Origin of the sequence: Rhodococcus sp. 852002-51564_SCH6189132-a (genome assembly GCF_001665495.1) — a bacterium.
Lineage (GTDB): Bacteria > Actinomycetota > Actinomycetes > Mycobacteriales > Mycobacteriaceae > Rhodococcus > Rhodococcus pyridinivorans.
Genome location: NZ_LZMJ01000038.1, coordinates 1 through 114,316, shown reverse-complemented (window position 1 = coordinate 114,316; position 114,316 = coordinate 1). Strand labels below are relative to the sequence as shown.

The window sequence follows — 114,316 nt, the reverse complement described above, 5'->3', positions numbered from 1 at the left end:
CCGCGAGTTCTTCCACAACGGCCGCGGCACCGCCAACCTCCTCGGTGAGGGCGCTGCCGACGCCGAGGGCACGACCTTCCAGTTCGGTTACCAGTTCGCATGGGCCGGCAGCATCGACGGGGCCATCGGCGTGACCTACTCCACCCCGGGCCTCGAGCTGGCTCTCCCGATCGGTGCCTCCGGCGGCGAAGCTACCGTCACCGACATCCTTCCGCAGGCCTACGCCGAGCTCGAGCTGACCCCGGCTCCGGGCATCGAGGAGCTCGTCGTCGCCGAGGGCGAGTTCGACGGTGATTTCAAGACCGTTCAGTTCTCCAACGTCCACGGCACGGCCTCCGGCGTCCTCGGCGCCGTCCAGGTCCGTCCGTTCGTCCGCGCCATCACGGCCAACGGCGACAACGTCACCACCTACGGCGCTCCCTGGACCGTCTAAGTAGACGTCCGGCTCAGGCCGAACACAGCACGACAAGACCGGGCTCGCTCGAATCTCGAGCGGGCCCGGTCTTTTCGTCGTCGACCACCTACTCGATGCCCGGGTTGGGTTTGGCGTGAGCGCCCTGAGTAGCCTGGCCGGCCTGTGCCTCGAGGATGTCGCGGATCTGGATGAGCAGGTCCTCGGCGCTGGCCTGCTTGTCCTCCGGTTCGGTGACGAACTTCTTCTTCGCCGCGTTGGCGGGGACGATGAGCACGAAGTACACGACCGCGGCGATGATGATGAAGTTGATGATCGCGGAGATCACCGCGCCGATGTTCACGAAGGTCTCCGGGTTGCCGCTCACGATCTCGAAGCCCCAGCCCATCTCGTTGTCGCCGCCCACCGCGCTGATGAGCGGCTCGATGATGTTCGCGGTGAAGGCGGTGACGATAGCGGTGAATGCCGCACCGACCACGACCGCGACGGCGAGATCGAGGACGTTGCCCCTGAGTATGAAGTCCTTGAAGCCCTTCAGCATGGTGTGCTCCTTTTCGCGGCCTGTCCGCCGGAGCCGCGCACATGAGGTAGGTCACACGGACGTTCACACGATAAACCGCGAGGTCGGTTACGGGTGGCGATTGCGCTGGGGAAACGAGCGGATGCTCAGTGCAGTGTGACGGTCAGAGCGCTGACGAGTGACGCCGCCGCGACCGCCGTGGCAGGTTCGGGCTCCAGCGCGACCAGCACGACCCGCTCGTTCCGATCCCGCGTCGAGCCGCCGGATTCGGCCAGCACCACCACTGCACCCCGAGCGAGGACGTGGGCGCCGGGCAGGGGTCCCTCTTCGGTCGCCGTCACCGTCAGGACATCGACGCGGTCGCCCTCACGGAGCAGTTCGCTCACCCCGGCATCGGCGAGCCGGATGGGCACTACGCGGGCCTCGGTGGAGCCGGTGGCGACTGCGGCGAGACGAGGACCGAGAAGGCGGGTGTCCACGAGGGGTTCACCGGCCGGCACAGGGCCGGCGAGAGTGTGGCCCACGGCGTCGTCGACGTCGTGCAGGGTCCCGGCGACCACAGTGGACCGATCGCGCTCCACGTGCGCGACATCGTCGGCCGTGAGGGTGTGCCCGGGCGCGAGATCGTGAGCCGCGACGACGACACCCACACGACCGGTGTCGGGGTCGCCGCGCAGCGCGAGGATCACCGCGAGGACGGCGAGGAGTCCGGCCGCGATCCGGCGCGCCCGGACGATGCGCGACCAGCCGGGGCGGAGGAGTTCGACGAACCGGTCGGGGAGGGTGGGCTGCAGCGAGGCACCCGCAGAGGAGCGCGAGTGGTGCGGATGCGCGCGCTGGAGGAACGAGAAAGGGCCGACGGGCATGCCCCGAACCTAGAAGGTGGGGATGCCCTGTCGGCCCCGATGAGTCCTCGGAAGCGGCGGTCTGTGGATGACTCGACCACCTGTGGACAAAGAAGTCCCGGAAAGTCAGCTCGCGGCGGCAGCGGGTGCAGAAGAGGCGCTGCTCGACGACGAACTGCTCGACGACGAGCTGGTGTCGCTCGACGAGGAGCTGCTCGAGTTCGTCGCCGCGGATTCGCTGGCGGTGCTTCCGCTGCGGGAGTCGGTGCGGTAGAAGCCGCTGCCCTTGAACACGATGCCGACCGAGTTGAAGAGCTTGCGCAGCTTGCCCTCGCACTGCGGGCATTCGGTCAGGGAGTCGTCACTGAAGGACTGCACGATGTCGAACTTGTTGTCGCAGGCCGTGCAGGCATATGAGTAGGTGGGCACCGGTTGATCCTCCGCCAGTTCGTCGAACCGCAGTATTGGTCGTACTGCAGTTTTGGCACTCTACCGCCGACAGTGCCAACAGCGCTAGGGAGTGTGTTGTTCCGCACGGTCGCCGCTACCGAGCCGGACCAGCCCTTTCCCGGGTGTCAGCGCCCATCCCATACGGATGTCGTGGGGGTCCTCGGGGAGTTCGTCGACGAGCTCTTCATCGCGGACCACCGCGATGATCACGGCCTCGGGTGAGGCGAGGTGCAAGGTGCGGTCGTAGAAGCCGGCGCCGCGGCCGAGCCGCACGCCCCGCGCGTCCACCGCCAGGGCCGGGACGAGCACCGTGTGAGCCTTCGCCACCGCCTCGGGCGGGAAGATCTCACCACCCGGCTCGCGCAGCCCGAAATCCGCCGCCATCAGCGTCTTCTCGCCCATGTAGCGGGCCCACGACAACGGTTCGCCGGTGCGCGTCACCGGGACGAGCACCGTCGTTCCGGCCTCGGTCAGAGCGTCGAGGAGCGCGATCGATCCGGGCTCCGAACCCACGGGCACATATGCGCACACCACCGACCCCGCCGGGGCCAGCGTCGAGGCCACCGTGGCGAGCGCGGTGTCCTCGATTCTGCGCCTCGCAGCACTCAGCTCGCGCCGAGCTGTAAGAATGCGGTCACGCCAGACTGCTTTCGGGGGTGGGGACATGTCTGCGCCTTACGATCGCCGAACCACCGTCCTCGGTGGCCGAAGTTTAGGGTGGGAGTCTATGACGAACAGTACGACCGGAGGCACGCGGCATTTCAAGACCGCGGTTGTCCCCGCAGCAGGTATGGGGACGCGGTTCCTTCCCGCAACCAAGACGGTTCCGAAGGAACTCCTGCCGGTGGTCGACACGCCCGGCATCGAGCTCGTGGCGGGTGAAGCCGCGGAGTCGGGCGCCGAACGCCTTCTCATCGTGACGGCGCCGGGCAAGGACGGCGTGGTCGCGCACTTCGTCGAGGACCTCGTCCTCGAGTCCAAGCTCGAGGAGAAGGGCAAGTACGAGCTCCTCGCCAAGGTCCGCAAGGCCCAGGGGCTGCTCGAGGTCGAGTCCGTGGTCCAGGAGAAGCCGCTCGGCCTCGGTCACGCCGTGGCGTGCGCCGAAGAGGCGCTCGATCCCGACGAGGACGCGATCGCCGTGCTGCTGCCCGACGACCTCGTGCTGCCGGTCGGCGTGCTCGAGACGATGCAGCGCGTCCGCGCCAAGCGTGGCGGTTCTGTGCTGTGCGCGATCGACGTGCCCAAGGAACAGGTCAGCGCGTACGGCGTCTTCGACGTCGAGGTCGTGCCGGACGCCGTCAACCCCGACGTGCTCAAGGTGCTCGGCATGGTCGAGAAGCCGGCCGTGGAGGACGCACCGTCGACCTTCGCCGCCGCCGGCCGCTATCTGCTCGACCGGGCGATCTTCGACGCACTGCGTCGCATCGAGCCCGGAGCCGGGGGAGAGTTGCAGCTCACCGACGCGATCGCCCTGCTCATCTCCGAGGGCCACCCCGTTCACGTGGTGGTGCACCGCGGCACCCGACACGACCTCGGAAATCCCGGGGGCTATCTGCGCGCTGCGGTTGACTCGGCGTTGAACACGGAAGAGTACGGGCCTTCGCTGCGCGAGTGGCTCATCGAGCGCTTGAAGCGCTGACTGCAGGACGGGCTGGAGGACGAGAAGCGGTATGCGGTCGGTTGAGGATCAGCAGGCCAGGGTCACGGCGGCGGCAGTCGCACCCCGGCCGGTCCGGGTGGCCATTTCCGAGGCGCAGGGTCTGCTGTGCGCGGAGGAAGTGGTCACCGAGCGACCCCTACCCGGATTCGACCAGGCGGCGATCGATGGCTACGCCGTGCGCAGCGTCGACCTCCAGGCCCCGGCCGACACCGACGGTGGGTCCGCGCCCGCCGAGGTGACGCTGCCGGTCGTGGGCGAGGTGCGTGCCGGTTCGCGTCAGCCGATCCGTCTCCAGCCCCGTCAGGCGGTGCGCGTCGACACCGGTGCGCCGCTGCCGACGCTCGCCGACGCGGTGCTGCCGCTCGACAACACCGACGGCGGTGCCGCGCGCATCAAGGTGCTCGAACCGGTGCGGTCCGGCGACTACGTGCGCCGCACCGGCGACGATGTCCAGCCCGGCGACATCGCAGTGCGGGCCGGGACGATCATCGGGGCCGCCCAGGTAGGTCTGCTCGCCGCGGTCGGCCGCGACAAGGTGCTCGTCCATCCGCGCCCGCGACTGTCGGTCATCTCCGTCGGCGGCGAACTGGTCGACGTCGACCGCACCCCGGGGCCGGGACAGGTCTACGACGTCAACTCCTACGCGCTGGCCGCGGCCGCGCGTGACGCCGGAGCCGACGTCAACCGGGTCGGGATCGCCAGTACCGACCCGAAGCGGCTGCGCGAGGTCGTCGAGGGTCAGCTGATCCGCGCCGAGATCGTCGTGATCGCCGGGGCCGTGGGCGGCGGCGCGCTCGAGGAGGTCCGCGAGGCGCTGTCCGATCTCGGCGAGATGGGCGTCGAGCGGATCGCGATGCATCCGGGCTCGGTCCAGGGCTTCGGACGTCTCGGCCGCGACGAGGTGCCGACCTTCCTGCTGCCCGCCAATCCGGTGAGCGCGCTCGTCGTCTTCGAGGTGATGGTCCGCCCGCTGATCCGCATCGCGCTCGGCCGTCGCCAGCCGATGCGCCGCGTGGTCTCGGCACGCACGGTCGCCCCCATCACCTCGATCCCCGATCGCAAGGGTTTCCTCCGCGGCCAGCTCATGCGCGACGAAACGACGGGCGACTATCTCGTGCAGGCGCTCGGCGGCGCCGCGGGTTCGTCGTCGCATCTGCTCGCCACCCTCGCCGAGGCGAACTGTCTCGTCATCGTCGATCCCGAGGTCTCCGAAATCCGCACGGGAGACCCGGTGGACGTGGCGTTCCTCGGGCAGCGTGGTTGATGTCCCGTCATCCCGGCTGGCCGGCGGAGCTCGGGCCGCTGCGGGTGGCAGGGGGCGTGGTGACCGTCCGATCGATCCGACTGCGCGACGCCGCGGCGTGGAGCCGTCTGCGTCTGCGAGATCGCGCGCATCTCGAGCCGTGGGAGCCGACCGGTGAGGCGCCGTGGGACATGCGGCACCACATCTCGGTGTGGCCGGGGCTCTACCGGAGTCTGCGCTCGGAGGCCCACAAGGGCCTGATGCTGCCGATGGCCATCGAGCTGGACGGCAGATTCTGCGGGCAGCTGACGGTGGGCAACATCGTGCGCGGAGCATTGCGCTCGGCCTGGATCGGCTATTGGGTGGAGAAGGAGGTCAACGGCCTCGGTGTCGCGACCGCCGCCGTCGCCCTGGGCCTCGACCACTGCTTCGGCCCGGTCGGGCTGCACCGCGTCGAGGCCACCGTGCGCCCGGAGAACGAGGCCAGCCGCGCGGTGCTGCGCAAGGTCGGCTTCCGCGAGGAAGGTCTGCTGAAGCGCTACCTCGACGTCCAGGGCCGGTTCCGCGACCATCTGCTGGTCGCGATGACGGTCGAGGAGGTGCCGGGCTCGGTCTCGGATCGCCTCGTCCGTGCCGGTCGCGCGACCTGGTCCTGATCGCTTTCCGTCTCGAGTCGGGTTCGTCCGCTATGTAACGCAGGTTACTCGCAACTCGAGTAACAATCCCCAGCGCGTGTGGGATCTCTGTGATTAGAGTGAAGAAAGTGTCAATTGGTTTCGCGTGACTCGAGTGACGTCTGTTGTCGATCGAGTCGGCGTTTCTGTACAGGTAAACGCGGTGATGCCGTTAGCCTCATGTAGGTCGGTGGCGTCGACGGGCTGGTAGGGCGACGACTGGAGGGAGGACCACCGGATGCCGAACTCGCTTCTGTGGATCGGGCTCGTTGCCGTGTGGTTGTTCGTTCTGGTTCCCATGCTGGTCACGAAGCGTCCTCGAATCCGGCAGACGACCGACGCCGCGCTCGCAACTCGAGTTCTGCACCGCGGAGACGACGAGCCGATCACCCCTCGAGGGCCGGCCGCCGGGCACCGCAGCGATCCTCATTGGCGTCCGAGTCGTGACCGCACGCACCGCACCCCCGCGGAGGACCGCATGAACACTGAACTCGACGACAGGCCGGAGATCGATTCCGACGAGGCCGACGTCCACCACGAAGCAGCACCCGATCGTGAGCCCGTGCGCGCACACGCACCGCAACGCCGGGGCCGCGGCGGATTCGACCCGCACGCCGATGCGGTCGCCAGCGCCGCACGATACGAATTCCGGCAGCGGGCCGTCCTCGGCCTGCTGATCGCCGCGATCATGACCTCGGCGCTCGCCCTGATCGTCTCGTCGGTCATGTGGTGGCTCGCCGGTCTCGCGGCCGTGGCCCTCGTCGCCTATTTGTTCTACCTGCGGCGCCAGGTGCATCTCGAGCAGGAGATCCGGCGGCGTCGCCTCGCGCGACTGCAACGGTCCCGCGCGGGGGCCCGCGGCGGCCACGACGACGTTCCGCAGCGCCTGCGTCGCCCGGGGGCCGTGGTCCTCGAGGTCGACGACGAGGATCCGGAGTTCGAGCACCTCGATCGCTACGAGGACGACTACGGCATCGACCACGGCTACGACGTCCGAGCGAGCGACGGCGACGACGAGTCCGGCGACTACGTCGTTCCCCGCGCAGTGGGGGAATGATCGTCCTGCGACGCTTACGGCGGGGCCCGCACCGAATCTGTGCGGGCCCCGACCCGGCTTCGGAGCAGGCCGTGAAATCGCCCGTCACCTGCGCCGACACTCCGATTTCGTGATGGACGGGGTGGTTTGCTAGAGTTTGCGAGTCGGTTCCCTCGGAACCTACGGGGCTGTGGCGCAGTTGGTAGCGCGCTTCGTTCGCATCGAAGAGGTCAGGGGTTCGATTCCCCTCAGCTCCACCCCTGAAAGCCCCGCCCTCGGCGGGGCTTTCGTCGTATGCAGGGCCATTCGCTGGCGGGTCCACGCCGAACCCGGCAGACTGTGTGGCATGGACCACAGGATGAGTGACGACGAGTTGCGTCGGGCGATCCGGGTACTGCGCGAGCGCGCCGACCTCGCGCGCAGCGAGAATCGCCACGACGATGTCGAGATGATCGAGCGCACGATTCGGCAATACCAGGAGGAGATGGCCCAGCGGCTCTGAGTTTCCATCCGCCGGAGCCCAACACTCCGGCTCCCAGGTCGCTTCGCTCGGACACACAAGTCGCTTCGCTCGGACACACAAGTCGCTTCGCTCCGGCGCATCCGGTTCGTCCGTGGCGCGCCGGAGCGTCGAGTCGTCACGGCGAGGCTAGGGTGTCGCCATGGCGATCACCGACCTGCGCGGAACCAAATTCCTTGTGACCGGCGCGGCCAGCGGAATCGGCCGCGCCCTGGCCCATGCGGCCTCCGATCGCGGGGCCCGGCTGGTGCTCACCGACCTGCAGGAGGAGGCCCTCGACGAGGTCGTCCGCAGCGTTCGTGAACGCGGCGGCACCGTGCTGCACTCGGCCGCCCTCGACATCTCCGACTACGAGGCCGTCACCGCCTTCGCCCGCGACGTGCACGAGGCGTGCGGGTCGCTCGACATCGTCGCCAACGTCGCCGGAGTGTCGGTGTGGGGCACCGTCGACCGGCTGCAGCACGAGCACTGGAAGCTCATGGTGGACGTCAACCTCATGGGGCCCATCCACGTCATCGAGAACTTCGTGCCGGCCATGATCGAGGCCGGTCGCGGCGGGCACATCGTCAACGTCTCCTCGGCCGCCGGGCTGCTCGCCCTGCCGTGGCACGCCGCCTACAGCGCAAGCAAGTTCGGTCTGCGGGGAGTGTCGGAGGTGCTGCGGTTCGACCTCAAGCGCGACGGCATCGGTGTCTCGCTGGTCGTCCCGGGGGCCGTGCGTACACCGCTCGTCGACACCGTGCAGATCGTCGGCGTCGACCGTGATCGTCCCGAGGTCCGCAAACTCACCCAACGGTTCGTCCGCCACGCCGCGACTCCCGAGAAGGTGGCCGAGCGCATCGTCACCGGCATCCTGAAGAACCGCTTCATGGTCTACACGTCCTTCGACACCCGGTTCGGTTACTGGTGGGCGCGTAAGTTCGCGCCGCCCTACAACCTCGTCATGCAGGCCGCCAACGACTACTTCCGTCGCGTCGTCGGCACCAAATGAAATTCGGCGCGACATGATTCAGTGGATCCGACACCGCTCGGCGGGGCCGGAACCACCTGAATCAATCCGGCGCGCGGTGCAGCTCGGCGTGCAGATGATGCGTCAGAGGGGTGTCGGCGTGGGCCATCCAGAAGTCGTAGACCAGCACGTCGCCGTCGACCTCGAAACGCCGCCGGACCTCGTGCACGGGCTTGGCGTCGGGTGAGCGCTCCAGGGTGAGGGTGGTGAAGTCCAGCACGCCGCCCTCCGGCCGGGCCCGCTGGATCTCGACGAACCCGGTGGGCTGCGAGACGAGCAGTTCGACGTCGTCGCCGCTGCGACGCAGGTAGCCGTTCTCGGTGTGCAACGGGCGTCCCTCCGTGCGGTGCCGCGTACGGCTGACGTACATCAGGAAGGGCTTTCCGGGAATGGTGGCGAACTCGATCGTCTCGTCGTACGCGAAGTCGTCGATGGTGCGGTAGTGGCCGTCGCCACCTCCGGTCCAGCGCCCGGCGAACGGTGCCAGGCACCCGAGCGGGTCGTCGGCCATGAAATCTCCCTCGTGTTCTCGGTGTGTTCTTCGCAATCGTTGCCGCCGTACTCGACGCGCCTGACCCGGATGCCGCCGTCCTGCGCGATACCGTGAGCATATGAGTCATCGCTGGGGTGTCGAGTCCGAAGTCGGTGAACTCCGCGCCGTGATGCTGCACCGGCCCGGTGCCGAACTCGAACGCCTCACGCCCCGCAACAACGACCAGCTGCTCTTCGACGCCCTGCCGTGGGTGGCGCGCGCCCAGGAGGAACACGACGCCTTCGTCGAGCTGCTGCGCAGCCGCGGGGTGGAGGTGTTCCTGCTGGCCGACCTGCTCACCGAGACACTCGAGGCCAGTGGCGCCGCGCGGGTGCAAAGCGTGTCGTCGGCCGTCGACGCACAGCGTCTCGGTTATGCGCTCGCGGAGGAGCTGACGGGCCATCTGCGTGCCCTGCCCGCTGCCGAGCTCGCCCGGATCCTCATCGCGGGCATGACCTTCGACGAACTGCCCGCGGTGGGCAACGGCGCTGCCCCGTCCCTCGTGCGGCTGATGCACCACGGTTCCGATTTCGCGATCGCACCGCTGCCGAACCTGCTCTTCACGCGCGATTCGTCCTTCTGGATCGGCTCGCGCGTGGCGATCCCCAATCTTGCGCTGCCCGCGCGCCGGCGCGAGACCAGCCTCACCGACCTCATCTACGCCTTTCACCCGCAATTCCTCCACGTGCGACGCGCGTACGAATCGCACACCGCGCCCGTCGAGGGTGGCGACGTGTTGCTCCTCGCGCCCGGCGTCGTCGCCGTGGGGGTGGGGGAGAGGACGAGTCCGGCCGGTGCGGAAGCGTTGGCGCGCAGTGTCTTCGACGACGAGCTCGCGCACACCGTGTTGGCGGTCCCGATCGAGCAGCGCCGGGCGTCGATGCACCTCGACACCGTGTGCACGATGGTCGACGTCGACGCGGTGGTGATGTACCCGGCGATCCGGGACAGCCTCCAGGCGTTCGCCATCCACCGCGAGAACGGCGCGGTGCAGATCTCGGGGCCGCGCCCCTTCCTCGAGGCCGCCGCCGACGCGATGGGGATCGAGAAACTGCGTGTCATCGACACCGGTCTGGATTCCGTTGTCGCCGAGCGTGAGCAGTGGGACGACGGGAACAACACGCTGGCCGTGGCGCCCGGCGTCGTCGTCGCCTACGAACGCAATGTCGAGACGAACACCCGCCTCGAGGATTCGGGGATCGAGGTACTGCGGATCGCCGGGTCGGAACTCGGTTCCGGCCGCGGCGGTCCACGATGCATGTCGTGCCCGCTCTCGCGGGCGGTCCTGTAACTCCTCGTCAGAGGATCTCGCGCACCTTGTCGACCGGACGCGCGAGCACGGTGCCCTTGTCGGTGACGACCAGCGGACGCTCGATGAGGATCGGATTCGCGACCATCGCATCGAGCAGTTCGTCCTCGGACGCCTCGGCCAGGTTCAGCTCCTTGTAGAGCGATTCCTTCTTCCGGATCGCTCGACTCGGTGTGAGACGTGCCGCATCGAGCAGCGCCTGCAGTTCGTCTCGGGAGGGCGGAGTCTCGAGATATTTGATGACCGTGGGTTCGAGTCCGTTCTCCTTCAGCAACGCCAGAGTGTTGCGTGACGTGCTGCAGCGCGGGTTGTGATAGATCGTCGCCGTGGTTGCCATGGCCCGATTCTGCCCCGGCGCAATCCGTAACCCGCTGCCACCCGCCGCCGTGTTGCCCGATTCGTCCCTGTTGAAGCCGGTGGGCAGCGTTACTACGATCTCCGCGCACTGAAGTTTTTCGAATTCTCACCAGAAAAGGCACGGAGCACGATGCTCAAAGGTTTCAAGGATTTCCTGCTGCGCGGAAATGTCGTCGAACTCGCCGTCGCAGTGGTCGTCGGCGCGGCGTTCACGTCCATCGTCACGGCGTTCACCGATCACATCGTGAACCCGCTGGTCGCTGCCGTGGGTGGCGACAATGAGATGGGCTTCGGCTTCCGCCTGCTCTCGTCGAACGACGCGACCTTCGTCAACCTGGGCGCCGTCATCTCCGCGGCGATCAACTTCTTGATCATCGCGGCCGTCGTCTACTTCGTGCTCATCGTGCCGGTCAACGCGGCCAAGGCCCGCTTCGCCCCGGAGAAGGAGCCCGAGGACGAGCCGCTGAGCGAGACCGATCTGCTCATCCAGATCCGCGACCTGCTCGAGACCGGGAGTTACAATCACGCCCCTGCCGAGGTGCCCTCGGCCGAAGCGCCCGTCAAGGTCAACGAGCGCTGATAACCTGCGAGAATGCTCGACCTCGCCATCGATCCAGACTCGCCTGTCCCGCCGTTCGAGCAACTGCGGCGACGCATCGTCGACCTGGTCCACGATGGTGAGCTGATCGCTGGTACCAAGCTGCCCACCGTCCGGGGCCTCGCCGACACCCTCGGTATCGCTCCGAACACGGTCGCCAAGACCTACCGGGAACTCGAGAAGGTGGGTGTGCTCGAGGCCCGGGGGCGGGCGGGGACGTTCGTCGCCGACACGGGCGATCCCACCCGCACGCGGGCCCAGCGATCCACCAACGAGTACGTCACCGAGGTGAGGGCACTCGGGATGTCCGACGAGGAGATCCTCGAGTTCGTCTCGGCCGCCCTGCGCGCGGGTTGACCTGCCGATCTTCGGGTTCGTGCAGAGAATGCACGGCGCGTCCGGAATGTGATGATTTTCTCGGGTTCGACGATTCCGCTCCGCAGGCGCCCGAAACTTGCAAGGTTTGTTCGCATGAATGTCCCTGGTGATCGGCCCGGGTCCGAGGAGATCGACGAGGTCTCGGGCGCCCGTGCTTCTGAAGTAGCCGCGTCCGCGGCGCATCCGCCGCAGACCGACAAAGTGGTCTTCGGAGTCGCTGCCGCGCTGGTGGCGGCGATCGTGGTGTGGGGCCTGGCCGCCACCGACAATTTCGGGACCGTTACCGGGAACATCCTCGACTGGATCGTCGTCGAGTTCGGTTGGTTGTTCGTGCTCACGGCGAGCGGATTCGTGTTCTTCGCGCTCTGGCTGGCGGTGAGCCGATACGGCCGCATTCCGCTCGGCAAGGACGACGAGAAGCCGGAGTTCCGCACCGTCAGCTGGATCTCGATGATGTTCGCCGCCGGCATGGGCATCGGCTTGATGTTCTTCGGTGTCGCCGAACCGCTCTCGCACTTCGTCGAGCCGCCACCGGGCAGCACCGGCGGCACCGGCGTCGCGATGGCGACCTCGATGTTCCACTGGAGCCTGCATCCCTGGGCGATCTACGCCGTGGTGGGTCTGGCCATCGCCTACGGCACCTTCCGCAGGGGTCGCAAGCAGCTCATCAGCTCGGCGTTCATCCCGCTGCTGGGACGCCGGGCCGAAGGTCCGCTCGGCAAGGTCATCGACATCCTCGCCCTGTTCGCGACCCTGTTCGGCACCGCGGCGTCGCTCGGCCTGGGCGCGCTGCAGATCGGCTCGGGCTTCGAGGTCACCGGCTGGCTCGAGACGGCCGGAGTGATGCTGCTCGTCGCGATCGTCGCACTGCTCACGCTCGCGTTCATCGCCTCCGCGGTCACGGGTGTCGCCAAGGGCATCCAATATCTGTCGAACATCAACATGGTGCTCGCCGCGATCCTGGCGATCTTCGTGTTCGTGCTCGGACCCACCGTCTTCATCCTCAACCTCGTGCCCACCACCCTCGGTGCCTACGCCGCGGAGTTCGCCCGCATGTCGGCGCGCACGGCCGCCTCCAACGAGGCCGCAGGTGAGTGGCTGTCGAGCTGGACGATCTTCTACTGGGCGTGGTGGGTCTCGTGGGCGCCCTTCGTCGGCATGTTCCTCGCCCGCATCAGCCGCGGCCGCACCATCCGCGAGTTCATCGTCGGTGTCATCCTCGTCCCGAGCCTCGTCAGCCTCATCTGGTTCTCGGTGTTCGGCGGCGCCGGTATCGGACAGCAGCTGGACGGCCTGGACATCGCGGGTGCCGACAGCGTCGAAGGACAGCTGTTCGGGGTGCTCGGCAACCTCCCGCTCACCGGCATCGCCACGGTCGTCGCGATGCTCCTCATCGCCATCTTCTTCATCTCCGGAGCGGACTCCGCGTCGATGGTGATGGGCAGCCTCAGTCAACGCGGCACCCTCGCGCCGAATCGCGGCGTCGTGGTCTTCTGGGGCGGACTCACCGGCGGTGTCGCGGCCCTGCTGCTGTGGAGCGGCGGCGAGGAAGCCCTCAACGCCCTGCAGACGATGACGATCATCGCGGCAGCTCCCTTCCTCCTCGTGATGATCGGTCTGTGCGTGTCGCTGTACCGGGATCTGCAGCGCGACCCCCTGATCACGGGCGGGCGCAGGAAACGGACACTGCGCAAGGTCGAATGACCGAGCGGTCCCACATCGAGGACGTCGAGTTCCTGCTCGACGTCCTCGATGCGCGTCCGGGCACGTCCGTCCTCGCGATCGACGCCGGGCCCGCCTCCGCCGTGGTCGCCGAGAACGTCGGTCCCCACGGCCGCGTGCGCGTGGCACCCTCGGTGACCCGCGCCCACGAGTTCGCGCAGCGGGAGAAGTTCGACCGCATCTATGCACTCGACATCCCCGACCTCCGCGAGGACACCGCCGCCGCGGCCGCCCTCGCGCCGCTGCTGACCGACGACGGACAACTGTGGGTGATCGACGGGGCAGGACCGGGGGAGGACACCGGAACCGTCTCGATGACCGTGAGCACCGTTCTCGCACGGGCAGGATTCGCGATCGTCGACATCCTCGAACGCGGATCGCGAGTCGCGGTGTGGGCGGCGGCCGGACGACGGCATCACGGGGTGACACACGACGCCGCGTGCCTGCGGTGAGTTGTCGCCCACCCCGAGTACGGTGTCGCCTGCCCGGCAGTTGCTCTTCGAGAGGAGTGCGCGTGACCGACACCGACCGATTCGACGAGGCCCTCGACCGCGATTGGTCCCGTTACGCCTCGCAACTGGCCCGGCGCATCTCCGAACTCGCCGGACCCGACGCCTTCGAACTGCACGCCGAGACCGCCTCGGGGCCCGCGGCCTGCGTGCGGGTGCTCGCGAGCGCCGGGGGACACGCCACGATCGAGGTCACCGGATCCGAGCCGGTCACCAGGCCCGTGTCCGAGGCCCACACGCTCGCCCGGCACATCGTGTCGGTGCTGCGCGGTCGCGGGAAGGTGCCGCATCCGGCCTTCTTGCAGGCACACCCGCCCTCAGCCCTCGGCGACCTCCGCGAACGCGTGAGCGATGCGCTCGCGCACGCCCTCGGCCGCCCTGTGCCGGTCGACGCCGACGGCGACTTCGTCGTCGTCCTCGACTCCCATGTGGTCTTCGTCGTGATCGACGATGACGGCAGCATCCGGCTGTGGGCACCGCTGCTGCACGCCATCCCCGAGGACGAGACCCCGGGAGCCGCGCCCACCGGCGGTCGCACCCACGCGCTCGCCGAGCTCACCGAACTGAACCGGACGTGGCCGCACATCAAGGTGGTGCTCGTCGAGGACCGGCTTGTCGCCACCGTCGACCTGCTCGGCGATCCGTTCGTGCCCCGCCACCTGTCCGAGCTGCTCCAACGACTCAAGGTCTTCCTCACGGTCGTCGACGAGCGATTCGCGCGCCGCTTCGACGGCATCCGCTACGGCTCCGACAGGGACCGCGACGTCGAGCTGGCCGAGGGCAGCGTGCTCGACGAACCCAACTGAGCTCTCCTCGGGACGAGCGACTGCGCTCCGCTCAGCGCCAGCTGGGGAGCCACAGCTGGTCGTTCCAGTGCTCCGGGGTGATCGGCAGCGCCGTGAGAATCGGCCACAACCACACGAAGTTCGCGATGACGAGCCCGACGTACAGGCACACCACGAGCAGCCCGGTCGTCCGTCGTTCCGTCGAGGCATGCGGCGACCCGAGGATGTCGCCGAGCACCAGCGCGACCCCCATCACCAGGAACGGCGCCATCGGCACCGCGTAGAAGTAGTACATCTGCCGGTCGAGGCTCGCGAACCACGGGAGGATCCCCGCGCCGTATCCGGTGAGCACCGCGGCCCACCGCCAGTCGCGGCGGACGAGCAGCTGCCACAGCCCCCATCCGAGCATCGGCAACGACACCCACCACAGCGCCGGCGTTCCGACCAGCATCACGGCCTTGACGCACTGCTCCGCGTCGCACCCGCTGATCCGTTCGCCGTCGGCGAAGTAGTACAGCATCGGGCGCAGACCCATCGGCCACGTCCACGGCTTCGATTCCCAGGGGTGCTGGTTGCCGGCCGAGTTCGTCAGGCCGGAGTGGAACTCGAGGACGCTCGCGCTGTAATACCAGAGCGATCGCAGCGCGTCGGGCACGAAGGAGAACATCCCGTCGTGGCCGATCCGCGAGCCGACCGCGTGACGGTAGACGCCGGTCTCGCTCGCGAACCATGACCAGTAGGTCGACAGATACACCCCGAGCGGGACGAGCACGAGGGCGTACAGCGCCGGGCCGATATCGCGCAGGGCCGTCCCGACCCACGGTCGCTGCACCCGGTACGCGCGTCGCGTCGCGAGGTCGAAGGCCACGGACATCAGCCCGAAGAACGCGATGAAGTACAGGCCCGACCACTTGGTGCCCACCGCCAGACCCAGCAGGATGCCTGCGCCGAAGCGCCACCAGCGCACACCGAAACGCGGACCCCACACACTGTCGAGGACACGGCCCTCGGCGTGCACCTTCGCCATGCGGGCACGTACGTCGTCGCGGTCGACGATCAGGCACCCGAAGGCGGCGACGACGAAGACCGCCTGGAAGATGTCGAGCATGCCGAGGCGGGACGACACGAAGGTCACCCCGTCGACGACGAGCAGCAGACCGGCGACCGCGCCGAGCATCGTCGACCGGGTCAGCCGCCGCACGATCCGCACGACCAGCAGGACGAGCACGACACCGGCCGCGGCGGCCGAGAAACGCCAGCCCCACGCGGTGTATCCGAACAGTGCCTCGCCGATCGCGATCATCTGTTTGCCGACGGGCGGATGCACGACGAGCCCGTAGCCGGGATTGTCCTCGATCCAGCCGCCGGTGAGCACCTGCCAGCCCTGCGGTGCGTAGTGCTTCTCGTCGAACACCGGCGTCTTCGCATCGGTGGGGTAGTTGAGCATCGTGAACCGCGTGATCGCGGCGAGCGCCGTGACGAAGGCGGTGACGATCCAGCCGCGCGCCCGATCTCCCGGAAGGGGCTCGGGTCCGGGCACCAACGGGCCGGGACCGATGAGGCGACGATCCTGCGCTGCCGACGGACCACGGCCGGGGGCCTGTGAAGGGCTGCGGTCCGTCACGGTCACGTTCCGATCGTAGGCTGAGCCGTATGCAGGCAGCCAAACCGGTCCACGGCGCGAATCCGGGAGAGGGCCGGCTCGTGCTGGCCGCCACTCCGATGGGAGATATCGGTGACGCCTCGGCGCGTCTCCGCGACGCTCTCGGCACCGCCGACGTCATCGCCGCCGAGGACACCCGGCGCACCAAGGCACTCGCCGCGGCGCTCGGCGTCACCATCACCGGGCGGGTCGTGAGCTTCTACGATCAGGTCGAGGTGTCGCGACTGCCGGGCCTGGTCACCGACATCGAGGAGGGCCGCACCGTCCTGCTCGTCACCGACGCGGGCATGCCGTCGGTGAGCGATCCCGGCTATCGGCTCGTCGCGGCGTGCGTCGAGGCCGGTCTGCCGGTGACCTGCCTGCCCGGTCCGTCCGCCGTGACCACCGCCCTCGCCCTGTCGGGCCTGCCGGTCGAGCGGTTCTGCTTCGACGGGTTCCCACCCCGCAAGCCGGGCCAGCGACGCGCGTATTTCGGCACGCTCGTCCAGGAGCCTCGCGCCGTGGTGTTCTTCGAGGCACCGCACCGGCTCGCGGCCTGTCTGGCCGACGCCGTCGACGTGCTCGGCGGTGACCGTCGCGCCGCCGTCTGCCGCGAACTCACCAAGACCTACGAGGAAGTGCGCCGCGGCACGCTCGCCGAACTCGCCGAGTGGGCCGTCGAGGGCGCGCGCGGTGAGATCACCGTGGTGCTCGAAGGGGCGGTTGCCGTGGCCACCGACCCCGTCGACCTCGTCGACGAGGTGGAACGGAAGGTCGAGGACGGGATGCGGCTGAAGGACGCCTGCGCCGTCGTCGCCGAAGCGGCGTCGACGTCGTCCGGTGCGACGGTCTCGAAGCGCGAACTGTACGACGCGGTGCTGGAAGCGCGTCGCGACTGACGCGGCCTGCCGCCCACCGATCGAGAAGAACGCATATCGGACGCGCCGCGGGGTCCGGGGACATTGCGTGCCACGGAAGCCTAGACTCTGCCGGGTCCCGAGCGCAGACGTCACCGGCACCGGCCGGTCGGACGCTGTCGGGGGCTTCGGACGATCAGGAGGACGCGGATGGATTCGGTGAACGATTTCCTCGTCGAGGTGGGCGGGGTGGTGTGGGGGCCGTACCTGCTCATCCCGCTGCTGTTGGGCACGGGCCTCGTGCTCACGATTCGGCTGAAGGGCATCCAGTTCCGCAAGCTGTGGCCCGCACTGCGGCTGGGTCTGATCACCCGCCACGATCCCGGAGCCACCGAAGGTGACATCTCCCAGTACCAGGCACTGACCACCGCGCTCGCCGCGACGGTGGGCGTGGGCAACATCGCCGGTGTCGGCACCGCGATCTACTTCGGTGGGCCCGGCGCACTGTTCTGGATGTGGGTCACCGGCCTGGTCGGCATGGCCAGCAAGTACTCCGAGGCCTTCCTCGGCGTGAAGTACCGCACGACCGACGCCAAGGGTGAGCAGAGCGGTGGTCCGCAGTACTACCTCGCCCGCGCCATCCCCAACAAGGCCGGTCTCGTCCTGAGCCTGCTGTTCGCGGTGTTCGCGGTGCTCGCCAGCTTCGGTATCGGCAACATGACCCAGGCCAACACCGTCGCCACCCAGCTCGACGACACCTTCGGTGTGCCGACCTGGATCAGCGGTGTGCTCATGACGGTGCTCGCTGCCGCAGTCCTGCTCGGCGGCATCAAGTCCATCGGCAGGGTCACCGCCGCCTTCGTGCCCGCGATGATCCTCCTGTACGTCGGCGCCGGCATCATCGTCCTCGCGGTCAACTTCACCCAGATCCCCGACGCCTTCGCGCTCATCTTCACCGACGCCTTCACCGGCACCGCGGCCACCGGCGGCTTCATCGGATCGGTCTTCATGATCGCGCTGCGCTACGGCGTCGCCCGCGGCATCTTCTCGAACGAGTCGGGCATGGGCAGCGCGGCGATCGCCGCCGCGGCCGCCCAGACCACCCACCCGGTCCGTCAGGGCCTGGTGTCGATGACCCAGACGTTCATCGACACGATCATCGTCGTCACCTTCACCGGCCTGGTCATCGTCACCACCGGAGCCTGGGAGTCCGGCGAGCAGGGCGCTGCCATGACGTCGGCCGGCTTCGCCGACGGCCTCGGCGGGGACTGGGGTCACTGGATCGTCGCCATCTCGGTCGTCTTCTTCGCCTTCTCGACGATCCTCGGCTGGTCGTACTACGGCGAGCGGTGCGTCGAGCGTCTCGTCGGTCGCCGCGGCGTGGTGCCCTACCGCGCGGTCTTCGTGATCGTGGTGTTCATCGGTGCCACCACCCAGCTCGAGGTGGTCTGGAACTTCTCCGACGTGATGAACGGCCTCATGGCCCTGCCGAACCTGATCGGTCTGCTGGTGCTGTCGGGTCTGATCGCGCGGGAGACGAAGGCCTATCTCGATCGCGATCCGTACCTGTTGGGCAACCCCGTCGCGACGGACGATCCCGACATCGTCAAGTAACCGGAAAAACGGGAAAGGGCCCCGCGATGCGGGGCCCTGAACGTATGTGGAGCATGCCTCCACGCCGACCCGGAACTACCCCTCGTCAGTCCCTATCGGCGTGGAGGCCCCCGCCCCACGCTGCAAGGTCGAACCTTGCGTGGTCACCACTCTTCCGTGTCATTGACGGGGACTGAAAATACCGACCGGCGCGGAACCGGTATCATCCCTGCTCAGACGTGGTGAGGAATTTTTCCGCAGCGGATGTTTGCACGCGGGGAACGGGAGTACGAAGGGCGCGGAACGGATGTCAGACACCGGCGGAAAGCCTGGTTCGGCGCAACGTCAGTTCTTCGCCGACCAGCTGCGGATGCTGTTCGCCGCAGCCGGTCGTCCCGCCCTCAAGAAGGTCGTCTCGGAGGCCGCGACCGTCGCCCGGGCGGTGGGCAGCGACCGGACCGTCTCCGTCCAGCGGGTCAGCGACTGGCGCAGCGGCAACCGGATGCCGGCCAACTTCGAGTCGGTGCATCCGGTACTCGTGGTCCTCATCCGCGCGGCGCGGGAACTCAACGCCGAACCTCCGGCCCCCGGTCTGTACTCCCTGAAGCAGTGGGAGAGCTGGTGGAAGGCCGCGCGCGGGCAGGCGAACGCTCCGCGCACCAAGGAATCGGCATCGGCATCGGTGCCGCCCGGGGTCCGCCCGTACAAGGGACTCGCGTCCTACCGACAGAACGACGCCCGGCTGTTCTTCGGGCGCACCCAGAGCGTGCGCAGCCTCGCCGACGTGGTGACGGCGTCCCACGGGCAGGGCCCGGTCGTGGTGACCGGTGCCTCCGGCGTCGGCAAGTCCTCGCTCGTGCAGGCCGGTCTCATTCCGCAACTGTGTTCCGCGCCCGACTGCCACCCGGTGGTCCTCACTCCCGGCACCGACCCGGTCGCACGACTGGTCGACGCGCTCCCCGAACTGGCCGACGTCGGCGACCCGGCCGACCACACCGCCGTCCACACGGCCCTGCGTGCCGCGACCTCGCGCTCGTCGTCGTCGTTGCTGCTGATCGTCGTCGACCAGATCGAGGAACTGTTCACCCAGTGCAGCGACGTCGCTCTGCGCACCGCATTCCTCACTCTGCTCGAGACGGCGTCGACCTGTTCCGACGGCGACGCGCCTGCCCTCGTCGTCGCGACGATGCGGTCGGACTTCTACGACCAGGCAGTGGCCACCCCGGTGCTCGCCCGGGCTCTCGAGCGGCGGACCAAGACCGTCCAGCCCCTCGACCGCGACGACCTCGTCGAGGTCATCACCGCTCCCGCCAAGCTCGTGGGGGTCCGCCTCGAACCCGGCCTCGTCGACCTCATCCTCCACGACCTCACGGGCCTGGCCGACGGTGAGATCAGCGGCACCGAGCTTCCCCTGCTCTCCCACCTGCTCGACTCGCTGTGGGACAAGCGCAGCGGGGGCACGCTCACCGTCGCCGCCTACCGCGCGACCGGCGGGGTCCGCGGATCCGTCGCCGCCGGCGCCGAACGGGCATGGGAGAGTCTCGCCGACGACGTCGACCGGGCCCGTGCCCGCTCGATGCTCGTCCACCTGGTGTACGTCACCGCGACCGGCACGGACGTCAAGATCGCCCGGTCGCTGAACGAACTGCTCGCGGTGGGCGGCGAGGATCGCGACGCGTCGAAGCGCGTCCTCGACCATTTCGTGTCGGCACGTGTGCTCGTCGTCGACGCCGACTACGTCGAACTCATCCACGACGCGGTGATCGACGCGTGGCCCCGGCTCAAGTCCTGGATCCAGCAGGACCGCGCCGGCGCCGCCTTGCGACAGCAGATCGAGGCCGACGCATCGACCTGGCTCGCCTCCGGACGCAACCGGGAACTGCTCTACCAGCGCGGACGCATGGATGTCGTGACCGAGCAGAACCCGCACCTCGCCACGGCGGGAACCCCCGAGGATCGGCGCGGACCGGTCGCGCTCAGCCCTACCGCAGTGGCCTTCCTCGACGCCTCCCGCCGGCAGATCGCCCGCGAGACACGGACCCGGCGCGTCGGCATCGCCGCGATGGCGCTGTCCACGATCATCGCGTTCGTCATGACCGGTCTGGCCTGGGACGCGAAGGGACGGGCCGAGACGGCACGGAGCACCGCACAGTTCCAGCAGATCGTCGCGCTGTCCGACTCCCTGCGCGACGAGGACCCCACCACCTCGGCGAATCTGGCGCTCGTCGCGGCCGAACTCCAGCCCGACAACCCGGTCGCGTACTCGAGGCTCATCGCCAGCCAGGCCGTCCCCCTCGCCTACACGCTGAGCGGACACACCGGTCCGGTCTACGGCGTCGTCGTCTCACCCGACGGGTCCACCCTCGCGTCGGCCAGCGACGACGGCACCGTCCGCCTGTGGGCACTCGACGGCGACGAACCGGTCGCGGTGGGCGATCCGTTGCAGTTGTCGTCGAAGTACATGGCGTCCGTCTCGTTCAGCCCCGACGGCCGTTTCCTCGCGATCGGTGCAGGTGACGGCGGTGTGTGGATCTACGACGCGTCCGATCGGGCCGCGCCGCGCGTGGTGCTCGACCGGCAGGTCTACGCCGGCGGCGCCGTGCACAACGTGCGGTACTCACCCAACGGGCGGGTGCTCGCCGTGCCCTACGACGACGGGCACGTCGCACTCGTCGACACCTCGGATCCCGGATCGGGCCGGTTCCCCGTCACCTTGGTCGATGAGCACGACGGTGGTGTGCGGACGGTGGCCTTCCGTCCCGGTGGGCAGGTCCTCGCCACGTCGAGCGACGACCGCACCGTCCGGCTATGGGACGTGAGCACGCCCTCGCGGCCGGTGCCGCTCGGTGAGCCGCTCACCGGTTTCGGCGACGTGGCCCATTCGGTGAGCTTCAACGGCGACGGCACGATCCTCGCGGCGAGCAGCGACGACGGTGTGCTGCACCTGTTCGACACCACCGATCCGCGCGCGGCCCGCCCGCTGGGGGTGCCGACGAACGCCCACACCGGCGGTGTCTGGAACATCGCGTTCCTCCCCGACGGACGCACACTGGCGAGCGCGTCCTGGGACGGCACCGCGAAACTGTGGGACGTCGACCCGTCGACACGAACCCTCGACGAGATCGGCCCGCCGCTGACCGGGCACGGAGGCGGTGTCCCGACGCTCGCGGTGAGCCCGACCGGGACCACCGTCGTCACCGGCGGACAGGATTCCAACGTCCGGGTGTGGACGATGCCGCAGACCCGGATGGCGGTCGCCGACGGAGCGCTGACCAGGCCGGCGATCGATCGTGCCGGAGCCCTCGTCGCGACCGGCAGCTACGGACCGGATGTCACGCTCTGGCGGGTCGGTCAGGGCGGCGACTGGAACCGCGCCGGTGGGATCGCGTTGCCGCGCCCGCTCGGCGGTGCGTACGTGTGCGCGCTCTCGCCCTCGGGCACGATCCTGGCCACGGCACCGACCTCCGGCGGCAGCGTGCAATTGTGGGACGTGCGCGATCCGGCAACACCGAAGCCGTTCGGCGATCCGGTGCCGCTCGACACGAGGTTCACCTCCGCCCTGGCGTTCGGACCCGACGGCACGACCCTCGTGACCGGCGCCGACGACTCCACGGTGCAGTTGTGGGACATCGCGGATCCCGCCGAACCGGTGCCGTGGGGCCAGCCGCTGACGGGACCGAAGAATCTCGTGCGCAGTGCTGCCATCAGCCCCGACGGCCGAAGTCTCGTGGTCACGAGCGCCGACAGCGAGATCTACGCCTGGAACGTGACCGATCCGCGCTCCCCGACACGGGTGAACGTCTCGGACGGGCACGCAACCGGCGTGAACACCGTGGCCTTCGACGGGTCGAGCGACGTGCTGGTGACCGGCGGGGACGACCACGACGTGGTGGTCTGGGACCGCACCGAGTCCGGTGACTTCGTCGCCCGCGAGACCCGGTTGAGCGGCCACACCGGCACGGTCTACTCCGTCTCCATCACCCCCGACGGCACCCGCGCGGTCAGCGGCAGCGACGACGGGACTGTCCGTCTGTGGGACGTCGCCGACCCGGGCGGCATGCACGAGATCGGTGGCCCGGTCACCGACATGGGAACGGGACGATGGCAGGTGACCTTCGCGCCCGACAGCACCATCGTCGCCGCCGGTGGCGACGGTCTGCTCCGCACATGGGGGCTCGACGCCGATGCCGTCGTAGCCCGCATCTGCCGTTCCACCTCGGTGCGACTCGAGGAGGTCCTCGACCGTTACGAGTTGCCGTCGCCTCCCGACGAGGTGTGCTGAACGGCTGCCCGCGCGTCGCCGAGCGCGAGGATGCTGGCGGCCTTGTCGAGGCATTCCTGCCATTCCGCGTCGGGATCGGAGTCGATGGTGATGCCGCCTCCCACACCGAGCGCGCACACGCCGTTGCCGCTGTCGTCGTGCCCGAACTCGACGGTGCGGATCGCGACGTTCAGTTCGGTGCCGGCGATCGGACTCGACATGCCGACGGTGCCGCAGTAGACACCTCGCGCGGAACCCTCCCACCTGGTGAGCAGCGTCCGGGCGCGGAGTTTCGGGCAGCCCGTCACCGATGCGGGCGGGAACGCCGCGTCGAGCACATCGGCGACCGTCACACCCGGTCGCCGCTCCGCCGCGACGGTGGACACCAGATGCCACACGCCGGGTGCGGGACGCACGGTCAGAAGATCCTCGACCCGCACCGAACCGGTCTCGGCGACGCGGCCGAGATCGTTGCGGACGAGATCGACGATCATCACGTTCTCGGCGACGTCCTTGACCGATGCCCGTAGCCCGGCGGGGTCGGCGGAGAGGGGGAGGGTGCCCTTGATCGGACTCGACCGCAGCGTGTCGCCGTGGAGGGAGACGAACAGTTCGGGCGAGAGCGACGCGACCGCACCCCACGATCCCTGCAGGTAGGCGGCGCGCGGAGGGTCAGTCCGGGAGATCCCGTCGGCGAAGAACGCCAGCGGATCGCCGTCCCATCTGCCCGTGAACCGCGTGCACACGCACGCCTGGTACACCTCGCCGGCGCGGATCGCGTCGAGACAGTGGTCGACGCCGCGGCGGTGCTCGTCGCGAGGCGGTGGTGTCCAGTCGATGTGCCAGTCCGTGGCGTTCGTCGACTCTGTGGCGTTCGTCGGCGGGGCGGCGGTCGACGGTGAATCGAGGACTGCCGCGGCGAGATCGTCGGGGCAGGGTGCGGTACCGAGGGTCTCGTACCACCAGCACCCGTCGGCGTCGAGACGCAGGACAGTGTCGGTCCACCCGCTCGCGGCGAGGGGCAGCGCGGGCCGGTCCGGGATGCGATCCGGGTAGGCGAGATAACCGATGCGCCCGCCTCCGATGAGCGGCCGGTCGTCACTGCGCTGGAAGCGCCGATCGGCACCGCCGGGCCCGGGAGCGTCCGCGGGGAGGGAGAAGACCTCTGCCGGTGGGACGGATTCGACGGACACGGACGGGACGAGCACGGCCGCCGCCCCGAACCATTCACCCGACAGTGCCGCCGGGGCGGGGATCGCGAGGATCCTGGCGCGTTCTGCGAGTGCACCGAGCACGCGATCGACGGTGCCGCCGCGGCCGAGTCGTTCCATCCGCATGACGTCAGCTTGTCATGTCTGGTCGGAAGCATCGGGACGAGCCCGGAGATGCGTGAGCTTGTCGGGATTGCGGACCACGTAGACGCCGGTGATCAGGTGGTCGTCGATCTCGAGGTGCAGCACCATGTCGAGGACACCTGCCGAGTAGACGAGGAAACCGGGCATCGAGTTCACCACGGCCGGCTCGATGGTCATGTCGGGCAGCGGATGCCGGACCAGTCCGAGGAACAGGCCGGCGACCTTCGCGGAGCCGAAGACCGGAACTCGGGCCGCAGTGACCTTGCCGCCACCGTCGGCGAGGTACCGCACGTCGGGAGCCAGCAGCGACAGCAGTCCGTCGAGGTCGCCGGTGGTGGCCGCGGTGAGGAACGCCGCGACCACCCGGTCGGTCTCGTCGCCCGCGGGAGTGAAGCGTCGCTGCCGGGCATGGACGTGCTCGCGGGCGCGGTGCGCGATCTGCCGGACGGCACTCTCGGTACGGTCGACCGTCTCGGCGATGCGCCCGTACTCGAAACCGAACACCTCGCGCATCACGAAAACCGCGCGTTCGACGGGCGTCAATGTCTCGAGCACCAACAGCATCGCGGTCGACACCGACTCGGCGAGTTCGACCTCGGCGGCTGCGTCGGGGGCGGTGAGCATCGGCTCGGGCAACCACGGCCCGACGTAGTCCTCCCGGCGGCGTTGCGTCGAGCGCAGCGAGTTCAGCGCCTGACGCGTCACGATCTGCGCCGCGTAGGCCCGCGGATTGTCGACGCTGCCGGTGTCGGTGCGGGCCCAGCGGATGTAACTCTCCTGCAGGACGTCCTCGCTGTCGGCGACACTGCCGGTGATCTCGTAGGCGATCGAGAACAGCAGTCCCCGATGCTCGGTGAAGACGTCGTCGCCGGTCATACGTGAGCCTTCTCGCGTGCGGCGGTGTCCGGTCCGCGTCGGGACGGCAGGGCACGTCCGCGCGCCTGGAGTTGCATGGTGTGGATGGTCCCACGAACGACGGCTTCCTTCACCGGTGCTGCGAGCCGACCGCGCAGGGCCCACCTCGACGGGGTGTCGTCGCGTGCCGACAACTGCACGACGCCGCGATCGCGGCCGAGAGAGATGCAGGTCGTGACGAAACCGAGCGAGAGCGGTGCCGGCTCGCGTCCCTGCAACAACTGCCACACCGTGTCGGCGCCGTGGATGCCGAGCGGCATCGCCGCCTGGCAGCTCATGCGCAGGTGGTCGTTGCCGTCCACCACCACTGCGTCGCCCACGCCGACGATCGGCGAGCCGTCGACCGCCTGCAGGGTGTCGCGCACCCGGAGACGACCGTCGTCGTCGACCGGCAGGCCGCTGCGACGCGCCAGGTCGGGCACGGAAAAACCGGCCGTGCGGACCACGAGGGTCGCGGGGATCTCGGAGCCGTCGTCGAGGACGACCGAGCCGTCGTCGATGCGGGCGACCCGCGTTCCCGACCGGACCTGAACGCCCAGTTCGTCGAGCCGGTGGCGGATGTAACGCTGCGTGTTCACAGGAAGGGCCGCTCCCGGATCGCCGACGAGGACGAGGGTGTGCCGCGGATGCGACTGTGCGAGTTCGGTGACGGTCTCGAGACCGGTGAGCCCGCCACCGATCACGACGACGGAGGCGTGATCGTCCGCCTCGAGGAGCGCGTCGCGCAAGGCAGTGGCGGAGTCGAGGTCGGCGACGGAGAACGCCTTCTCCGCACCGGGGATCGCGCCGGAGCCCGTGGTGCTGCCGACGGCGTAGACCACCGCGTCGCATGGCAGGACCGTGCCGTCGGCGAGGGACACCGCGTAGGGCTCGATCCGTACGGCCGTGCCGACGTGCAGCGTCACCCGCGGGTGCAGGAGATCGGACAGTTCGTGTGTGGCGGTTCCGGATCCGGCCGCCACCTGGTGGAGCCGGACGCGTTCGACGAAGACCGGTCGCGGGTTCACGACGGTGACCGCCACCTCGGGGTGTTCGGCGAGCAAGCGGTTCGCAGCCATCACTCCGGCGTAGCCCGCCCCTACGACCACCACATGGAATTGCGTCGTCATCGCTCTGTTCCCTTCGCTTGTCGGAAGTGGTGTCACCGATAGGACACCGCTCGTGGCAGGGATGTGACACGGCGCCACCGCGAATTCCTGTGACGCCCGTCTCCTGCTGTCGACCTCGTCGGTGATCGATCCGGTCAGCGACCGACCGTGCGGAATTCCGTTGTCAGCGAGGCGGTCTCGGCCGCATCCCGACCGGCGTGGAAGCCGTCGGCGTCGACCCCGCGGCTACGCGAGTCGCGGGTGACGGGGAACAACCGCCGGAACTCGGTGTCGACGGCGTCGGAGCGTCTGGCGAGGATGGGTGCGAGTTTCGTGATGGGCATCTGCGCGTCGGCGGCGGCGTGGGCGGTGGCCCGGACGTCCGCCTCGCGGAGACGTTCGCCGATCCGGTGCGCGTAGCCGGTGAGGAAGGCGCGGCGGAAGTAGGTCGCGGACGATCCGCGCCGCCCCGCCGTTCCGGCCGCCTGCACGGCCCGTCCGGCCTGCACGAGCAGCGAGGTGTACAGCATCTCGGCCTGCTGCAGGTCGGTGGCGGTACCGACGATCGTCGCGATCTGCACCCGGGTGAACCACACCGTGCGCACGCGGTTCGCGTCGCCGATGGCGGTGAGGAGCAGGACCTTCTCGCGGATGTACGGGCTGTCGAGGTGGATGCGCCGGCCGACGACAGGGTCGGTGCCGGAGTCGGGTCCGGCCAGCAGCGCCGCACCCACGGCGTGACGCGAGACGAGTTCCTGCGCCTTCGCGGTGAGCGCTTCGGCCTCGTCGGGGAAGTCGGTGGACTCGGCCTTCGACAGCAGTGCCCGGATGCGTTCGAGGATCCGGGTGTCGGGCGGGGCGGGCGCAGACGGGTCGCCGGACCGGACGGACGGCCATCGCGACGGCGGGGGTGTGAGGATCGCGAAGGACGGCAGGTACTTCCAGGTGAAGGCGAGCCCTTCGATCTCGAAGCGGGTGACGTCGGGGAACGCGCGGAACAGACCGTCGGCCAGGGTCGGGGCTCCGGCGGCGTGGGCCGGACGCGGGTGCCGGCGGGTGATCTCGTCGAGCTGCCGTACCCACTCGACGGGGGCGCGTTCGGCCGCGCGCCGGATCTGCGCGTCGAACAGCATCGTGGCCGCCGTCAGTGCGACATCGGAGGGACCACCCGAGCGGGCCGTCACGTGGAGCACGTCGGCGGGCTGCCATCCCCGCTCGTAGGCACCGCCCAGCTCGGCGAGCAGGGAGTGCTCGTTCAGGCCATCGGATCGAACATGTGTTCTATCGCTGCGCATGCGCCGCAGTGTGGCGCACGGCACCGACAGGTTTGCGCGGCGACGGAGAACACGCAGGTGAAAGCTCTCCGTCGCCGGATCGGACGCTCAGTCCTCGTCGACGTAGCGCGGGAACACCGGTGCCGGGGCGGGCAGGGTCGTGCCCGGAGCCAGGCGGGTCGCGACGGCGTCGAACTGCCGTGCCTCGGGTGTCTGACCGAGGAGATCGAGGATGTTCGCGGCGGCATCGGGCATCACCGGCTGGACGAGCAGACCCACGATCCGAACGACCTCGAGCGTGACGTACAGGACCGTCGCCATCCGCTCGGGATCGGTCTTGCGCAGCACCCACGGCTGCTGCGCCGAGAAGTAACGGTTGGTCTCGCCGAGGACGTGCCAGATCGCTTCGAGACCGAGGTGCAGGGCCTGCGCGTCGAACTCGGCGCGCACCTTCGCGAGCAGCGCGTCGGCCTGGGCGAGCATCGCCTCGTCGTCGGCGGTGAACTCGCCCGGCGTGGGCACGGTGCCCTCGAGATTCTTCGCGACCATCGTCAGGGAGCGCTGCGCGAGGTTGCCGAGGTCGTTGGCGAGATCGGCGTTGATGCGGGTGACGATCGCCTCGTGGCTGTAGCTGCCGTCCTGGCCGTAGGAGATCTCGCGGAGCAGGAAGAAGCGCAGCTGGTCGAGGCCGTACCGGTCGACCATCTCGAGCGGGTCGACGACGTTGCCGACCGACTTCGACATCTTCTCGCCCTTGTTGAACAGGAAGCCGTGGACGAAGACCCGCTTCGGCAGTTCGAGCCCCGCCGACATGAGGAAGGCCGGCCAGTAGACGGTGTGGAACCGCGTGATGTCCTTGCCGATGATGTGCAGGTCGGCGGGCCAGTAGCGGCGGTAGGACTCCGATTCGGTGTCGGGGAAGCCGGCGCCGGTGAGGTAGTTGGTCAGCGCGTCGACCCACACGTACATGACGTGATCGGGGTGATCGGGGACCGGCACACCCCAGTCGAAGGTGGTGCGGGAGATCGACAGGTCCTTCAGGCCGCCGGAGACGAAGCTGACGATCTCGTTGCGGCGGGTGGCCGGGGCGATGAAGTCGGGCTGCTTCTCGTAGAGCTCGAGCAGCTTGTCCTGATAAGCCGACAGTCGGAAGAAGTAGGTGGACTCCTCGGTCCACTCCACGGGGGTGCCGGTGTCGGTGGAGATCCGCGAGCCGTCTTCGAGCAGGGTGGTCTCGCCGTCGGTGTAGAACGCCTCGTCGCGGACCGAGTACCACCCCGCGTAGGTGTCGAGGTAGATGTCGCCCGAGTCGACCATGCGCTGCCAGATCGCCTTGCTCGCCTCGAGGTGATCGGCGTCCGTGGTGCGGATGAACCGGTCGTACGAGATGTTCAGCCGCTTGTCCATGGCCTCGAACACGTCCGAGTTGCGGGACGCGAGTTCGGTGACCGGGATGCCTTCCTTCGCGGCGGTCTGCTGCATCTTCAGGCCGTGCTCGTCGGTGCCGGTCAGGAAGCGCACGTCGAAGCCGTCGAGACGCTTGAACCGCGCGATCGCGTCGGTCGAGATGTACTCGTAGGCGTGCCCGATGTGCGGGGCGCCGTTCGGGTACGCGATCGCGGTCGTGACGTAGAACGGCGGGCGGGTGGGATCGCCGGCAGCCGGGCGGGAGGAATCAGGCGCAGTCATGGTGGCCAGTAGTTTATAGGGCGTGAGCGCAGCCCGTCCCGCCCCCGAAGCCCCGCAGCCGTTGAGTCCCCTCGTCGACGCCCACACGCACCTCGACGCGTGCGGTGCCGAGGACGCCGCGACGACCTCCGCGATCGTCGATCGTGCCGCCGCGGTGGGGGTCGGACGCATCGTCACCGTCGCCGACGATCTCGAGGCGGCGCGTTTCGCCGTGCGGGCTGCGCACTGGGACGACCGCGTCCACGCGGCCGTCGCCATCCATCCCACCCGCGCGAACAGTCTCGACGACGCTACCCGCGCCGAGATCGAGAAACTCGCCGCCGACCCGCGCTGCGTCGCGGTGGGGGAGACCGGCCTCGACCTCTACTGGCCCGGCAAGCTCGACGGGTGCGCCGAACCGGCCGAGCAGGAGGAGGGCTTCCGCTGGCACATCGACCTCGCGAAGCGACTCGGCAAGCCGCTGATGATCCACAACCGCGAGGCCGACGCCGACCTGCTGCGTGTCCTGCACGACGAGGGCGCACCCGAGAAGGTGATCTTCCACTGCTTCTCGTCGGATGCCGACATGGCCCGCCGCTGCGTCGACGCCGGATACCTGCTGAGCTTCTCGGGCACCGTGAGTTTCAAGAACGCGAAGGCCCTGCGTGAAGCGGCGCCGCTCGTGCCCCGTGAGCTGGTGCTGGTGGAGACCGACGCGCCGTTCCTGACCCCGCATCCCTTCCGGGGCGCGCCGAACGAGTCGTACTGCCTGCCGTACACCGTGCGCGCGCTCGCCGAGGTGCGGGGCGAGGACGCCGAGGAACTGGCGGCGGCCACCACCGCGAACGCCGAGCGGGTGTACGGACTTTCGTAAAGGGCACCCGCGTCCCCACTTCCGTCGTGAGAATACGGGCATGCGCTCCTTCGTCTACAACTCTCATCCGGTACGTGTGATCTTCGGCCCCGGTACCGCCTCGCGGGTCGCGGACGAAGTACGTCGACTCGATCGTTCCCGCGTTTTGCTGCTCGCCGGCGAGCACGTGCGGCACCAGGCGGAACTGGTCGAGAAGTATCTCGGCGATCTGCAGGTCGCGCGTTTCGACGGCGCGGTGATGCACACGCCGGTCGAGGTGACCGAACGGGTCCTCGGCCGGGTCACCGAGCACGACGTCGATGCGGTCGTCGTGGTGGGTGGCGGCTCGACCACAGGACTGGCCAAGGCACTGGCACTCCGCACGGGGATCGATCAGGTGATCCTGCCGACGACCTACGCCGGGTCGGAGGTGACGCCCGTTCTCGGTGAGACCGCCGACGGGGTGAAGACCACGCGTTCGTCGCCCGACATCCTTCCCGAGACCGTGATCTACGACGTCGAGTTCACCACCTCGATGCCCATTCCGTTGGCGGTGACCAGCGCGATCAACGCGATGGCCCACGCGGTCGAGGCCCTCTACTCCGAACAGGCCAATCCGATCGTCGACGCCCTCGCGCTCGAGGCCGTGGCCGCGATCGCCCGGGGTATCCCGGCGCTCGGTGCGGATTCGGCCGATCCCGAGGGGCGTTCGGATCTGCTGCTCGCGGCGTGGCTCTCCGGAACCTGTCTCGCCTCGGCGGGAATGGGGCTGCACCACAAGCTCTGTCACGTGCTGGGCGGCTCGTTCGACCTGCCGCATGCCGCCACGCACACCGTCGTGCTGCCCCACGCGCTCGCCTACAACGAACCGTCGGTACCGCACGTCATGGTGCGGGTCGCGCAGGCGCTCGGCACGGATTCGGCGTCCGCGGGCGTCTACGACCTCGTGGCGGCGGCCGGTGGGCCGACGAGTCTCGAGGAACTGGGGTTCCGGGAGTCCGATCTGGACGAGGCGGCACGACTGGCGACGGCGAAGCCGTATCCGAATCCCCGGGAGGTCACGGAGGTGGGCGTGCGACGGTTGCTGGGGGAGGCGTTCGCCGGTACCCGTCCGGAACCGGCGCAGAAGTCTGGTTGAAGCTACAACCAAGGGTTGCTACCTTAGTTGTCGCTTCAACTAAGTGGGGCTCTCCGGCCTCCTACCCGAAAGGCTCGACATGAAGACCCCTCTCGTCCGCGACCTCGGCATCCTCGTGGCCCGACTCGTACTCGGCGTCATCTTCCTCGCGCACGGACTGCAGAAGTTCAATTCGTGGGGATACGAAGGCACCAAGGCCGGCTTCGAAGGAATGGGCGTGCCCGCCCCGGCCGTCTCGGCGTTCGTCGCCACCTGGATCGAGATCCTCGGCGGTCTCGCGCTCATCCTCGGTGTGTTCGTCCCCGTCTTCGGCGTCCTTCTGTTCCTGCTCATGCTCGGCGCGTTCTTCATCGTGCACGTGGAGAACGGAATCTACGTCGGCGACGGTGGTTTCGAACTCGTGGCCGCGCTCGGCGCAGGGGCCCTCCTACTCGCCGCGGTCGGTGCGGGAGCGTTCAGCGTCGACCGATTCCTCGCGCGGAAGGTTCCGCTCCTGCGCACGGCCTGACCTGCGGTTCCGCGGCGCTGTGGACGATTTCCCCCGATCGTCCTCAGCGCCTCTTCCGTCCGATGACGCGCGCTCAACGCATATGTCTTGTTATTCTCCTGCACGACATACGCGTTCACGGATCTCTCCGACAGGACCGATATGACCGTGCAGCAGGCTGTTCCGCGTCGCGACACCACGTGGAATGTCAATCGACGGACCTTCCTCGTGGGCGCGGGTGCGCTCCTCGCTGCCGGCCTCGTGGGCGCCGGATCATCTGCGGCACAGCCTCGGACACCGCAGCGTCCCAACATCCTCATCATCATGACCGACCAGGAGCGCCAGCCGATGCACTGGCCGGCCGACTGGGCGCGCAACAACCTGCCCAACCGGCAGCGTCTGGCCGACACCGGGCTGACCTTCACGCGGTCGTTCTGCAACGCCGCGATGTGCTCGCCCAGTCGCAGCACGTTCTTCACCGGCCTCTATCCCGCCCAGCACGGGGTGGTGAGCACCCTCACCGAGGGTGGCACGCTCTCGCCCACCGAACCCGTGCTGCCGGTGGACGGCCAGAACATGGCGAAGATGCTGCTCTCCGCCGGATACGACGTCCACTACCGCGGCAAATGGCACATGAGCAAGGGCGCCGACGGCGGCGACCCGTCGCCCGACGACATCGCGCGGTACGGCTTCGCGGGGTGGGAGCCCCCGGAGGCGGGGCAGGACACAGCACCCGAGAACTTCGGGGGTGGCTGCGCCGACCGCGACGGCAAGATCGCCTCCGACGCCGCCGAATTCCTGCGGTCGCGCAGCGCCTCCGACGACAGGCCGTTCGCGCTCATCGTGTCGTTCGCCAATCCCCACGACATCCTCTCGTACCCGAAGACTTGGGATCAGGTCGACGGCGATTGCAACAACTACGGGGCCTTCGCACCCGAAGCCTTCGAGCAGGGAATCGACCTGCCGCCCACCATCGACGAGGACCTGCTCCGCAACTTCAAGCCCACCGCCCAGGCCGAACTGCTCCTGCTGCTCGCAGGTGCGCTCGGTCCGCTCGTCGGTCCCGAAGCGGCACGGCAGTACGTCAACCTGTACGCCTACATGCACAAGGTCGTCGACCAGCACATCGGGACGGTTCTCGATGCGCTGGAATCGGTTTCGGGCATGCGCGAACGCACCGTCGTCTTCCGGGTGGCCGACCACGGTGAGATGGGGCTCTCCCACGGCGGACTCCGCCAGAAGGCCTTCAACGCCTACGAGGAGACGCTCAATGTCCCTCTCGTGGTGAGCAATCCGGTGATGTTCCCGAGGCCGGTCTCCACCGACGCGCTCGCGTCGCTGATCGACGTCATGCCCACCCTCGCGACGATGGCCGCCGTGCCCGACCGTTCGGCGTGGACGTTCAAGGGCGTCGACCTCACGCCCGTCATCGAGGGCGCGTCGTCCGGTGGCACGCCGCCACAGGTGCAGGACACCGTCCTGTTCACCTTCGACGACGAGAACGCCGCCGCGGCCAACGGGCAGACGACGGTGAAGCAGCCCAACCACATTCGTGCCGTCCGGCAGGACAGGTGGAAGTACGCGATGTACTTCGATCCGTCGGGACGCGCGCTGCCGCAGTTCGAGCTCTACGACCTGCACGACGATCCGCTCGAGACGCGCAACCGCGCGAACCCGCTCGATCTCGCGAACTTCGACCCGGTGCAGGTCGCGACCATGCACGCCGTCCTGATGGACGTGATGGCCCGCACGGGCACCACCCCGGCTGTGACGATTCCGCAGTTCCCCGTACCGAGCGGATCCGCCGATCTCCCGATTCCCAGCGGGTCGGCCGGACGCTGACGAAGCCGATCACCGGCAACCGCGACCATCGGTAGGCGGTCCCGGAAACCGCTGCGCCCGCGAAGCCGGCCGCTCCGTCCGAGCCTGTGGGCATCGGCACCTCGAACGCCCCCGCATGGGGCAGGGCACAGCTGCGCGCGATCCTCGGCTACCTCACGGAGTCCATGTCCTTGCCGCCCGAATCGCGAGGAAGTTCTTCTTCCGAGTGTCGATCGAAAATGGCGATTTCGGACACTTGAAAATGATCGAGCTAATATCGATCCGATATCTGTGACGTGCGTCGTGATCTGACAGAAATCATGATCTGTGCAGGTAAATGCGATGAAGTTGCGATAACAATGCCGTCTCGTTACCGTGCTGTGATCACAGTTGTCGTCCGTCTGGAAATAATCGTGTCACCTTTCACCAAGATCAATCGCCTCAAGTCGCCGGTGTTCTACTCGGTGGTCGCCGCCGTCTTCGTCACCCTCGGTGCCGGTGGCGCCACTGCTGTGGTTCAGCACAAGGACGTCGTCCTCGACGTCGACGGTGAGCAGCGTGCCTTCGGCACGATGAACTCCAACGTCGGCGACATCCTGGCCGCAGCCGGCTACACCGTCGACGAGAACGACGTCGTGGCCCCGGCCGTGGACTCGTCCGTCTCCGACGGCGACACCATCGTCCTGCGACAGGCTCGCGAGCTGCGCCTCACCGTCGACGGTGAGGCGCGCTCGGTGTGGACCACCGCGCTGACCGTCGACGAGGCGCTCGACCAGTTCCGCCTCTCCGACGACGCCTACGTCTCCGCCTCCCGTTCGCACCGCCTCCCGCTCGACGGTGCCGATCTCGAGGTCGTCAACCCCAAGACGGTGCGCTTCGCCGACAACGGCGCGCCCGCCGCCGAGGTGCGCGTCGCAGCGCCGACGGTCGCCGAGTTCCTCGAGGCCCAGGGCGCGAAGCTCGAGCAGGCCGACAGCGTCACCCCTGCCCTCGACGCGGAACTCGCGGAGGGCATGGAGGTCGTGGTCACCCGCGACCGGACCGAGTCGCGGACCGAGAACCTGCCGATCGCCCCGCCGGAGAACCGCGTGGACGATCCGAACATGCTCGAGGGTGAGGCCGCCGTGAGCGACCCGGGTGCTCCGGGCGAGCGGTCGGTGACCTTCGACGTTCACACCGTCAACGGTGTCGAGGTCGGACGCGCCGAGACCGCTTCGAAGGTCCTCGTCGAGCCGCGGCCCGTCGTGGTCCGCGTCGGCACCAAGCCGAAGCCCGCCGTGCCGGCCTCCGGTCGCGGCTCCACCTGGGACGCTCTCGCGCAGTGCGAGGCGACCGGCAACTGGGCGATCAACACCGGCAACGGTTTCTACGGTGGCCTGCAGTTCACGCAGCAGACGTGGGCCGGCTTCGGCGGCACCCAGTACGCGCCGCGTGCCGATCTCGCGACGCGCGAGCAGCAGATCGCCGTCGCGGAGAAGGTCCAGGCGGCCCAGGGCTGGGGCGCCTGGCCATCCTGCACCAGCAAGCTCGGTCTGCGCTGACCGGCGCGGGTGTGCGCGGTGTGACCTGCTCCCGAGTGCGCTAGGTTCACCACGTGTCAGCAGACGATCCCGAAACCACTCCGAGGGCCACTCCGGCTTCTCCGCGCGGCCTCGCCGCGCTGCTCGGGCCCGCCGAGGTCCGCGCACTCGCGGAGGAGTTCGGGGTGCGCCCGACGAAGCAGCTCGGCCAGAACTTCGTGCACGACGCGAACACGGTGCGCCGCATCGTCAACGTCGCCGGGGTCGGCCCTGAGGATGTCGTGCTCGAGGTCGGGCCGGGCCTGGGTTCGCTCACCCTCGCCCTGCTCGACGTCGTCGACCGTGTGGTCGCTGTCGAGCTCGATCCCGTTCTCGCGCAGCGTATTCCCGTTACCGTGCGGGAGCGGGCCCCGCAGCTCGCCGACCGCTTCGACGTCGTGCACATGGACGCGATGAAGGTGCTGCCGAAGGATCTTCCCGTCACGCCCACCGCGCTGGTCGCGAACCTGCCCTACAACGTCGCGGTGCCGGTGCTGCTGCACCTTTTCTCTGAATTCCCTACTCTGCGAACCGCTCTCGTGATGGTGCAGGCCGAGGTCGCCGATCGGCTCGCAGCAGAACCGGGCGGTAAGATCTACGGCGTACCCAGCGTGAAGGCGCGGTTCTTCGGCGACGTCCGCAGGGCCGGCGCCGTCGGGCGTGCGGTCTTCTGGCCCGTTCCCCAGGTGGAATCGGGCCTCGTGCGTGTCGACCGCTATGCGGAGCCACCGTGGCCCACCGACGCACGGACACGCGCCCGGGTCTTCGCCGTCGTCGACGCGGCCTTCGCTCAACGGCGAAAGACGTTGCGCGCAGCGTTGAGTGGATGGGCAGGTTCGCCCGCGGAGGCCGAGAGGCGCCTGCTGGCGGCCGGTATCGAGCCGTCGACCCGCGGGGAGAAGCTCGACGCCGCAGCCTTCGTGCGGCTCGCAGGGGTGGAGTGATCCCGGTCACTCTTCCTGGCGGTCGGATGCGATGTGTGGTTAAGTTGTCCTCGGTCGTTAGGTAGTGTGTTCGTGGTTTACCCCTCGCACATTTCTGGTTGCGAGCGGATGCGATAGCCACGATGGAATCGTTTCAGCCGTGTAGTGACAGACCCGGGGGCCGAAACCGACTCCCGACGAGACGGAACGTCTACATCCGTTCTGCCTGCAAGTGAAGGACAGCAACATGGCTGAAGGTACTGTGAAGTGGTTCAACGGCGAAAAGGGCTTCGGCTTCATCGCTCCCTCGGACGGCTCCGCTGACGTCTTCGTGCACTTCTCCGAGATCCAGGGCCGCGGCTTCCGCACCCTCGAGGAGAACCAGCGCGTGAGCTTCGAGATCGGCCAGGGCCAGAAGGGCCCGCAGGCCACCGGCGTGAACGTCATCGGCTGATACCGATAGTTCTCCGAATCCGGGCCGGCACCTCAGGGTGCCGGCCCGGATTCGTTCGTCCGGTCAGCCGATCATTGCCCCGTAACCGGTGATGCCCAAGTTCGACGAACCGGTCGACGAGCCCGCCGAGTCGGCGGAGCCGGTCGCCATTCCGGCGGAGCCCGTGGGAGGGGTCACGCAGTCCACGAGATTCAGCGAGCGCAGGACCAGGTCGCCGAGCGAGCAGACGCGCGGCGGAGCCGGTTCGGCCGAGGCGACGCCGGCGGTTCCCATGGTGGCCGCCACGGCGACGGCGCAGACGGCGACCGCATTACGTACGGAACGAGTCACATTTCCTCCAGAGTGTTCAGAGTCGATCGATCGTAGAGCGTGGCCGCGGCGGTCGGGAAGCATCCGTATCCCGAGTAAGCTCTGTACTCGTGCTTTCCGTCGTGCCGACCCCCGTGACAGTGAGGGTCCCGTCCAAGGTCAACCTGCATCTCGCGGTGGGTGACCTCCGTCCTGACGGCTACCACGACCTGCACACCGTCTTCCAGGCTCTGTCCCTGTACGACGAGGTGTCGGTGGTCCCGGCCGACACCCTGAGCGTGACGGTGCGCGGCGCGGGCGCCGAGTCGGTACCTACCGATTCGACGAACCTGGCGTGGCGCGCCGCCGAGATGATGGCGGAACGGGCCGCACGTACACCCGACGTGGCGATCACGATCGACAAGGGCATCCCCGTGGCCGGCGGAATGGCCGGTGGCAGCGCCGACGCTGCCGCGACGCTGGTCGCGCTCGACACACTGTGGGGCATCGGGGCGCCCCGGGAGGACCTCGCGGATCTCGCCGTCCGCCTCGGCAGCGACGTGCCGTTCTGCCTCCACGGCGGAACGGCGATCGGAACAGGGCGGGGCGAGCGCCTCGTCCCCGTCCTCACCCGCGGCACCTTCCACTGGGTACTGGCCCTCGCGAAGGGGGGCCTGTCCACACCGGTCGTCTTCCGTGAACTCGACCGGCTGCGTGCCGAGGGAGAACCTCAGCGCATCGGCAGCGCGGATGCCGTGCTCTCCGCGCTCGGCTCCGGCGACGCCCACCAGCTCGCGCCGCTGCTCGGCAACGACCTGCAGGCCGCGGCCCTGTCCCTCGACCCGATGCTGCGACGCACGCTCCGGGCGGGTGTCGAGGCCGGGGCCCTGGCGGGCATCGTCTCCGGTTCCGGGCCCACCTGCGCGTTCCTCGTCGAGGACCAGCACGCCGCCGTCACCGTGAGTGCCGAACTCGCCGGTGCCGGTGTGTGCCGTACGGTGCGGGTCGCCTCCGGTCCGGTGCCCGGAGCCCGTGTCGTCGGCGACGCCGATCCCGCACACTCCTGATCCTGTAGTACATCCCCGCAATTCTCGGAAGGCGTTCCTCCACGTGGCGAATCTGATCAACCTCGAACAGGTCTCGAAGTCGTTCGGCATCAAGCCGTTACTCGACTCGGTGTCCCTCGGCGTGAACGAGGGGGAGCGGATCGGTGTCGTCGGCCTCAACGGCGGCGGCAAGACGACGATGCTCGAGGTGCTCGCCGGCATCGAGGAGCCCGATTCGGGCCGGGTGAGCCGCGTGAACGGTCTGCGCATGGCCGTCGTGACGCAGCGCGGCGGTCTGCCGGAGGGCTCGACCGTCGGCGAGGTGGTCCTCGGGCCGCTCGATGTGGCCGAGCACGAGTGGGCCGGTGATGCGCGCATCCGCTCGGTGCTCACCGGTATCGGCATCGACAATCTCGGTCTCGACGCGGTCGTCGACGGTCTGTCCGGTGGTGAGCGTCGCCGGGTCGCCCTCGCCGCAGCCCTCGTGCAGGATCTCGACCTGCTCGTCCTCGACGAGCCCACGAACCATCTCGACGTCGAAGGCGTGCAGTGGCTCGCCGAGCACCTGCTGTCGCGGCGCAGCGCGCTCGTCGTCGTCACCCACGACCGCTGGTTCCTCGATACCGTCGCGACGCGCACCTGGGAGGTCGTGAACGGCCGGGTCGAGAGCTACGAGGGCGGCTACAACGACTGGATCTTCGCGCGCGCCGAGCGTGCCCGCCAGGCCGACGCGATGGAGGAACGCCGCCGCAATCTCGCGCGCAAGGAACTCGCGTGGCTGCGTCGCGGAGCTCCGGCCCGCACGTCCAAGCCGAAGTACCGCATCGAGGCCGCCGAAGCGCTGATCGCGAACGTGCCGCCGCCGCGCGACTCGGTGGCGCTGGCATCGTTCGCGAAGCGCCGCCTGGGCCGCGTCGTCATCGAACTCGAGGACGCCACCCTCACCACCCCGGACGGGCGCGAACTGGTCCGCGACCTCACCTGGCGTCTCGGTCCGGGCGAGCGGATCGGTCTCGTCGGCGTCAACGGTTCGGGCAAGACGACCCTGCTGCGCACGCTCGCGGGCGAACTCGAACCGGCGCAGGGACGGCGCGTCCAGGGGCAGACCGTCGAGATCGGCTGGCTGCGGCAGGAACTCGACGACCTGCCCACCGACATGCGGGTGCTCGACGCCGTCAAGGACGTCGCCGAGCGGATCACACTGGGCGACAAGGAGATCTCCGCCGGTCAGCTCGCCGAACGTCTGGGCTTCACACCGGCGCGGCAGCGCACCCCCGTCGGCGACCTGTCCGGTGGTGAGCGTCGCCGGTTGCAGCTCACGCGCGTGCTCATGGCCGAACCGAACGTGCTGCTCCTCGACGAGCCCACCAACGACCTCGACATCGACACCCTCCAGCAGCTCGAGGACCTGCTCGACGGCTGGGCCGGAACCCTCGTGGTCATCAGCCACGACCGGTATCTCGTCGAACGCATCTGTGATTCGACGTGGGCCCTGTTCGGCGACGGCCGCCTGACGAACCTTCCCGGTGGCATCGAGGAGTACCTGCGCCGGCGCGCGGCCATGGGCGACGGCGACGTGCCGTCGGTGGCGTCGACCGTCTCGAAGACCGGTGACGCCGCCGAGCAGCCGAAGAAGCGCGACGGTGCCGCCGAACGCACCGCGCGCAAGGAACTGTCGCGCCTGGAGCGTCTCGTCGCGAAGCTGACCGAGAAGGAGGAGAAGCTGCACCACGACCTCGCGGAGGCGGCGACCGATCCTGACCGGCTGCAGAAACTCGACGCGCAGTTGCGTGAGGTGGTCGCGGAGAAGGAAGCGGCCGAGGAGCAATGGATGGAGCTCGCCGAAGATCTCGACTGAATCCTCTTGACCTCGAGTCGGCTCGAGGTCGCAGGATGGGCGTCGTCAGAAGGAACGCCCATCAGGAGGATCCATGTCCGTCACCGAAACATCCGGTACCTCTACGCATCTCCCGCAGTCCCGGCTCGCGCGTTCCGCCGTGGTGGTCGCCGCGTCCGTCGTGACCGCACTGGTGATCGACCTCGCGCTGTGGGCCGTCGGGCTCATCGCGGGTGGCTCGTTCGAACACACCGACGCCGGTGAGGTGGTGAGCGCGGCGCCCGGTGGCGTGGTGCTCATGTCCGTCGTCCCGCTCACCGTCGGTCTCGCCGTCGCGGCCCTGCTCACCCTGTGGTGGAACGGTTTCGCGCGGATCGCCCAGGTCGTCGGGGCGTTGCTGCCGCTGGCGACGATCCAGGGCACGATCTCCGCGGACTTCGACACGCCGAGCACCGTCGCCCTGACGCTGATGCACGTCGTGATCGCCGTGGTGGTCGTCGTGGCCCTGGAGATGCTCCGTACGCGTGACTGACACGAGTAGGGGGAGGAAATATGCGCTTCCGCAAGGAAAGTCGCACATTTCCTCCCCCTGATTCGGGCAGAGGCCTACGGTCAGGTCGAAGCAGCGCTGAGCGCGGGACGCGCGAACCGCTCGATCAGGTCGTGTTGCCCGACGAGACGATGTGCGGGGTGGCGATGCCGTGGCTGAACAGCGCCGAGATCAGGCCCGACGAACCACTTCGGTGGTGGTCATGCCTATTCGCCCTTCCAGACGGGTTCGCGCTTCTGTATGAAGGCCATGACGCCTTCGAGGGTGTCGGCGCTGGTGGTGAGACGTGCGAGGGCTTTGTCGGTGAGTTCCCAGGGCAGGTCCTCGGCGGGGACGTTGCCGTCGATGATGCCGCGGGCGACGGTCTTGCCGGCCTGCACGGCGAGCGGGGCGCCCTTCGCGATGTCGGCGGCGAGAGCGAGAGCGGTGTCGAGGACCTCGTCCTGTGGGACGACCCGGTTGACGAGGCCCCAGCGCAGCGCGTCGGCGGACGACATCGGCTTGCCCGTCAGGACGAGTTCCATCGCGACGGCGCGGGGGATGGCCTGGCCGATGCGGAAGACGCCGCCGGCACCGGCGATCAGGCCGCGGTGCACCTCGGGCAGACCGAATTCGGCGGTTTCGGATGCGACGACGAGATCGCTCGCGAGGGCGAGTTCGGTGCCACCACCGAGCGCGGTGCCGTTGACCGCGGCGATGACGGGCTTGGAGATGTGGTGCTTGACGACACCGGCGAAGCCCCAGTGGGCGGTTTCGGGCGGGGTGACGCCGTCCGGTCCTTTGGTGCCGAGGGCCTCGAGGTCGGCGCCGCCGCAGAAGACGGCGCTGCCTGCGCCGGTGAGCACCACGACGCGGACGTCGTGGTCCTCTTCGGCGCGGTCCCAGGCCTCACCGAGTGCCTGGTGCACGTCGGCGTTGATGCTGTTGGCCGCCTTGGGGCGGTTGATGGTGACGAGCAGGACGTGCTCGCGCTTCTCGACGTGAACGACGGGTTCGCTCACGACCGGTACGCCTCGGGGCACAGGTGTTCGATGCGGGTGACGGTGAGAATGCCGCCGTCGTCGGTGACGTGGACGGTCTCGCCGACGATGTCGGCTCCGGCGGCGAGGACTGCGGCGCCGGTGGCGTCGGTCTGGCCGGAGACACGCCGGCCGTCGGGGGTGAGGCCGACGAGGAAACCGATCGACGGGTTGCCGTCGCGACCGAATTCGGCCGTGGCGGTGACAATCTGGACCTCGCCGCTGTAATCGGTGGCTGTCTCCGGCGCGGACGGCTCGAGCAGCACGTGCTCGGGGTCGCCGACGTAACCGTCGGTGTGCGGCGCGCAGCCGAGGACCACGACGTGCTGGTAGGTCAGGTAGCCACCGTTGCCGTGCACGAGGGCGAGCTCGCCGTCCTGGCGCAGCCGCTTGGCCACCGACACCACGGAGTGCAGCGTGTAGCTGTTGAGCGGGCCGCCGAAGAAGGAGTGGCCGCCGGTCACCGACGGGACGGTGTCGCGGGGGAGGCCGAGCTGCTCGATGAGCAGCTTCGGGACCACGGGGAAGCAGCTGTAGGCGTCGATGATGTCGAAGTCGCCGGGACGCAGGTCGCTCGCCGACAGCGTGCGCCGCAGCGCATCGTCGAGTGCGGCGGAGCGTCCGAAGTCGCCGCGGGCGAGCACGTCCGAGGGCTCGGTCGCGCCGGCGCCGCCCCACACGTAGAGCAGGTGGTCGTCGGGGACACCGAGTTCGCGGGCCACGGCGAGCGAGGTGACGACCACGGCAGCGGCCTGGTCGACGAACGGCATCGCGTTGACCATCAGCGGGTACGGGTCGGTGACGAGGCGGTTCTTGCCGGCGATGGTGCGGATGTCGTCGGCGGTGCGGCGCTCGGGGTTCCAGGACGCCGGGTTCCCGGCGGCGAACTCGGAGAATGCGGCGTACAGCGTCGCCGACCAGTCGAGCGACTTCTCGCGCGAGTGCCCGAGATCGTGGCTGAGCCGGTTCTCGAACAGCGGGTAGACCCGCGTGGGGACGATCATCCCGGCGCGCTGCATCGCGGGGCTGCCGAGGTCCTTGTTGCTGATAGGCGCGGGGCCGCCCGGGGCGGTGGTCCATCCCAGCGTGACCGGATCCGTTCCGGCCTTGTACGAGTTGGTCGCCGAGGCCTGCGCCTCGCCGCCGACGAGCAGCGCGACGGTGCTGGTGCCCGCGGCGATGTCGTGGCCGATGCGATCGAGCAGGGCTGCCGGCCAGTGGCCGCCGATCGGCGTGGTCGACGTGTGCTCGGGCGTCGCGCCGAGACGTTCGGCGAGCAGGCCCGGCAGGTCGTCGTAGTTCCAGCTCGCGGTCTTGATCGCGTGGATGGTGTCGATCCGCGTGGCGAGATCGGCGCCGGAGTCGGCGATCGCGGCGAGGGTGGCCTCGTGGATGAGGTCGAGCGGTTCACGCGGGTCGGCGGGCGCACCGGCACGGCCGGAGCGCAGGTCGCCGACCCCGATCACGACGGGAACCCGAGTGGGGTCGGTCATGGCGTTCCTTCGGTCTGCTCTTGGGGGAGGAGGACGCCGCCAGCCTAATGCGGACGATTTCAGTCTGTAAATCGAGGAGTGGTCTGGCACACTTTTCCGACGTGACCGAAGCACCCGCACCGCGCCGCCGCGGACGCCCCCGCGACGCCGACCTGGAGGACCGCGTGTTCGACGCCGTGCTCGAGGTGTACTCCGAGACGAGCTGGCGTGGTTTCACGCTCGACGCGGTCGCACGACGCGCGCGGGTGGGGCGCGCCGCCCTCTACCGCCGGTGGTCGAGCAAGGACGACCTGCTGGTCCAGGCCCTCGAAGCGCGCAGCCCGCTGCCCGTGCCGATCGACACCGGCGCGCTCCGATCCGATCTCGTCGAACTCGCCCGGCAGCTGTTGCGCGGTTACCGGACCACCCCCGGCCTGGCGAGCCTGCGCGTCGCGCTCGACGCCCGTGCCAACCCCGAACTGCTCGCCCGGCTGATCCACACCCTCAACCGCAGCCGCGTGCTCGCGGCGCGCACGATCGTGCACCGCGCCGTCGAGCGCGGCGAACTCCCCGCCGACACCTCGGCGACGCTGCTGCTCGAAATGGTCACCGGCACCGTGCTCAGTCATGCCCTGTTCGCGTTGGCCACCCCGGCCCAGAACGTCGACGACGACTACGCCGAACTCGTCGTCGACGCGACCATCCGCGCGCTGCGTCGTCCCGAGTCGTGACCGGCACGCCCTCCCGTGACCGAATCGCGATCGAATGCTGCCTGGTAACAGTGTGATTCCGGCCGTCTGCGCCGGTCGTCCGGGCTAGCCTGGAATGCGAATACTCGCAGGGGGGCGCCAATGGGAGGCCGACGATGGATGTGCAGGCGGTAGCGGAGATCACGCGGCTCAAATACCGCTATGCGCGAGCGCTCGATACGAAGGACTGGGACGAGCTGGCGAACACCCTCACCCCCGACGCACACGCCGTCTACGGGGAGCATCTCGTTTTCGACTCACGCGACGCCTTCATAGGTTTCCTCGAGAACACGCTGGGAACGCGCTTGATCACGGAGCACACCTGTTCCCATCCCGAGATCGACATCGCCGACGACGGCCGCAGCGCCACCGGGGTGTGGTTGCTGTCCGACACCGTGATCATCCCCGAGGACGGGATGATGTTGCGCGGCTCGGCCTACTATCACGATCGGTACAGCCTCGGCGACGACGGATGCTGGCGGATCAGCCGCACCGGATATCAACGCAACTGGGAGACGGTCACATGCATGGGCGACTCGCCTTCGGTCCGGTTGACGACCAATCGATGGGCGCTGCTGCAGCAACCGAAAGCGTCCTGAGCGGGAACGACGAGATGGTCTCGGAGGGTTCCGGCGATTTTCCCCGTCCGGGGGCGCTGCCCTATCTGACGGTGCCGCGGGCCCACGAGGCGATCGAGTGGTACACCCGGGTCTTCGGAGCCTCGCTGACCGCCGAACCGGTCGTCATGGACGACGGTCGCGTCGGGCACGCCGAACTGCGGTTCCCCAGCGGAATGATCTATCTCGCAGACGAATTCCCCGAACTCGGACTCACGGCGCCGCAGGAGGGGGCGGTCTCGGTGAGCCTGATGCTCGAGGTGGCCGACACCGACACCGTGCTCACCCGCGCCCGTCTGGCCGGCGGTTCGGTCGAGAGGTGGATCAACGAGGCCCACGGTCATCGCAACGCCACCCTGCTCGACCCCTTCGGGCATCGCTGGATGCTCGTCGGCCCCCTGACCGGCAAGCTGCCGCCACCTCGGGAGTGAGCTCCCGAATCGGTACCATGCGGCGATGAGTGAGATCGCGCGTCGCAGTGAGTTTCCCGATACCCGCGGCTGGATCCGGGCCCTGCCCACCCTCACGGCGTCCGCGCCGCCGTTCGCACCGGCCGCGACGCCGCAGGAGACCTTCCTCCGCTGGCTCACCGAGGCGGCCGAGGCCGGCGTCGCCGAGCCGCACGCAGCGACCCTGTCGACCGTCGACCCGTCCGGGACGCCCGACGCGCGCATGCTGCTGATCAAGGACGTCACCGACGACGGCTGGTGGTTCTCCGGCGACGACCGTTCCCCGAAGGGCCGCCAGCTCGACGCGACACCGGCCGTCGCGCTCACCGTGTACTGGCGCGAACTCGGCCGGCAGGTACGCGTGCGCGGACCCGTCCTGGCCGGCCCACCCGAGGTGTGTGCCCGCGACTTCCGGGAACGGTCGGTCTTCGCCCGTGCCGTCGCATCCACGGGACACCAGAGCGAGGTCCTCACCGATTCCGCCGAGTACGACGACCTCGTACGGGAACGCCTGACCGCGCTCGAACACGATCCGGACCTCGTCTCGCCGCACTGGACGGCGTGGTGCGTCGCCGCTGAGGCCGTGGAGTTCTGGCAGGCGGATCCCGGCCGGCGGCACCTGCGGTATCGCTACCGGCGTGCGGGGGACCGGTGGGTCACCGAGGAACTTCATCCGTGACGTGTCGCGTGGCCGGGACGAGTCGCCCGCGACCGGTAGGCTCCCGCCCGTGAACGAGTCCTTCATCCGCACACGCGTCGCCAACGGAGTCGGCGAAGTGCAACTCGACCGTCCCGGTGCGCTCAACGCGCTCGACCGGTCGATGATCCGCGACATCCGCTCGTCGCTTCTCGCCTGGCGCGACGACCCGGCCGTCACGGCCGTGCTCGTCACCAGCACGTCCGACCGCGCGTTCTGCGCCGGTGGCGACGTCAAGCCGGTGCGCGAGCTGGCCCTCGAGGGGTGCTTCGACACCGTCCGCGAGTACTTCGCCGACGAGTACCGCCTCGACGAGCTGGTCGCCACCTACCCGAAGCCGTATCTCGCGGTCCTCGACGGCGTCACGATGGGCGGCGGGCTCGGTATCTCGGTGCACGGCGCGGTGCGCGTCACCACCGAGAAGACCACGATGGCCATGCCCGAGACGGCCATCGGGTTCGTTCCCGACATCGGGTCGAGCCACTTCCTCCCGCGCCTGCGCGGCACCACCGCGCGGTGCGATGCGGTGGGGATGTATCTCGGACTCACCGGCGCCCGCATCGATGCCGGCGACGCGCTGGCCGTCGGCCTGGCCACGCATTACGTGCCCAGTGCCCGCATCGACGACTTCGCCGACCGCATCCGCGCCGGGCAGTGGCGCGACGCCCTCGACGAGTTCGTCGAACCGACCCCCGAATCCTCCCTGGCGCAGCGTTTCCCCGACATCGAGACGGTGTTCGGCGACGGTACGGTGCTCGACATGGTGACCCGCCTCGACAGCCTCGCCGACATCGACGCCGAGTGGGCCGAGCAGACTCGCACGGCCCTGCGGTCGTTGTCGCCGACGAGCGTGTGGGCCACGGCCGAACTGATGCGACGCGGTGCCGAGAGCACGCTCGAGGAATGCTTCGCCCGCGAACTCGACGTCGCCGTGCGCGTCGCTGCGACGCCGGACTTCATCGAAGGTGTGCGCGCCGTGCTCGTCGACAAGACCCGCGACCCGCAGTGGTCGCCCGCGACGCTCGAGGACGTCGATCCGGCGGCGATCGCCGCACTGTTCGGCGACGGATAACCCGCGACCTGCCCGTCTCTACCGGGCGTGACCTCTACCGGGCGTGACGCTGCGGTACCTGCAGGTCGACGACGATCGGCTGCCCACCGAGGGTCGCGTGGATCTCGGGCTTCTCGAGTCCACCGGCCAGCAGGTACTCGCCGAGCAGCGTGAGCAGTTCATCGTTGTCCGTTATCGGGTCGCCGTGCGATCCGGTGCTACGCGGGTCGCCGTGCGCTCCGGTGCTGCGGGAGTCGCGGGAGGTCAGTTCGTTCTGTGCGAGTCGCGCGGCGATACGCACCGACGCCACGCCCATCGAATTGCGCCGTGACGGGACCGGACCCGGTGCGGTGATCGTGCCCAGGCTCTCGGTGGCCGTCGGGGTCGTCGTGGTGGTGGCGGGCCCACTCGCGGAGCCGTTCGTGCCGGTGCTGCTCACCAGGGTCGTTCCTTCCTCGGAATTGCCGGCGCCCACCCCGCCGGCCGGGTCACCTTCGAGCGACGATGCATCCCCCACGCTCATGCGGTGTGTTCCGGGATCCGGCGTGCTCGTCAGCGGGGTACTGCTCGGAAGAGGAGTGCTCGGCAGCGGGTAGACGAAGGTGCCCGAGCGCTTCGCGCGTCCGGATCGCCTGCTCGTATCCGCCGTCCCACCGGACGACAGGTCCTCACCGGCTGCGGCCGGTACGTCGTCGTTCATCGACACAACTCCTGATTCCACCCGAATACGTCGGATCGACGAAAGGGAAAGTATCAGTAAAATCCGCTGGACGCACTACCCGTCCGGCGTTGCCGGGACGCTCAGTCGGTCGCCGCGACCAACGGTTCGAGAGTCAGCTCCGGCAACTCCTTGAGGATGTACTGCAGCCGCCACTTGTCGCTGACGAGAGCGAGGAGCACGCCGTCCGACCGGGTGAACACCTCGACGCCGCGCTGGCGGTTCAGTTCGTCGGCCGAAGCCGCATCGGTGCGACGCGCGAGCGAGTAGCCGAGATGCTCGATCTTCGGGTCGACGTTGTACTCGGCCTTCATCCGCGCCGCGACTACCTCGAACTGCATCGGACCCACGGCCGCCATCACCGGCGACGCGTCGCCGCGGACGTCGTTGCGGAGGATCTGCACGACGCCCTCGGAATCCAGCTGGTCCACGGCCTTGCGGAACTGCTTGTACTTCGAGGCGCTCTCGGCCCGCAGGATCGCGAAGTGCTCGGGCGCGAACGACGGAATGGGCGGGAACTCCACCTTCTTGTCGATGTAGAGGGTATGCCCCGGCGCCAGCGCGGTGGCGTTGACCAGGCCGACGACGTCGCCGGGATAGGCGTTCTCCACCGTGGAACGTTCGCGGCCGAAGACCGTCAGCGCGTACTTGGTGGCGAAGGGCTTACCGGTCTGCGCGTGCGTGACGACCATGCCGCGCTCGAACACACCCGAGACGACACGCATGAACGCGAGCCGGTCGCGGTGGGCGGTGTCCATGCCGGCCTGCACCTTGAACACGACGGCGCTGAACGGATCGTCGACCTCGCGAGCGGTCTCGTCGATGGCGAGACGGGCACGCGGTGGCGGTGCGAGCGTGACCAAGGTGTCGAGGATCTGCCGCACACCGAAGTTGAGCATCGCCGACGCGAAGATCACCGGCGAGGTCTGCCCGGCGAGGAACAATTCCTGATCGTGATCCTGGCCGTTGGACGACAGCAGTTCGGACTCCTCGGCGGCCTCGACCCAAGTGTCGCCCTCGAGGGCGAGCGCCTCGGCGGGGGACAGATGCTCCTCGGGCGCGATCTTGGCGCCACCGGCCGTGCGGGTGAACTTGATGTACTCGGCCGCGTCTCCGTCCTCGCCGCGACGCAGCAGACCGCGGAAGTCGCCGGCGATGCCCACGGGCCAGAACAGGGGAGTCGGCATCAGGCCGATGCGCTCGTCGATCTCGTCGAGCAGTTCCAGCGGCGTCCGGCCCGGTCGGTCCCACTTGTTGATGACGGTGACCACGGGGATGCCTCGGTGGCGGCACACCTGGAACAGCTTCAGGGTCTGCGGCTCGAGACCCTTCGCCGCGTCGATGAGCATGACGGCGGCGTCGACGGCGGTGAGGACGCGGTAGGTGTCCTCCGAGAAGTCGGAGTGACCGGGGGTGTCGACGAGATTGACGACGTTGACGACCTCGTCGTCGGTGCCCGCGACGTCCGAGCGGGTGTAGTTGAACTGCAGGGCCGTGGAGCTGACGGAGATGCCGCGGGCCTTCTCCATCTCCATCCAGTCGGAGACCGTCGACTTGCGGCCGGCCTTGCCGTGGACCGCGCCGGCCTCGGAGATGACCTTCGCGTGCAGGGCGAGCGCCTCGGTGAGCGTCGACTTACCGGCGTCGGGGTGGGAGATGACGGCGAAGGTGCGTCTGCGCTCGGCTTCGGCTCTGACCTCCTTCGCGGCCCCGGGCTTCGCTGTGCCGGAGGACTGCGCAGGCTCCGTCGTGCCGGTGGATTGACTGTCGGCCGAAGCGTGCGGGGTGCTCAACGGGAAAAACCTCTCGAAGGGGGCAGGGAGTAGGGGCGCTATCGCCGCCAACTCGTCCATGTTACTCGGCGATTCGGTGTCGATTTCCGCCAGATTCGATCACGTTTCCCCGAGGCCGCCCCATACCGACCACTCGACGGCGCACGCTGATGTGCAACTACCGGATCTTGATCGAGGTCGTGCACCACCGGACGAGGAGCGGGTCGTGAGCAGGTTCACCGAGGAGATGTACGCGACGGCGGAGGCGGACACCGGGGCTCTGGTCACCGGCGAACCGGATACGCCGTTGCGGCAGAACTGGGGAGAGATCCACCGGCAGGCCCGCCGCATGGCCGGCGCACTGGCCGCGGCGGGTATCGGACCCGGCGATGCGGTGGGTGTCCTCGCAGGACAACCGGTGGACATCGCACCGGTCTGCCAGGCCGTGTGGATGCGCGGCGGAAGCGTGACGATGCTGCACCAGCCCACGCCGCGCACCGACCTGCAGATGTGGTCGCGCGACACCGAGGTGGTCCTGCGGATGATCGACGCCCGCGCCGTCGTGCTCGGCGCACCCTTCGAGATCGCGGAGCCGCTGCTGCGCGAGCGGGGCGTCTCCGTCGTCACCGTGGAGCGGATGCGGGAGGGGAGGCCCGTCGATCCCGTCGACACGGCGGAGTCCGACATCGTGCTCCAGCAGCTGACGTCCGGGTCCACCGGCTCGCCGAAGGCGGTGCGGATCACGCACGGCAACTTCTACGCCAACGCGACGGCGATGATGGACCGCGTCAAGTTCTCGCTCGACGACGACGTCATGATCAGCTGGCTGCCGCTGTTCCACGACATGGGCATGGTGGCCTTCCTCAGCGTCCCCATGCAGGTGGGCGCCGAGGTCGTGTCGGTCACGCCGCTGGACTTCCTGCGCTCTCCGATCCTGTGGGCGGAACTGATCAGCAAGTACCACGGAACGCTCACCGCAGCACCGAATTTCGCGTACTCGTTGCTGGCCCGGAAGTTGTCGCAGGCGCCGGACGGCGCGCTCGACCTGTCGTCGATGCGCTGGATGTGGAACGGCGCCGAGCCGGTCGATCCCGACACGATGGAGGCCCTCGCGGAGGCCGGGGAGCGCTTCGGTCTCGACCCGTCCGCCCTCGCGCCCTCCTACGGGATGGCCGAGACCACGCTCGCGGTGTCGGTCCCCGATCCGGGACGCGGAATGGTGCTCGACGTGGTGGACCCCGACCTGCTCGAGGCCGGCGGGATGGCCGTGCCGACCAACCGCACCCACACGCGCCGCATGCCCACCCTCGGCCGTCTCGTGGCCGGTCTCGAGGGCCGGGTCGTCGGCCGTGACGGACAGGTGCTGCCACCCCGCGGCGTGGGCATCATCCAGTTGCGCGGCGAGGCCGTCACGCACGGCTATCTCACCGTGGACGGACCCGTACCCGCGCAGGACGCCGACGGCTGGCTCGACACCGGCGACGTGGGTTACTTCACCGAGGAAGGTCTCGTCGTGGTGTGCGGCCGGGTGAAGGACGTCATCATCATGGGCGGCCGCAACATTTATCCCACCGACATCGAGCGAGCGGCGGGGACCGTCGACGGGGTGCGTCCCGGCAACGCCGTCGCCATCCGGCTCGACGCGGGGGACAAGCGCGAATCGTTCGCGGTCGCCGTGGAGACCAAACTCTTCGACCACCCCGACGAGGTGCGCCGCATCGAACACGACGTCGTGCACGCGGTGGTCGCCGAGGTGGGCGTGCGGCCCCGCACGGTCGCGGTACTCGGTCCCGGCAGCATCCCGAAGACCTCCTCGGGCAAGCTGCGTCGCGGCACCTCGCTGGCACTGCTGACGCGGGCCTGACCACCGCGCCACGCGACGCCGCTGCGACCGCGCCGGCCTCGGCGGAGGCGGGCGGTCAGTGGACGCGGTTCTGGGCGCCCTCGAGGCCGAGCCTCAGCAGCAGTTCGACGGCGTCGGCGCCTTCCTCGCACCACACGTCGAGTTCCTTGCGTTCGGTCGCCGAGAACGGCTTGAGCACGAAGTCGGCGGGATCCTGGCGGCCGGGAGGGCGGCCGATGCCCATCCGGACCCGCAGGTAGTCCTTGGTGCCGAGCGCCGACGAGGTCGACCGCAGGCCGTTGTGCCCGTTCTCGCCACCGCCGAGCTTGAGCCGAATCGTGCCGAAGTCCAGGTCGAGTTCGTCGTGTAGGACGATCACGTTCGAGGGATCGACCGAGAAGAACTTGGCCAGGGAGGCGACCGGACCGCCGGACAGGTTCATGTAGGTGCGCGGCTTCGCGATGATCACCTGCCGCCCGTCGAGCCGGGCCTGCACGATGTCGGCGTTGCTGCGCTTGTGCGCGGAGAACTTGCCGCCGACGCGTCCGGCCAGCACGTCGGCCACCATGAATCCGATGTTGTGCCGGGTGTTCTCGTACTTCGGGCCGGGGTTGCCGAGACCGACCACGAGCGCGGCGTCGTCGCCCACGAACTGATCCTTCCGTGCATTCGAACGACGTGCGGCGCGCCACCCCGAAGGGATGACGCGCCGCACGAGTGACTTCACAGGGAGCCGGTGAAGGCTCAGGCCTCCTCGGAGGCCTCTTCTGCGGTCTCTTCGCCCTCGGCGCCTTCCAGGGCGTCGGCGGAGGGAGCCTCGACGATGTTCACGAGCAGCAGCTCGGGATCGTCCTGCAGGGTCGCGCCGGCGGGCAGCTCGACGCCACCGGCCAGGATCTGGGTGCCGGCCTCGGCGCCCTCGATCGAGACGGTGATCTCCTCGGGGATGTTCAGGGCGTCGGCCTCGAGCTTGATCGTGTTGACCTCGTTGACCACCAGCGTGCCGGAGCCGGCCTCACCGGAGAGGACGACGGGCACCTCGACGGTGACCTTCTCGCCCTTCTTCACGACGAGCAGGTCGGCGTGCTCGATGTAGCGACGGATGGGGTGGACGACGACCGACTTGGTCAGCGCGAGCTGATCCTCGCCGTCGACGTCGAGGGTGAGGATGGCGTTGGTGCCGTGGTTACGCAGCACGGCTGCGAACTCGAGGTCGGGGAGGGCGAGGTGCCGGGGCTCGGTGCCGTGGCCGTAGAGGACGGCGGGGACCTGGCCGGCGCGACGGGCGCGGCGTGCGGCACCCTTGCCGAACTCGGTGCGGACGCTGGCTACGAGACGATTCTCGTCGGACATGATGTGACGGCTCCTACGCTGGTGGCACTTGGTGGTCGGGTGTTCTCGAACGAACGGATCCGACACGTGCGACCGGGGAGCACATTGCTTCCGTCGCAGCCGCGTCGATCACGGTGATCCAGCGATATTGCGGTTCACCCTCGCCGAGACAACTCGAACCACTTTACCGGACGACGTCGATCAGGGACAAACAGCCCTGTCGTCGACGCGCGTGAGCTTCACGACCGGGCGATGTCGTGCACCGAGGCGAGGAACCTGTCGACGTCGGCGGGGGAGACGAAGTAGTGCGGCGACGCCCGCACCACCGACTGCAGGTCGCGCGAGGTCATGTCCAGCAGCGTCGAACTGCGGCTGCTGACCGTGACCGTCACGGACCGCCCGGCCAGGGCGTCGCGGACCTCCCGCGGGTCGCGGCCGTCCACGGTGAACGAGACGATGCCGCTGCGCTGCTCGCCGAGGTCGGTGACGGTGACGCCGTCGATGCCCGCGAGCCCCTCGCGCACGTGCCCGGCCCGGTAGGCCACCGCCTCGGCCACGGCGTCGACACCCAGATCGAGGAGATAGTCCACGGCCGCGCCGAGCCCGAGCCGGGCCGCCACTCCGGCCTCCCACATCTCGAAGCGGGTGGCGTCCGGAGCGAGTTCGTAGCTGTCGGCCGAGGTCCACGAGGCGCTGTGCAGGTCGAGAACGGCCGGTTCGAGTTCGCTCACCAGGCGCGGCCGCACGTAGAGGAAACCGGTGCCGCGCGGCCCGCGGAGCCACTTGCGCCCGGTGCCCGACAGTGCGTCGACATCGAGTTCGGGCACGCTCACCGGCAGCTGCCCCACCGACTGGCACGCGTCGAGCAGCACGAGCGCCCCGACCGCGTGCGCGGCGTCGGCGATCTCCCGCACCGGGTTGACCAGCCCGCCGTTGGTGGGGGCGTGCACGACGGACACCAGCCGCACCCGTTCGTCGAGCATCCCCTCGAGCGCCTCGACGTCGACGCGGCCGGACGGATCGGACGGAACGACCTCGACGGTGGCGCCGGTCGCCCGCGCGCGCTGCAGCGCGGCGATCGCGTTCGCGGCGTATTCGGCCTGCGAGATCAGGATGCGGTCGCCGGGTCGCAGCGGCACCGCGTAGAAGAAGGACGTCCACGCCCGCGAGGCGCCGTCGGACAGCGCGAGGGAGGTCTCCGGCACGTCGAACAGGCGGCCGAGCGAGGTCTTCACGGCCGTCAGGTCGTCGAGCCGTTCGTCGGCCGCCACGTACCCGCCGATCTCGGCCTCGCGGCGCAGGTGCGCGAGCATCGTCTCGAGCACCGGTGCCGGGGGCAGCGACGAGCCGGCGCTGTCGAGGAAGACCCGGTCGAAGCATCCCGGTGTGTCGCGTCGGGCCGCCTGGAGGTCCAGCACGGGCCGCTCACCTCCTCCGTCGTCCGTATCGTCGGGGTCGAGCCTGCCCGGTGGAGTGCGTTCGCGCACGCACCGGTGCGTTATCCGCGCGTCGTGTCCCCCGGCGGGTTAGTCTCGACCGCAGACCTGGCGCACCGGCCGAGGGGGTGGACGAATGGCAATGGCAGTCGATGCCGCAGCCTCCCCTGCCCGCAAGGAACTCGGCTCCCGAGCAGCAGCGGAGGACCACGTCCGCAGCAGGGCATTCCGGCTGGGAATCCCCAGGCTGATCGGGGTCGAGCTCGAATGGCTCACCGCGCGGGCCGACGGCACCGAATCGCGTCCCGAACTCACGAGGCTCGTCGAGGCCCTCGGGCCCCACGCGCCGCGCACGGTAGCGCCGTCGTCGTCGGCCCGTCCCCTGCCGTCGGGCAGCGCGGTCAGCGTCGAGCCGGGTGGTCAGATCGAGCTGTCGAGCGTGCCGTGCACTTCGGCACGGCAGGTGTGCGATCGGCTCACGGCCGACCTCCGCATGCTCCGGGCGTTGCTGGCCCGCCGGTCGGTGACCATGCTCGACCGCGCCGCCGACGAGGTGCGGCCTCCCCACCGTCTGCTGCGCACCCCGCGCTACGGAGCGATGGAACTCCGCTACGACCGGATCGGCCCGATGGGCCGGTTGATGATGAACAGCACTGCGTCCATACAGGTTTCCGTCGACGCGGGACGCGACGAGGCAGAGGTGGTGCAGCGCTGGGAGTTGCTCCACGCCATCGGCCCGGCGATGATCGCGGCCTTCGCGTGCTCGCCCCGGCTGCGAGGTGCTCCGGAGGGCGACTGGGCGTCGCAGCGGATGCGCACGTGGCTCGAACTCGATCCCGCCCTCGGTCACGTCGACCATCCCGCCGACTACCCCGCATGGGTGCTCGACGCACCGCTGACCTGCGTGCGTTCGGAAATGCCCGAATGGTACGCACCGCCCGGCGCCACCTTCGCGGCGTGGCTCGCGGGCGAGCTCGACGCCGACATCCACCGTCGACCCACCATCGACGACCTCGACTACCACATGACGACGCTGTTCCCGCCTGTTCGTCCGTGCGGGCATCTCGAGGTGCGTTATCTCGACGCCCAGCCGGCCGAGTCGTGGCAGGTGCCCGTCGCGGCTCTCGAGGCGTTGCTGTCGGCGCCCGAGGTCTCCGCGGAGGCGTGCGCGATCGCCGCGCCGGTGCGCGACCAGTGGTCCGAGGCGGCCCGCGTCGGTCTCGCCTCGCTCGAATTGCGTGCTGCCGCGGCGGGTTTGCTCTCGCTCGCGGCGGAGTCCTCCCGTGACATGCGGTTCACCGCGGCGCTCGACGCGGCCGCGGCACGGTGCCTGCGCGGTCTGGCGCCGGGTGAGGAGGTGCGGTGACACCTGCTCGTGTTGCGCTCAGGCGGCACCTCGAGCGGGCGCGTGCCCGCACCGAGGTACTCGCCTCCGTGCCGGAACCGGATCTCACCGCACAACATTCGCCGTTGATGAGCCCGCTGGTGTGGGATCTCGCGCACATCGCCAACCAGGAGGAGCGCTGGCTCGTGCGGGTCGCGGGCAGGCGTCCTGCGGTTCGCGGCGACATCGACGATCTCTACGACGCGTTCCGGCATCCCCGCGCGACCCGCACGGGGCTGCCGCTGCTCGACCCCGACGCCGCCCGCCGTTACGCGCGTGCCGTCCGCGAGCTCACCTGGGATGTGCTCGAAGACAGTGCATTCGACGACGATCTGACCCGCGAGGGTTTCGTCTTCGCGATGGTCGCGCAGCACGAACAGCAGCACGGCGAGACGATGCTCGCGACGCACCAGTTACGGCAGGGTCCACCCTTGCTCGACGCGCCGGAAGCGCCGCGCACCGGAACCGCCCGCGACACCGAACGTGTCCGGATCCCCGCCGGCGCATTCGAGATGGGCACGTCCACCGATCCGTGGGCCCTCGACAACGAGCGCCCGGCACACGTCGTCGAGGTGCCGGAGTTCGAACTCGACGCGGTGCCCGTCACCAACCGCCGTTACCTCGGGTTCGTCGAGGACGGCGGGTACGAGCGGCCCGAACTGTGGAGCGAGGCAGGTTGGCAGCACCGCCTCGACGCCCGTCTCGAGGCCCCGCAGTTCTGGAGTCGCGACGAAACCGGATGGAGCCGAACGGCCTTCGGCCGCACGATGCCGCTGCACCCGGACGAGCCGGTCGTGCACGTGTGCTTCCACGAGGCGGAGGCGTTCGCCCGCTGGGCCGGTGGACGTCTTCCGACCGAGGCCGAATGGGAGAAGGCGGCACGCTGGGATCCGGCCACCGGGCTCAGCCGCCGATTCCCGTGGGGCGACGAGGATCCCGGTCCCGACCACGCGAATCTCGGTCAGCGTCATCTCGGTCCCGCCGTCGTCGGCGCGTATCCGCAGGGAGCGTCACCGCTCGGGGTGCACCAGCTGATCGGCGACGTCTGGGAGTGGACGTCCACACCGTTCACCGGTTATCCGGGCTTCCGCGCGTTCCCGTACCGCGAGTACTCGGAGGTCTTCTTCGGCGACGGACACCGGGTTCTGCGCGGAGGCTCGTTCGGAACCGACGAGGTCGCGTGCCGCGGAACCTTCCGCAACTGGGATCTGCCGATCCGCCGTCAGATCTTCTCCGGGCTCCGCGTCGCGTACGGGACGGGCGATGTGTAGACATCTGGCGTACATCGGGCCGGAGACGAACGTCGCGGCACTGCTGTCCACCGGAACCAACTCGCTGCTCCGCCAGTCGTGGGCGCCCACCGACATGCGTGGGGGAGGCACGATCAACGCCGACGGATTCGGTGTCGGATGGTGGAGTGCCGAGGGCACCTTCGGGCGCTACCGGTCGGCGTTGCCGATCTGGTCCGATCCCTTCGTCGGTGAAGGCTTGACATCGATACGGTCGCGCACCGTCGTCGCCGCGACCCGCTCGGCCACCGAGGGGATGCCCGTCGAACGGTCGGCGGCCGCGCCCTTCTCCGACGACCGGTGGGCGTTCAGTCTCAACGGTGTCGTCCGGGGCTGGCCGGGATCGCTCGTCACCCTCGCCGGCGCGCTTCCCGTCGCCGAACTGCTGCAGCTCGAATCACCGACCGATGCTGCCACGCTGTGGCTCCTGCTCCAGTCGCGCCTGCGCTCGGCCGATCCCGAGCCGGCGCTGATCTCACTCGTCCACGACGTGCTGGAACTCGCACCGGAATCACGGTTGAACATGTTGCTGTGCAACGAATCCGGGATCTGGGCCACCGCCTGGTACCACTCGCTGTGGACGTTCGTCGACGAGCAGGTCGCGATCGTGGCGTCCGAACCGTTCGACGACGACAGCCGCTGGAAACCCGTACCCGACCGGCATCTCGTCGCCGCGATGCCGGGCAAACTCATCGTCTCACCACTGGAGGTCGGTTCACCGTGATCGTCGACGTGCATCTGCGCCCCGAGGACCTCGACGCCAAACTGCGCGAGGACGCACGGCGCGGACTCACGTCCGATCCCAAGTACCTGTCGCCGACCTGGCTGTACGACGCGCGGGGCAGCGAACTGTTCGACGAGATCACGCGACTGCCCGAGTACTATCCGACACGCACCGAATTCGCACTGCTGCGACAGCACGCCGCCGACTTCGCCGATGCCGCCCGCCCCGAGATGCTCGTCGAACTCGGCTCCGGGTCGTCCGAGAAGACGCACGTGCTGCTCGACGCCCTCGAACCGTATCTCCACACCTACGTGCCGCAGGACGTCTCCGAACCGGCGTTGCGGTCGGCCGTCACCCGGCTGGCGGCGGAGTATCCGAACCTGACGGTGCACGGGGTTGTCGGCGACTTCACCGATTCGCTCACGCATCTGCCGGCCGGCGGGAAACGCGCGATCGCGTTCCTCGGCGGCACGATCGGCAATCTCGTCCCGAGCGAACGCGCACAGTTCCTCGCCGGGACGGCCGCGATCCTCCATCCCGGCGAGTGGCTGCTCCTCGGCGCCGGTCTCGTCATCGACCGCGACACCCTGATCGCCGCCTACGACGACGCGGCCGGCGTGACGGCGGAGTTCGACCGGAACGTCCTGCGGGTGCTCAACGACCGGCTCGGCGCCGACTTCGATCCCGCCCGGTTCGTGCACCGCGCCGTCTGGGACCCGGAGAACGAGTGGATCGAGATGCGCCTCGAGGCGACCGAGGCGATGGACGTGACGATCCCGGGCCTCGACCTGCAGATCTCCTTCGCCGAGGGTGAGCAGATCCGGACCGAGATCTCCGCGAAGTTCCGCCTCGTCGGAATCTCGCAGGAACTCGCCGACGCGGGATTCGTGGTCCGGCACGAATGGGTGGATCCGGACGGACGGTTCGTCCTGCTCGCCGCCTCCCGGGAGTAGTCCTCGAAAGGCGGCCGACGAACCGATTCGACTTCCGCCGCGCCCACACGGGACGCTGGAGGACATGACGTCCTCCCGTCCCGTCCTGACGACCCCGGTCCTGTTGCTCATGGCCGTGGCGACGGGTCTGTGCGTGGGTGGCAACTACTTCAACCAACCGCTGCTCGACTCGATCGCCGAAGCACTGGACACCTCCCGATCGGCCGCCGCCTCCACCGTGACGGTCGCGCAGGTCGCCTATGCTCTCGGCCTGCTGTTCCTCGTGCCGCTCGGCGACATGTTCCCGCAGCGGCGGCTGGCGGTGATGCTCATGCTGGCCGCGGCGGCGGGGCAGGGGCTGAGCGGATTCGCGCCGAACATCGGGGTGCTCGTGGTGGGCACCGCTGTCGCCGGTCTGTTCTCGGTGGCCGCGCAGGTGCTGGTGCCGTTCGCGGCGACCCTCGCGACGCCGGAATCGAGGGGTCGCGCGGTCGGCACCGTGATGAGCGGGCTGCTCGTCGGGATCCTCGTGGCCCGGAGCGTCGCGGGCATCCTTGCCGAACTCGGCGACAGTTGGACGACGGTCTACCGGGTGAGCGCGGTCGCGATGGTGATCGTGGCGCTCGCGTTGTGGCGGGTGCTGCCGGCGACGCCACCGGTGGTCCGTCAGGGTTACGGCAGCACGCTGCGATCCCTCGGGACGTTGATCGTCACGCATCCTCGCCTGCGGACCCGGACGCTGCTCGGCGGGCTGGGTTTCGCGTCGGTGGGCGCGTTGTTCTCGACGATGGCGTTCCTGCTGTCCGACCCGCCCTTCGGCCTCGACGACCTGCAGATCGGGCTCGTCGGGCTGGCCGGGGTGGCCGGTGCGTTCGCCGCGACCGCGGCGGGCCGGCTCGTCGACCGCGGTTACGGACCGCCGACGACGGCGGTGGGAGTGTTCACGCTGATCGCGTCGTGGGCGGCGCTCGCGGCGGGTGCGAGCTCGCTGGTGTGGTTCGTCGTCGGGATGCTCGTCGTCGACCTCGCGCTCAACCTCGTGCACATCACCAACCAGAACATCGTGTACGCCCTCGACCCCGACGCCCGCTCGCGCGTCAATTCCGTCTACATGACGGGCTACTTCATCGGTGCGGCGTCCGGTTCGGCGCTCGGCACGATGGCGTGGAGCGCCGGCGGGTGGACCGCGGTGTGTGTGCTCGGTGTCGGACTGGCGGCGCTCGCGGGTGTCGTGTGGGCGCTCGATCTTCGGCTCACCGCCCGGATGCGTGCGCGTTCGGCTACAGCGACCGGCGGACCGGCAGCAGCCTGAGATCGCGCGCCCGGCCGATGGCTTCCACCCGCGTGTGCACGCCGAGCTTGCGGTAGATGCTGCGCAACTGGGTCTTGATCGTGTTGTGCGAGACGAACAACTTCTTCGCGATGTCGGCGTGCGTCGATCCCAGCGCCAGCAACTCCAGCACGTCTGTCTCCCGCCGGGACAGTTCGACATGGGTGACCGGTTCGGTGAAGACGGACCCGATCGCCTCGTCCGGGACGGTGAGACCGCCGGGCTCCGCGAGACGCCCGGCGACACCCTCGGCCAGAGTGGTGAAGGCGCGGCGGTTGCCGAGGGCCTCGGCGAGCGTGCAGGCCCGCTGCCAGCTGCGGACCGCGGCGTCCTTCTTGTCGAGATCGAGGTGGGCGCTCGCCTCGATGAGCAACGCCTCGACATGTGCGCGCGGGAAGCCGCACTCCGTCCACGGAACACGCTTGAGCTTCTTGAGCGCGATCTCCGGATGACCGGTGAACAGTTCGACACGCGCGTTCGTCACCACGAGCATCGGATGGGTCTGCGGCGACTCCTCGGCGAGGGCGCGCGCGAGGTTGCCGTTGCCGAGCGCCAGCTGCAGGTCGATCTCGGCGGCCCCGAGCAGGATGCGCGAGAACGCGCCGCGGTCGAACAGATCGTGGTGTGAAGCGATGAGCCGGTGCAGTTCGGTGAGTCCGTCGTAGGCGTTGCCCGCCGCCAGGTTGTAGTAGGCCCGGCCGTAGGCGACGAATCCCCAGAGTTCCTCCGAAACCCGCGGGACACCGAGCTCGTCGAGATATCCGACGGCACGGTCGAGCTCGAGCGAGTCGAGGTGGACGAGCGCGGACGCCACGCGACCACCCACCTTGACCATCTCGCCCCAGCGACCCTCGGTGGGCTCGGCGTTGCTCTCGATGCGCAGCCATTCCCGGGCGCGCGGATTGTCGCCCGTCACCGCCCAGTTCAGCGCCGAGCTGCCCGCGGCGTTCTGGATGACGAAGGCGATGTTCACGGCGTACGCACCGCGGTAGGCGCGGCGGAAGACGGTGGTGGATTCGGTCAGATATCCGGCGAGCTGGAGCGTGATCGCCCACTGCACGCGCAGCAGCGGCAGTTGCGGACCGAGATCGTCGGGCCGGTGTTCGAGGATCGAATCGACGAGCGGACGCAACAGCAGCGTCAACCGCGCGGCCTCACCGAATTCGCCCGAGACCCGCAGGGTCAGGGTCTGCACCGTCGCGACGTAGAGGGCCTGCGCGGCGCCGGGTGTCTTCCCGAGCTCGGTGAGTTCGTCGGGATCCGCGGGCAGGGAGGCGTGCAGGATCGAATGTTCGTCGAGCATCTGTGTGAACAGCGCGCGACCTGCCTGGACCGACGGATGGTCGCCGAGCTCCTGGTCGGGGATCTGCCGAAGCACCTTGACGAGAACGTCGAAAGAACTGTCGACCATGCGCGCCCAGGATTCCTCGACGATCGCCACGGCGGTCTCCCAGTCGCCGGCCTCGACGGCATAGATCGACGCCTCGGCGGGCCTGCCGGCGTCGCGATGGGCCCGGGCGAGTTCGACGAGCAGGGCGTCGACACGTCCGGGTTGCTCTCGGCGGGAGATGTCGAGCACGCACGAGCGGACGGCGTCGGGCCACCGCCACGTCCGGGGATCGTCGAAGGGCGAATCCATCAGGAGGCCGGCCGCGGCGAGCGTCGCGAGTGCGGCCTCGGGGTCCGCCGCGCCCGTCAGTTCGGCCGCCCGCTCGGCGGTGACGCTGTGGGCAGCGGCGACCGAGAACGCGAACTCGCGGTGCGCGTCGTCGAGTTCGTCGAGCCGGCTCTCCACATACGTCCGCACGAGGCGGGCCAAGGCCGGGGTCGGCAGTCCACGGGAGTCGATCAGGCGCTGGGGCCGGCTCCGGGCGACGGCCGCGGCCGCCGAGACCAGGGTGGGCACACCACCGAGCACGCGACACACGACCTCGCACTCGCTGTCGGAGCGCTCCGGTCCGGCGTCGCGCAACAGCGTCGTCGTCTCCTCGATGGTGAACGCGAGATCGGCCGCCGGGACGTACGTGGAGTCGATCCCGCGGAGGACGACCTCGGTCATGTCGGTGCTGTTTCCCGGCAGGCAGACGATCGCATCGAGCAGGGGGCACCGGTCGAGCAGCCGAAGGGTTGCTTCGAGCACCTCGGCCGAGTTCTGCGGCGACACACAGGCGAGCACGAGCAGGCAGGGCGACCCCAGATCGCGGAAGGTACGGACCACGCGCTCGAACGGGGAATCGTCGGGACCGTCGCCGGCGACCTCGACGGCCGGGTGATCGGCGAGGACCGCGAGCACATGCTCGGGCAGGTCGCCGTCGCCGGACGCCGTGAGTTCGGGAACCCAGACGATCGTGTGGTCGGGTGCGCCGCCCCGATGGAGCCATCCCGCGACGAGCGTCCGCTTGCCGAAACCCGGGGGAGCGTCGATCACCGTCAGCGTGGAGCACCGGTCGAGACACGCGAACAATCGGGGTCGCGCCAGAGCCGAGGACAAGGAACGCCACGCGGGTGCACCGACGCGAGGGGAGTCGGAAACACTCACGCGCACTCCTTCGGAAGGCTTCAGCCCGGATCTGCGCAGGCGGGAAGGCCCGAGCAGTGCCCCCGACAGGCTCTTGGTCGATCACAGACTACCTGGTCCGTTGTCGTGAGGTGCGGTAACGACAACCGTCGTGACGTGCGGTAACGACGGCAGCCCCGGCACCGGACCGTCGAGCGGACTCGACGGAGCGGGACGGGGCTGCGGTGGTGTGAGCCGGCGACTAGCTGCCGGATGCGCTCAGACGTGCCTTCTCGAGTGCGGCGAGGGTGCGCAGGATCGTCGCCTTCTGCTTCTCCAGATCGCTGCGGCGGGCGCGGGCGGCGAGGCCGTTCTGCTCGGCGACGAGCGTGAGCTGCGCGTCGATCGCGGAGAGCTGATCGAGCAGCGCGAGGGCCCGGGTCTGGATCTCCTCGACGTCCACGGCGCCCGTCCGGACCGGAGCCGCGGACTTCGCCGGCTTGGCCGAAGCGGACGAGCTGCGGGTCGCGGAGGCCGGACGCGTCGACGTCTGCGCGGAGGAACCGGTGTGGCCCTCCGTGATCGCGGCGGCGCGGGGACGCAAGGCCTTGCGCACGAGCGCCGGGTCGGGCTGCTCGGCGAGACGGATGTCGTTGAGGGCGCGGCGGGCCTCGCGGGCGGCGAGGCGGTGCTCGTATTCCTCCTCGTCGTCGGACTGCAGGGTGCCGCCGATGGGGCGCAGGCCGTACATGCCCATGAACTTGCGGGCCTCGTCGATGACGGCTTCGTGCTTACGGCATGTGGCACAGCGAGGTTCGTTGCGGAAGACCTCGACAGAGTCGGTGTCGCCGCACCAGACGCACGCACCCGGCGACCATCGTCGGACCGTTCGGATTGTCGCGTTTTCCGTAGGGGCTTCGAGAGTTTGCGCGTCGGTCACGAGGTGCCACTTTAGGTGAAAGCCGAGTTACGCAGGGGAGGGGGGTCTCGCACGACCTGCGACGATTTCACGCGGCGTGACGAAGATCATCCCCGTCCCGGCGCGTCCTTCAAACCATTGCGCCACACAGCATTTCCATACCACCCGGTCTGCCGGATCACGTTGTGGTAGCAGCGGTGAGCCAGCGCACCAGCGGCCGGAACTCACGCCACGCCGAACGCACCTCCTCGAGGGTGCGCGGACTGTCGATCCACGGCGGGGAGATCTCGGTGCGACCGGCCCACAGCGACCGGTGACGCATGAGTTCGATGCGGGGATGATCGACGTCCACGCCGCGCGGCCGGGACTTCAACCGGTCGCCGCCGATCTCGTATCCCGCGCGTTCGAGCTTGCGCACGATCCTCCCGAGCTCGGGGCCGCGACGGTCGTGATCGACCCCGGTCCGGTAACCGGCGATCTGATCGGACGAGCCGTGGAACAGGCCGGCGGCGACCCGCAACCCGGCGGCGTTGATCTCGACGTAGTAGCCGACGCTCTGCGCGACGGAGGCGAATCCGCCCTGGTGGGTCTTGTACGGCAGCTTGTCCTTGCTGAACCGCACGTCGCGGTACGGGCGGAAGGCCTTGCCCTCCCCGAACTCCTCCTCGAGTTCCGCAAGTAGGGCAAGCATCGGGCCGCGCACGCAGTCGTCGTAGACGGCCTTGTGCGCGGCCCAGAATGCTTTGCTGTTGTCGGCCTCGAGATCGTCGTAGAAGTCGAGGGCCGCGACGGGAAATCCGGTGAACACCCGGACAAGTCTGCCCCGTCGTCGAGCGGAAGGTCAGGCGACCCCGTTGAACAGCGAGGTGACCGAGCCGTTCTCGAAGACCTCGCGGATCGTCTGCGCGAGCAGCGGAGCGATCGACAGCACGGTGAGGCAGTCGAACTGCTTCTCCGGCGGGATCGGCAGCGTGTTGGTGACGATGACCTCCTTGGCGCCGCACGAAGCGAGGCGCTCGGCGGCCGGGTCGGAGAGCACACCGTGGGTGGCGGCGATGATGACGTCGCCCGCGCCGGCCTCCTTGAGGATCTTCACGGCGCCGGCGATGGTGCCACCGGTGTCGATCATGTCGTCGATCAGGATGCAGGTGCGGCCCTCGACCTCACCGACCACGCGGTTCGACTTGACCTGGTTGGGCACCAGCGGGTCGCGGGTCTTGTGGATGAACGCCAGCGGCGCGCCACCGAGGGTGTCGGCCCACTTCTCGGCCACCCGCACGCGACCGGAGTCGGGGGAGACCACGGCGATGTTCTCGACGCCGTACTTGCCGCGGATGTACTCGGCGAGCTGACCCTGTGCGTGCATGTGGTCGACCGGACCGTCGAAGAAGCCCTGGATCTGATCGGTGTGCAGGTCGACCGTGATGATGCGGTCGGCGCCGGCGGTCTTGAGCAGATCGGCGATCAGGCGGGCGGAGATGGGCTCGCGGCCGCGGTGCTTCTTGTCCTGACGGGCGTAGGGGTAGAACGGCAGGATCGCGGTGATGCGCTTGGCCGAACCACGCTTGAGCGCGTCGATCATGATGAGCTGCTCCATGACCCACTGGTTCAGCGGGAACGGATGGCTCTGCAGCACGAAGGCATCCGAACCGCGCACCGACTCCTCGAAACGCACGAACGTCTCACCGTTCGCGAAGTCCCGTGCCGTCTGCGGGGTGAGGGGGACGCCCAGTTCCTTCGCGACCTGCTCTGCCAGCTCGGGATGGGCCCGGCCGGAGAAGAGCATCAAGTTCTTCTGGTTGTCGATCCAATTGGTCACTGGTTCTGGCCGTCCTTCTGGCGATCGTGGTCGTGCGGCTGCTGTGCTCTCGATGCTGCCTCGGCAGCGGGGGTACCGGCGCGATTTCGCTGGACCCACCCGTCAATATTGCGCTGTGGCGTACCCGACACCGCCAGCGCCCCCGGAGGAACGTCGCGACGGAGTACTGTTCCGGCGCCCGTGTAGGCGCCGTCGCCCACCGTGAGGGGAGCGACGAACATAGTGTCCGACCCGGTCCGGACATGCGATCCGACGACCGTGCGGTACTTCTTCACCCCGTCGTAGTTGACGAACACGCTCGATGCCCCGATGTTGGAGTGCTCGCCGATCTCCGCGTCGCCGACATAAGTGAGGTGGGGGACCTTCGAATGCGCTCCGATCTGCGCGTTCTTCGTCTCGACGAAGGCACCGAGCTTGCCGCACGCGCCGAGTTCGGTGCCGGGGCGCAGGTAGGTGAACGGGCCGACGGTGGCCTCCGCGCCGATCACGGCGTCGGAGCCGTGGGTGCGCACCACGGTGGCGCCGGCGCCGACCTGCACGTCGGTCAGCGTCGTGTCGGGGCCGACCTCCGCGTCGTCGGCGATCACCGTGCGGCCGCGCAACTGCACACCCGGGTGGATGGTGACGTCGGCGCCGAGCACGACGTCGACGTCGATCCACGTCGAAGCCGGGTCGATCACCGTGACACCCTCGCGCATCCAGTGCTCGAGCAGGCGCCGGTTGAGTTCGGTGGTCAGTGCGGCGAGCTGGACGCGGTCGTTGACGCCGGAGACCTGCACCGCGTCGTCGGTGTGGAGTCCGCGGACGGTGTGGCCCTCGTTGCGGGCGATCTTCACGACGTCGGTCAGGTACAGCTCGCCCTGCGAGTTGTCGGCGCTCAGCTTGCCGAGCGCGGATCGCAGCGCGGCCGCGTCGAAGGCGTACACGCCCGTGTTGATCTCCTGGATCGCGCGCTGCGTCGGCGAGGCGTCCTTCTCCTCGACGATCCCGGCGACGTCGCCGTCGGTGGTGCGCACGATGCGTCCGTAGCCGGTCGGCTCGGACACCGTCGTGGTGAGGACGGTGACGGCGGCAGGTTCGGTGTCGAGGTGCGCGTCGAGCAGTTCCTGCAGGGTGTCGGAGCGGAGCAGCGGGACGTCGCCGGCGGTGACGACGACCGTGCCGTCGAAGTCGTCGGGGAGGGCACCGAGGCCGCACTCCACGGCGTGGCCGGTGCCGAGCTGTTCCTCCTGGACGGTCACCCGGATCTCGCGGTCGAGATCCGCGGCGACGGCGCTCACCTCGGCGGAGACCTCCTCGCGGCGGTGCCCGACGACGGTGACGAGATGGGCGGGTCCGAGTGCGGCGGCGGCGTACAGGGAGTGAGCGAGCATCGTGCGTCCACCGAGGGTGTGCAACACCTTCGGTGTCTTCGACCGCATCCTTGTTCCTGCTCCGGCTGCCAGCACGACGATCGCGGTCTGCACCTGCATGTAGCTCCCTCGACACGTTTCTGTACGCCGGTCCGTGCGTACACCGGGGAAGCACTGAGGCTCCCCGGGACGGTTCCCGCTCCGCCGCCAGGACTCGAACCTGAACTATCTGAACCAAAATCAGAGGTGCTGCCGATTACACCACGGCGGATTGCCACACCCCCGCGGCGGAACCGGCGGGCGTGCGCCCCTGATCCTCGCACGAGACGGCGTCGACGTCGAACCTGGGGTGGCGCGATCGGGAATGGATAGGCTGTCGAACGTTCGAGTACGTCCCGCCGCCGAAGGAGGACCTGTGTCGCAGGCGTCGCAGAAGCGAACCGAGCGCACTCCGCGGATCCGGATGACGGGCACGCAGCGTCGGGAACAGCTCATCGAAATCGGTCGCGCCCTGTTCGCCGAGCGCGGCTACGAGGGCACCTCCATCGAGGAGATAGCCCAGCGGGCGCAGGTCTCCAAGCCGGTCGTCTACGAGCACTTCGGCGGTAAGGAAGGTCTCTACGCGGTGGTCGTGGACCGCGAGATGACCGTGCTGATGTCGATGGTCACCGAGAGCCTCACCCGCAACCGGTCGAGGATCCGCGTCGAGCGGGCCGCGCTCGCTCTGCTCACCTACATAGAGGAGCGCACCGACGGCTTCCGCATCCTCGTGCGCGACTCGCCGATGTCCGCCGAGGAAGGCACCTATTCGAGTCTGCTCAACGAGGCGATGCGTCAGGTGGGGAAGCTGTTGACCGGCGACTTCTCCCGGCGGGGGCTCAACCCGGAGTTCGCTCCGCTCTACGCCCAGGCTCTCGTCGGCATGGTCGCCACCACTGCGACGTGGTGGCTCGACCGCCGCACTCCGTCGAAGGAGGACGTCGCGGCCCACCTCGTGAACCTGTGCTGGAACGGCCTCATCGGTCTGGAAGCGGACCCGAAGCTCGGGGAACCCCCGGTTTCCGAATAGTCCTCTCGTTTCCGGGACCGTCTGCTCTCTACTTTCAGGTAAGTGGCGTTATCGTTGGGATACCCGTGAGAAGGCAGGCTGTGGTGGGACGACAAGTACGCGCAGAGGTGACACGCGAATCGGTGCTGCAGGGCGCAGCGACGATCTTCGTGCGCGACGGGTACGCGGACGCGAACCTGGGCGACATCATCGAGGAGGCCGGCGTCACCAAGGGTGCGCTGTACTTCCACTTCGGTTCGAAGGAAGAACTGGCGCGCGGGGTGATCGACTCCGGCTATCTCCGCTTCGAGGCCGCCGCCGAGTCCAAGATGGACCGCCGTTCCCCGGCGCTCGAGACACTGATCGACCTGTCGGTCCTGCACGTCGACATGTCCGAGACCGATTCCGTGGTGCGGGCGATGTTCCGGCTGCTGGTCGAGATCGGCGACTACCAGGGCACCGAGCACCGGCCCTACGAGATCTGGCAGAACAACCTGCAGGAGCTCGCGGCCCGGGCCGCCGACGAGGTCGTCGTCGTCGAGGACGTCGACGTCCACGCGGTCTCCCTGCTGCTGCTCGAACAGGCGATGGGCGTCCGGATCATGGCGAACGCTCTCAAGGCGACCGAACGGCTCGCAGAGCAGACCGGTGCGATGTGGCAGATGATCCTGCCCGCGCTGGTGCCGGCGAACAAGCTCGAATACTTCCGGCAGTTCGTGGAGCGCCGTCTGCGGCTGCAGTCGTGACCTTCGGGCCGTTCTCCGCCGAGGAGGCCCCCGCGGCGCTGGCGGGTCTGCTCGACCGGTTCGGGTCCGACACCGCCGTGACGATCGGTGTCGTGCCGTCGTTGCTCACCATCGCCCAGGCCGCCGACGTCCTCGGCTGCTCCCGCCGGCACGTCGCGCGCCTGGTCGACACGGGCGCACTCTCCGCCGACTTCCACGGCCTGCACCGGCGGGTGTCGCGCTCCGACGTCCTCGACCTCGCGAAGCAGCAGGCGGAGGTGGTCACGACGGTCCTCGACGGACTCGCCGATCTCACGCGGCGCGAAGGACTGTACGACCCGTTCTGACAGCATGACGCGGCCCGCCGCGGCAGCACGGTACGGTCCGTTCCGACGGTTCGACGAAGGGTGACGATGCCGGTTCGAGTGGTGCTCGATGCGACGGTCCTCGCCCGCCCCCGCCTGCGCGATGTGGCGCTCGCCCTTACCGAAGACGGCCTCTACCAACCCTTCTGGAGCGACGGAATCATCGCGGAAGTGGACCGCCGACTGCCGCAGGAACTGCTGCGTCCCGCCCGCGACTTCCTCTTCGCCGAACTCGACCGCGCCTTCCCCGACGCCCGGGTGGTCTGGCCCACCACCGTGCTCCGCGAGGTGCCGCACGTGACGGGACCGAGGGAGGCACACGTGACCTCGGTGGCGCTGCTGTGCCACGCCGACGCCGTCGTCACCGCCGACCCCGAGCTCACCGGGGCACTGGAACGATCGGGTATCGAAGCGTGGACACCCGACGCTTTCGTCACCTTCGCGCTCGACGCCGATCCCGTCCGCACCCGCGCGGCACTGCTGAGAATGGTGCGCCGTCGCTGGCTCGCCGACGATGACACCCGGCGCGAGGCGGACGACGACGAACTGTTCGCACGGCTGGCCGAGTGGGCCGCGCGCGACCTCGGTGCAAACAGCGCCGACCTCCTCGCGCCCCCGGCGCGGTAGCGCGTTTCACGCCCCCGGCGCGGTAGCGCGTTTCACGCCCCGGCGCGGTGACGCGCGGGGAACAGCGGAATAGACTCGACAAGGTTCTCGTCCCACACTCAGGAGCGCCTTCCTTGTCTGCTGTGCCCCCGGCCGCTGTCCCACTGTCCGGATTGGCGCGGATCGCGCTGGCCGACGACAGACTGCGCAGGATCGGCGAGCTCGCCGGTTCCGCCGAACAGGAGATCGTCGCCCCACCCGCCGCGCGGCCGTTCGTCGCGGCGGCGCTGGCCGAGAAGACACCTCTGCTCGTGGTCACCGCCACCGGACGCGAGGCCGACGATCTCACCGCCGAACTCACCGAGATGTTCGGCGAGGGCGTCACGCAGTTCCCCTCGTGGGAGACCTTGCCGCACGAGCGCCTGTCGCCGAGCGCCGACACGGTCGGCCGTCGCCTGCACGTCCTGCGTCGCCTCGCGCGTCCCGACGATCGCGATCTCGGGCCCGCACTGCGGGTCGTCGTCGCCACCGTGCGGTCGCTGGTGCAGCCGATGGCTCCCGGACTCGGCGAGATCGACCCCGTCACGCTGCGGGTCGGCACCGAACACGACTTCGAGGAACTCGTCGAGCGGCTCGTCGAACTGGCGTACACCCGCGTCGACATGGTCGGCAAGCGCGGTGAGTTCGCGGTGCGCGGCGGCATCCTCGACGTCTTCCCGCCCACCGCCGACCATCCGGTCCGCGTCGAGTTCTGGGGCGACGAGGTCACCGAACTTCGCTGCTTCTCCGTCGCCGACCAGCGTTCGATCTCCGAGGTCGACGTGCCGGTGCTCGTCGCGCCGCCGTGCCGCGAACTGCTGCTCACCGACGAGGTCAAGGCCCGCGCCGCGCAGCTCGCCGAGGACAACCCGGCCGATGCGGCGCTCGTCGAGATGCTCGACAAGATGGCCGGCGGCATCCCCGTCGAGGGCATGGAAGCGTTGCTGCCGGTGCTGCAGCCCGGCGAGTTGCAGTTGCTCACCGACGTTCTGCCCGCCGGGGCGCACGTGCTGATCTGCGACCCGGAGAAGGTCCGCACCCGTGCGAGCGATCTCGCCCGCACCGGGCAGGAGTTCCTCGAGGCGTCGTGGACGGCCGCCTCGATCGGTGGTGCGGCGCCGCTCGACACCTCGAACCTCAACGGGGTGGACGGCCGGAAGCTCGATCTCGGCGCGTCGGCCTACCGGTCGCTGCGTCAGGTGCGCGAGGCCGCGCAGGCCGCGGGCAGACCGTGGTGGACGCTCAGCCCGCTCGCCTCCGGTGCCGACACCGAACTCGTCCTCGACGTGCAGCCGGCCCCCGAGGTCCGCGGCTCCGAGGACCTGCTGTCGATGCTGTTCGTGAACCTGCGCGCCCACGTCACCGCGGGGGGCCGTGCGGTGATCGTCGTCGCCGGTGCGGGCACCGGACAGCGCATCCTCGAGCGGCTGAAGGAGAACGAGGTCCCCGCCGCGAAGCTCGAACCGGGCACCGAACCGGTGCGCGGGCAGGTCGGCGTCATGCGCGGTTGCCTGCACGAGGGCGTCGTCCTCCCCGGCAACGACGACAACGTGGTGCCGGGGCTGGTGGTCGTCACCGAGGCCGACCTCACCGGTAACCGCGTGGTCACCGAGGGCCGCAAGACTCCCGTCAAGCGTCGCAACCAGGTCGACCCGCTCGCCCTGAACGCCGGTGACTTCGTCATCCACGACCAGCACGGCATCGGCAAGTTCGTCGAGATGGTCGAGCGCACGGTCGGTGGTGCCCGCCGCGAGTATCTCGTCATCGAGTACGCGCCCGGCAAGCGGGGCCAGCCCGGCGACAAGCTGTTCGTGCCGATGGAGCAGCTCGACCAGCTCTCTCGGTACGTCGGCGGTGAGCTGCCGTCCGTCAGCAAGCTCGGCGGATCCGACTGGGCCAACACCAAGCGCAAGGCGCGCAAGGCGGTTCGCGAGATCGCCGGCGAGCTCGTGCGGCTGTACGCGGCGCGGCAGGCCTCGCCCGGCCATGCCTTCGCGCCCGACTCGCCGTGGCAGAAGGAGATGGAGGACGCCTTCCCCTTCACGGAGACACAGGACCAGCTCACGGTGATCTCCGAGGTCAAGGCCGATATGGAGAAGGCGGTGCCGATGGACCGCGTCGTGATCGGCGACGTCGGCTACGGCAAGACCGAGATCGCGGTGCGTGCGGCCTTCAAGGCCGTGCAGGACGGCAAGCAGGTCGCGGTGCTCGTCCCCACGACCCTGCTCGCGCAGCAGCACCTGCAGACCTTCACCGAGCGGATGGCGGCCTTCCCCGTGAGGGTGAAGGGGCTGAGCCGGTTCACCGACGCATCCGATTCGCGCGCGATCACCGAGGGCATGGCCGACGGCACCGTCGACATCGTCGTCGGCACCCACCGCCTGCTCCAGACCGGGATCCGCTGGAAGGACCTCGGTCTCGTGATCGTCGACGAGGAGCAGCGTTTCGGCGTCGAGCACAAGGAGCACATCAAGGCGCTGCGCACGCACGTCGACGTGCTCACGATGTCGGCAACTCCGATCCCGCGAACCCTCGAGATGAGCATGGCCGGGATCCGCGAGATGTCGACCATCCTCACCCCGCCCGAGGAGCGGCACCCGATCCTCACCTATGTGGGTGCCTACAACGACAAGCAGGTCGCCGCGGCGATCCGCCGGGAGCTGCTTCGCGACGGCCAGGTCTTCTACGTCCACAACCGGGTGAGCTCGATCGACAAGGCCGCCAAGCGACTCCGCGATCTCGTCCCCGAGGCGCGGGTCGCGGTCGCGCACGGGCAGATGAAGGAGGAGACGCTCGAGAAGACGGTGCAGGGCTTCTGGCAGCGCGAGTTCGACGTGCTGGTGTGCACGACGATCGTCGAGACCGGCCTCGACATCTCGAACGCCAACACGCTCATCGTCGAACGTGCGGATTCGCTCGGTCTGTCGCAGCTGCACCAGTTGCGCGGCCGCGTCGGGCGTTCGCGTGAGCGCGGCTACGCGTACTTCCTGTACCCGGCGGAGAAGCCGCTGACGGAGACCGCCTACGACCGACTCGCCACGATCTCGCAGAATTCCGATCTCGGCGCGGGTATGGCCGTGGCCATGAAGGACCTCGAGATCCGCGGCGCCGGTAACGTTCTCGGTGCCGAACAGTCCGGCCACGTCGCCGGGGTGGGCTTCGACCTGTACGTGCGGCTCGTCGGCGAGGCCGTCGAGGCATACCGGGCCGCGGCCGACGGCCGCACGGTCACCACCGACGAAGCGCCCAAGGAGGTGCGGATCGACCTTCCCGTCGATGCGCACATCCCGGCCGACTACGTCGCATCCGACCGGCTGCGCCTCGAGGCGTACCGCAAGCTCGCCGCCGCGAACGACGACGCCGCGATCGCCACGGTCGTCGACGAACTCGTCGACCGTTACGGTCCGCTGCCCGATGAGGTGCAGCGGCTCGTGTCCGTCGGCCGGTTGCGGTTGCTGTGCCGCGAGTACGGCCTCGAGGAGGTCGCGGTCACCGGCACCCAGATCCGGATCTCGCCGATGGAGCTGCCCGACTCGAAGCAGATGCGGCTCAAGCGGTTGTACCCGGGAGCGCAGTACCGCGCGACGAGCGGTCTCGTGCAGCTGCCGATCCCGCGGACCGGCGGGGTGGGATCGGATCGGGTGCGCGATGTGGCGCTGCTGCAGTACATCGCCGACTTCCTGCTCGCCCTCGACGGCAAGCCGCAGGGCTCGGTGGACCTGAACAGCGCGGCGACGGTGAATGCATGACCGACTACACCGCTCTCGCCGAGGCGGCGGCCGTGATGGACAGACTGTGGTCGTTCGGGGGATGGGAGGTCACCCAGACCCACGAGAGTCTGCGCCGCTATCTGATCGAGGAGACCTACGAGGTTCTCGACGCCGTCGAGTCGGGTGATCCGGACGAGCTCCGCGAAGAACTCGGCGACCTGCTGCTGCAGGTGCTGTTCCACTCCCGGATCGCCGAGGCGAACGGGCAGTTCACGGTCGACGACGTGGCGGCGACGCTCGTCGCCAAGCTGGCCGCGCGCAGCCCGCACCTGACCAACGGGCACACCGGTCCGCTCGACGTCGCGGAGCAGGAAGCGGCGTGGGAGATCGCGAAGAAGACGGAGAAGGCACGCACGTCGTGCCTCGACGGGATCGCGATGGCGCAGCCCGCACTCTCCCTGGCCGACAAGGTGATCGAACGCGCGATGCGAGCGGGTTTCCCGGAGGACCTGGTGCCCGAGACGTTGCGGGTCGTCCGGATCACAGGCACGGGCGACACGGAGTCGACGCTCCGATCGGCAATCCTCGCGTTCGCCGGATCGATCCGGGCAACGGAGAAGGCCGCGCACACCGACGGAGTTCCGCACGGCGGGCTCGACGAGGATGCGTGGCGTCGCTACTGGGCACCCGCCGGCGAGCACCGCGGGGGACCCGCAGACGAGCACCGCGGGGGACCCGCAGACGAGCACCGCGCCTGAATGTGTCTCACCCGACCCACCGGACCCCGTGCCGGCTGTCGGGTGGAATACACCAGCGGCCCTCGAACTCCGGGAACTGCGCCCGCACTTCGGGGAGCAGATCGGGGACGGTGAGCAGGATGCAATCGGGGGATGCATCGCGCAGAGCGGTGAGGTCGATGATCGGGACGTCCGTTCCCGGCATTCGCCGTCCGGCCTTCGCCGGTGAGCCGTCGGCGACGGCCTCCATGACGGAGCGGTCGACACCCGCACGAGCGAACAGTGCCACGGCCCGGGAAGCCGCGCCGTAGGCGAACACCCGTCGGTGTTCGGCGGCCGACTTGCGCAGCCAGGAGACCAGTTCGTCCACCTGGCGGTCGGCCTGCCGTTGCAGGGTGCGGAGTGTCGCAGCGCTCGTGATGCCGGTCGCCCGTTCGGCGGCGAGGATCCGGCGTGCACTCAGTCCCGCATTCGTCCACGGATCCCGTTCGGCAGCGACCAGCACGGTGCCGCCGTAGAGGTCGAAGGTCCAGGCCTCGGAGATGTGCAGTCCCACGTCCTCGAGCAGTCGCCGCAGCGCGGTCAGTGAGTAGTACGCGAAATGACCGTGCCGCAGGGCGTTCCACTGGCCCTGCGACACGATGGCGGAGAGGGTGTGGAACTGGAGCAGCAGCACACCGTCGGGGGAGAGCGCCGCCGCGCGTTTGAGGAATGCCGCGCGCTGATCGGCTTCGTGCATGATGCCGAAGCTGTCGAGGACCAGGGACGCGGCGGCCCCGGGGAAGGCGGGCTGGAAACCGCGTTCGATCAGCAGGGGGAGCCAGGTGCCGCCGTGCGGACTGCCGAACTCGATCACCGTGCGGCCCTTCAGCCGGCCCGCCCGCTCGACGACCTCGACGGCCTCGCGGGCCTGCTCGCGCAGCGCCTCCGGCTCGATGCCGCGGGGCTCGTCCGGGACGGTGTCGTCGTCCGCCAGCTGCGCCAGTCCGCAGCCGGTACACAGAACCATCGCCAGTTCGTGGGCTGATTCGGCGGGTAAAGGAGGCGAGTCCCCGGGTGGAAAGTAATCGGCGGGCGGGACCGCTCCGAGATCGAGGACTCGCTCGAGGCGATCGTGGCCGCACGCGCGGCACCTGTTCATTCGCGGAACACGCCCGCCGGCCGTGGCCGCAGCGTCGGGTCGAGGCGTCCCGCATCGGACAGCCGCCGCAGATGTGCCAGACGCGTGAAGCGCTGGGTGAAGTCCTCCTTCGTGAGGCCGTCGGCGACGAAGTGACGGAACAGTTCGGCAGCGCCTGCGTCGACACTCCACGACGGAACGAAGGCCGGCATGGCGTGGCGGATGGCCGAGAAGTCCACACGATACGAGCGTGGGTCGGGACCGGTCTCGCCGGTGATGGAGACGAACGACCCGGGGACCGCGCGGGTGACGGACTCGGCGATGTCGCGTACGCGGACGTTGTTGGATTCGGTGCCGACATTGAAGGCGGCGCAGTGCACATCGCTCTCCGGTGCGGTGAGGGCACACGCGAACGCGAGGGCGATGTCCTTCGCGTGAACGAGGGGACGCCACGGGGTGCCGTCCGACAGCACGCGCACCTCGCCGGTGAGCACCGCGGTGCCGACGAGATTGTTCACGACGATGTCCGCGCGGAGCCGTGGCGAGTATCCGAAGGCTGTGGCGTTGCGGAGGAAGACGGGACAGAAGCCCGAATCGGCCAGGGCCGCCACGTCGTCCTCGACCCGGACCTTGCTCACGGCGTAGGGCGTGAGCGGCCGGAGCGGAGCACTCTCGTCCACGAGATCGTCGCCCGCACTTCCGTACACCGAACAGGTCGACGCGTAGAGGAACCGGCGCACACCGGCCTCCTTCGCGCACCTGGCGAGGTGGACGGATCCGAGATGGTTGATGTCGTAGGTGATCTCGGGTGCGAACGCACCGAGCGGGTCGTTCGACAACGCCGCCAGGTGGACGACGGCGTCGAACCCGGTGAGGTGCTCGGTTCCCACATCGCGGAAGTCGACGGTCATGCCGGGCGGATCCTGCGGTGCCGTGCCGAGAGTGCATTCCGCGAAGAGTCCCGTGTCGAGACCGACGACCTCGTGACCGCGGGCGAGCAGTTCGGGCACCATGACGGATCCGAGATATCCCTTGTGCCCTGTGACGAGTACGCGCATGTCAATCTCTCCCGGGATCGTCGGCGGTCATGAGGTTCACGAGGTCACCGCCGGTGTCTCCCACACCGTCCACGGATGGATACCGCGTGCGAAGTTGTCGTCGAGTTCGGCGCGTTCCTTGAAGGTGTCGGCCGGTTTCCAGAACCCGAAGTGGCGATAGCCGAACAGTTTCCCCTGGCCTGCGAGCGGTCCGCACACGTCGGCGACGAGGTCGCCGCCGGGTGGCAACAGGTCGAAGATCGCCTGGTTCAGGACGAAATATCCGCCGTTCTCCCAGATGGGGAAGTTGCTGACCGGGGTGATCTCCTTGATCTCGCCGTTCTCCGCGACGTCGACGCAGTGGAAGGACGACTGCGGGGGCACGACGAGCATGGAGGCCGTGGCCCCGGACGTGTGGAACGCCTCGATCATGTCGTCGAGCGGGGCATCGGTCAGCACGTCCGCGTAGTTCGCGAGGAAGTACTCGTCGCCGTCGAGATATCGGCGGACGCGGCGCAGGCGTTCGCCGATCGCCGATTCGAGTCCGGTGTCGACGAAGGTGATCTTCCAGTCGCTGATGTCGGTGCTGAGGCAGTCGACCCGGTTGCCGTGCAGGACGAAGTCGTTGGACTGTTCCTCGTGGTAGTCGAGGAAGAACTCCTTGATCTTGGATGCGCCGTAGCCGAGGCAGAGGATGAACTCCTTGTGCCCGAAGTGCGCGTAGTAGCGCATGATGTGCCACAGGATGGGGGCGCGGACCGACCATCTGCATGGGCTTGGGGATCTGGTCGTTGCGATCGTTGCGCATGCGCATGCCGTAACCGCCGCAGAACAGTACAACCTTCATGATGTGGTCCTCCAGGACAGTTCGGGTTCACCGATGGCCGTGTGGATGGTGGGGAGGGGGAAGACGAGATGTCCGCCCCAGTCCGCGATGTAGGCGAGCTGGCGGGTCAGCTCGGGTTCGAGGTTCCAGGGCAGTGCGAGGACGATGTCCGGCCGGTCCTGGGCGATCCGCTCGACGGGCTCGATGGGGATCCGGGTCCCCGGGGTGAAGCGTCCGTGCTTGTACGGATTCCGGTCGACGGTGTAGGACAACAGGTCCGGTCGGATTCCGCAGTAGTTCAGCAGGGTGTTGCCCTTGCCGGGTGCACCGTAGCCGACCACCGACAGACCGTCCTCGCGGCACTGCAGGAGGAAGCGCAACAGCTCCAGGCGGGAGGTACGCGCGAGCGGTTCGAGCCGGAAGTAACGTCCTGGCCGTCGCCGAGCAGCACAACTTCGAGGCCGTCGCACTCCTGCCCTCCGGTCGGTGGCCGCACGCGCGGACACGCAGACTCAGCTGGGATCTCGAGAAGATCGGTGCCGAGCTCCTCATCGCCCCTGTGCTCATGGACGTCGTCGGCCCGCGCCTGCACATCTCCCCGCTCGAGGGGCTGCCCCTGTTGCAGATGAGCGCCCCCAGCTACAGCGGCCCGGCCTGGATCGTGAAGAACGTCTTCGATCGGGTCCTCGCGGTGCTGATCCTGATGGTGATCGCGCCGGCACTGCTCGCCGTCGCGGTCGCGATCAAGGTCGGCAGCAGAGGACCGATCCTCTTCCGTCAGCAACGGGTGGGACGCGGCGGAACCCCGTTCACGATGTACAAGTTCCGCAGCATGGTCGTCGGCGCCGACGAGCACAAGGACGACATCGCCGATCACGACATCGGTGCCGGAGTGCTGTTCAAGGTCCGCGAGGACCCGCGGGTCACCAGGGTCGGCCGCTTCATCCGGCGGTACTCGCTCGACGAACTGCCGCAACTGTTCAACGTGGTCAAGGGCGACATGTCGCTCGTCGGCCCGCGCCCACCGCTCGAATGCGAGGTCGCCCGGTACGGAGAGGACGGCGCGGCGCGGCGGTTGTTCGTCAAACCGGGTGTGACGGGACTGTGGCAGGTCAGCGGACGCAGCAATCTGTCCTGGGACGAGTCGGTACGGGCCGATCTGCGGTACGTCGAGAACTGGACCTTCATGCTCGACCTGTCGATCCTGCGCCGCACGATCCGGGCCGTTCTCAGCGGGGACGGCGCATATTGAGGGAGACCGCTGTCGAGACAGTAGAGACAGAGTCAGAGACAACGGTGGAGTCCGACCCCTCGCGGATTCCACCCTCCGAGACCGGCACCGACGATCAGGCGGGATCGTCGGCGCCGGTGCGTCTGCCGGTTCGTCTACAAGGGGTTTTCGTCCCGTATGGAATATGGAGGGGTGCCGTCCGATCGAGAACCCCGACGCTGGCTGTGGCCGGTGGTCCTGCTCAGTGCACTCGTCGCCGTCGTCTTCGTGGCGGTCGAGTCCGCTCTGCACTCACCCCGGCGACCGTCCGTCGAGATCCCCGACGGCGTCCCGCCGGCACCCGGTCTGCCCGTTCCGCCCATCGACGTGAACGGTCCCGGCCGCACAGCCGCGCAGCTCGCCGCCTGGGCCGAACCCCAATCGCGGGAGCTGGGCATCCCCACCACCGCACTCGAGGCGTACGGGCACGCGGCGGCCGTCCTGGCCGTCGGCACCCCCGACTGCGGCCTGTCGTGGACGACCCTCGCCGGCATCGGCAACGTGGAGAGCAGCCACGGACGGTTCGGCGGCGCCTCCCTCGGATCCGACGGCAGCGTCTCACCGCCCATCCGGGGTGTCCCGCTCGACGGCACCCGGGGCAACGCCGAGATCCGCGACACCGACGGTGGCCGCCTCGACGGCGACCCGGTGCTCGACCGGGCGGTCGGGCCGATGCAGTTCATCCCCGAGACCTGGGAACGGTGGGGCGTCGACGCGAACGGCGACGGCATCGCCGACCCCGACAACATCGACGACGCGGCCCTGACCGCAGGCCGCTATCTGTGCGACCGCGGAGGCGACCTGACCACCGCGGAGGGCTGGACGAACGCCCTGATGGCTTACAACCGCTCCACCGAATACCTGATGCTCGTCCGCGACCGCGCCGCCGCCTACGGCGTGGGAGTGCGGCCGTAGACAGTACCGCGCCGGGCCTCGAGCGCGCCTGTACCTCACACGCAGGTCGCGACCGTTAGGCTGTCCCCAGCGTGCAGACACCGCAGCGTGACAGTCCATCGAAGGAGAATCAGCCAGTGGCCATCATTGAGCAGGTAGGAGCCCGCGAAATCCTCGACTCCCGTGGCAACCCCACGGTCGAGGTCGAAGTGCTGCTCGAGGACGGAAGTTTCGCCCGCGCTGCAGTGCCGTCGGGCGCCTCCACCGGCGAGCACGAGGCCGTCGAGCTGCGTGACGGCGGCGACCGTTACCTCGGCAAGGGCGTCGAGAAGGCCGTCGAGGCCGTCCTCGCCGAGATCGGCCCGGCCATCATCGGCCTCGACGCCACCGAGCAGCGCACCGTCGACCAGGCCCTCCTCGACGCCGACGGCACCCCCGACAAGGGCCGCCTCGGCGCGAACGCCCTGCTCGGCGCGTCGCTCGCCGTGGCGAAGGCCGGTGCGGAGTCGTCCGGACTCGAGCTGTTCCGTTACGTCGGAGGCCCGAACGCCCACATCCTTCCCGTTCCGATGATGAACATCCTCAACGGTGGCGCCCACGCCGACACGGGCGTCGACGTCCAGGAGTTCATGGTCGCCCCGATCGGCGCCCCGACCTTCAAGGAATCCCTCCGCTGGGGTGCCGAGGTCTACCACTCCCTCAAGTCCGTGCTCAAGAGCAAGGGCTTGGCCACCGGCCTCGGCGACGAGGGCGGCTTCGCCCCCGACGTCGCGGGCACCAAGGCCGCGCTCGACCTGATCAGTGAGGCCATCGGTAAGACCGGTCTGAAGCTGGGCAGCGATGTCGCGCTCGCACTGGACGTCGCGGCCACCGAGTTCTACACCGAGGGCACCGGCTACAAGTTCGAGGGCCAGAACCGGACGGCCGCCGAAATGGGCGCCTTCTACGCCGAGCTGCTCGGCCAGTACCCGCTGGTCTCCATCGAAGATCCGCTCAGCGAGGACGACTGGGAGGGCTGGGTCGCGCTCACCGAGGAGATCGGCGACAGGATCCAGCTCGTCGGCGACGACCTGTTCGTCACCAACCCCGAGCGCCTCGAGGACGGCATCGTCAAGGGTGCCGCGAACGCGCTGCTCGTGAAGGTCAACCAGATCGGCACCCTCACCGAGACCCTCGACGCCGTCGACCTCGCGCACCGCAACGGCTACAAGACGATGATGAGCCACCGCTCCGGCGAGACCGAGGACACCACCATCGCCGATCTCGCCGTCGCCGTCGGCAGCGGACAGATCAAGACCGGCGCGCCCGCCCGCTCCGAGCGTGTCGCCAAGTACAACCAGCTGCTGCGCATCGAGGAGTCCCTCGGCGACGTCGCTCGCTACGCCGGCGAGCTCGCCTTCCCGCGGTTCTCCGTCGAGGGCTGATCGCCGGCATGAGTCAGCGCGGTAGATCCCGTCCCGGAGCGAGGCGCACCCGCACCGAGGGTGTGTCCGGCGTCCGGCGTCCGGGCCGGGTCCGGCCCACGGGATCTGCCGCGCCGGCCGAACACTCGGCCGAGAATGCGGGTGCGCGGCCGGCCGGCCGCGAGGACCCCGTTCATTCGTCGCCCGGCCGCGGCCGCCCCGGTGGTTCGGGGCGAGCCCGCCCCACCCGGGTCGGCGCGCCCCGCGACTCCCGCCGCCCCCGCACCGAACGCACCGTCCTGGACCTGTCCACCGGCCGCGCCGTGGTGCTCGCCCTCGTCGTGTGTGGTCTCGCGCTCACCCTCGCGGTGCCGCTGCGCACCTACGTGAGCCAGCGTTCCGAAGCCGAGCAGCTCGCCGCCGAACGCGTGCAGCTCGAACAGGAGATCGCGGCCCTCGAGGAACAGAAGGCCCGCATGGAGGACCCGGCCTGGGTCCGCGCCCAGGCCCGCGAGCGACTGCGGTTCGTCGTCCCCGGCGACATTCCCTACCAGGTGCAACTGCCGGGCGACGCCCCGCCCGAACGTGAGGAACGCGAACCCGAGCGGCCGACGACCGGCGCCTGGTACAGCGACCTGTGGTTGTCGGTGTCCGAACCGGCACCCGAACCCGAGCCCGAACCCGTGCCGCAGCAGATGCCTGTGGCACCCCCAGAACCAGGAGATGTCCCCGGGTGACCGATCACGTCACGCAAGAAGACCTCGACGCCGTCGCCGCCCAGCTCGGGCGCGAACCCCGCGGCGTCCTGGCCATCGCCTACCGTTGCCCCGACGGTGCGCCCGGAGTGGTGAAGACCGCGCCCAAGCTGCCCGACGGCACGCCCTTCCCGACGCTCTACTACCTCACCGACCCGCGCCTCACAGCCGAGGCGAGCCGGCAGGAATCCGCCGGGGTCATGAGGGAGATGACCGAGCGTCTCGGCACCGACGAGGAACTGGCTGCGGGCTACCTGCGCGCCCACGAGTCGTACCTGGCCGAACGCGACGCGATCGAGTCGCTCGGCACCGACTTCACCGGCGGCGGTATGCCCGAACGCGTCAAGTGCCTGCACGTGCTGATCGCCCATTCGCTCGCGAAGGGACCGGGCGTCAACCCGCTCGGCGACGAATCCGTCGCCCTCGCCGCCGACGCCGGCCTGCGTGGCACGGCGATCCCCGCCGACTGGCCCACCTACGCCGAGCTGCGCGGAGAAGAACAGTGAGGGTCGCGGGAATCGACTGCGGCACCAACTCCATCCGCCTTCTGATCGCCGACATCGCGAAGGACGGCACTCTCACCGACGTCACCCGCCTCATGAAGGTCGTGCGGCTCGGGCAGGGCGTCGACGCCACCGGTCGTCTCGCACCCGAGGCGATCGAACGCACGCGGGTCGCGCTGGTGGAGTACGCCGACCTGATCCGCGAGACCGGCGCCACCGCCGTTCGCATGGTTGCCACCTCGGCCACGCGCGACGCGAGCAACCGTGAGGACTTCTTCGCGATGACCCGCGAGGTGCTCGGTGCCGTGATCCCCGGAGCCGAGGCAGAGGTCATCACCGGCGACGAGGAGGCGCGTCTGTCCTTCGCCGGTGCGGTCGGCGAACTCGACTCCGCGCGTGGGCCTTTCGTCGTCGTCGATCTCGGTGGCGGATCCACCGAGGTCGTGCTCGGCGACGCCGACTGTGTGCACGCCGCCTACTCCACCGACATCGGCTGCGTCCGGCTGACCGAACGGTGCCTGCACGACGACCCGCCGACCGCCGCGCAGGTCGCTGCGGCACGGGAGGTCGCGGCGGACAAGATCCGCGAAGCGCTCGAGCGGGTGCCGGTCGAGCAGGCGCACACCTGGGTGGGTGTCGCGGGCACCATGACCACCCTCGCCGCGCTCGCCCTCGAACTCGACGAGTACGACTCCGAGAAGATCCACTTGTCGTCGGTGCCGTTCGACCGCCTGCGCGAGGTGTGCGACGGTCTCGTCGCCGCGACCCGCGAGAAGCGCGCGGCGCTCGGCCCGATGCATCCCGGCCGCGTCGACGTCATCGGCGGCGGCTCGATCATCACCACGGTCCTCGCCGAGGAACTCGGCCGCCGAGCCGGCATCACCGAGCTGGTCGTGAGCGAGCACGACATCCTCGACGGTATCGCTCTCTCCGTCGCCCGCTAGTTCTCCGATCCGTGTGGGTTCGACCCCGGTTTCCGGGGCTCGGTCCACACGAACCGGCGAATGTGTGGTTGACTGTGTCTCGGTCGAAGTTTTTGTTCGCGTCTTGTCCACGCTCGCAAATCCTTGTTGCGGGCGGTTGGTTCTCCTTTCGGAAGTCACCGCATGTGATGGCGGCCTCGCTCCACCGAACTCTCGGCGGAGCTCGAGTAATACGACAGAAGGAGACAGACATGGCAGAGGGAATCGTGAAGTGGTTCAACGCCGACAAGGGATTCGGCTTCATCGCCCCCGAGGACGGCAGCGCTGACGTGTTCGCGCACTACTCGGAGATCCAGTCGGGCGGCTACCGCAGCCTCGACGAGAACCAGCGCGTGAGCTTCGAGATCGGCCAGGGCGCCAAGGGCCCCCAGGCCACCGGTATCACCGTGATCTGATTCGATCTCCCGTCCCCGCAGGGGATATGAGACGACATCGGGCCCGCCTCGTCATTCGAGGCGGGCCCGATGCATATCCACAGATCGGTCAGAGTGCTCCGCAATCCGACGACGGCGCAACGCCTGCGAAGCGGCCGTCGAGGAAGTCCAGTGCACCCGGCAGGCCGATCACGGCGGCAGTGATGTGATCCGGGCTCGGCACGAGTTCGGTCCGCACCGCCACCCCGGCGTCGCAGTACCTGCGCAGCGTCGTGGAGATCGCATCGAGAGGAATCAGCACGTCGGTCGGTGAATGCCACTCGTACACCGGGGCATTCGGCACCGTCGCGACCTTCTCGACGCTGTTCTCCATCAGCACCTCCTGCACGGTCGGGCTGTCGAGCAGGGCAAGGCCCGCCGCCGCGTCGGCGACGTCGGCCATGCTGCGACCGGCACCGGCGAGCAGGATTTCGTTGGTGCACGCGTTGGCGATGCGGTCGCGCAGTTCCCGCCCCGCACCGTTGAGCTGCTCGCTGACCGGCATGCGGTCCGGGTACTCACGTTCGAGGCCGAGGGCGGCCGCCATCGCCAATCCGAAGGCGGGATGCGTGGATTCGCCGAGTTCCCGGGCCATCTCGCCGATGTCCATCGGGACGCCACCGTAGGCGGAGCCGACGATCGGGATCTCGGGCGCGTAGGTCGGGGCGAGTGCTGCGGCCATCGCCGTCGCCATCCCGCCGCCGGAGTAGCCGGCGATGCCGACCGGACTGTCGGCGAGTTCGAGCGGTGCGTAGCGTTGCGCGGCCCGGATGCCGTCGAGGGTGATCTGCCCGCCGACCTTCGCGGCGCCGTAGGCGCTGTTCGGTCCGAGATGATCGGGAACGGCCAGCGACCAGCCGCGCTGGATCGCGATGAGCAGGCCGGGAGACTCCCGGATCCCTCGCAGCGGGTTCGGTGCGTACAGCGCCGTCGACGGCGCGCATTCGAGCCCGAGTGCGTTGATGATGGCTTGGTACGAGACGAGCGGACGACCCGGCGCCCCACCCTGAGGGGACAGCACGGTGGTCACTGCGGAGATCGGTTCGCCGGCGGAGTTCGTCGACCGGAACTTCAACTGGACGGCGTCGGTGCCGGGAAATCCGAGCGGCGGCGGAAGGACGCGCGCGGCAAGGACGTCACCGGGCTGCCGATCGGCGATGTCGTCGGGGGTGCTGTAGAAGGAGTCGTTCACGGACGCGGGGTAGACGATGCCTTCGGCCTGTGCGGAGGGTGCGGCCACCAGGCTCGGCGTCGCTGCCAGGGCCATGGCGGCTACTGCGGTGGCGAGTCGCCCGGTCAGTGGGCGTGCGGTCGTGAAGCGCATCCATGGTCCTTCTCTTCGTGCCCGGTTCACCACCCGGCTGTCCGCTGTGTACTTGTCTCCCCGCAGGATGTCGGCCGGAAATCGAGGTGCGTTACAGCCCGGGCGAGGAGCACACTCGAAGTCGGATCCGAGGAGGTCGAGGAGCAATGAGGATCGAACCTTGCACGGCCGAACGACGAAGTGACGAACTCGATCTCTCCCTCCGGGCGTGGCGTCCCGTCCTCGGGCTGTACCGGCCTCCGTCTACGAGGGGACAGGATACGAACGCCGTCCCGTCGCACGGTACTTCAAGAACCTCGCGCCCCAGCGCGGTGGTGGACAGTCGTGAACGCTAATGTGATCCCCACGCCCCTATAGCCCAATTGGCAGAGGCAGCGGACTTAAAATCCGCACAGTGTGGGTTCGAGTCCCACTGGGGGCACAGGTCCGGGGTAGCGGATGCACTGGTGGCGAACAGTTCGGCCGGCGACTATCCCGAGGGCAACCTCTGCTGCCCCTCGTGTCGTGACCGGTGCAGGACCTCCATGAGCTCGTGTTCGAGCGCCACGAACTCGCTCGACACGCACGTCTCCAGGGTTCGAGGTCGGGGCAGGTGCACACGCACCTCGTGCTGCACCCGCGTCGGTCGCGGACCGAGGACGACGACCCGATCGGACAGCAACACCGCCTCGCGGACGTCGTGCGTCACCATCAGCACCGCCCACCGATGCTGCTGCCACACCTGCTGCAACCACAGTTGCATCTCGGTGCGGGTCAGCGAATCGAGTGCGCCGAACGGTTCGTCGAGCAGGAGCACGTCGCGCCCCTGCAGCACCGTGCGTGCGAGCGACGCGCGTTGACGCATACCGCCCGACAGTTGGTGCGGCGCAGCGTCCTCGAAGCCGGCCAGGCCGAAGGTCGGCAGCAGTTCGCGGGCGCGGGCACGAGCGTCGGATCGCTGTACACCCTGCACCTCGAGCCCGAGTGTGCAGTTGTCGAGCACCGTCCGCCACGGGAACAGCAGGTCCTTCTGCGGCATCAGCGCGACCTGCCCGGGTGCCGCGGGGGAGTCGCCGACGAGAACCTCTCCGGTGTCGGGTTGCTCGAGTCCCGCGACGATCGAGAACAGCGTCGACTTGCCGCACCCACTCGGCCCGATGAGGGACACGAACTCGCCGGGCTCCACAGCACAGTCGATGCCGTCGATCACCGCCCGGTCGCCATACGACTTGTGGACCGAGGCCACCGTCACCGCATTCATCTCTCACTCCTCGTGAGCGCCCACGGCGCGACCATCCGTTCGACGACGAACGTCAGCGCGTACAGCAGGAGTGACAGAGCAGCGGTCACCACTACGGCAGCGAGCACGAGATCGGTGCGGAACGAGTTCTTCTGCGTGCTCATGTAGATGCCCAGACCGGATGTCGCGCCGACGTATTCGGCGAACACCGCACCCACGACGGCGTAGGTGATGCCGATCCGCAGGGCGGTGAAGAAGCGGGGGAGCGCGGATGGCAGGCGCACGTAACGGAACTGCTGCCACCGCGACGCGCCCATACTGCGTAGCAACGCGCCCGCCTCCCGGTCGGCCGCCGCGAACCCTTCGAGCAGCCCGATCGCGACGGGGAAGAACGTCACCAGCGCGATGACGAGGATCTTCGGTAGCAGTCCGAAACCGAACCAGATGATCATCAACGGCGCGATCGCGATGATCGGCAGGGTCTGCGACACCACGAACAACGGCACGAGGGCCCGCCGCAACCAAGGCGAGAAGTCTACGACGATCGCGAGGGCCCACGCCAGTGCCAGCGACACGGCGAACCCGACCATCGTGACCTGCAGAGTGGACCAGGCGTGCCCGGCGATGTCGACGCGATGAGACCACCCCTGCGTGAGAACGCGTGCGGGGGAGGGCAACACCTGCGGGCGGACACCGCTCACCACGACGTACGACTGCCAGATCGCGACCAGAGCCCCGGCGATGAGCAGCGCGGGAAGGAGCCGACGTGCGCGGCCGATGCTATCGGTCTTCGAGGTAGTCATCGGTGACATAGGTCGACCAGTCCGGCTCGGTCGTCAACGGGCTGCCGTCGGGTCCGGACAGCACGCCGTTCTCGTACAGGAACCGGGCATAGCCCGACCATTTCCCGGCGTCGAGGACTCCGACGGCGCCGGAGGCGTCACGCATGTACTCGGCGGCGAGCATGCGCTGGCTCTCGTAGACGAGTTCCTCGTCGGGGAAGGCCCCGGGGTTCGCCTCGAGCAGAGCCCGGGCTCCACGATCGGGGTCGTCGGCGGCGATCCGGTAACCCTGGTGCAGCGCCTGCACGAAAGCGCGTGCCTGCTCCGGGTTCTCCGTCATCCAGTCCTCGTTGCCGTCGACGACGATCGCGTACGCGTCGGGGAAGCCGTAGTCGGTGAAGCCGAAGTACCGCATGGGCAGGCCGCGGTGCTCGGCCTCGAGACCCTCCCACGCCAGGTACGACACGGTGAAGTCGGCGGTCGACGAGTAGACGGCCTCGTACGACGACGTCCCGAGCGTCACGTTCTCGAACTCACCGCGGCCACCGTCGTTGCGGATCACTTCGGCGAGCATCTCGTCCTCACCAGGGTTGGCGAAGCCCGCGAAGGTCTTGCCGTCGAGATCCGCCGGCCGCGTGATCTCGGCGTTGTCGGCCCGCACGGCGATCCCCGTCGCCCAGTGCTGCAGCGGTGCGAGGACCGCGACGGTCCGGGACCCGGCGGCTCTGGCGATGGTCGATGTGGCGTGCGTGGAGATTCCGAACTCGGCGCTACCCGCGTCGACGAGGGTGTCGGGGGTCGCGTTGTTGTACGGCAGGATCTCGACGTCGAGACCCGCATCGGCGAACAGACCTTCCTGCTGCGCCACGTACAGGCCGGTGTGATTGGTGTTGGGCGTCCAGTCCAACGCGAATCGGATGGTGTCGCTCCCGGAATCGGACGAGCACCCGACGACCGCGGAGAGTGCGGCGACGAGGGTGAGCAGTCCGGCGAGAGTCCGCCGCGCCTTCACTGCGCGGGCAGGGGACGGATCGATGGGGGTACAGGCGTGGTCATGTCGGGACATCCCTTCGTCAGCATTACCTGGTCAGGTTCGACGGGTGTGATCTCAGCCCCGCTCGTGCGGAGCACCCCGTGTCACGGGCGACCCTAGCACCATGCCCTCCTGGGGCCGCCGGGACGGGAGCAGAACGGAAGATGTGACCCGAAGTTACGGAAATGCCCAGGTCAGGATGTCACCCTCACATTTCACCCGCAACGGAAGGATCGAAGATCCCGACTCTTCGAGTGATGGTCCCTGCCACCTCCCCCGAACGGCAGGGACCGTCGCTCTGCGCATGTCTCTCCCTTGCGCGGACGATGAAGGGCCGTCGGTGAACTCCGACGGGTCCGTTCTTCTGTTGTTTCCGTAGACCCGACTCCCGCAACGGTGTTCAATACGCACGAGCCGATCGGGGGATGGGATGCGCGCAATGATGGGCGCCGCGATGGCTGCGGCGGTGATGGGAAGTGTCCTGACGGCATCGGTGGTGTCGGCGGAGACGAGCGGACGCACCGAAATGCCGTATGACTCGTCGGCGCCGCTGGCCGGCGAGGTGCTCGGGTCCGTGGTGTCGATACCCGCGCCGCTGCCGGCGGAAGCGGGACCGCGACCCGCCGCGTGCGACCGGTTGTCGTATCTGCGGTGGCGGTCGGCCGACGGACCGGAGAGTTCGGCCGACGCCGACCGGATCCTCGTCGCCCAACCGGGGATCTTCGAGGGAGCGGGTGCATTCGAGAGCGTCGCGCGCAACACCGTCGTCGCGGCCGCGACTCGCGGTGCCCACATCGAGTTCTGGGCACTCGACCGGCGATCGAACTGCCTCGAGGACCACGCCGGTACCCGGGCGGCACTGCGGACGGGTTCGCTCGATACCGCGACCGACTACTACTTCCGCGGTGCCGAAGTGGACGGGCGACGATTCGCCGGCCACGCGAGCGGCGCCGACGTCGCGTGGCTCTCGCATGTCGGCATCGAGCAGACGCTGCGCGACCAGTACGACCTGCTGCGTCACGAACTCTCCGACCCGGAACTGCGGAAACGGAAAGTGTTGTGCGGCGGACATTCTCTCGGTGGTTTCATCACCGGCTACTTCGCGGAATGGGACTTCGACGGAGATCCCGCCACCACGGGCGACGCCGGTTACAACCAGTGCGGCGGGTACTTTGCGCTCGATACGGTGATCGAGGCGGGAGCGCCCTCCCCCGGGCAGAGTGCCCTCCCGGATCTGCCCGAAGCGGTCTCGGCGCCACTCGATGCGTTCTTCGGCTCCATCTCGACGGCATCGCCGGTGCTGGCACTTCCCACGGTTATCAATCCCGAGACGACGAATCTGCTCGCACTCACCGGACTCGCCGCGCGACTGGACCCGGACAGCACCGACGGCATTGTCCCGCGCATGCCCGACAACCCGAACATCGACTGGACGTTGCGCACTCTGTTGTCGGGGGACTACGCGATGTTCGCGACGGGCGACCCGGATGTGCGGACGTTGAACGCGACCAACGAGGCGGTGCTCGGCGCGATCCTCGACGACAATTCCCAACCGCTGGGGTTCCTGCAGGTGAGCGTCGGATTCATTACCGGGGCGCCCGTGCGCGACAAGCTGTTTCCTGTTCCCGCCACGCCGGAGGTGCTCGGGTCGGGATTCTTCGGCGATGCGCTCAAGGCGTCGCCGGCGGTGTTCGCGGATCCGGGAGTCGTCTACCGGTGGCTCGACTACGACGAGGTGGGCACTGGGGCGTCGTCACCCGACGAGGCGCGGTACACCGATCGGGGGAGCGAGGTGACGTCGATCGCGGAGCTGGCGCGGAATCTGTCGGAGCCACCACTGGATTTCACCGAGTGGTACTTCCCGTCGAGGCTTCCGTTCGACCTCGCATCGGCGACCCGCTTCGAAGGGCATCTCCACCGCGACGGTGTCGCGCGCAATCCTGTGGTGACGCTGGTGGCGAGCGGCGGGATCCCGTTGCCGGAGAAGGATCATCCGAACGAACGCAGGTGGGTGCTGCCCGGATACAAGCACATCGATGTACTCACTGCGGCCGCCGATCAGAACGACGGGCGGCCCGAGCAGGTATCGCAGACGCTCGCCGACTTCGCAGCCGACCGAGTCGGTAGCTTCACAGTCGGATGAGGCGGGATCAGGCGCCGCGCGCGGAGAAGATCGAGGTGTAGTCGTGGGGGCCGCTCACCTCGGCGACAGCGGTGACGGGTTCGGTCTCGGCGTCGGTCTCCGGAGTGGTGGGCGCGAGGAAGAGGGGTCCGTCGAATTCTTTGTTCTGGCTCATGGCCGTCCTTTCGGGTGCGGCCGGGTAGACCCCGGCCGTGGGGCAGTGCGAAGAAGAGGGGCCGCGGTACACGCGGCGGGGAACTCTCACGTCCGGTTCGGAACCTTCGGGCACTGTGGTGCGAGGTTGCTCATCATGTGCGAGCCGAACGATGTCTCCACCCTACACCAGAAGGTTCGCGCGACGTTTGACCGGCGAGTCGCGTGGGAAGACACTCGGCATGGCTACCTACAGAGTGATCGACCCGACCGGGAACGTCGTGGATACCAAGGAAATCGAGAGCGCGGACGACGCGCACGCCTGGTTCGTCGACCAGCGCGCCGACAACAGCGAACTCGGCTGGCGTATGGAGGCGCAGAACGAGCAGGACGGTACCTGGCACTTCTTCGACGACACCGAAGGCACCTCCTCGAAGTAGTCCCGGCAGCACCCCGTGAGAGCGGGGTGCTGCACGCACCGACACAGCGCGGTGCCGAGCACCTCGACAGCGCGGTGCCGAGCACCTCAACAGCGCGGTGCCGGTAGTCGTAACTACCGGCACCGCGCAGTTCAAGGGCTACTTCTTGAAAGCGTCCTTGACGTTCTCGACGGCATCCGAGACCTTGTCGCCTGCCTGCTTCAGACCGCTGGAGGCCTGGTCACCGCGACCCTCGGCTTCGAGATCACGATCGCCGGTCGCCTGACCGGTGTTCTCCTTGATCTTGCCGCCCGCTTCTTCTGCCTTGTGCTTTGCCTTATCGACGAAGTCGGCCATGGGGTCCTCCTGTGTCATCGAACGTTGCTCTGACGGAGTACCCCACCCGAACAGCCTGAAACCGAACACGACCGGCTCGTCCGTGTCAGACTTCGACACAGGCAGCCAGGAGGAGACCGATGTCGCATCCCACCAACTCCGGTCCCGAGAACAACGACCCGATCGGGGACGCGCCCGACGCCGATCCCGAACTCGTCCGCGACGGGCCGGTGCAGCGCCGGCGTTCGGCGAGTGCGGTGATCGCAGCCGTCGCGGTGGTCGTCGTGATCGTCGTGCTGCTCGTAGTTTTCCTCTGAACAGAGCCGTTCACCGAGCAACGCGGGGTTCACAACCAGTCGCGGCGCTTGAAGAGCACGTAGAGCACGATCGCCGACACGACCATGATCCCGACCCCACTCATCAGTCCCCAGGCCTCGCCTACCCCGGGATAGGGCACGTTCATGCCGTACCAACCGGTGACGGCCGTGGGGACGGCGATGATCGCGGCCCATCCCGTCAGTTTCTTCATGACGATGTTCAGGCGCGCGTCCTGCAGCGACAGGTTCGTCTCGAAGACGGTGTTCACCATCTCGCGCAGTGAATCGGTCCACTCCGCAGCACGCATCACGTGGTCGTAGAGGTCGTTGTAGGAACTGTCGAGTTCGGGGTGGTGGTTGCTCTCGGCGCGGGTCCGCAGGACGGCATTGACGACCTCGCGCATCGGCAGCACGACCCGCCGGAGCTGCACGAGTTCCTTGCGGAGCCGGTAGACGCGTCGCTGGATCTGCCGGGTGGAGGCGCCGTCCTCGAAGAGGCAGTCCTCGAGGTCCTCGGCGGCGTCGTCGAGTTCCTGGATGGTCTCGAACTGCCCGTCGACGACCGTGTCGAGCAGGCCGTGGATCAGCGCACCCGGTCCGTACTGCAGCAGGTCGGTGTTCTCGTCCCACCTGCGCACCGCCTCGTCGATGTCGAACGGAGTGCCGCGGCGAACGGTGACGACGCCGCGGGGCAGGACGAAGGCGGAGATCCGGGTGGTGCGGAGCCGGGACTCGTGCGCTTGATTCTCGTCCTCGGAATCCGGAAACAGGTGTGTCGCGTAGACCGTGAGGAAGGTATGGGTGGCGTAGCGGGTGGCCTTCGTGCGCTCGCCGTGTGCGAGCGAATCCTCGACGGCGTGCGGGTCGAGGTTCCATTCCTCGGCGAGTTCGAGCAGAGCCGTGTGCTCGGGATTCCACAGATCCACCCAGACGAGGGCCTCGGGATCGGCGAGATGCTCCGAGACGGCTGAGAGCGGGAAACCTTCGTCGACGAGTTTCCCGTGGGCCCACCGCCGGGTCCGGATGGAGTTGTCGTATCGGTCCGTCACCTCGGCAGTGTCCCCGAAATCGGCGGGCTTCACACCACGTTCCCGTCACGACCGGGCTCACACGACAGGACGATGCTCGGTGTCCACCAATCGCAGCACCTCGTCGACGAACCCGAGGTCGATCCGTGGCCGATCGTCAGGCCGCAGACCCTGTTCGATCCGTACCCGCATCGAGGTGAGCGTGGCGATCACGTGTGGCCCGCCGTCGGTCAGATAGCGCACCATTCCGCGCGCCGCGCACGCGTCGACCACGACGGCCAGGGTCTCCTCGGCCTCCTCGATGCGTCCGGCCGCGTGCAGGCAGGAGGCGAGCAGACGGTGGGCCTGCAGGTGGGCGCGGGGACGCGAGGTGGTGCGCTGTACCCACATCCGCGCCCATTCGACGGCCTGTTCCGCCGCCTCGGGCTCCCCGTTCTCGCTGAGCAGCCGGATCGCGGTGGAGTCCTCGATCTGGAGGGTGATCTCGACGGTTCCGTCGGGGTGGGGTGTGGTGTTCTCCGGCATCGTGCGCGTCGAGTGGCCTGGAGTGGCGATTCCGAGCCGGACCCGTTCGTTCTCGATGCGTGCCCGCAGGCGCGGCAGGTCGTGCAGCGCCGCGACCCGCAGTCCTTCGGCGAGCAGGGCGACGGCTTCCTGCCGGTTGCCCTGCAACATCTTCAGGCGCGCAGCGGTACCGAAGCGAGCGATGAGGAAATCCGTTCCACCGCCTTCTATTCCGAGCAGGTTGCTCTCGTCGAGCAGTGCTTCGGCCTCGGCGGTCCGTCCCTGTTCGTAGAGCAGCTCTCCGAGCATGGCAGCGGCGAGACGCCCTCCGTGGGTGTGGATTCCGCCGTTTCGTCGCGCTCGGCGCAGCGCTGTGCGGAAGTACTTCTCGGCCGAGGCGACGTCGAGTCGTTCGTTCGCGGCGATGCCGCACAGGCACTGACCGTAGATCGACGCGAACGGTCCGCGGGTCTCGCGGTGGTAGGGCTCCGCCCATTCCTGCCGCCGGATCGCTGAGGTGAAGTCGAAGCGGAAGATGTCGGCGTACGAAGCGAAGTCGGCTGCGGCCGCCACCACCCACGGGTGCACGGAGGTCGGATTCTCCAGGCACGGCGCGATGAGTTCGTAGATGCCGTCGATGCGGTCGGAGTTCATCAGGATCGACGCCTCGACGGCATCCGCCTCGATGTGGAGTGCTTCGACGTCGTAGCTGTCCGTCACCCCACGGTCGAGCAATTCCCGTACTGCCGCGAGGGTTCTGCGGCATCGGTCCAACCGCAGCAGCGCACTGTTCGCCCAGGCCTGCGTGAGCAGCAGGCGCGGATCGTTTGCGACGGCCCGCGGCGGCAGTTTGTCGATCAGGGCGAGCAGCGTGGCGATGTGCCCGTGCTCCATCAGGTACATGCCGTCGTCGGCGAGCAGGTCGACGGCGAAGTCGGTGTCGTTGGCGGCGAGGGCGTGGTCGACGGCCTCCTGCAGCATGCGGTTGCGGGCGAACCAGTCGGCGGCGGTGCGATTCAGGTCCGCGACCTTCTCGGGATGGTCGCGTTCGAGACGTCGACGCAGGAAGTCGAGGAACAGGTGGTGATAGCGGAACCACACGCGTTCGTCGTCGACGTGCCGCAGGAACAGGTCGCGTTCCTCCGCCTCCTCGAGCATCGCCTGGCTGCGCGGATCGCCCGTGAGCGCCGCGGCGAGGCTGCCGCTGATCGATTCGGTGATGCTCGTCGCGAGGAGGAATTCGTACATCCGGGGTTCGAGACCGGCCAGCACGTTGTCGGCGAGGAACTCACCGATCGCGTGGTGCCGACCGGTGATGTTCTCGATGAGCCACGACGGATCGTCGCTGTCGCGCAACGACAACGACGCGAGCTGCAGGGCTGCGGCCCAGCCCTCCGTGGTGAGGGTGAGATCCTCCACGTCCTCGGGGCCGAGGTCTATCCCGCCGATGTCGCGCAAGAAGGCGTTCGATTCGTCCACCCCGAACCGCAATGCCGTCGAATCGATCTCGACCAGCTCGTCGCGAACACGCATGCGGCTGAGCGGAAGTCCGGATCGGTTGCGGCTCGTCACCACGAGCTGCAGGTGATGGCATCCGCGGTCGAGCAGGAACTCGAGGGCAGCGACGGTCTCCGTCGACGTGACGCGGTGCCAGTCGTCGATCACCAGCGTCGCCGCGGTGTCGGTGCGGTGCAACTCGTCGATGAGCGTGCACAGTACGTACCGTTCGGCCTCGTCGCCGTGCGCGTCGAGGATCTGGCCCAGTTCGCGCGCGAGGACCGGCCGGATCTGCTTCATGGCCTCGACGAGGTGCGCGAGGAACCACAGGACGTTGTTGTCGTCGCTGTCCACCGTCAACCACGCGACCGGCACTCCCTCGGCGGCGAGTACGTTGCGCCACTGCGTCGCGAGGGTGGACTTACCGAAGCCGGTGGGGGCGTGGATGGCGACGAGACGGCGTCGTCCGCCTGCCCGCAGGAACGAGATCAGACGGCTGCGTTCGATCAGGGGACGTGAGGTCGAGGGCGGCCGGAACCTGGTCGACGGTGCGGTGGACGGACCGGTGCGTCCCGAGACCGTGGACGACCGGCCGGAGACCGTCGAGGCCGGTCCGGTGAGCGGTGGCGCCGAACGCGGCGGGAGCGGGCCGGACGGCGGTGACCCGGGCAGCGCCATCTCGTCGATGGGCAGGTTGTGGGCGCGCTGGACGTCGCGGAGCAGATCGCCGAACTCGGCGGCCGTCTGCGGCCGGTCCTCGGCATCGGTCGCCATGCCGCGCTCGAGGGCCTCGCACACGTCGTCGGGGATGCCCTCGCCGCGCAGGTCGGGGACGGGCTCGGAGGTGATGCGCACGAACTGCGCGACGATCTTCTCGCCCTCCTTGCGCTCGAAGGCGGCGTGACCGGTGATCGCCGCGAACAGGGTCGCGGAGAGGCCGTAGACGTCGGCGGCCGGAGTCGCGGCATGACCGCGCAGCACCTCCGGTGCCGTGAACGCGGGGGAACCGGTGATCTCACCGGCAGTGGTGCGGAAGCCGCCGCCGACGCGGGCGATACCGAAATCCGTCAGCTGCGGTTCGCCGTACTCGGTGAGCAGGATGTTGCCGGGCTTGATGTCGCGGTGCAGGACGTCGGAACGATGCGCCGTCTCGAGTGCACCGGCGACCTTCACCCCGATCCGGACCGCCTCCGGCCAGGCGATCGGTCCGTGCCGCCGGATGCGGGTGTCGAGAGAGTCGTGCGGGTGATAGTGCATCACCAGATAGGGCAGGCCCGTGTCCGTCGCGCCGGCCTGCAGCACGGTGACGATGTTGGGGTGGCCGGAGAGCCGCCCCATCGCGCGTTGCTCGCGTAGGAAGCGTTCGAGATCGGCGGGTTCGGGGGAGCGGCGCAGCACTTTCACCGCGACGTCGCGGTCGAGTTCGGCCTGCCGGCAGCGGTAGACCACACCGAAGCCGCCGCGGCCGATCTCCACGGCATCGGTGAAACCGGCATCGTGCAGCGCGCGCACGATGTCCGTCTCTGCGACGTCGACAATCGGCGCGCGCTGAGTGGCGGCCGGATCGTTCTCGGTCATCGGCGCAATCACCTCGGGAAGCCGTTTCCCCAGGATAGTCTCGAAATGTGCACGCCCGCCGCAGATCGTGCGTCGCCCCTGTTCTAACGTGGTCCGGCCGGACCACGGTGCCTCACCGGGAACGGACGAAACGACAATGCGACCAGAAGTGGGACATAGATGAAGAAGACTCTCGCGGCGCTGTTCGGTGCAGGTGTGGTCCTGCTTGCGGCGGCGTGTGGATCCTCGGACGGATCCGACTCGGCCGAGGAGACCACCACCACGACGAGCACCTCGGCTTCGGCGGAGGCCGGCAGCTCGGGCACCAGCGTCGAACTCGGTAAGAGCTACGAGGAGAACTGCGAGGCTCTGCTGCCCTACCTCGACGAGCTCGAGGAGTGGGGCCAGGACCGCGTGGCAGCGGCCCAGGCCGTCGCCGACGCCCAGCAGCAGCTCCCGGCCTGGCAGGATCTCAGCGAAGAGGAGCAGGCCGACACCCTGCGTGCCATCGAGAACGCCGGAAAGGGCGAGTGCTGACGGTCGAGTGGTGATCGACGAGTTGTACGACAGGTTGAGGCGCTTCCCGGATGTGGAAGCGCCCAACCTGTTCGCCGTCGACGGGGCCGATCGCCTGCTCCTCGACGAAGCCGCGCCCGCACTGGAATCCGCAGCGCCGGGCACGATCGTGGTCGTCGACGACCAGTACGGCGCCCTGACCCTGGGTGCGGCCGTCCGGTTCGGCGCGGAGCGGATCCGGGTGCATCAGGACTCGGTGGTGGCCGAACGCGCCCTGGCTGCGAACGCCGAGCGTGAGGATCTCACCGACCGCTACCGTTCCTGCGGACTCGACGCGGACCTGCTCGCCGGTGCCCGAGTGGTACTGCTGCGTCTTCCCCGTTCGCTGTCGGCGCTCACCGAGATCGCCGAGACCGTGGCCCGCCACGCCGACCCCGAGGTCGTCGTGTTCGCCGGTGGCCGCGACAAGCACATCAGCCTTGCGATGAACGACGTCCTCGCTGCGTCCTTCGCAGAGGTCCGCGCGTCGCGGGGACGGCAGAAGTCGCGTGTGCTCACCGCGCGCCGAGCAACGCCCGGACCGGCCTCGTATCCCGTCCGTGAGAGGCTCGACGAACTCGGCCTCACCGTGGTCGCGCACGGGGCCGCCTTCGCCGGCCCGCGCCTCGACATCGGTACCCGTTTCCTCCTCGACTTCTTCCCCCGTCTCGACTTCCCCCGTAACGACACGGACGAGCAGATCGCGGTGGACCTCGGCTGCGGCACCGGCATCCTCGCCGCGATGCTCGCCCGGCAGCTGCCCGACGTTCGCGTGATCGCGACCGATCACTCCTCCGCCGCCGTCGCCTCCGCCGCGGAGACGGCCGCCGCGAACGGGCTCGCCGACCGGATCGACACGCTCCGCGACGACGCCGCGAGTTCGATCGCCGCCGGGTCGGTCGACCTCGTGGTGTGTAATCCGCCCTTCCACATCGGCGCCGCCGTGCACACCGGCGCGGCCCACAAGATGTTCGACGCCGCAGCCCGGATCCTCCGCCCGGGAGGACAGATGTGGACGGTCTACAACCGCCACCTCGACTACCGCCCCGCGCTGTCGGGCATCGTCGGGCCGACCCGCGTCGAGGGCCGCAACCGCAAGTTCACGGTGACCAGGTCGGTACGGAGCCGGTAGAGTCCGATTAGTCCGAGCTTTCTCGACGAAACGGGAACTCGTGAGGTTACTGCCTCGTTGAACGGACAGAAGCGACCACGAGAAGGGAAGTGCACGGTGCGCACCACCAGTAACCCGGTGTTCCGCAACCTGCCCAAGCAAGAGGGCGGCGGATACGCCACGTTCGGCTCTGCGACGGCGGGCGCCGCGCAGGCCACCCAGCAATTCGGTCAGCCCCAGACGGATCCGTGGGCACGTCCCACCGACCAGCGGACCATGACGATCGACGACGTCGTCACCAAGACCGGCATCACGCTCGGCGTGCTCGCCGTCTCGGCACTCATCTCCTACGTCCTGGTCAACTCCAACGTCGGCCTGGCAGCTCCGTTCGTCATCGGCGGCGGTCTGATCGGCCTCGTCCTGGTGCTGGTCGCGACGTTCGGCCGCAAGATGGACAACCCGGCGATCGTCCTCGCCTATGCGGTGGCGGAAGGCTTCTTCCTCGGCGCGCTGTCGTTCATGTTCACCGACATCACGTTCGGTGGCGCCGGCGGCGCGACTCTGATCGCGCAGGCCGTCCTCGGTACCTTCGGCGTGTTCTTCGGCATGCTCGTCGTGTACCGCACCGGCGCCATCCGCGTCACGCCGCGCCTGACCCGCATGATCGTCGGCGCCCTCGTCGGTGTCCTGGTCCTGGCGCTGGGCAACCTCGTCGCCGGCTTCTTCATCGACGGTGGCCTGGGCCTGCGCGACGGCGGCCCGATCGCCATCATCTTCAGCCTCGTGTGCATCGGCATCGCGGCGTTCAGCTTCCTGCTGGACTTCGACTCCGCCGATCAGCTGATCCGCGCACAGGCCCCCGAGAAGGCCGCCTGGGGCGTCGCCCTCGGCCTGACCGTCACCCTGGTGTGGCTGTACGTAGAGATCCTGCGACTGCTCAGCTACTTCCAGAACGACTAGCAGTACGCCATGAAGACCCCGGACCACGGTCCGGGGTCTTCGTCGTTTCCCAGGGGGTGTTTTCCCAGGGGTGTACACCTTCACCCTGTCGGAAAGCCACGACGTGGGAACATGGAGTCATGCGCATTGCGGATTCCGTCATCGACCTCATCGGAAACACCCCCCTCGTCAAGCTCAACACGGTGGTGAAACCCGGATCGGGGCTCGTAGCGGCGAAGATCGAATACCTCAATCCCGGCGGCAGCTCCAAGGACCGTATCGCGGTGAAGATGATCGATGCGGCCGAAGCGTCGGGCGAACTGAAGCCGGGCGGGACGATCGTCGAGCCCACCTCCGGCAACACCGGCATCGGCCTGGCCCTGGTCGCGCAGCAGCGCGGCTACAAGTGCGTGTTCGTGTGCCCCGACAAGGTCGGCGAGGACAAGCGCAACGTGCTGCGGGCCTACGGTGCCGAGGTGGTCGTGTGCCCGACCGCGGTCCCGCCGGAGCACCCCGACAGCTACTACAGCGTCTCCGACCGTCTCGCCCGTGAGCTCCCCGGTGGCTGGAAGCCCAACCAGTACTCCAACCCGGGGGGCCCGGCGAGCCACTACGAGACCACCGGCCCGGAGATCTGGAACGACACCGACGGCAAGATCACGCACTTCGTCGCGGGCGTCGGCACCGGCGGCACCATCTCGGGTACCGGCCGGTACCTCAAGGAGGTCTCCAACGGTGCGGTGAAGGTCGTCGGCGTCGACCCCGAGGGCTCGGTGTACTCGGGCGGCACCGGCCGGCCGTACCTCGTCGAAGGTGTCGGTGAGGACTTCTGGCCCTCGGCCTACGACCCGTCGATCCCCGACGAGATCATCGCCGTCTCCGACGCCGACTCGTTCGAGATGACCCGTCGCCTCGCCCGCGAGGAAGGCCTGCTCGTCGGTGGCTCCTGCGGCATGGCCGTCGTCGCCGCACTGCAGGTTGCCGAGCGCGAGGGCCCCGACGCGGTCGTTGTCGTGCTGCTGCCCGACGGTGGTCGCGGCTACATGTCGAAGATCTTCAACGACAAGTGGATGGCCAGCTACGGCTTCCTCCGCGCGCCGCTCGACGGCAAGCCCGACGACTCCACCGTCGGCGACGTGCTGCGCGGCAAGAGCGGCGACCTGCCCGACCTCGTGCACACCCACCCGTCCGAGACGGTGCGCGACGCCATCGAGATCCTTCGGGAGTACGGCGTCTCGCAGATGCCGGTCGTGGGTGCCGAACCGCCCGTCACCGCAGGTGAAGTGGCTGGTTCGGTCAGCGAGCGCGAACTGCTCAGCGCCGTCTTCGAAGGTCGCGCGAATCTCGCCGATCCGGTCGAGAAGCACATGAGCCCGCCGCTGCCGAACATCGGCGTGGGCGAGTCGATCGACTCCGCCACGAAGGCGTTCGGCGACACCGACGCGCTCATGGTGATCGACGACGGCAAGCCCGTCGGTGTCATCACCCGCCACGACCTGCTCGGATTCATCTCTCAAGGCCGATAGGACACAGATCTTCATGACAGACCAGAACCAGCACGGTTTCGCGACCCGCGCCATCCACGCCGGGTACGAGCCCGACCCCCAGACCGGTGCCGTCAACGTGCCGATCTACGCGTCGTCGACCTTCGCCCAGGACGGCGTCGGCGAGATGCGCAACGGCTTCGAGTACGCCCGCACCGGCAACCCCACCCGTCGTCCCCTCGAGGCGAACCTCGCCGCGCTCGAGAACGGCACCTACGGCCGGGCGTTCGGCTCGGGCATGGCCGCTACCGACTGCCTGCTCCGTTCGGTGCTGCGTCCGGGCGACCACCTCGTCATCCCCAACGACGCGTACGGCGGCACCTTCCGTCTCATCGACAAGGTGTTCACGCAGTGGGGGATCGAGTACACCCCGGCCGCGATCAACGACGCCGACGAGGTGCGCGCGGCCGTGCGCCCGAACACCAAGCTCGTGTGGGTGGAGACGCCCACCAACCCGCTGCTCAACATCGGCGACATCTCGGCGCTCGCCGACATCGCGCACGAGGGTGGTGCCAAGCTCGTCGTCGACAACACCTTCGCGTCGCCGTACCTGCAGCAGCCGCTCACCTTCGGTGCCGACGTCGTGCTGCATTCGACCACCAAGTACATCGGTGGTCACTCCGACGTCGTCGGTGGCGCGCTGGTGACGAACGACGAAGAGCTCGACGCCGCCTTCGCGTTCCTGCAGAACGGTGCGGGCGCCGTGCCGGGCCCGTTCGACGCCTTCCTCACGCTGCGCGGCATCAAGACGCTCGCGGTGCGGATGGAGAAGCACTCCGACAACGCCGAGAAGCTCGTCGACTTCCTGTCGGGACATTCCGCCGTGACCAAGGTGCTGTACCCGGGTCTCGAATCGCATCCGGGCCACGAGTACGCGGCCAAGCAGATGCGTCGCTTCGGTGGCATGATTTCCGTGCGCCTCGCCGGTGGCCGCCAGGCCGCGCTGGACTTCTGCAAGCGCACCGAGATCTTCACCCTCGCCGAGTCGCTCGGTGGTGTGGAGTCGCTCATCGAGCATCCGGGTGCGATGACCCACGCCTCCACCGCCGGGTCGCTGCTCGAGGTCCCCGAGGATCTCGTCCGGCTGTCGGTGGGTATCGAGGATGCCGCCGACCTGCTCGCCGACGTCGAACAGGCGCTCGGCTGACACACCGGTCGTAGAAGACAGGAGAAGAAGGCGTCCCGAAGGACGCCTTCTTCTCGTGTCGATCGGGAAAACATCGACGGCGACGTGCGGAAGGAACCGCATAGCCCCCGGAAGCACTGCCGGGCGCCGTACGATCACGTGGTGACGGACAGCGAACATCCCGAATCCGCCCTGTGGGACACCGTGCTCGACACGGTACGGCGCCATGGACCCATGACGATCGACGAGGTGGCCGATCATCTCGAGGAGCACGGATTCGGCTCGGCCGAGCAAGTGATGATCGATCTCGAACAGTCGGAACCGCATCCGCTGTTGATGTGGTTGTCCGACGACCGTGTCGCGGCGACGGATGCGCTGTTCGAGGGCAGGATGCTCACACACCGCCTCACCGCGGACGAACTCGACCGGCACGCGATCCCGGTCGACGACATCGAACCGCTCCTGCTGCTCGTCTCCGAGGACGACGAGTTCGATCTCGTGCAGCCCGGTGGATTCGAAGCTGCTGCCACGCAAAACGATCCGGATTCGGATGAGATCGTCCGCAAGGAGACGATCGTCTTTCCCGAAGGAGCCCTGTCGGGTCACGAGGCGGGAGACCTGCTCGCACTCACCGTGCGGGACGGTCGCTTGTCGTTCGCTCCGGTCGACGACGAAGTCCGAAGTAGTGAGGCCGAATTCGTGCACGCGCTCGAACAGACCATTGCCCGCCAGCAGGTGGCGAGCCTCGGGGGCGCCTTCCTCGACGTGCTCGCCGATGTACCGGACGCGTTCTCCGCGCCGTCCCTGCCGCTCGGGGACTTGCTCGCCGGAGCCGGTCTGGCCCGCAGCGGAGACCTGGTGGCACCGAACGGTTTCGACTTCGACGGATACTCCGACCGGGCGATGTTCGAGATCTATGCCGAACAGCTCGGGATCCCCGTCGACGCCGTGCCCGGCGTGGCCCTGTTCGCGTCGCTGGTCGAAGCCCTCGAACGCGGCGACGACGCCGAACTCGACGAGCGTTTCGCCGTGGGAAAATCCGGTCTGTACTCGGTGCTGTCCGATCCCGAGATCGCCGAGACCGTCTACGACGAACTGGTGGGGGAGAAGCTCGCGCCCGAGGCGATCGAACAGGCCGCGCTGTGGCTGCTCGACCATGCGCCGCGACGTGCGGCGGGGGCAGCGCACTGGATCGCCGGTCGCGCGGCCGAATCGACCGGACGCCTCACGGAAGCCGAACGGCACTACGAGCGCTCGGCCGACCTCGACTCCGCCTTCGACCTCCCGTTGTTCGACCTCGCGCGCTTCGCTTCCGATCGCGGGGACGCGATACGGGGGCTGTCTCTGCTCGCCCGGGTGCCGGGCGGCGACGAACATCCCCTCCACGAAGTGCTCGAACGGTACCGGCCGAAGGAGGTCCCGGGGCTCGGCCGCAACGACCGCTGCTGGTGCGGGTCGGGCCGCAAGTACAAGGCGTGCCATCTCGGGCGCGCCGAGCACTCGCTCGAGGAACGCTCCGACTGGCTGTACATGAAGGCGGCCATGCACGCCCTCGAACCCGGATGGGCCGAACAGCGGGTCGCGCTGGCGGAGGCGCGTTCCGGCTACGGGGACGACGACGCGGTGGCCGAGGCCGTCGCCGATCCTCTCGTCGAGGACGTCCTGCTCTTCGATGCCGGCGCCTTCGCGGATTTCGTCGAGCGTCGCGGTGAGTTGCTGCCCGAGGACGAGGCCGAGCTCGCCCGCTCGTGGCTGGCGGTCGAGCGTTCGGTCTTCGAGGTCGAGGCGAGTGCGCCGGAGGAGTCGCTCACGCTGCGCGACGTCCGTAGCGATCGGGTGGTGGAGGTGTCCGCGCCCTGGCTCGCGGGTGAGGTGCCCGCCGGGACGTTGCTGTGCGCCCGTGTGATGCCGGTGGGGGAGGACCGGTGGGTGATGCCCGGCGGCTGCGAACCGGTGACGAAGGATCAGCGGGACACGCTCGTCACGCTGCTGGACGAGGACGCGGTCGATCCGGTGGACATCATGGACGTCCTGACCCAGCCGGACGCCGCAGACTTCTATCCGGAACCGTAACTCCGGACCCTCAGGAAGCACCGGTCCCACTGGTCCCAGTACTAGAACGTGTTCCTGAATATATGTGATAAGAACATCCGGAAGCCGCACTGGTGATCGACCTCACAGTTACGGTGAGAGCGGTTGATGGATGGATGTGGGGGTAGCGGATGTCGGTGGACCCGTCTGCGGTCATCGTGGCAGTGGCTACGGCAGCAAGTGCGCTCGTTCAGGGCGCGGACCTACCAGCAGAGATCAAGGATCAGATCAACGGGGCGATCGAGTCGTTCGAGGCAACTGCCGAGAACGCCGACACGGATGCGGCGAATCTCGTCGCGTCCTTGCCGGAACCGATGCAGCAGGGAGCACAACAGGCGGTCGCGGATGCGACGACGGCGGTCGCGGGAGCGATCGAGCCGCATCTGCCCGAGGATGCGGCCGCGGCCCTGCACCCCGCCGATCCGCAAGCAGCTCCGCCCGCTCTGGCGCCCGAACCGCCGGCCGCGCGTCCCGGGCCCTTCGGAATACCGGTCCAACCCCCGGCGACCGGTGTGGTCGGGAACCCGCAACCGGGTCCCACGATCCCGGGCACCGGGATCACGTTGCCGTCGATCCCGGCGATCCTTCCCGGAACGCGACTCGCACCCATCGGTGCGATCGCAGTGTTCGCGCCGTGGCTGAAGAAGGCCGGCGAACTGTGCGAAGGGGTCTCCGCGCCGGTCCTCGCGGCCCTCTACTCCGCCGAGAACGGTTTCCGGTACGGCCCGACCGCGCCGGTCTCGCCGGTCGGCGCCCGCGGCCCGGGACAGTTCATGCCCGGCACCTGGGACCAGTACGGCAAGGACGCCGACGGTGACGGCAAGGCCGACGTCCTCGGCATCGCCGACCCGGTCATGGCGTCGGGCAACCTCCTGTGCGACAACTACAAGCTCATCGACGACTGGAAGAAGCGCGGACTGGTCGAGGGCGACACCCTCGATCTGACCCTCGCGGCCTACAACGCCGGCGTCGGCGCGGTGAAGCGCTCGGGTGGCATGCCGTCCGGTCATCCCGACTACGAGAACCAGACGAAGCCCTACGTCGCGAAGATCCGCGCGACCGAGCACGTCTTCGCCCGCATGCTCTCGCCGTTCCTGGGTCTGGGCATCGGAGGCGGAGCCGGCGACGTCGGTAATCGCATCGTCGACCTTGCCTTCAAGTACCTCGGCCTGCCGTACGTCTGGGGTGGCGGCAATATCAACGGGCCGTCCGGCGGCGGTTTCGACTGCTCCGGCCTGACGTCGTACGCGGTCTTCGCCGCGACGGGCATCACGCTGCCGCGCACGTCCGAGACACAGTGGCACATCGGCACCGAGGTGCCGCTGTACGCGGCGCGCCCCGGCGACCTGCTGTTCGGCAACTGGCAGGCCGGCGGACCCGGTCACGTCGCCATCTACATCGGTGGCGGGCAGATGGTGCACGCACCCACCACCGGCGACGTCGTGCGGGTGGGGCCGGTCTTCCCCGACATGAAGGCGCGGCGCATCTTCTGACACCTGCCGTGAACACGCGAAAGGCCCGACCGAGAGAATCCGGTCGGGCCTTTCGGCTGCAGAGGGGACTGCCGCGGTGCGGCACTCGGCGATCAGCCGCGGTAAGGTTCCGCGCTCACCAGTGTCACCTTCATGGTGTTGCCGTTGGGCAGCGTGTACTCGCGGGTCTCGCCGACCTTCGCGTCGATCAGGGCGCCACCGAGGGGCGAGCTGGGGGAGTAGGTCTCGAGCTCGCTGTTGCGGGCACCTTCTTCGCGGGTCGCGATCAAGAAAGTCTCCGTGTCGGTCTCGTCGCCGGCGTAGTAGACGGTGACGACGGAACCGGGGAGGGCCACGCCCGACTCGGTCGGAGCGACGCCGACCTTGGCGGTGCCCAGCAGCTCCTGGAGCTGACGGATACGGGCTTCCTGCTGGCCCTGCTCCTCGCGGGCCGCGTGGTAGCCGCCGTTCTCCTTGAGGTCGCCTTCCTCGCGACGCTCGTTGATCTCGGCGGCGATGACAGGACGATTCGCGATGAGCTGGTCCAGCTCGGCCTTGAGTCGGTCGTACGACTCCTGCGTCAGCCAGGTCACCTGGGTCTCGGTCATCCTCGATCACTTCCTTCGGGTTGGAGCCCCCGGCTCCGTGGACAAGTCGTGCACATGCAACGACCGCGACAGCACGACCCCCGTCGTCCCCCCTGGTTGTCAGGCTGAACGGAAGTCGTACTGTCTGTTGATGCTCTTATGCAGCAATACACGGCCCCAAAGGGTGGAACCGTGTATCCGGCTATTTTAGCATCACTATCGTCGCTGCTCCGGAAAAGCGCAGGAAGCCGCTGGTCGCGGTAGATTTCTAGGGTGCGCGGAGGTAGTCGGGAGCCTCGGTGCTGCAGCCGTAGGTATCGCCCATTCCGGGGCGTTGTGACGTCTTGACCGTGGATGTCAGCACGACCGTCTGCGAATCGGACGCCGGGATGAGGACCTCGCGCCGTCCGGTCTCGCTGCCGTCCTTCGACCGCGCCCGGATGATGCAGACGGCATCCTCGGACGGATCGTCCCGCGTGACCTTGAGCTGGATGTCGATGGTGCTGTCGTCGATGATCTCGAAGGCGACCACCTCCGACTCGATCGGAGCCGAGTTGTTCTGGAACAGCACGAACGCCACGACGAGCCCGGCGAGCAGACCGGCGATGGTGAAACCCCAGCGCTTGCCGCGTGTCGACACGCGGGGCCCGGGGTACCGGGAGGAGGGGTACCGGTCGGTGGGCAGGGTGTTGCTCATCACTTTGCTTTCACAGCGGAACGATGGATCGGGCGTCGCCGCAGGGTCACGGCTGACGTCGGAATTATCAGGTGGAACTATAGAGGACGGATCCGTAGCGACCGCGACGCGGGCGCAGGGTCGGTTCCGGCGAAGCAGACGACGTGAGGTGGAGGAATACACGTGAGCGGACTACGGCTCATGGCCGTGCACGCCCATCCCGACGACGAGTCGAGCAAGGGCGCGGCCACGATGGCCCGGTACTCGGCCGAGGGACACGAGGTCCTGGTGGTCACGCTCACGGGCGGAGAGCGCGGCGACATCCTGAACCCCGCCATGGATGTGCCCGGCATTCGCGAACGCATGAGCGAGGTGCGTCAGGAGGAGATGGCCGAGGCAGCCCGCATCCTCGGGGTGCGGCACCAGTGGCTCGGCTTCGTCGACTCCGGACTGCCCGAGGGCGACCCCAAGCCTCCGCTGCCGGAGGGCTGCTTCGCTGCGATCCCGCTCGACGAACCGGTCCGCCGGCTCGTGCAGTCGGTGCGCGAGTTCCGCCCCCACGTCATGACCACCTACGACGAGAACGGTGGCTACCCGCATCCCGACCATATCCGGTGCCACGAGGTGTCGGTCGCGGCCTACGAAGCGGCCGCGGATCCGGATTTCCATCCCGAGCTGGGCGAGCCCTGGGCGGTGAGCAAGCTCTACTACTCGCACGGTTTCATCCGTAAGCGGCTCGAGCTGTTCCGCGAGGAGTACGAGCGTCGCGGGGAGCCGTTCCCGATGGAGCAGTGGCTCAACAAGTGGCGCACCGAGCAGGGCGACATCATGGGGCGCGTGACCACCCAGATCACCTGTGGCGACTACTTCCCGAAGCGCGACGACGCGCTGCGGGCCCACGCCACCCAGATCGACCCCAACGGATCCTTCTTCGCGGTGCCGTTGGACATCCAGCAGAAGGTGTGGCCGACCGAGGAGTTCGAGTTGGCCAAGACCCGCGTGAGCACAGTACTTCCCGAGACGGATCTGTTCGCGGGCATCGAGGACGGACAGGGCAAATGACGATAGGCACGCTCGCGGTCGATGTTCTGGCCGTCGAGATTCTGGCCCAGGAGCCGACCGGCCCCGAGTTCGGCAAGGCGTCTCCGCTCGGACTGGCCATCGTGGTGGTCCTGCTGGTCGCGACCGCTCTGCTGATCTGGAACATGAACAAGCGGCTGAAGAAGCTGCCCGAGAACTTCCAGCCGGAGCATCCCGAACCCGACCAGGCCGTGGACGACGGCACGCTGCCGGGTGCGATGCCCGGCGGAGCCGAGGAGAAGGCCGGCGGCACGAAGGCCACCGGTCCGGAACGTCCGGAACCCACCAAGGGAAGCTGACGACCGGCCGTCACCGGCGGTGCTCCTTCCGTAGCGTGGGGGCATGGCGAACCGACTGGCCGACGCCCTGAGCCCTTATCTGAGGCAGCACGCCGACAATCCGGTCCACTGGCAGGAATGGGGCGACGACGCGCTAGCGGAGGCGCGCGAGCGCGACGTGCCGATCCTGCTGTCGATCGGGTACGCGGCCTGCCACTGGTGTCACGTCATGGCACACGAGTCGTTCGAGGACGAGGCCACGGCCGCTGTCATGAACGAGAACTTCGTGTGCATCAAGGTCGACCGTGAGGAACGGCCGGACATCGACGCGGTCTACATGAACGCGACCGTCGCCATGGCCGGTCAGGGCGGATGGCCGATGACCTGCTTCCTCACCCCCGACGGCTCGCCTTTCTACTGCGGCACGTATTACCCGAACACGCCGCGCGGCGGCATGCCGTCCTTCGTCCAACTTCTCGAGGCCATCACCCAGACCTGGCACAACCGGCGCGATGAGGTCTCGCAGGCCGCCGACGCCGTGGCCACCGAACTCCGTCGCAGCAGCGGGGGACTGCCCGTCGGGGAGGCCGCTGTCGAGGCGGTCCTGCTCGACGCGGTGGCCGCTGCGATCGCCACCGACGAGGATCGCGAACACGGCGGCTTCGGGGGCGCACCCAAGTTCCCGCCGTCCAACCTGCTCGAGGGCCTGCTGCGCGGATACGAGCGCACGCGCTCCGCCGACGCGCTCGGTCTCGTCGAGCGCACGACCGACGCGATGGCGCGAGGTGGGATCTACGACCAGCTCGGTGGCGGTTTCGCCCGCTACAGCGTCGACGCCGCCTGGACGGTGCCGCACTTCGAGAAGATGCTCTACGACAACGCGCTGCTCCTACGGCTGTACGCGCACCTCGCGCGGGTGACCGGCGCGGAACTGCCGACGCGGGTCACCCGGGAGACCGCCGAATTCCTGCTGCGCGACCTGCTCACCACCGACGGCGGATTCGCCTCGGCGCTCGACGCCGACACGGACGGGGTCGAGGGCCTGACCTACGTGTGGACCCCCGATCAGCTCGTCGAGGTGCTCGGCGCGGACGACGGCCGGTGGGCCGCGGAGGCCTTCACCGTCACTCCCGGCGGCACCTTCGAACACGGCACCTCGGTGTTGCAGCTGCTCGACGAGCCCGACGATCCGGCCCGTCTCGCCGACGTGCGGGCACGCCTGTTCGCGGCCCGGCAGGATCGCGCGCAACCCGGACGCGACGACAAGGTCGTCACCGCGTGGAACGGCTTCGCGATCACTGCACTGGCAGAGGCCGGCATCGCACTGGGCGAACCCGCCTGGATCGACGCGGCGGCGAGGTGCGCGCGGTTCCTGCTCGACCGGCACCTCGTCGATGGACGACTGCGCCGCGCGTCGCTCGGAGGTGTCGTCGGATCTCCGGTGGGCGTGCTCGAGGACTACGGAGCACTCGTCACCGCGCTGCTCGCCGTCCATCAGGGGACCGGGGATCGGAGCTGGGTCGAGCGCGCGCGAGAACTCGCCGACGTCGCGCTCACGCAGTTCGCGGATCCGGAACGTCCCGGGAGCTGGTTCGACACCGCGCACGACGCCGAATCGCTGGTCGCCCGGCCGCGCGATCCGGTCGACGGGGCGACGCCGTCGGGGGCGTCGCTGATCGCCGAGGCGTTGCTCGGTCTGTCCGCGCTGGTGCACGACGACCCCCGCTACGCCGATGCCGCCGCGCTGTCGCTGTCGGCGGCCTCGATCCTGCTCGAGAAAGCGCCGCGTGCCGGAGGGCACTGGCTGACCGTGGCCGAGGCGTCGGTGCGCGGTCCGCTGCAGGTCGCCGTCGCGGGTGGCGGCGCACTCCTCGACCTCGCGCGCCGGCTCGCACCGGGGGGAGCGATCGTGGTGGGCGGCGAACCCGACTCGTCGCCGCTGCTCGATGGTCGGCCGCTCGTCGACGGAGCATCCGCGGCCTACGTGTGCCGGGGCTTCGTGTGCGATCGGCCGGTGACGACGGAGACGGATCTGCGCGAGGTGCTCGCCGCGCTCTGACTCGTCGGGGCCAGGCGGTGCCAGGGGCGGTGAATCGGTGCGCTCGGTCCTCTACTTCGAGGGTCTAGCTGCTCACGGCGGCTGCGACCGCGACGTTCGGCGACTCGATGCCGTTCTGATCGAACGCCTCGAGCACCGCGCGGGTGAGACTGCGGCGGATCGCCCACTGCTTGCCGGCGCGCACGCGCACGGTCAGCCGCAGCGTCACCGCACCCGCCGTCACGGAGTTGACCCCGAGCAGTTCGGGCTTCTCCAGGACGTCGGGTGCGATGTCCTCGCGTTCGACGCCGTCGAGTACGGCCCGCAGGGCGATCTGGCAGGCGCGGTCGACATTGGAGGTCGGTGCGATGGGTACGTCGATCACGGAGACCGCGTGGCCCTGGCTCATGTTGCCGACGCGCAGGATCTCGCCGTTGCGGCAGAACCACAGGGTGCCGTCGATGTCGCGGACGGTCGTCACGCGCAGGCCGACCGACTCGACGGTGCCCACCGCGTCGCCGAGGTCCACCACGTCGCCCACACCGTACTGGTCCTCGAGCAGCATGAACATGCCCGAGATGAAGTCCCGCACGAGGTTCTGCGCACCGAAACCAAGAGCAACGCCGGCGATACCGGCCGAGGCGATGAACGGCGCGACGTTGAAGCCGAGCGTGTCGAGCGTCTGCAGCACCACCCAGACGAGCACGACGACCGACACACCGGACTTGAATACCGAGCCGATCGTTTGGGCACGCTGGATCCGGCGTTCGCGCGCGTAGGGATCACCGATGGCGCGTTCGGCGCGTTCCTGCAGCGGTGCGAGGAACGATCGGCGGGGCTTGCCGGATTTCTCACGCGGCTTCGTCATGCGGTCGATCAGTCGGTGGAGGACGAAGCGGAGCACGATCGCGACGACGATGTAACTCACGATCGCGAGCGGCCGGTGGATCAGCCAGTCCCTGTTGGTCTCGGTCAGTTCGAAGGCGAGCAACGGAATAGACATCCCCCGCGAGTCTACAAACGGGTGCCGGATGCTTCAGGTGGTGTGAGAAGTTGCACGAAGCGGTCGGTGAGGTTTCAACCGAGAATCACGAGCCACACCGCTATCGCGTGACACAGTGCCGCGATGACCGTGGCCGCGTGAAAGAACTCGTGGTGCCCGAAGGTCGCGGGCCACGGATCGGGCCAGCGGGTCGCGTAGAGGATCGCTCCTCCGCTGTAGAACAGCCCTCCGAACAGCAGGAGCAGCATGGGAGCGAGACCGACTTCGGCGACCAACTGTCCGGCAACGGGCACGATGGCCCATCCGAGCAGCAGATACAGCGGCACACCGACCCAGCGCGGCGCCGTAGGCCACAGCATCTTCAGGGCCACGCCCGCCAGCGCGCCCGCCCACACGACGATCAGCAGCGGTCGCCCGGACTCCGGGGGCAGGGCGAGTGTCGCGAACGGGGTGTAGCTGCCGGCGATGAACACGAAGATCATCGAATGGTCGGCGCGCTTCATCCACACGCGGGACCGGGGCCCCCAGTTCAGGCGGTGGTAGAGCGCGCTGACGCCGAACACACCGCACACGGTGAGGCTGTAGATGGTCGCGGGGAGTACGGCGTCCGGGCGGTCGGCGAGGAAGGCGGCGGCCGAGACGAGGGCGACGCCGGCGATGACGGCCACACCGAAGGCCCAGGCGTGGATCCATCCGCGCATCCGCGGTTTGACGGGTAGTTCCTCGAGGCCGAATGCCGTCATGCGTGCGCTCCTCTCGGTACCGATCAGTAACCTACGCACCCGTAGGTTTGTTCCGTCGTCACGTTACAGCCCGTGAGGGCGCTCCGGGAGACTCTGTGGCCACCGACGCGACCGTCCGTACGCCTGGGCGTAATGTGACTCGCGTGGTGATGACGGGGTGAGCGTCCGCGGACTGCTGTACCGGCTCTACGAGCGCAGGCTGCTGAAGGAACTCGACGGAGCACGGCATCCGCGACACGTCGCGGTCATGTGCGACGGCAATCGGCGTTGGGCGCGCGAGAACGGCTTCACCGACGTCAGTCACGGCCACCGCGAAGGTGCCAAGAAGATCGCCGAGCTGCTGAGCTGGTGCGACGCAGCCGGTATCGAGACGGCGACGATCTACTTGCTGTCCACCGAGAACCTCCGGCGCGACCCGGAGGAGCTCGATGCTCTGCTCGAGATCATCTCCGACGTGGTGGAGGAGATCTCCGCGCCCGGCCAGAACTGGGGCGTGAAGATCGTCGGCACCACCGACCTGCTCCCGGCCGACCACGCCAAGCGGCTGCACGAGGCCGCGGCCGGCACCGCGGGCCGGACGGGCACGCACGTCAACGTCGCCGTCGGGTACGGCGGTCGCCAGGAGATCGTCGACGCGGTGCAGTCGCTCCTGCGGGTGCGCTACGCGCAGGGGTTGCGTGGCGAAGAGCTCGTCGAGTCCGTGACGGTCGACGGTGTCGACAGCCACCTCTACACGTCCGGTCAACCCGATCCGGACCTCGTGATCCGTACCTCCGGCGAGCAGCGACTGTCCGGATTCCTGCTCTGGCAGTCCGCCTACTCGGAGATCTGGTTCACCGAGGCGTACTGGCCCGAGTTCCGCCGGGTCGACTTCCTGCGCGCGCTGCGCGACTACGCCGCCCGGCACCGCCGGTTCGGCGCCTGACGGCACCCGCCGGTTCGGCGCCTGACGGCACCCGCCGGTTCGGCGCCTGACGGCACCCGCCGGTTCGGCGCCTGGAACAGGGCCGAGCGGCGGGGCGCGTCAGAGCTTGCGCAACCGGAGCCGGTTGATGGCGTGATCCGAGTCCTTGCGCAGGACCAGGGTCGCGCGGGGACGCGTCGGCAGGATGTTCTCCACCAGGTTCGGCAGGTTGATCGAGTGCCAGATCTCCTTCGCGGCACTCATCGCGTCCCGGTCCGACAGGTTCGCGTAGTGGTGGAAGTGCGCCTCGGGATCCGCGAAGGACGTCTTACGCAGCGCGAGAAAGCGTTCCACGTACCACTTCTCGATGTCCTCGATACGCGCGTCGACGTAGATCGAGAAGTCGAACAGGTCGGAGACCATCAACCGCGAACCGGTCTGCAGCACGTTCAGACCCTCGATGATGAGGATGTCCGGCTGCCGCACGATGTGGTACTGACCCGGGATGATGTCGTACGAGATGTGGGAGTAGATCGGCGCCGCAACCTCTTTCGCTCCCGACTTGACCTCGGTGACGAACCGCAGCAGTTTGCGCCGGTCGTAGCTCTCGGGAAAACCCTTGCGGTGCATGATGTTGCGCCGCACCAGTTCCTTGGTGGGGTAGAGGAACCCGTCGGTGGTCACGAGATCCACCCGCGGGTGATGGTCCCAGCGTGCCAGCAACGCCTGCAGCACACGGGCCGTGGTGGACTTGCCGACCGCCACCGAACCGGCCACACCGATCACGAACGGCACCTGCTGGTCGGGATGCTTCTCCCCGAGGAAGGTCGCGGTCGCGGCGAACAACCGCTGCTTCGCTGCGACCTGCAGGTGGATCAACCGGGCGAGGGGGAGATACACCTCCGCGACCTCCGCGAGGTCGATCTGCTCGCCCAGGCCCCGAAGCCCGATGAGTTCGTCCTCGGTGAGGACGAGGGGAGTCGACTTCCGCAGCGTCCGCCACTGCTTGCGGTCGAACTCGACATACGGGCTCGGTTCGTTCAGACGAGCCATCGGCACGGCTTCCCGGTGGCGCGGCGGATGCGGCGTTGCATGTCCATGTAACGGATTGTGCTCGCTGACACAGGCGGATGCCTCCCCGGGGTCCCCACCCCGGCGGGTTGTCCCGTGTCGGGTCGCCGACGAGCGACTACGCTCGGCCGGTATGGGAGCCGACGACTTCGTGAACGAATATCTGCTGCTGGGCCTGGCTTTCGACCGGCTCGAGGACGGGTACGTCGACGCCTACACCGGCGATCCCGCGCTGCGGCGGAAGGTCGAGAACGCCCCGACCCCCGATCCCCGTGATCTATCACACACCGCGCGACGCCTGCGGGACGAACTTCCCGGTGCGGCACTGTCCGACGAGCGCACCCGTTTCCTCGACGTGCATCTGCGCGCCCTCGACTGCTCGGCCCGCAAGTTCGCGGGGGAGGAGATCGGTTTCGTCGACGAGGTCGAGGCATACTTCGACGTCCGCATCGCGCCCGGCGACGAGGACACCTACCGCGACGCGCACCGTCGCCTCGATGCGTTGCTGCCCGGCACCGGATCGCTCACCGAACGGATGCAGGCCCACCGTAAGTCCGATGTGATCCCCGCCGATCGTCTCGCCGAATGCGTCGACGCGTTCTCGAGCGCTCTACGGGAGAAGGTGCGGGCGGTCTACCCATTGCCCGACACCGAGCGTGTCGAGTACGAGATCGTCGGCGACAAGCCGTGGTCGGGCTTCAACTACTACCTCGGCGACTACCGTTCGCGGGTCGCGATCAACTCCGATCTCGAACAGACGATGGCGCACCTGCCGCGGCTGATCGCGCACGAGGCGTATCCCGGGCACCACACGGAGCACTGCCGCAAGGAGGCCGGTCTCGTCGCCGGCGGTCAGGCCGAGCAGACGTTGTTCCTCGTCAACACCCCGCAGTGCCTCATGGCGGAAGGGCTCGCCGATCTTGCGCTCGAAGCGATCGTCGGCCCGGGCTGGGGGGAGTGGGCGCAGGACATCTACGCCGATCTCGGGCTCCGGTTCGACGGCGAACTGGCCGAGCAACTGTCCGAGGCGTCCGAGCAGTTGCTCTCGGTGCGGCAGGACGCCGCGCTGCTGCTCCACGACCGCGGGCGCAGCCACGACGAGGTCGTGGAATTCCTGCAGCGCTGGTCGCTGTCGAGCCCCGAACGTGCCCGGCAGTCGCTGCGGTTCCTGTCGTCGCCGTTGTGGCGCGCCTATATCAGCACCTATGTGGAGGGCTACCGGCTCCTCGGCAGCTGGCTCGGGCAGGTTCCGGCCGGAGCCGAGCGCGCCGACCGTTTCCGGCGCCTGCTCGACGAACCCCTGGTGCCCAGCAGCCTGCGGTGAACCGCAGGTCGCTCGGGGACCGGCTTCCGGAGCGGTGGACGGCCTTCGTAGACTGGAGGACGTATCCCTGACGTCCTCTGCTTGGAGAAACCTCGATGACCGCTGCGCCCGGCGCCGACGTGAACACTGCCGCACTGAACGACCTCGATCCCGAGGTCGCCGAGGCCATGGCCGGCGAGCTGTCGCGTCAGCGCGACACGCTCGAGATGATCGCGTCGGAGAACTTCGTGCCGCGCGCCGTCCTCCAGGCCCAGGGCAGCGTCCTGACCAACAAGTACGCCGAGGGTTACCCCGGTCGTCGTTACTACGGCGGCTGCGAGAACGTCGACGTCGTCGAGGACCTCGCCCGTAACCGCGCCAAGGAGCTCTTCGGCGCCGATTTCGCGAACGTGCAGCCGCACTCGGGTGCGCAGGCGAACGCGGCGGTGCTCATGGCGCTGATGACCCCCGGCGAGAAGCTGCTCGGTCTCGACCTCGCGCACGGCGGCCACCTCACGCACGGCATGAAGCTCAACTTCTCCGGCAAGCTGTACGACGTCGCGTCCTACGGAGTCAGCAAGGACGACCACCGCATCGACATGGACGAGGTCCGCGACATCGCGCTGCGCGAGAAGCCGAAGGTCATCGTCGCCGGCTGGTCCGCCTACCCGCGCCACGAGGACTTCGCCGCCTTCCGCTCCATCGCCGACGAGGTCGGTGCCTACCTGTGGGTCGACATGGCGCACTTCGCCGGTCTGGTCGCCGCAGGCCTGCACCCGTCGCCGGTGCCCTACGCCGACGTCGTCTCCACCACCGTGCACAAGACCCTCGGTGGCCCGCGTTCCGGCCTGATCCTCGCCAAGCAGGAGTGGGCGAAGAAGATCAACTCGGCCGTCTTCCCCGGCCAGCAGGGCGGACCGCTCATGCACGCGATCGCGGCGAAGGCCGTCGCGCTGAAGATCGCCGCGAGCGACGAGTTCAAGGACCGCCAGCGGCGCACCCTCTCCGGTGCCCGGATCATCGCCGACCGCCTGTCGCAGTCCGACGTCGCCGACAAGGGCATCTCGGTGCTCACCGGTGGCACCGACGTGCACCTGGTCCTGGTCGACCTGCGCAACTCGCAGCTCGACGGCCAGCAGGGTGAGGACGCCCTCCACGAGGTCGGCATCACCGTCAACCGCAACGCCGTGCCGTTCGATCCGCGTCCCCCGATGGTCACCTCGGGCCTGCGCATCGGCACCCCGGCGCTCGCGACCCGCGGTTTCGGCGACGAGCAGTTCACCGAGGTCGCCGAGATCATCGCGCAGACGCTCGTCGGTGGCGCCGACGCCGAGTCGCTGCGGACCCGCGTGAGCGCCCTGGCACAGTCCGTGCCGCTGTACGAGGGCCTCGAGGACTGGCGTCTGATCTGACGGCTTCCTGCTGTCGCCGACCGGCCCGCACACCGCCCGCGGCGGCCGGGGCCCGCGCGACGCCCGAAGTGAGGATGTCGGTGAGGCTT

The 114,316-nt window shown here is 68.7% G+C and carries 106 protein-coding genes, 3 tRNA genes, 2 pseudogenes and 1 riboswitch (1 of these 112 cut by a window edge); of the genes and pseudogenes, 68 read left to right on the top strand and 43 right to left on the bottom strand.

Translation table 11 applies throughout. From position 1 onward, the window contains the following. Positions 1–433 carry the 3' portion of an MspA family porin gene (locus A5767_RS09600; protein WP_064852174.1) on the top strand. The gene continues 209 nt to the left of window position 1, outside the view, so 433 of the gene's 642 nt are visible here — the last part of the coding sequence; its start codon lies off the left edge, out of view; it ends in the stop codon at positions 431–433. Between the two features lie 88 nt (positions 434–521). On the opposite strand, the gene mscL (A5767_RS09595) is transcribed toward A5767_RS09600, so the two are convergent. The 4 genes from mscL (A5767_RS09595) to A5767_RS09585 form a co-directional block, all read right to left on the bottom strand. After that, positions 522–953 carry a large-conductance mechanosensitive channel protein MscL gene (gene mscL / locus A5767_RS09595; protein ID WP_006553790.1) on the bottom strand — a complete coding sequence of 144 codons (432 nt, stop codon included), beginning with the start codon at positions 951–953 and terminating at the stop codon, positions 522–524. A 125-nt stretch (positions 954–1,078) separates the two neighbouring features. Beyond that, a complete protein-coding gene (locus A5767_RS09590) occupies positions 1,079–1,798 on the bottom strand; it encodes an SAF domain-containing protein (RefSeq protein ID WP_064852173.1) in 720 nt (239 codons plus the stop codon). Positions 1,799–1,903: 105 nt separating this feature from the next. Next, on the bottom strand, positions 1,904–2,206 hold the full coding sequence (locus A5767_RS22575; RefSeq protein ID WP_082937645.1) for an FmdB family zinc ribbon protein: 303 nt from the start codon (positions 2,204–2,206) through the stop codon (positions 1,904–1,906). 84 nt (positions 2,207–2,290) lie between these two features. Then, a complete protein-coding gene (locus tag A5767_RS09585; protein ID WP_064852172.1) occupies positions 2,291–2,893 on the bottom strand; it encodes a 5-formyltetrahydrofolate cyclo-ligase in 603 nt (200 codons plus the stop codon). A 61-nt stretch (positions 2,894–2,954) separates the two neighbouring features. Between A5767_RS09585 and A5767_RS09580 the strand changes: the two genes are divergently transcribed. From A5767_RS09580 to A5767_RS09555, 7 genes are all read left to right on the top strand, one after another. Then, positions 2,955–3,866 (top strand): UTP--glucose-1-phosphate uridylyltransferase, encoded by a 912-nt coding sequence (locus A5767_RS09580; protein ID WP_059381674.1) that lies wholly within the window; start codon positions 2,955–2,957, stop codon positions 3,864–3,866. A gap of 31 nt (positions 3,867–3,897) precedes the next feature. Continuing rightward, complete coding sequence (gene glp, locus A5767_RS09575; protein WP_064852171.1) at positions 3,898–5,151, top strand: molybdotransferase-like divisome protein Glp; 1,254 nt, start codon at positions 3,898–3,900, stop codon at positions 5,149–5,151. Continuing rightward, a complete protein-coding gene (locus A5767_RS09570) occupies positions 5,151–5,786 on the top strand; it encodes a GNAT family N-acetyltransferase (RefSeq protein ID WP_019288787.1) in 636 nt (211 codons plus the stop codon). Before glp ends, A5767_RS09570 begins: the two co-directional genes overlap by 1 nt. Before the next feature lie 256 nt (positions 5,787–6,042). Next, the gene (gene sepX / locus A5767_RS09565; protein ID WP_024103194.1) at positions 6,043–6,861 is read left to right on the top strand and encodes a divisome protein SepX/GlpR; all 819 of its coding nucleotides are present in this window, start codon (positions 6,043–6,045) and stop codon (positions 6,859–6,861) included. 163 nt (positions 6,862–7,024) lie between these two features. Continuing rightward, positions 7,025–7,097: transfer RNA gene (locus A5767_RS09560), tRNA-Ala, on the top strand. A 101-nt stretch (positions 7,098–7,198) separates the two neighbouring features. Next, positions 7,199–7,342, top strand: coding sequence for a hypothetical protein (locus A5767_RS23045; protein ID WP_153811617.1), 144 nt, complete (start codon positions 7,199–7,201; stop codon positions 7,340–7,342). Between the two features lie 160 nt (positions 7,343–7,502). Beyond that, a complete protein-coding gene (locus tag A5767_RS09555; protein WP_024103196.1) occupies positions 7,503–8,351 on the top strand; it encodes an SDR family oxidoreductase in 849 nt (282 codons plus the stop codon). Positions 8,352–8,412: 61 nt separating this feature from the next. Here A5767_RS09555 and A5767_RS09550 read toward each other — a convergent pair whose 3' ends face one another. Then, positions 8,413–8,880 (bottom strand): FABP family protein, encoded by a 468-nt coding sequence (locus A5767_RS09550; protein ID WP_064255732.1) that lies wholly within the window; start codon positions 8,878–8,880, stop codon positions 8,413–8,415. Positions 8,881–8,980: 100 nt separating this feature from the next. Between A5767_RS09550 and arcA the strand changes: the two genes are divergently transcribed. Beyond that, on the top strand, positions 8,981–10,192 hold the full coding sequence (gene arcA / locus A5767_RS09545) for an arginine deiminase (RefSeq protein WP_006553799.1): 1,212 nt from the start codon (positions 8,981–8,983) through the stop codon (positions 10,190–10,192). Between the two features lie 7 nt (positions 10,193–10,199). Here the strand turns inward: arcA and arsC are convergent, their stop codons facing one another. Further along, positions 10,200–10,547: an arsenate reductase (glutaredoxin) gene (gene arsC / locus A5767_RS09540; RefSeq protein WP_064852170.1), complete on the bottom strand. Its 348-nt coding sequence runs from the start codon at positions 10,545–10,547 to the stop codon at positions 10,200–10,202. Between the two features lie 150 nt (positions 10,548–10,697). Between arsC and mscL (A5767_RS09535) the strand changes: the two genes are divergently transcribed. The 5 genes from mscL (A5767_RS09535) (at position 10,698) to A5767_RS09515 (ending at position 14,580) form a co-directional block, all read left to right on the top strand. Then, positions 10,698–11,147, top strand: coding sequence for a large conductance mechanosensitive channel protein MscL (mscL, locus tag A5767_RS09535; protein ID WP_064852169.1), 450 nt, complete (start codon positions 10,698–10,700; stop codon positions 11,145–11,147). A gap of 12 nt (positions 11,148–11,159) precedes the next feature. Then, complete coding sequence (locus A5767_RS09530) at positions 11,160–11,522, top strand: GntR family transcriptional regulator (RefSeq protein ID WP_039583790.1); 363 nt, start codon at positions 11,160–11,162, stop codon at positions 11,520–11,522. 114 nt (positions 11,523–11,636) lie between these two features. Next, complete coding sequence (locus A5767_RS09525; protein ID WP_006553803.1) at positions 11,637–13,247, top strand: BCCT family transporter; 1,611 nt, start codon at positions 11,637–11,639, stop codon at positions 13,245–13,247. After that, on the top strand, positions 13,244–13,717 hold the full coding sequence (locus tag A5767_RS09520; protein ID WP_064852168.1) for a hypothetical protein: 474 nt from the start codon (positions 13,244–13,246) through the stop codon (positions 13,715–13,717). Before A5767_RS09525 ends, A5767_RS09520 begins: the two co-directional genes overlap by 4 nt. A gap of 62 nt (positions 13,718–13,779) precedes the next feature. Continuing rightward, a complete protein-coding gene (locus A5767_RS09515) occupies positions 13,780–14,580 on the top strand; it encodes a T3SS (YopN, CesT) and YbjN peptide-binding chaperone 1 (protein WP_064852167.1) in 801 nt (266 codons plus the stop codon). Between the two features lie 31 nt (positions 14,581–14,611). Here A5767_RS09515 and A5767_RS09510 read toward each other — a convergent pair whose 3' ends face one another. After that, the gene (locus tag A5767_RS09510; RefSeq protein ID WP_064852166.1) at positions 14,612–16,189 is read right to left on the bottom strand and encodes a dolichyl-phosphate-mannose--protein mannosyltransferase; all 1,578 of its coding nucleotides are present in this window, start codon (positions 16,187–16,189) and stop codon (positions 14,612–14,614) included. Between the two features lie 23 nt (positions 16,190–16,212). On the opposite strand from A5767_RS09510, the gene rsmI reads away from it, so the two are divergent. The 3 genes from rsmI to A5767_RS09495 all read left to right on the top strand — a co-directional run bounded on the left by rsmI (position 16,213) and on the right by A5767_RS09495 (position 22,933). Next, positions 16,213–17,100: a 16S rRNA (cytidine(1402)-2'-O)-methyltransferase gene (rsmI, locus tag A5767_RS09505; protein WP_051424886.1), complete on the top strand. Its 888-nt coding sequence runs from the start codon at positions 16,213–16,215 to the stop codon at positions 17,098–17,100. A 168-nt stretch (positions 17,101–17,268) separates the two neighbouring features. Next, on the top strand, positions 17,269–18,672 hold the full coding sequence (locus A5767_RS09500; RefSeq protein WP_064852165.1) for an alanine/glycine:cation symporter family protein: 1,404 nt from the start codon (positions 17,269–17,271) through the stop codon (positions 18,670–18,672). Between the two features lie 286 nt (positions 18,673–18,958). After that, entirely contained in the window at positions 18,959–22,933 is a 3,975-nt protein-coding gene (locus A5767_RS09495) for an nSTAND1 domain-containing NTPase (RefSeq protein WP_064852164.1), read from the top strand. On the opposite strand, the gene A5767_RS09490 is transcribed toward A5767_RS09495, so the two are convergent. The 5 genes from A5767_RS09490 to metG form a co-directional block, all read right to left on the bottom strand. Then, entirely contained in the window at positions 22,897–24,249 is a 1,353-nt protein-coding gene (locus A5767_RS09490) for an aminodeoxychorismate synthase component I (RefSeq protein ID WP_064852163.1), read from the bottom strand. The genes A5767_RS09495 and A5767_RS09490 overlap by 37 nt on opposite strands. A gap of 12 nt (positions 24,250–24,261) precedes the next feature. Next, entirely contained in the window at positions 24,262–25,143 is an 882-nt protein-coding gene (locus A5767_RS09485; RefSeq protein WP_064852162.1) for an RNA polymerase sigma-70 factor, read from the bottom strand. Next, positions 25,140–26,291 carry an NAD(P)/FAD-dependent oxidoreductase gene (locus tag A5767_RS09480; RefSeq protein WP_082937644.1) on the bottom strand — a complete coding sequence of 384 codons (1,152 nt, stop codon included), beginning with the start codon at positions 26,289–26,291 and terminating at the stop codon, positions 25,140–25,142. Before A5767_RS09480 ends, A5767_RS09485 begins: the two co-directional genes overlap by 4 nt. 134 nt (positions 26,292–26,425) lie before the next feature. Continuing rightward, complete coding sequence (locus A5767_RS09475) at positions 26,426–27,565, bottom strand: DUF2786 domain-containing protein (RefSeq protein WP_064852161.1); 1,140 nt, start codon at positions 27,563–27,565, stop codon at positions 26,426–26,428. A gap of 87 nt (positions 27,566–27,652) precedes the next feature. After that, positions 27,653–29,233: a methionine--tRNA ligase gene (metG, locus tag A5767_RS09470; protein WP_006553813.1), complete on the bottom strand. Its 1,581-nt coding sequence runs from the start codon at positions 29,231–29,233 to the stop codon at positions 27,653–27,655. 22 nt (positions 29,234–29,255) lie between these two features. Between metG and A5767_RS09465 the strand changes: the two genes are divergently transcribed. The 7 genes from A5767_RS09465 (at position 29,256) to A5767_RS09435 (ending at position 36,447) form a co-directional block, all read left to right on the top strand. Continuing rightward, positions 29,256–30,086 (top strand): TatD family hydrolase, encoded by an 831-nt coding sequence (locus A5767_RS09465; RefSeq protein ID WP_060652139.1) that lies wholly within the window; start codon positions 29,256–29,258, stop codon positions 30,084–30,086. Positions 30,087–30,126: 40 nt separating this feature from the next. Continuing rightward, entirely contained in the window at positions 30,127–31,203 is a 1,077-nt protein-coding gene (locus tag A5767_RS09460; protein WP_006553815.1) for a maleylacetate reductase, read from the top strand. Positions 31,204–31,282: 79 nt separating this feature from the next. Further along, entirely contained in the window at positions 31,283–31,711 is a 429-nt protein-coding gene (locus A5767_RS09455; protein ID WP_064852160.1) for a DoxX family protein, read from the top strand. 141 nt (positions 31,712–31,852) lie between these two features. Continuing rightward, the gene (locus A5767_RS09450; protein ID WP_024103212.1) at positions 31,853–33,532 is read left to right on the top strand and encodes a sulfatase-like hydrolase/transferase; all 1,680 of its coding nucleotides are present in this window, start codon (positions 31,853–31,855) and stop codon (positions 33,530–33,532) included. A gap of 392 nt (positions 33,533–33,924) precedes the next feature. Then, positions 33,925–35,052, top strand: coding sequence for a resuscitation-promoting factor (locus A5767_RS09445; RefSeq protein ID WP_064852159.1), 1,128 nt, complete (start codon positions 33,925–33,927; stop codon positions 35,050–35,052). Between the two features lie 53 nt (positions 35,053–35,105). Beyond that, the gene (gene rsmA, locus A5767_RS09440) at positions 35,106–36,014 is read left to right on the top strand and encodes a 16S rRNA (adenine(1518)-N(6)/adenine(1519)-N(6))-dimethyltransferase RsmA (RefSeq protein WP_006553819.1); all 909 of its coding nucleotides are present in this window, start codon (positions 35,106–35,108) and stop codon (positions 36,012–36,014) included. Positions 36,015–36,240: 226 nt separating this feature from the next. Next, positions 36,241–36,447 (top strand): cold-shock protein, encoded by a 207-nt coding sequence (locus A5767_RS09435; RefSeq protein WP_006553820.1) that lies wholly within the window; start codon positions 36,241–36,243, stop codon positions 36,445–36,447. Between the two features lie 63 nt (positions 36,448–36,510). Here A5767_RS09435 and A5767_RS09430 read toward each other — a convergent pair whose 3' ends face one another. Further along, entirely contained in the window at positions 36,511–36,777 is a 267-nt protein-coding gene (locus tag A5767_RS09430) for a hypothetical protein (RefSeq protein WP_006553821.1), read from the bottom strand. Positions 36,778–36,866: 89 nt separating this feature from the next. Here A5767_RS09430 and A5767_RS09425 point away from each other — a divergent pair, with 89 nt between their 5' ends. The 3 genes from A5767_RS09425 to A5767_RS09415 all read left to right on the top strand — a co-directional run bounded on the left by A5767_RS09425 (position 36,867) and on the right by A5767_RS09415 (position 40,150). Next, positions 36,867–37,802: a 4-(cytidine 5'-diphospho)-2-C-methyl-D-erythritol kinase gene (locus A5767_RS09425; RefSeq protein WP_037216304.1), complete on the top strand. Its 936-nt coding sequence runs from the start codon at positions 36,867–36,869 to the stop codon at positions 37,800–37,802. Positions 37,803–37,845: 43 nt separating this feature from the next. Further along, positions 37,846–39,639: an ABC-F family ATP-binding cassette domain-containing protein gene (locus A5767_RS09420; protein WP_019288771.1), complete on the top strand. Its 1,794-nt coding sequence runs from the start codon at positions 37,846–37,848 to the stop codon at positions 39,637–39,639. A gap of 73 nt (positions 39,640–39,712) precedes the next feature. Then, positions 39,713–40,150 carry a DUF6069 family protein gene (locus A5767_RS09415; protein ID WP_033098248.1) on the top strand — a complete coding sequence of 146 codons (438 nt, stop codon included), beginning with the start codon at positions 39,713–39,715 and terminating at the stop codon, positions 40,148–40,150. Between the two features lie 224 nt (positions 40,151–40,374). Here A5767_RS09415 and A5767_RS09410 read toward each other — a convergent pair whose 3' ends face one another. Both A5767_RS09410 and A5767_RS09405 read right to left on the bottom strand, forming a co-directional pair. Continuing rightward, positions 40,375–41,169, bottom strand: a complete 795-nt coding sequence (locus tag A5767_RS09410) for an enoyl-CoA hydratase/isomerase family protein (protein WP_064852158.1) — start codon at positions 41,167–41,169, stop codon at positions 40,375–40,377. Beyond that, a complete protein-coding gene (locus A5767_RS09405; protein WP_064852157.1) occupies positions 41,166–42,680 on the bottom strand; it encodes a hypothetical protein in 1,515 nt (504 codons plus the stop codon). Before A5767_RS09405 ends, A5767_RS09410 begins: the two co-directional genes overlap by 4 nt. 101 nt (positions 42,681–42,781) lie before the next feature. On the opposite strand from A5767_RS09405, the gene A5767_RS09400 reads away from it, so the two are divergent. From A5767_RS09400 to A5767_RS09380, 5 genes are all read left to right on the top strand, one after another. Beyond that, complete coding sequence (locus tag A5767_RS09400) at positions 42,782–43,390, top strand: TetR-like C-terminal domain-containing protein (protein ID WP_006553828.1); 609 nt, start codon at positions 42,782–42,784, stop codon at positions 43,388–43,390. Positions 43,391–43,524: 134 nt separating this feature from the next. Beyond that, positions 43,525–44,007, top strand: a complete 483-nt coding sequence (locus A5767_RS09395) for a nuclear transport factor 2 family protein (protein WP_024103220.1) — start codon at positions 43,525–43,527, stop codon at positions 44,005–44,007. 14 nt (positions 44,008–44,021) lie between these two features. After that, on the top strand, positions 44,022–44,456 hold the full coding sequence (locus A5767_RS09390) for a VOC family protein (protein ID WP_024103221.1): 435 nt from the start codon (positions 44,022–44,024) through the stop codon (positions 44,454–44,456). A 25-nt stretch (positions 44,457–44,481) separates the two neighbouring features. Continuing rightward, positions 44,482–45,153, top strand: a complete 672-nt coding sequence (locus A5767_RS09385) for a pyridoxine/pyridoxamine 5'-phosphate oxidase (RefSeq protein ID WP_039584567.1) — start codon at positions 44,482–44,484, stop codon at positions 45,151–45,153. A 49-nt stretch (positions 45,154–45,202) separates the two neighbouring features. Next, on the top strand, positions 45,203–46,243 hold the full coding sequence (locus A5767_RS09380; protein ID WP_064852187.1) for an enoyl-CoA hydratase/isomerase family protein: 1,041 nt from the start codon (positions 45,203–45,205) through the stop codon (positions 46,241–46,243). Between the two features lie 34 nt (positions 46,244–46,277). Here A5767_RS09380 and A5767_RS09375 read toward each other — a convergent pair whose 3' ends face one another. Next, positions 46,278–46,928 (bottom strand): hypothetical protein, encoded by a 651-nt coding sequence (locus tag A5767_RS09375; RefSeq protein ID WP_082937643.1) that lies wholly within the window; start codon positions 46,926–46,928, stop codon positions 46,278–46,280. Between the two features lie 95 nt (positions 46,929–47,023). Further along, positions 47,024–48,733 carry a peptide chain release factor 3 gene (locus A5767_RS09370; RefSeq protein ID WP_006553834.1) on the bottom strand — a complete coding sequence of 570 codons (1,710 nt, stop codon included), beginning with the start codon at positions 48,731–48,733 and terminating at the stop codon, positions 47,024–47,026. A 205-nt stretch (positions 48,734–48,938) separates the two neighbouring features. On the opposite strand from A5767_RS09370, the gene A5767_RS09365 reads away from it, so the two are divergent. Next, on the top strand, positions 48,939–50,576 hold the full coding sequence (locus A5767_RS09365; protein WP_064852156.1) for a fatty acyl-AMP ligase: 1,638 nt from the start codon (positions 48,939–48,941) through the stop codon (positions 50,574–50,576). 55 nt (positions 50,577–50,631) lie between these two features. On the opposite strand, the gene pth is transcribed toward A5767_RS09365, so the two are convergent. From pth to A5767_RS09350, 3 genes are all read right to left on the bottom strand, one after another. After that, positions 50,632–51,204 carry an aminoacyl-tRNA hydrolase gene (pth, locus tag A5767_RS09360; RefSeq protein WP_064852185.1) on the bottom strand — a complete coding sequence of 191 codons (573 nt, stop codon included), beginning with the start codon at positions 51,202–51,204 and terminating at the stop codon, positions 50,632–50,634. 95 nt (positions 51,205–51,299) lie between these two features. Beyond that, positions 51,300–51,908: a 50S ribosomal protein L25/general stress protein Ctc gene (locus A5767_RS09355; RefSeq protein ID WP_006553837.1), complete on the bottom strand. Its 609-nt coding sequence runs from the start codon at positions 51,906–51,908 to the stop codon at positions 51,300–51,302. 218 nt (positions 51,909–52,126) lie between these two features. Next, positions 52,127–53,305 (bottom strand): aminotransferase class V-fold PLP-dependent enzyme, encoded by a 1,179-nt coding sequence (locus A5767_RS09350; protein ID WP_064852155.1) that lies wholly within the window; start codon positions 53,303–53,305, stop codon positions 52,127–52,129. Positions 53,306–53,459: 154 nt separating this feature from the next. Between A5767_RS09350 and egtA the strand changes: the two genes are divergently transcribed. The 5 genes from egtA (at position 53,460) to A5767_RS09325 (ending at position 58,964) form a co-directional block, all read left to right on the top strand. Further along, positions 53,460–54,689 carry an ergothioneine biosynthesis glutamate--cysteine ligase EgtA gene (egtA, locus tag A5767_RS09345; RefSeq protein ID WP_064852154.1) on the top strand — a complete coding sequence of 410 codons (1,230 nt, stop codon included), beginning with the start codon at positions 53,460–53,462 and terminating at the stop codon, positions 54,687–54,689. Then, complete coding sequence (egtB, locus tag A5767_RS09340; protein ID WP_064852153.1) at positions 54,686–55,978, top strand: ergothioneine biosynthesis protein EgtB; 1,293 nt, start codon at positions 54,686–54,688, stop codon at positions 55,976–55,978. The genes egtA and egtB overlap by 4 nt, the downstream gene beginning before the upstream one ends. Then, positions 55,971–56,720, top strand: a complete 750-nt coding sequence (gene egtC / locus A5767_RS09335) for an ergothioneine biosynthesis protein EgtC (protein ID WP_006553841.1) — start codon at positions 55,971–55,973, stop codon at positions 56,718–56,720. The genes egtB and egtC overlap by 8 nt, the downstream gene beginning before the upstream one ends. After that, a complete protein-coding gene (gene egtD / locus A5767_RS09330; RefSeq protein ID WP_006553842.1) occupies positions 56,717–57,673 on the top strand; it encodes an L-histidine N(alpha)-methyltransferase in 957 nt (318 codons plus the stop codon). The genes egtC and egtD overlap by 4 nt, the downstream gene beginning before the upstream one ends. Before the next feature lie 64 nt (positions 57,674–57,737). Further along, positions 57,738–58,964, top strand: coding sequence for an MFS transporter (locus tag A5767_RS09325; protein WP_064852152.1), 1,227 nt, complete (start codon positions 57,738–57,740; stop codon positions 58,962–58,964). On the opposite strand, the gene A5767_RS09320 is transcribed toward A5767_RS09325, so the two are convergent. From A5767_RS09320 to A5767_RS09295, 6 genes are all read right to left on the bottom strand, one after another. After that, positions 58,933–61,521 carry a helix-turn-helix transcriptional regulator gene (locus A5767_RS09320; RefSeq protein ID WP_064852184.1) on the bottom strand — a complete coding sequence of 863 codons (2,589 nt, stop codon included), beginning with the start codon at positions 61,519–61,521 and terminating at the stop codon, positions 58,933–58,935. The genes A5767_RS09325 and A5767_RS09320 overlap by 32 nt on opposite strands. A 220-nt stretch (positions 61,522–61,741) precedes the next feature. Continuing rightward, positions 61,742–62,419, bottom strand: coding sequence for a hypothetical protein (locus A5767_RS09315; RefSeq protein ID WP_064852151.1), 678 nt, complete (start codon positions 62,417–62,419; stop codon positions 61,742–61,744). Between the two features lie 157 nt (positions 62,420–62,576). Next, positions 62,577–63,206: a DUF2461 domain-containing protein gene (locus tag A5767_RS09310; RefSeq protein ID WP_006553846.1), complete on the bottom strand. Its 630-nt coding sequence runs from the start codon at positions 63,204–63,206 to the stop codon at positions 62,577–62,579. Positions 63,207–63,239: 33 nt separating this feature from the next. Further along, positions 63,240–64,217: a ribose-phosphate diphosphokinase gene (locus A5767_RS09305; RefSeq protein ID WP_039584577.1), complete on the bottom strand. Its 978-nt coding sequence runs from the start codon at positions 64,215–64,217 to the stop codon at positions 63,240–63,242. Then, complete coding sequence (gene glmU, locus A5767_RS09300; protein ID WP_064255745.1) at positions 64,214–65,689, bottom strand: bifunctional UDP-N-acetylglucosamine diphosphorylase/glucosamine-1-phosphate N-acetyltransferase GlmU; 1,476 nt, start codon at positions 65,687–65,689, stop codon at positions 64,214–64,216. The genes A5767_RS09305 and glmU overlap by 4 nt, the downstream gene beginning before the upstream one ends. A 79-nt stretch (positions 65,690–65,768) precedes the next feature. Beyond that, positions 65,769–65,840, bottom strand: a tRNA-Gln gene (locus A5767_RS09295). Positions 65,841–66,032: 192 nt separating this feature from the next. On the opposite strand from A5767_RS09295, the gene A5767_RS09290 reads away from it, so the two are divergent. The 6 genes from A5767_RS09290 to A5767_RS09265 all read left to right on the top strand — a co-directional run bounded on the left by A5767_RS09290 (position 66,033) and on the right by A5767_RS09265 (position 72,820). Then, positions 66,033–66,638 carry a TetR/AcrR family transcriptional regulator gene (locus tag A5767_RS09290; protein WP_024103232.1) on the top strand — a complete coding sequence of 202 codons (606 nt, stop codon included), beginning with the start codon at positions 66,033–66,035 and terminating at the stop codon, positions 66,636–66,638. A gap of 83 nt (positions 66,639–66,721) precedes the next feature. Then, entirely contained in the window at positions 66,722–67,363 is a 642-nt protein-coding gene (locus A5767_RS09285; protein ID WP_064852183.1) for a ScbR family autoregulator-binding transcription factor, read from the top strand. Further along, entirely contained in the window at positions 67,360–67,689 is a 330-nt protein-coding gene (locus tag A5767_RS09280; protein WP_024103234.1) for a helix-turn-helix domain-containing protein, read from the top strand. The genes A5767_RS09285 and A5767_RS09280 overlap by 4 nt, the downstream gene beginning before the upstream one ends. Before the next feature lie 66 nt (positions 67,690–67,755). Further along, complete coding sequence (locus tag A5767_RS09275) at positions 67,756–68,334, top strand: PIN domain-containing protein (RefSeq protein WP_039584602.1); 579 nt, start codon at positions 67,756–67,758, stop codon at positions 68,332–68,334. A 113-nt stretch (positions 68,335–68,447) separates the two neighbouring features. Next, entirely contained in the window at positions 68,448–72,101 is a 3,654-nt protein-coding gene (gene mfd / locus A5767_RS09270) for a transcription-repair coupling factor (RefSeq protein WP_064852150.1), read from the top strand. After that, the gene (locus A5767_RS09265) at positions 72,098–72,820 is read left to right on the top strand and encodes a MazG family protein (protein ID WP_064852149.1); all 723 of its coding nucleotides are present in this window, start codon (positions 72,098–72,100) and stop codon (positions 72,818–72,820) included. Before mfd ends, A5767_RS09265 begins: the two co-directional genes overlap by 4 nt. Before the next feature lie 7 nt (positions 72,821–72,827). Here A5767_RS09265 and A5767_RS09260 read toward each other — a convergent pair whose 3' ends face one another. From A5767_RS09260 to A5767_RS09245, 4 genes and pseudogenes are all read right to left on the bottom strand, one after another. Next, positions 72,828–73,940: a class I SAM-dependent methyltransferase gene (locus A5767_RS09260; protein ID WP_064852148.1), complete on the bottom strand. Its 1,113-nt coding sequence runs from the start codon at positions 73,938–73,940 to the stop codon at positions 72,828–72,830. Beyond that, positions 73,937–74,977: an NAD-dependent epimerase/dehydratase family protein gene (locus A5767_RS09255; RefSeq protein WP_064852147.1), complete on the bottom strand. Its 1,041-nt coding sequence runs from the start codon at positions 74,975–74,977 to the stop codon at positions 73,937–73,939. Before A5767_RS09255 ends, A5767_RS09260 begins: the two co-directional genes overlap by 4 nt. A gap of 36 nt (positions 74,978–75,013) precedes the next feature. Further along, positions 75,014–75,803, bottom strand: a pseudogene (locus tag A5767_RS09250) (glucose-1-phosphate cytidylyltransferase). Then, a pseudogene (locus tag A5767_RS09245) lies at positions 75,800–76,207 on the bottom strand (methyltransferase C-terminal domain-containing protein); the annotation flags it as partial. The pseudogenes A5767_RS09250 and A5767_RS09245, both read right to left, overlap by 4 nt. Here A5767_RS09245 and A5767_RS09240 point away from each other — a divergent pair. The 7 genes from A5767_RS09240 (at position 76,105) to A5767_RS09210 (ending at position 81,985) form a co-directional block, all read left to right on the top strand. After that, a complete protein-coding gene (locus tag A5767_RS09240) occupies positions 76,105–77,034 on the top strand; it encodes a sugar transferase (protein WP_082937640.1) in 930 nt (309 codons plus the stop codon). The pseudogene A5767_RS09245 and the gene A5767_RS09240 overlap by 103 nt on opposite strands. Positions 77,035–77,244: 210 nt before the next feature. Then, a complete protein-coding gene (locus A5767_RS09235; protein ID WP_064852146.1) occupies positions 77,245–77,967 on the top strand; it encodes a lytic transglycosylase domain-containing protein in 723 nt (240 codons plus the stop codon). Positions 77,968–78,083: 116 nt separating this feature from the next. Next, complete coding sequence (gene eno / locus A5767_RS09230; protein ID WP_024103250.1) at positions 78,084–79,370, top strand: phosphopyruvate hydratase; 1,287 nt, start codon at positions 78,084–78,086, stop codon at positions 79,368–79,370. A gap of 8 nt (positions 79,371–79,378) precedes the next feature. Further along, positions 79,379–80,086: an FtsB family cell division protein gene (locus A5767_RS09225; RefSeq protein WP_064852145.1), complete on the top strand. Its 708-nt coding sequence runs from the start codon at positions 79,379–79,381 to the stop codon at positions 80,084–80,086. Then, positions 80,083–80,610, top strand: coding sequence for a DUF501 domain-containing protein (locus tag A5767_RS09220; protein WP_064852144.1), 528 nt, complete (start codon positions 80,083–80,085; stop codon positions 80,608–80,610). Before A5767_RS09225 ends, A5767_RS09220 begins: the two co-directional genes overlap by 4 nt. After that, the gene (locus A5767_RS09215; RefSeq protein ID WP_064852143.1) at positions 80,607–81,551 is read left to right on the top strand and encodes a Ppx/GppA phosphatase family protein; all 945 of its coding nucleotides are present in this window, start codon (positions 80,607–80,609) and stop codon (positions 81,549–81,551) included. Before A5767_RS09220 ends, A5767_RS09215 begins: the two co-directional genes overlap by 4 nt. A gap of 230 nt (positions 81,552–81,781) precedes the next feature. After that, the gene (locus A5767_RS09210; RefSeq protein WP_064852142.1) at positions 81,782–81,985 is read left to right on the top strand and encodes a cold-shock protein; all 204 of its coding nucleotides are present in this window, start codon (positions 81,782–81,784) and stop codon (positions 81,983–81,985) included. A gap of 88 nt (positions 81,986–82,073) precedes the next feature. Here the strand turns inward: A5767_RS09210 and A5767_RS09205 are convergent, their stop codons facing one another. Then, on the bottom strand, positions 82,074–83,327 hold the full coding sequence (locus A5767_RS09205) for a lipase family protein (RefSeq protein ID WP_064852141.1): 1,254 nt from the start codon (positions 83,325–83,327) through the stop codon (positions 82,074–82,076). 347 nt (positions 83,328–83,674) lie between these two features. On the opposite strand from A5767_RS09205, the gene A5767_RS09200 reads away from it, so the two are divergent. After that, a tRNA-Leu gene (locus tag A5767_RS09200) sits at positions 83,675–83,748 on the top strand. A gap of 48 nt (positions 83,749–83,796) precedes the next feature. Here the strand turns inward: A5767_RS09200 and A5767_RS09195 are convergent. The 3 genes from A5767_RS09195 to A5767_RS09185 all read right to left on the bottom strand — a co-directional run bounded on the left by A5767_RS09195 (position 83,797) and on the right by A5767_RS09185 (position 86,394). After that, positions 83,797–84,567 (bottom strand): ABC transporter ATP-binding protein, encoded by a 771-nt coding sequence (locus tag A5767_RS09195; RefSeq protein WP_064852140.1) that lies wholly within the window; start codon positions 84,565–84,567, stop codon positions 83,797–83,799. After that, positions 84,564–85,349: an ABC transporter permease gene (locus tag A5767_RS09190; protein ID WP_006553865.1), complete on the bottom strand. Its 786-nt coding sequence runs from the start codon at positions 85,347–85,349 to the stop codon at positions 84,564–84,566. The genes A5767_RS09195 and A5767_RS09190 overlap by 4 nt, the downstream gene beginning before the upstream one ends. After that, positions 85,327–86,394: an ABC transporter substrate-binding protein gene (locus A5767_RS09185; protein ID WP_442978747.1), complete on the bottom strand. Its 1,068-nt coding sequence runs from the start codon at positions 86,392–86,394 to the stop codon at positions 85,327–85,329. Before A5767_RS09185 ends, A5767_RS09190 begins: the two co-directional genes overlap by 23 nt. Further along, positions 86,377–86,473: riboswitch (TPP riboswitch) on the bottom strand. It overlaps the preceding gene by 18 nt. 318 nt (positions 86,474–86,791) lie before the next feature. Here A5767_RS09185 and A5767_RS09180 point away from each other — a divergent pair. Continuing rightward, positions 86,792–88,504: a hypothetical protein gene (locus tag A5767_RS09180; RefSeq protein ID WP_230826459.1), complete on the top strand. Its 1,713-nt coding sequence runs from the start codon at positions 86,792–86,794 to the stop codon at positions 88,502–88,504. A 7-nt stretch (positions 88,505–88,511) separates the two neighbouring features. Here the strand turns inward: A5767_RS09180 and A5767_RS23335 are convergent, their stop codons facing one another. Beyond that, positions 88,512–88,658 carry a hypothetical protein gene (locus A5767_RS23335; RefSeq protein WP_019288743.1) on the bottom strand — a complete coding sequence of 49 codons (147 nt, stop codon included), beginning with the start codon at positions 88,656–88,658 and terminating at the stop codon, positions 88,512–88,514. Between the two features lie 220 nt (positions 88,659–88,878). Between A5767_RS23335 and A5767_RS09175 the strand changes: the two genes are divergently transcribed. Further along, complete coding sequence (locus A5767_RS09175; RefSeq protein ID WP_006553868.1) at positions 88,879–89,076, top strand: hypothetical protein; 198 nt, start codon at positions 88,879–88,881, stop codon at positions 89,074–89,076. Positions 89,077–89,214: 138 nt separating this feature from the next. On the opposite strand, the gene A5767_RS09170 is transcribed toward A5767_RS09175, so the two are convergent. Beyond that, entirely contained in the window at positions 89,215–89,412 is a 198-nt protein-coding gene (locus A5767_RS09170) for a CsbD family protein (protein WP_019288742.1), read from the bottom strand. Positions 89,413–89,531: 119 nt separating this feature from the next. On the opposite strand from A5767_RS09170, the gene A5767_RS23330 reads away from it, so the two are divergent. Beyond that, positions 89,532–89,708, top strand: coding sequence for a hypothetical protein (locus A5767_RS23330; protein WP_024103259.1), 177 nt, complete (start codon positions 89,532–89,534; stop codon positions 89,706–89,708). A 29-nt stretch (positions 89,709–89,737) separates the two neighbouring features. Here A5767_RS23330 and A5767_RS09165 read toward each other — a convergent pair whose 3' ends face one another. After that, the gene (locus A5767_RS09165) at positions 89,738–90,757 is read right to left on the bottom strand and encodes a magnesium transporter CorA family protein (RefSeq protein ID WP_037216292.1); all 1,020 of its coding nucleotides are present in this window, start codon (positions 90,755–90,757) and stop codon (positions 89,738–89,740) included. A gap of 57 nt (positions 90,758–90,814) precedes the next feature. Continuing rightward, on the bottom strand, positions 90,815–94,315 hold the full coding sequence (locus tag A5767_RS09160) for a serine/threonine-protein kinase (RefSeq protein WP_064852182.1): 3,501 nt from the start codon (positions 94,313–94,315) through the stop codon (positions 90,815–90,817). 159 nt (positions 94,316–94,474) lie between these two features. On the opposite strand from A5767_RS09160, the gene A5767_RS09155 reads away from it, so the two are divergent. From A5767_RS09155 to A5767_RS09125, 7 genes are all read left to right on the top strand, one after another. Then, positions 94,475–94,831 carry a hypothetical protein gene (locus A5767_RS09155; RefSeq protein ID WP_033097231.1) on the top strand — a complete coding sequence of 119 codons (357 nt, stop codon included), beginning with the start codon at positions 94,475–94,477 and terminating at the stop codon, positions 94,829–94,831. A gap of 7 nt (positions 94,832–94,838) precedes the next feature. Beyond that, positions 94,839–95,981 carry a class I SAM-dependent methyltransferase gene (locus tag A5767_RS09150; RefSeq protein ID WP_064852139.1) on the top strand — a complete coding sequence of 381 codons (1,143 nt, stop codon included), beginning with the start codon at positions 94,839–94,841 and terminating at the stop codon, positions 95,979–95,981. A gap of 96 nt (positions 95,982–96,077) precedes the next feature. Next, positions 96,078–96,920 carry a Bax inhibitor-1/YccA family protein gene (locus tag A5767_RS09145; RefSeq protein ID WP_006553873.1) on the top strand — a complete coding sequence of 281 codons (843 nt, stop codon included), beginning with the start codon at positions 96,078–96,080 and terminating at the stop codon, positions 96,918–96,920. Positions 96,921–97,039: 119 nt separating this feature from the next. Further along, on the top strand, positions 97,040–98,425 hold the full coding sequence (locus A5767_RS09140) for a cystathionine beta-synthase (protein ID WP_006553874.1): 1,386 nt from the start codon (positions 97,040–97,042) through the stop codon (positions 98,423–98,425). A 13-nt stretch (positions 98,426–98,438) separates the two neighbouring features. Beyond that, a complete protein-coding gene (locus tag A5767_RS09135) occupies positions 98,439–99,590 on the top strand; it encodes a cystathionine gamma-synthase (protein ID WP_019288736.1) in 1,152 nt (383 codons plus the stop codon). A 141-nt stretch (positions 99,591–99,731) separates the two neighbouring features. After that, the gene (locus A5767_RS09130) at positions 99,732–101,642 is read left to right on the top strand and encodes an SEC-C domain-containing protein (RefSeq protein ID WP_019288735.1); all 1,911 of its coding nucleotides are present in this window, start codon (positions 99,732–99,734) and stop codon (positions 101,640–101,642) included. Positions 101,643–101,791: 149 nt separating this feature from the next. Continuing rightward, positions 101,792–103,153: a C40 family peptidase gene (locus tag A5767_RS09125; protein WP_064852138.1), complete on the top strand. Its 1,362-nt coding sequence runs from the start codon at positions 101,792–101,794 to the stop codon at positions 103,151–103,153. Positions 103,154–103,245: 92 nt separating this feature from the next. Here the strand turns inward: A5767_RS09125 and greA are convergent, their stop codons facing one another. Together greA and A5767_RS09115 are read right to left on the bottom strand one after the other, a co-directional pair. After that, positions 103,246–103,740 carry a transcription elongation factor GreA gene (gene greA / locus A5767_RS09120; protein WP_006553878.1) on the bottom strand — a complete coding sequence of 165 codons (495 nt, stop codon included), beginning with the start codon at positions 103,738–103,740 and terminating at the stop codon, positions 103,246–103,248. A 247-nt stretch (positions 103,741–103,987) separates the two neighbouring features. Then, positions 103,988–104,416, bottom strand: a complete 429-nt coding sequence (locus A5767_RS09115; protein WP_024103267.1) for a DUF4307 domain-containing protein — start codon at positions 104,414–104,416, stop codon at positions 103,988–103,990. A gap of 162 nt (positions 104,417–104,578) precedes the next feature. Here A5767_RS09115 and mca point away from each other — a divergent pair, with 162 nt between their 5' ends. Genes mca through A5767_RS09100 form a run of 3 tightly spaced genes read left to right on the top strand, consistent with a single transcriptional unit; the run spans position 104,579 to position 107,812 of the window. Further along, on the top strand, positions 104,579–105,457 hold the full coding sequence (gene mca / locus A5767_RS09110) for a mycothiol conjugate amidase Mca (protein ID WP_006553880.1): 879 nt from the start codon (positions 104,579–104,581) through the stop codon (positions 105,455–105,457). Further along, on the top strand, positions 105,454–105,774 hold the full coding sequence (locus A5767_RS09105; RefSeq protein WP_006553881.1) for a hypothetical protein: 321 nt from the start codon (positions 105,454–105,456) through the stop codon (positions 105,772–105,774). The genes mca and A5767_RS09105 overlap by 4 nt, the downstream gene beginning before the upstream one ends. A gap of 43 nt (positions 105,775–105,817) precedes the next feature. Beyond that, positions 105,818–107,812 carry a thioredoxin domain-containing protein gene (locus tag A5767_RS09100; RefSeq protein ID WP_064852137.1) on the top strand — a complete coding sequence of 665 codons (1,995 nt, stop codon included), beginning with the start codon at positions 105,818–105,820 and terminating at the stop codon, positions 107,810–107,812. A 64-nt stretch (positions 107,813–107,876) separates the two neighbouring features. Here A5767_RS09100 and A5767_RS09095 read toward each other — a convergent pair whose 3' ends face one another. Beyond that, positions 107,877–108,794: a mechanosensitive ion channel family protein gene (locus tag A5767_RS09095; protein ID WP_033097237.1), complete on the bottom strand. Its 918-nt coding sequence runs from the start codon at positions 108,792–108,794 to the stop codon at positions 107,877–107,879. 74 nt (positions 108,795–108,868) lie between these two features. Continuing rightward, positions 108,869–109,537 (bottom strand): PAQR family membrane homeostasis protein TrhA, encoded by a 669-nt coding sequence (trhA, locus tag A5767_RS09090; protein WP_019288732.1) that lies wholly within the window; start codon positions 109,535–109,537, stop codon positions 108,869–108,871. 157 nt (positions 109,538–109,694) lie between these two features. Here trhA and A5767_RS09085 point away from each other — a divergent pair, with 157 nt between their 5' ends. Beyond that, positions 109,695–110,462: an isoprenyl transferase gene (locus A5767_RS09085; protein ID WP_006553884.1), complete on the top strand. Its 768-nt coding sequence runs from the start codon at positions 109,695–109,697 to the stop codon at positions 110,460–110,462. A gap of 99 nt (positions 110,463–110,561) precedes the next feature. Here the strand turns inward: A5767_RS09085 and coaA are convergent, their stop codons facing one another. After that, on the bottom strand, positions 110,562–111,494 hold the full coding sequence (gene coaA / locus A5767_RS09080; RefSeq protein WP_064852136.1) for a type I pantothenate kinase: 933 nt from the start codon (positions 111,492–111,494) through the stop codon (positions 110,562–110,564). A 151-nt stretch (positions 111,495–111,645) separates the two neighbouring features. Here coaA and A5767_RS09075 point away from each other — a divergent pair, with 151 nt between their 5' ends. Continuing rightward, positions 111,646–112,836 (top strand): hypothetical protein, encoded by a 1,191-nt coding sequence (locus tag A5767_RS09075; RefSeq protein WP_064060078.1) that lies wholly within the window; start codon positions 111,646–111,648, stop codon positions 112,834–112,836. 95 nt (positions 112,837–112,931) lie between these two features. Then, positions 112,932–114,227 carry a serine hydroxymethyltransferase gene (gene glyA / locus A5767_RS09070; protein ID WP_006553887.1) on the top strand — a complete coding sequence of 432 codons (1,296 nt, stop codon included), beginning with the start codon at positions 112,932–112,934 and terminating at the stop codon, positions 114,225–114,227. Positions 114,228–114,316 lie beyond the last annotated feature (89 nt).

Coding starts and splice junctions, on each gene's coding strand:
- mscL (WP_006553790.1), bottom strand. CDS start 953: ATGCTGAAGGGCTTCAAGGACTTCATACTCAGGGGCAACGTCCTCGAT.
- A5767_RS09590 (WP_064852173.1), bottom strand. CDS start 1,798: ATGCCCGTCGGCCCTTTCTCGTTCCTCCAGCGCGCGCATCCGCACCAC.
- A5767_RS09585 (WP_064852172.1), bottom strand. CDS start 2,893: ATGTCCCCACCCCCGAAAGCAGTCTGGCGTGACCGCATTCTTACAGCT.
- A5767_RS09580 (WP_059381674.1), top strand. CDS start 2,955: ATGACGAACAGTACGACCGGAGGCACGCGGCATTTCAAGACCGCGGTT.
- glp (WP_064852171.1), top strand. CDS start 3,898: ATGCGGTCGGTTGAGGATCAGCAGGCCAGGGTCACGGCGGCGGCAGTC.
- A5767_RS09570 (WP_019288787.1), top strand. CDS start 5,151: ATGTCCCGTCATCCCGGCTGGCCGGCGGAGCTCGGGCCGCTGCGGGTG.
- sepX (WP_024103194.1), top strand. CDS start 6,043: ATGCCGAACTCGCTTCTGTGGATCGGGCTCGTTGCCGTGTGGTTGTTC.
- A5767_RS23045 (WP_153811617.1), top strand. CDS start 7,199: ATGAGTGACGACGAGTTGCGTCGGGCGATCCGGGTACTGCGCGAGCGC.
- A5767_RS09555 (WP_024103196.1), top strand. CDS start 7,503: ATGGCGATCACCGACCTGCGCGGAACCAAATTCCTTGTGACCGGCGCG.
- A5767_RS09550 (WP_064255732.1), bottom strand. CDS start 8,880: ATGGCCGACGACCCGCTCGGGTGCCTGGCACCGTTCGCCGGGCGCTGG.
- arcA (WP_006553799.1), top strand. CDS start 8,981: ATGAGTCATCGCTGGGGTGTCGAGTCCGAAGTCGGTGAACTCCGCGCC.
- arsC (WP_064852170.1), bottom strand. CDS start 10,547: ATGGCAACCACGGCGACGATCTATCACAACCCGCGCTGCAGCACGTCA.
- mscL (WP_064852169.1), top strand. CDS start 10,698: ATGCTCAAAGGTTTCAAGGATTTCCTGCTGCGCGGAAATGTCGTCGAA.
- A5767_RS09530 (WP_039583790.1), top strand. CDS start 11,160: ATGCTCGACCTCGCCATCGATCCAGACTCGCCTGTCCCGCCGTTCGAG.
- A5767_RS09525 (WP_006553803.1), top strand. CDS start 11,637: ATGAATGTCCCTGGTGATCGGCCCGGGTCCGAGGAGATCGACGAGGTC.
- A5767_RS09520 (WP_064852168.1), top strand. CDS start 13,244: ATGACCGAGCGGTCCCACATCGAGGACGTCGAGTTCCTGCTCGACGTC.
- rsmI (WP_051424886.1), top strand. CDS start 16,213: ATGCAGGCAGCCAAACCGGTCCACGGCGCGAATCCGGGAGAGGGCCGG.
- A5767_RS09500 (WP_064852165.1), top strand. CDS start 17,269: ATGGATTCGGTGAACGATTTCCTCGTCGAGGTGGGCGGGGTGGTGTGG.
- A5767_RS09495 (WP_064852164.1), top strand. CDS start 18,959: ATGTCAGACACCGGCGGAAAGCCTGGTTCGGCGCAACGTCAGTTCTTC.
- A5767_RS09490 (WP_064852163.1), bottom strand. CDS start 24,249: ATGCGGATGGAACGACTCGGCCGCGGCGGCACCGTCGATCGCGTGCTC.
- A5767_RS09485 (WP_064852162.1), bottom strand. CDS start 25,143: ATGACCGGCGACGACGTCTTCACCGAGCATCGGGGACTGCTGTTCTCG.
- A5767_RS09480 (WP_082937644.1), bottom strand. CDS start 26,291: ATGACGACGCAATTCCATGTGGTGGTCGTAGGGGCGGGCTACGCCGGA.
- A5767_RS09475 (WP_064852161.1), bottom strand. CDS start 27,565: ATGCGCAGCGATAGAACACATGTTCGATCCGATGGCCTGAACGAGCAC.
- metG (WP_006553813.1), bottom strand. CDS start 29,233: ATGACTGCGCCTGATTCCTCCCGCCCGGCTGCCGGCGATCCCACCCGC.
- A5767_RS09460 (WP_006553815.1), top strand. CDS start 30,127: ATGCGCTCCTTCGTCTACAACTCTCATCCGGTACGTGTGATCTTCGGC.
- A5767_RS09455 (WP_064852160.1), top strand. CDS start 31,283: ATGAAGACCCCTCTCGTCCGCGACCTCGGCATCCTCGTGGCCCGACTC.
- A5767_RS09450 (WP_024103212.1), top strand. CDS start 31,853: ATGACCGTGCAGCAGGCTGTTCCGCGTCGCGACACCACGTGGAATGTC.
- A5767_RS09435 (WP_006553820.1), top strand. CDS start 36,241: ATGGCTGAAGGTACTGTGAAGTGGTTCAACGGCGAAAAGGGCTTCGGC.
- A5767_RS09415 (WP_033098248.1), top strand. CDS start 39,713: ATGTCCGTCACCGAAACATCCGGTACCTCTACGCATCTCCCGCAGTCC.
- A5767_RS09405 (WP_064852157.1), bottom strand. CDS start 42,680: ATGACCGACCCCACTCGGGTTCCCGTCGTGATCGGGGTCGGCGACCTG.
- A5767_RS09395 (WP_024103220.1), top strand. CDS start 43,525: ATGGATGTGCAGGCGGTAGCGGAGATCACGCGGCTCAAATACCGCTAT.
- A5767_RS09390 (WP_024103221.1), top strand. CDS start 44,022: ATGGTCTCGGAGGGTTCCGGCGATTTTCCCCGTCCGGGGGCGCTGCCC.
- A5767_RS09385 (WP_039584567.1), top strand. CDS start 44,482: ATGAGTGAGATCGCGCGTCGCAGTGAGTTTCCCGATACCCGCGGCTGG.
- A5767_RS09355 (WP_006553837.1), bottom strand. CDS start 51,908: ATGTCCGACGAGAATCGTCTCGTAGCCAGCGTCCGCACCGAGTTCGGC.
- egtA (WP_064852154.1), top strand. CDS start 53,460: ATGGCAATGGCAGTCGATGCCGCAGCCTCCCCTGCCCGCAAGGAACTC.
- egtC (WP_006553841.1), top strand. CDS start 55,971: ATGTGTAGACATCTGGCGTACATCGGGCCGGAGACGAACGTCGCGGCA.
- A5767_RS09325 (WP_064852152.1), top strand. CDS start 57,738: ATGACGTCCTCCCGTCCCGTCCTGACGACCCCGGTCCTGTTGCTCATG.
- glmU (WP_064255745.1), bottom strand. CDS start 65,689: ATGCAGGTGCAGACCGCGATCGTCGTGCTGGCAGCCGGAGCAGGAACA.
- A5767_RS09290 (WP_024103232.1), top strand. CDS start 66,033: ATGACGGGCACGCAGCGTCGGGAACAGCTCATCGAAATCGGTCGCGCC.
- A5767_RS09275 (WP_039584602.1), top strand. CDS start 67,756: ATGCCGGTTCGAGTGGTGCTCGATGCGACGGTCCTCGCCCGCCCCCGC.
- A5767_RS09265 (WP_064852149.1), top strand. CDS start 72,098: ATGACCGACTACACCGCTCTCGCCGAGGCGGCGGCCGTGATGGACAGA.
- A5767_RS09260 (WP_064852148.1), bottom strand. CDS start 73,940: ATGAACAGGTGCCGCGCGTGCGGCCACGATCGCCTCGAGCGAGTCCTC.
- A5767_RS09255 (WP_064852147.1), bottom strand. CDS start 74,977: ATGCGCGTACTCGTCACAGGGCACAAGGGATATCTCGGATCCGTCATG.
- A5767_RS09225 (WP_064852145.1), top strand. CDS start 79,379: ATGAGTCAGCGCGGTAGATCCCGTCCCGGAGCGAGGCGCACCCGCACC.
- A5767_RS09210 (WP_064852142.1), top strand. CDS start 81,782: ATGGCAGAGGGAATCGTGAAGTGGTTCAACGCCGACAAGGGATTCGGC.
- A5767_RS09205 (WP_064852141.1), bottom strand. CDS start 83,327: ATGCGCTTCACGACCGCACGCCCACTGACCGGGCGACTCGCCACCGCA.
- A5767_RS09195 (WP_064852140.1), bottom strand. CDS start 84,567: ATGAATGCGGTGACGGTGGCCTCGGTCCACAAGTCGTATGGCGACCGG.
- A5767_RS09190 (WP_006553865.1), bottom strand. CDS start 85,349: ATGACTACCTCGAAGACCGATAGCATCGGCCGCGCACGTCGGCTCCTT.
- A5767_RS09185 (WP_442978747.1), bottom strand. CDS start 86,394: ATGTCCCGACATGACCACGCCTGTACCCCCATCGATCCGTCCCCTGCC.
- A5767_RS09180 (WP_230826459.1), top strand. CDS start 86,792: ATGCGCGCAATGATGGGCGCCGCGATGGCTGCGGCGGTGATGGGAAGT.
- A5767_RS23335 (WP_019288743.1), bottom strand. CDS start 88,658: ATGAGCCAGAACAAAGAATTCGACGGACCCCTCTTCCTCGCGCCCACC.
- A5767_RS09175 (WP_006553868.1), top strand. CDS start 88,879: ATGGCTACCTACAGAGTGATCGACCCGACCGGGAACGTCGTGGATACC.
- A5767_RS09170 (WP_019288742.1), bottom strand. CDS start 89,412: ATGGCCGACTTCGTCGATAAGGCAAAGCACAAGGCAGAAGAAGCGGGC.
- A5767_RS23330 (WP_024103259.1), top strand. CDS start 89,532: ATGTCGCATCCCACCAACTCCGGTCCCGAGAACAACGACCCGATCGGG.
- A5767_RS09160 (WP_064852182.1), bottom strand. CDS start 94,315: ATGACCGAGAACGATCCGGCCGCCACTCAGCGCGCGCCGATTGTCGAC.
- A5767_RS09155 (WP_033097231.1), top strand. CDS start 94,475: ATGAAGAAGACTCTCGCGGCGCTGTTCGGTGCAGGTGTGGTCCTGCTT.
- A5767_RS09140 (WP_006553874.1), top strand. CDS start 97,040: ATGCGCATTGCGGATTCCGTCATCGACCTCATCGGAAACACCCCCCTC.
- A5767_RS09135 (WP_019288736.1), top strand. CDS start 98,439: ATGACAGACCAGAACCAGCACGGTTTCGCGACCCGCGCCATCCACGCC.
- A5767_RS09125 (WP_064852138.1), top strand. CDS start 101,792: ATGTCGGTGGACCCGTCTGCGGTCATCGTGGCAGTGGCTACGGCAGCA.
- greA (WP_006553878.1), bottom strand. CDS start 103,740: ATGACCGAGACCCAGGTGACCTGGCTGACGCAGGAGTCGTACGACCGA.
- A5767_RS09115 (WP_024103267.1), bottom strand. CDS start 104,416: ATGAGCAACACCCTGCCCACCGACCGGTACCCCTCCTCCCGGTACCCC.
- A5767_RS09105 (WP_006553881.1), top strand. CDS start 105,454: ATGACGATAGGCACGCTCGCGGTCGATGTTCTGGCCGTCGAGATTCTG.
- A5767_RS09100 (WP_064852137.1), top strand. CDS start 105,818: ATGGCGAACCGACTGGCCGACGCCCTGAGCCCTTATCTGAGGCAGCAC.
- A5767_RS09095 (WP_033097237.1), bottom strand. CDS start 108,794: ATGTCTATTCCGTTGCTCGCCTTCGAACTGACCGAGACCAACAGGGAC.
- trhA (WP_019288732.1), bottom strand. CDS start 109,537: ATGACGGCATTCGGCCTCGAGGAACTACCCGTCAAACCGCGGATGCGC.
- coaA (WP_064852136.1), bottom strand. CDS start 111,494: ATGGCTCGTCTGAACGAACCGAGCCCGTATGTCGAGTTCGACCGCAAG.
- A5767_RS09075 (WP_064060078.1), top strand. CDS start 111,646: ATGGGAGCCGACGACTTCGTGAACGAATATCTGCTGCTGGGCCTGGCT.
- glyA (WP_006553887.1), top strand. CDS start 112,932: ATGACCGCTGCGCCCGGCGCCGACGTGAACACTGCCGCACTGAACGAC.